Genomic DNA, 111,776 nt, shown 5'->3' on the forward strand with positions numbered 1-111,776 from the left:
CGAGGAAGCCTTCGACATGCTGCAGGCCATGAACACCGGCCACGAAGGCTCGATGGCCACCATCCACGCCAACACCCCGCGCGACGCCATCACCCGCCTGGAACAGATGGTGGCGATGTCGGGAATGAAGCTGTCGCCCGAGGCCGTGCGCGGCCAGATCGCCTCGGCGGTCGGGATGATCATCCAGATCATGCGGATGTCGGACGGGAAGCGGAAGATGATGAGCGTCAGCGAGATCGTCGGCATGGAGGGGCAGGTGGTCCAGATGCAGGAGATCTTCGCCTTCCACCGCAGCCACACGACGGCCGACGGCGTGGTGCACGGCGAGTTCCGCGCCTCCGGCCTGCGTCCGCGCTGCCTGGACGAGATGATGCGGCGGGGCATCGCCTACGACACCGCCTATTTCGATCCGAGCCGGGTGCTCGGCTGATGTCGTTCGACGCGACCTCGGTCTACCTGGTGCTGGTGTTCGCCGCGGTGTTCGCTGCGGCGCAGGCTGCGGTCGGCCTGCTGCGTACCGCGAAGGTCAAGCAACAGGTCAACCGCCGGCTGCTGGTCGCCGAGCGGACCGGCGGCGGCATCGCCGAGCTGGTGGTAGAATTGCGCAAGCAGCGCGGGCTCAACGCCGCCGGCGACGCACGGGGCGGCTGGGCCTGGCTGAGCGAACTCGTCATCCGTTCAGGCGTCCCCTATGACGGGCGGCGCTGGCTGGCGGTCGTCGCGGGCCTGACGCTGGTCGGCGCGATCCTCGGCTTCGCCGGGACGCGGCAACTGCTGATGATCCCGGTGGGCGCGGCGTTGCTCGGCCTGGCGGGCCCGCTCGGATATCTGAAGTTCAAGGCCGATCGCCGCGCGGTGGCGCTGGGCCAGCAACTGCCGCAGGCGCTGGAGATCATCGTCCGCAGCCTGGAGGCCGGGCACCCCGTGCCGACCGCCGTGGCCCTGGTCGGGCGCGAGATGCCTGATCCGATCGGTTCGGAGTTCGGCATGGCGGCCGACGAGATCGCCTATGGGGCGACGCTGGAACAGGCGATCAACCGGATGGCGGCGCGTTGCCAGCATGCCGACGTCGACCTGTTCGCCGCTACTGTCCGGCTGCAGGAGAAGGCCGGCGGAAACCTGACGGGACTGCTCAAGCTCAACGCTGCGACGGTGCGCGACCGGCTGCGCATGCGCCTGAAGGTCAAGGCTGCGACCGCCGAGGGGCGGGCCTCGGCGTTGATCCTGACTGCCGCGCCGTTTCTGGCGACGGGCGCGATCATGCTGTTGTCGCCGGAATTCTACGGCGAGGTGATCCACCTGCCGATGGTGCGCATCGGCCTGATGGTGATCGGCGGCTGGATGCTGATCGGCAACCTCGTCATGCGCAAGATGATCGATATGCGGATCTGACCATGGACCTCGCCCAGATCCAGAACCTCGTGACCCTGGCGGCCTTCGCCCTGCTGGCCGTCGCCGCGCTCGGCGGGGCGGCGGTGATGGCCGGGGAAATGCGCTTACGGGCCCAGCGCCGCGCGCGCTTCCAGTCCCCGGGCGCGGCGACCTCGGCCGGTCCGCACGCGATCGGCCAGGGACGACTGGTCGGCCGGCTGAGCAGCGGGGTGAAGCGCCTTGGACAGCAGGCTGCGATCCGCGATCCTTCGCAGGTCTCCGAGCTTCGCATGCGGCTCACCCGGGCCGGCTTCTTCAACCGTGACGCGGCGATCTACTATTTGGGCGCCCGCGCGGCAGCCCTCGCCGTCGCGACCTTGGCCGTCGTCACGGTGTTGCCATTCGCCCTGCAGGGCGGCGGCGTCGGCGCCGTCGCGGTGGCCTGCCTGTTTGCGGGGGTCGCCCTGCTGGGCCCCGACCAGGTGCTGAAGGCGCGTCAGAAGAACCGCGAGCTGGAATATTCCGACGGCTTTCCGGACCTGCTGGATCTGCTGGTGGCCTCGGTGGAGGCCGGCCTCAGCCTGGATGCGGCCGTCGCGCGCGTGGCCGACGAGCTCGTGCGCCGCTATCCGCGCCTGACCATCCACCTGCGGATGCTGACCCTGGAGCTGCGGGCTGGCAAGGCGCGCAAGGACGCCTGGTCCTCGTTCGCCGACCGGCTCGGGATCGACGACGCCCGCGCCCTGGCGACCATGCTGCGCCAGGCCGAGGAAATGGGCACCAGCCTGGGCGAGACCCTGTCGGTGTTCTCGCTCGACATGCGCGCCAAACGGATGCTGCGGGCGGAGGAGAAGGCGCTGGCGCTGCCGGTCAAGCTGACCGTGCCGCTGATCCTGTTCATCTTCCCGTGCCTGATCGGGGTGCTGATGCTGCCGGCGATCGCGCGGATCATTCAGACGTTGGGCCCTGGCCAGTAGCGTTCCGGGGTGGCCTTACGCGTGCAATAGGCTAGAGAGCCGCTTCAAGCTCTAGGACGCGGATCACCCCCATGGACAAGACGGCTCTGGCTCGCAACGCTCACCGCGTTCTGCGCGACGCGATCATTCCCGAGCTGCCGAACCCCTATTACGGGAAGGTGCGGGACAACTACGACCTGCCGGACGGCCGGCGGATCATCATCGCCAGCGACCGGATCAGCGCCTTCGACCGCATCCTGGCGGCGATCCCGTTCAAGGGACAGGTCCTGACCCAGACGGCGCGCTTCTGGTTCGAGAAGACCGCCGACATCTGCCCGAACCATGTGCTGGCCTATCCCGACCCGAACGTGGTGGTCGGCCGTCGGCTGGACATCCTGCCGGTCGAGATCGTGGTGCGGGACTATCTGGCTGGAACCACCGGAACCTCGATCCTGACGCTCTACAAGAAGGGCGAGCGGGAGATGTACGGCCACCGCCTGCCGGACGGCATGGCCGACAATCAGAAGCTGCCGCACCCGATCATCACCCCGACCTCAAAGGCGTTCGACGGTGGCCACGACGAGCCGCTGACGCCGGTGCAGATCGTCGCGCAGGGGCTGCTGACGGCCGAGCAGTGGAACACGCTTTCGAAGTACGCCCTGGCCCTGTTCGCGCGCGGCCAGCAGATCGCCGCCGAGCGCGGCCTGATCCTGGTCGACACCAAGTACGAATTCGGCGTCGACGCCGAGGGCCAGATCATCCTGGCCGACGAGATTCATACGCCGGATTCCAGCCGCTACTGGTTCGCCGAGAGCTACCAGCAACGCTTCGCCGAGGGCAAGCGGCCCGACAGTTTCGACAAGGACTTCGTGCGCGCCTGGGTGGCCGAGCGTTGCGATCCGTACAAGGATCCAATCCCGGAAATCCCGGCCCAGATGCTCGTCGATACGGCGGCCGTCTACATCCAGGCGTTCGAGACCATCACCGGCCAAACCTTCGAGATCGACGAAAGCGACGAGCCGGTGCTGGACCGCGTGCGCCGTAACCTGGCGCAGTTCTTCTAAGGCTCCGCTAGCCGGCCACGCCGAGCATCACGACGGCGGTGAGGAACAGCGACAGCGCCAGGCCGCAGAACAGCAGCAGCATGGCCGTGCGCCAGAGCGCCGAGAGCGTCGACAGGCCATAGGCTCCCTTGACCTGGGCGAACATGTGCACGGGCGCGGCCACCGTGGCCGCGAGCAGGGCGAGCGCAGCCAGCGCGCCGCCGAAGCGCATGAGCCCGGCGGTGAGCATGATCAGCATGGCCATGAAGGTCAGCGAGTAGAGTACGAAGACCCCGTGGTCGTAGAGCGTGAAGCCGCGCTTCCAGAGGAAGAGCAGGGCCACGAAGGGGATCGAGATCGGGATCAGCAGGAACGAGAATTTGTAGAAGGTCTGCTGTAGCTTGTAGAGCGTCAGCTCCGGGTTCTGCAGCTTCTTCGTCAGTTTCTTGTCGAGGTGCTTGTCGCCGGTGTTGACCTTGAGGTCGCCGTTGGCGACGGCCTCCCGCAGGGTGTCGGCCAGGCTAGCGCCCATGACCGCGACGTTGGGCGCAGTCGGCGACTTCTCCATTGCTGCATCCGCGGCCTTTTCAGCTTCCCGGGCCTTGGCCAGCCGCGCCTGGAGTTCGGCGCGGGTCGCTGTCGAGGCGGGGTCGTCGCCCTTAGAGGCGTTCTCCAGCGCGACCTCGGCCTGCACGACCGCGTTGGTGGCCATCATGTAGGTCGTGCCGGTGGAGGCCGGACCGCTGGCGGCGTCGCGCACGGCGGTTTCGGCCGCCTGGATCTGCGTGTTCACCGGCATGAAGCTCAGGATCATGAACATCACGAACACGGTGAAGAGATACATCGCCAGCGGCGAGACATAGCGTGTCCGCTTGCCGAGCACCCATTCGCGGGTCAGACGGCCGGGATTGGCGATCAGCAGCGGCAGGGTTCGCCAGATCCGGCTGTCGAAGTGCATCACCCCGTGCAGGATCTCTTCGCCCAGGTGCAGCAGGGTGCGGTGGGTGTGGGCCGGCTGGCCGCAGTTCGAACAAAAGCGGCCGCTGACGTCGGCGCCGCAGTCGTCGCAATGATGGCTGTACTCGCCGGCCTTGCCGGCCGGCTTCTCGATGGCGGCGGTCAGCACCGCGCCCGTCACCGCCCCGCCTGTCGAGTCCACGTCCATCGCCGGCTCCAGCTCCCCCAAACGAGAGTGTTAGACCGGTTCGAGCCGGCGGCGCTAGGCCGCCAACTCCTCCTCGACCTGATCCAGCCGCTCCTTGCCGAAGAACATCTCGTCGCCGACGAAGAAGGTGGGAATTCCGAAGGCGCCGCGGGCCGCCGCCTGCTCGGTGTTGGCCATCAGTTCGGCCTTCACGTCAGGGTCCTGGGTCGCCTCGAGGATCGCCTTGGCGTCGAGACCCGCCTCGGCCAGCGCAGCGGCCACAACCTGCGGGTCGTCCATCTTCAGGCCGCGCTCCCACATCGCGGCCATGACCGTGTCGAGATAGGTTTGTTCGACTCCCAGCCGACGCGCCGCCACCAGACCGCGCATGATCAACAGGGTGTTGACCGGGAAGTGCGGATTGAACTGGTAGCGGTCGAGCTTGTGCCTGGCCACGAAGCGTTTGGTCTCAAGCGCCTCGTAAGCGAGTTTGCCCTGAACGTCTCCAAAGGCGGTCATCGGCGCCTGGTTGCCGGTGATCTTGAAGATCCCGCCCAGGAGACAGGGCGTCAGCACCACCTGCGCCCCGGTGCGCCGGGCGATGTCCTGCAACACCGTGTAGGCCAGGTAGGCGTTCGGACTACCAAAGTCGAAGATGAACTCGACGGTCTTGGTCATGGGGCGTTCCTCACCAGGTCTCGGTCCACGGGCGCAGATCCAGTTCGTGCGTCCAGGCCGAGCGTTGTTGCTTGTGCAGCCAGACATAGTTCCTGGCGATCTCATCGGGCTTGAGGATGCTGTCGCCCTCCAGCCGAGCTTCCAGGTCGGGGATGTTGGCGCGGGAGAAGACCCCGTCGATGGAGCCGTCGACCACGACGTGGGCGACGTGGATTCCCTGTGGCCCGAGCTCGCGGGCGGCCGACTGGGCCAGGGCCCGCAGGCCATGCTTGGCGGCGGCGAAGGCGGAGAAGCCCTGGCGTCCGCGCAGCGAGGCCGAGGCCCCGGTGAAGAGGATCGTGCCGCGGCCGCGGGGCAGCATCACCCGGGCCGCCTCCCGTCCGGTCAGGAAGCCGGCGAAGCAGGCCATCTCCCAGACCTTGTGGAAGACGCGCGAAGTCGTGTCGGTAAGGCTGAAGCGGACGTTCGCGCCGATGTTGAAGACGACGACCTCCAGCGGACCGACCTCGGCCTCGATCTTGTCCACGAGGGCGATCATTTCCTCTTCGGAGCGGGCGTCGACGCCATAGGCGCGGGCCTTGCCGCCGCCGTCGCGGATCGATTGGGCGAGCTCCTCCAACTGCTGCAGATTGCGGGCCCGCCGCGTGATGCAGACCTCCATGCCCTCGGCCGCGAAGGCGCGGGCTATCGCTCCGCCGACGCCGTCGCCGGCGCCGACCACCAGACAGGCCGCCATGGCTCGTCCCCCATCAGTTTATTTTCTGGACGGACCATGGTATCGATTCTGGACTTGGTCAATGGCGGATGGAGCCGGCGATGAAATGGGACGAGCTGAGCCGGGAGCCGTGCTCTGTGGCGCGGTCCGTGGCGGTGATCGGCGACCGCTGGACGCTGCTGATCCTGCGCGACTGCTTCCTGGGCGTGCGGCGGTTCGAAGCGTTCCAGGAACGCCTGGGCATTTCACGCACCATCATCGCCGACCGGCTGAAGGTGCTGACCGATGAGGGCGTGCTGGCCAAAACGGCCTATCAGGACCGTCCGGTGCGGCACGAGTACCGGCTGACCACGAAGGGCCTGGAACTCTATCCGGTGATCCTGGCGATCGTCAGCTGGGGCGACCGGCACTACGACGATGGGCGCGGTCCACCCATCCTGCGGCGGCACAAGGCCTGCGGCTGTGATTTCCAGCCGGTGATGACCTGTTCCGAATGTGGTGAGCAGGTGGAGGCTCGAGCGGTGGAGGCCCGGATGCGGGAGGCTTTACCGTCGGATCCGCAATTTCCGCTGCGAGGCGCGGACGATCTCCCCGGCCAAAAGTGAGGCAAGTGGACGAGGCACGTATCCCGTGACGAACTGATCACTGTTGCCCACCCGCGCGAAGACGCAAGCCCAGTACCTGACTTCGGAGTCCTCCCAGGGAAGGGGAACGGGCGGCGCCTGCCCGAAATCGATAAAGCCATTGCCGCCGCAACTGACGACGTTCTGAATCATGAGATGGCGGATTTCGTCGTAGCGGATTGATCTAGTGCGCCACCGGCCGACTTCGAGGCGCTGAGGTAAGAGGCGCAGTTTCATAGGCGCGTCGTTCAAACAGTCATCCAGAATTGAGACCAGATAGGCGAGTGCGCAGGTAAGGGCTGGGTAGGAAAGGCCACCGACAAGGCCATACACACGCACCCCGGCGAAGCTGGATAGCACTGCGATAAAGACGACTATCCCCGCCATAGGAGAGCGAAGTCGGCCCAACCGCCCTCGTCGGTTTGGATTGAAGTCACGGTAGCGAATTTCGACGCTACCGTCGGGCCAGGTCGTCTTCTTCCAGGCCGCTGCCTCGACCGTCTCCATTCACCGCCTCACCTGGTCACCACAGACTGCATGCTGCGCAATCTCGGGTGAAGAACAAGGGGGGAACTTCGGCGGCCTTCAGTCCATTAGCTGCTGGCTGAGATAGGTGTATTCGAGCGCCTGGCGCTTGGCGGTCTCGTTGAGGTTGGCGGCGGCGGCGTGACCGCCGTCGATGTTCTCGTAGTAGAGGTAGTCGTAGCCGAGCTCCTTGAGCCGGGCGGCGGCCTTGCGGGCGTGGGCCGGATGCACGCGGTCGTCCTTGGTCGAGGTTTCAAGGAACACCCGCGGATAGGGCTGGCCCTTAGCCAGCTTCTGATAGGGCGAGTAGGTGTCGATCACCTTGCGCTCTTCCGGATTGGCCGGGTCGCCGTATTCCCCGACCCACGAAGCGCCGGCCCCGATGTGGGTGTAGCCGATCATGTCGAACAGCGGCACCTGGATGACGACGGCCTTGTAGAGCTCCGGCCGTTGGGTCAGGGCCACGCCCATAAGCAGTCCGCCGTTCGAGCCGCCCATGATGCCGAGCTTGGCCGGGCTGGTGACCTTGCGGGCGATCAGGTCCTCGGAGACGGCGAAGAAGTCGTCATAGACCCGCTGGCGGTTGAGCTTCAGGCCGGCCTCGTGCCAGCGCGGTCCGAACTCGCCGCCGCCGCGGATATTGGCGATCGCATAGGCGCCGCCGCGCTCCAGCCAGAGTTTGCCGACGGTGGCCGCGTAGCTGGGCGTCTGCGAGACCTGGAAGCCGCCGTAGGCATAGAGCAGGGTGGGCGTGCGGCCGTCGAGCTTCATGTCCTTCGCCCGCACCAGGAAGTAGGGGACCTTGGTCCCGTCCTTCGAGGCGGCCCAGTGCTGCTCGACCACCTGTTTGGAGGCGTCGAAGCGGGCCGGCAGCGTGCGGAGGGTTTCGCGCGATCCGCTGGCGGCGTCCGCAAGCAGCTGGGTGGATGGCGTGAGGAAGCCCGCGACCTGAAGGATCAACCGGTCGTCCCGGTCGGACGCCGATGCGATGCCGACCGAGACGTCGGCGGGGAGGTCGAGCTTGGTCGAGGTCCAGCCCTTGGCGTCGTGGCGGAAGCTGAGCACGCCGCCTTTGACGTTGTCGTAGAGCGCGACGACCAGACGGTTGCGGGTCGTGGCCACCTGCTCGACCGATTGGCTGTCGGTCGGACGTAGGACCAGCGTCGCCTTGGCGTTTGCGGCGTCGGTCTTGAGGGCCGCGAGGTCGAGGGCCATGACGTCGCCCGAGCGGCCCGATTGCGCGGCCCAGGCCTCTTCCAGCGTCAGCAGCATCTGACCGTCCAGCAAGCCCTGGATCGATGAGCGCAGAGGCAGCGGCAGACGGGTCGCGCCGCCTTGGCCGATCAGGTGATGCTCGGCGTTGAAGGTGTCGAGCGGACGGTGGGCGATCAGGGCCTGAAGCTTGCCGTCGGCGTCGCGCAGCGCGATCGGGCTAACGCCGTAACCGCCGTCGTCGGACGTGCCGCGAAACACCTCGCGGGCGTCGGCCAGCGCCTGGCCGCGCTTCAGCAGCTTGATGACATAGGGATAGCCGGAGGTCGTGACCTCGCCCTTGGTCCATTCGGTGGCGACGGCCAGGGTGTCGGCGTCGACCCAGCTCACGCGGTGCTTGCCCTCGGGCAGCAGGAAACCGCCCTTCACGAACGTACCGGTCTGGATGTCGAACTCGCGGACTTCGACGGCGTCCTTGCCGCCGTCGGACAGGGAGATCAGGCAAAGGCGGTCATCGGGCGCCAGGCAGTCGGCGCCCTTATAGACCCAGTTCTTGCCCTCGGCCTTGGCCAGGGCGTCGATGTCCAGGATGGTGCGCCACTCCGGCTGGCCGGTCCGGTAGCTGTCGAGGGTGGTCGAACGCAGCACGCCGCGGACGTGTTCGGCATCCTGCCAGAAGTTGCGGAGCGTGGCGTCGCCGGCGAAGCCGACGGGGGTGATCCGGTCCTTGGCCGTCGCGATGGCCAGGGCGTCCTCATAGAGCTTGGCGTAGCGCGGATCGTTCTGAAGCTGCGGCAGCGAGCGCTCGTTCTCGGCCTTGGCGAAGGCCATGGCGCGGGCGCCCTCGATCTCCTCCATGTAGACGTACGGATCGCTTGGATCGGGCAGGGCGGCGGCGGGAAACGCGGTCATGCCGCCCAAGATGGCGCCGGCCGCCAGTTTTCCAAGGAATTGGATACGCATCTAGGAACCGCCTCTCGAAGTGATCGTGCCACGGCCGAGCTTAGGGCAGTCCGTTTGCGGCGCGCAAATGCGCGGCGCTGGAAGGATTTTCGCTGGAAGGCGCCCGGGCGGGCAAGGCGTTCCAATCTCGCCCGCAACCTAGGCCGCCCAACGGGAATCCGTCATGGTCCCGCGCCATGACGAACGAACCCTTTTTCAAACGGGACGGTCAATATTTCGTCCCAACCCCCGCCGGCCGCGGTCCCTGGAATCCCAACTCTCTCCATGGACGGGTCATCATTGGTCTTCTCGGCTTCGTGCTCGAGCAGAAGCATGGCGATGCGGAATTCATCCCCGCCCGCCTGACCGTCGACATGTACAAGCTGCCGGGCTTCGATCCAATCGAGGTCACCACCAAGGTGGTGCGTGAGAGCGGCCGCATACGTGTGATCGACGCCGAGTTCATCTCGGGCGGCGTCAGCATGGCGCGCGCCACCTGCCAGTTCCTGAAGCGGACCGAGAATTCGGAAGGCAACGTCTGGAAGCCCGGCAACTGGAGCGTCCCGTCGCCGCTGGAAATCCCTGAGCCCGAGAACCGCGGCGGCATGGGCGGCATGTGGGCCTCGCGGCCGATCAGCGGCGGCTTCGCCACCGCCGAGCAGCGCCGCACCTGGATGAGCGAAGTGCGCGACATCGTCGAGGGCGAGCCGCTGACCCCGTTCCAGCGCGTGGCGGTGGCCTGCGACTTCGTCAGCCCGCTGACCCACGTCGGCGACCAGGGCCTAGGCTATATCAACTCGGACGTGACGCTCTATCTGCACAAACTGCCGGACACCGAGTGGGTGGGCTTCGAGAGCGTCTATCACGGCGCCGATGACGGCGTGGCCGTAGGCGACGCCCGGGTCTACGACGAGAGCGGCCCGATCGGCGTCGCGTCGTGCACGGCTTTGGCCCAGCGCCGCTTGCCGCCGCCGCCGCCGCCCAAACCGTCCTAGCTGCAGAGGGCGCGGTTCAGGCTAGGATGAGGCCGATGACCGCGCCCGTTCTGCAGATTTCGGATCTCGCCAAGTCGGTTCCCGGCGGCCGTGTGCTGTTCGAGGGGCTGAACCTGCGCCTGGCGGCCGGCGAGTTCGTGGCGATCATGGGCGAGTCCGGGGTCGGCAAGTCGACTCTGCTGAACCTGATCGCCGGCCTCGACCAGGCCGATGCAGGCGTCATCGCCATCGACGGCGTGGACCTGGCCGGTCTGGACGACGACGCCCGCACCCTGCTGCGGCGGGACCGCGTCGGCTTTGTCTTCCAGGCGTTCCATATCCTGCCGCACCTGACCCTGGGCCAGAACGTGGCCCTGCCGCTGGCGCTGCAGGGGCAGGGCGGTGATCGCGCCTTGGAGCATGCTGATCGGATGCTGGCGGCCGTAGGGCTGGCCGGTCGCGGCGGCGACTATCCGCGCCAGCTGTCGGGCGGTGAAATGCAGCGCGTGGCGATCGCCCGCGCCCTGATACATCGGCCAGGCCTGCTGCTGGCCGACGAGCCGACCGGCAATCTCGATCCGGAGACCGCCAACCGGGTGTTGCAGGTGTTCTCCGAGGAGGTGCGGCGGTCCGGCGCCGCCGTGGTGCTGGTCACTCATTCCGAGGTCGCGGCCGCGGCGGCCGACCGCACGCTCATCCTGGGACGGGACGGCCTTGTCGAACGCCCGCGCGCCTGAGCAGCGGGGGCTGGCCGCCCGCTGGATGATCCTGGGCGAGTGGCGGGCCCATCCGATGCGGGTGGTCACCGCCGCGGTCGCCATCGCCGTCGGCGTCGCGTTGGGCCTGGCGGTGCACCTCGTCAACGCCTCGGCGCTCAGCGAATTCTCAAAGGCGGTCAGCGCCGTCAATGGCGAGGCCGAACTGCAGGTGCGCTCGACGACGGCGCGCGGCTTCGCCGAGGGGCTCTATCCTGAACTCTCTCGGATAGACGATGTCGCGGCGGTGAGCCCGGTCGTCGAGTTGGAGGCCGGGACGGACCGGCCGGGCGAGACGCTCACGGTCCTCGGCCTGGATGTTCTGCGCGCCGCTTATGTCACTCCGAGCCTGATCGGCCGGCCGTTGGCGGCCGAGGCGAGCGAGGCGCGCGGCCCGACCATGGAGGCGGCCTTCGACGAACGGGCGGTCTTCCTTTCGCCGGCAGCGCTGCAGGGCCGGGCGGTCGGCCAGGAGATTGAGCTCAGCGCCGGCGGGCGGAGCGCGGTGTTCAAGGTCGCGGGCGCGCTTCCAGGCGTGGGAGACGAGCGGAAGGTGGCGGTGCTCGACATCGCCGCCGCGCAGTGGAAGCTGGGCGCCCTCGGCCGGCTGCAGCGGCTCGACCTCAAGCTCGCCCGCGGCGCGGACGTGGCCCGCGTAGCCGAGCGCCTGCGGGCGGTGCTGCCGAATGACGCCCAACTGCTCACCCAGGCCAGCGAGGCGCGGCGCAGCGACAGCCTCAGTCGGGCATATCGCGTCAATCTGGATGTGCTGGCGCTGATGGCGCTGCTGACCGGCGGCTTTCTTGTCTACTCGGCGCAGTCGCTCTCGGTCGCCCGGCGGCGCCCGCAGTTCGCCCTGTTGCGGGTGCTGGGCGTGCGCCGCCGGGCCCTACTCGCCCAGGTGATGGCCGAGGGCGTCGTCGTCGGCCTGGCCGGAGGCGTGGTCGGGATCGGGCTCGGCGTCGCGCTCGCGAACGGCGCGCTGGCCTTGCTCGGCGGTGATCTCGGCGGCGGCTATTTTGGGGAGGCCACGCCGCAACTCGCATTCTCTCCCGGGCCGGCCCTGCTGTTCCTGGCGCTCGGCCTGGCGACGGCGATCGTCGGCAGCCTGGCGCCGGCGCACGAAGCGGCCCGCGCCCAGCCGGCGGTGGCGCTCAAGAACGCTGGCGACGCGGTAGATCCGCGGGCGACGCCTGCGATCTGGCCGTCGATCCTGCTGCTCTCGGCAGGCGCCGGGGCCGCCTTCGGGCCGGCGATCGGCGGCGTGCCGCTGCTCGGCTATGCCTCAATGGCGCTGTTGCTGGCGGGCGGCGTGGCGGCGATGCCGTGGCTGGCGCGGGGGCTGCTGTGGGGTCTGAAGGGCCGATCGTTCGGGAGCATCGCGCCGGAGCTTGCGGTCAAGCGGCTCTGGGGGGCGCCGTCGCAGGCCGCGGTGGCGCTCTGCGGCGTGGTGGCCAGCACCAGCCTGATGGTGGCGATGGCGGTGATGGTTTCCAGCTTCCGAGGTTCAGTCGAGGACTGGCTGGCGCAAGTGCTGCCGGCCGACCTCTACCTGCGGATCGAGGCGGCCGGGACGGGCGGAGGGTTCGATCCGCAGGACCAGGCGCGGCTGGCGGCCACCCCAGGGGTCGCCCGAATCGCGTTCATGCGCACCACGACCTTGCGGATGAGCGCGGACGCGCCGCCGCTGGCGTTGATCGCGCGGCCTGAGGGCGGCCTGGACGCCGGCGCGCCGCCGATGATCGGTCGCACGGAGGCCGCCCCGGCGGGGACGATCCCCCTCTATGTCTCGGAGCCGGCGGCCTGGCTCTATGGCTGGAAAGTCGGTCAGCGCATCGGGCTGCCGATCGCTGGCGCGCCGCCGCAGGGGTTTTTCGTGACCGGCGTCTGGCGCGACTATGCCCGGCAGCACGGGGCCGTGACGCTGGAGAGCCATGACTACACGGCGCTGACCGGCGATCGCTCGCGCAGCGAGGCCTCGGTCACGCTTGCGCCCGGCGCCGATCGCAAGGCGGTGGCCGCGCGGTTGGAGGCCAATGTCCCGCAGCGCCTGGCCGGTCGCGTCACCGTGGCCGAGCCCCGGGCCCTGCGCGACATGGCTCTGCGGCTGTTCGACCGCAGCTTCGCGGTCACCTACGCCCTGGAGGCGATCGCGATCGTGGTCGGCCTGGCGGGGGTGGCGGCGACGGTCTCGGCCCAGACCCTGGCGCGGACCAAGGAGTTCGGGATGTTGCGGCACCTGGGCGTCACCCGTCGCCAGATCATCGCCATGCTGGCGACCGAGGGCGCGCTGCTGGGCGCGGTCGGGGGACTGGCGGGGATCGGGCTGGGGCTGATCATGAGTCAGGTGCTGATCCATGTGGTGAACCCCCAGTCGTTCCACTGGACGATGGAGACGCGATTGCCATGGGGGCTGCTCGCCGGCGTTGCGGCCGCGCTTGTCGCCTCGGCGGCCGGCACGGCGCTGCTGGCGGGTCGACGAGCGGTGTCGGCGGACGCGGTGCGCGCCGTGCGGGAGGACTGGTGATGCGGCGCATGCTGCTCGCATGGCTGGCGCTGCTGGTCGCCTGGGCCGCGCCCGCGCTCGCCCAGGCGCCGGGCTACTCGGTCGTGCGGCCAGGCCTCGTCCTGAAGTTCCCCAGCGATCATGGCGCGCATCCAGGATTCCGGACCGAGTGGTGGTACGTGACGGGTTGGCTGAAGACGGAGAGCGGCGAGGACCTCGGATTTCAAGTGACCTTCTTCCGCTCGCGGCCGCCGGGCGCGAGCGACAATCCCAGCGCCTTCGCCCCGCGGCAGATCTTGTTCGCCCATGCGGCGATCTCCGACCCGGCCGTCGGTAAGCTGATGCACGGCCAGCGCATCGCCAGGGCCGGGTTCGGGCTGGCGGAAGCGCAGGTAGGCGACACGGACCTGGTGATCGACGACTGGCGGCTGCGACGCGGCGCTGATGGGCGCTTTGCGACCAAGGCGGCCGGCGAGGGCTTCACGCTCGACCTGACCTTCACCCCGACCCAGTCGGTGCTGCTGCAGGGCGAAGCCGGGTTCAGCCGCAAGGGGCCGCTGGCGAGCCAGGCGAGCTACTACTACAGCCTGCCGCAGCTGAAGGCGTCCGGAACGGTGCGGCGCGGCGGCAAGGCGGTAAAGGTCACAGGCACGGCCTGGCTGGACCGCGAATGGTCGTCGACCTTGCTCGATCCGTCGGCCGTCGGCTGGGACTGGGTCGGCCTGAACCTCGACGACGGCGGGGCGCTGATGGCGTTTCAGGTGCGCGACGCGGCCGGCAAGGCGTTGTGGTCCGGCGGATCGCTGCGGGGCGCCGATGGCCGCACGGTGCGGTTCGCGCCCTCGCAGGTGCGGTTCACGACGCAGCGGAACTGGCGCTCGCCGCGCACTGGCGCGGTCTATCCGATCGAGCGGACGCTCACCGTGCAAACGCCCGGCGGGGCCAGACGCTGGACGCTCAAGCCGTTGTTCGATGACCAGGAGCTGGACAGCCGCGCCTCCGGCGGCCCCGTCTACTGGGAAGGGGCCGTGCGAAGCCAGGATGGGCGCGGCTATCTGGAGCTGACCGGCTATGTCAGCCCGATGAAGCTCTAGGGCTGGACCAGGATTTTCACATGGGCCTCGGGATCGCCGAGATCCTTGAAGGCTTGGGCGACGCCGTCGAGGCCGACCGTGCCGGTGACGACGTTGCTGACGTCGATCCGACCTTCGGCGATGTCATGCAGAGTCGCGGCGAACTCCTCGGGCGAATAGCCGAACACGAAGGTCAGCTCGATCTCCTTGGTGATGGCGATGGCCGGCTCGATGCGGTCGCTCTCCATGCAGACGCCGGCGACGACGATTTGCGAGCCGGCGGGCGAGGCCTCGATCAGGCTCTGCAGCACGCCGGGCGAGCCGACGCACTCGAACACCACGGGGCGGCCGAAGCTGCCGCCCATCATGCGGACCATGTTCTGGGCGGCGCGGGCGGTGGGAACGCCGAAGCCTTCCCAGCGGGCGTGCGGGCTTTCTACCGCCGGGTCGATGACGACGTCGGCGCCCAGCATCTCGGCGGCCGCGCGGCGGCGGGGCGAGAAGTCGGCGGCGATGACCGGGCCATGCCCCTTGGCCTTCAGGCCGGCGATGACCGCCAGGCCGACTGGCCCGCAGCCGACCACCAGGGCGACGCTGTTGGGATCGAGGCGGGCCTTGGCGACGGCGTGCGCGCCGACGGCGAAGGGCTCGGTGAGCGCTGCCTTGTCGGTGGGCAGGCCGTTAGGGACCGGCAGCAGCAGGGCTTCGGATAGGATCATCCGCTCCGCGAAGCCGCCGGGCAGGTTGTTCGAAAAGCCGAGCATCTCGACGCCGCCGACCGGGGTCAGGGTGGCCGGGATCGAGACGACCCGCGTGCCGGCCTTCAGCGCGCCCGTCGTGCCCGGGCCATGCTCGAGAATCTCGGCGCAGAACTCGTGACCGAACACGGTGTCGGCGGTCGGGTCGAAGCCATCGCCCATGCCGCCGGCGCGGCGGGTCAGGTCGATCATGTGCTCCATGTGATGCAGCGCGTGCAGGTCGGAGCCGCAGATTCCGCAGGCGAGAGTGCGCACTAGCACCTGGCCTTGATCGGGCTTCAGCTCGGCGATCTCGTCGCAGACCAGTTGCTTGTTCCGCCGGATCACAGCGCGCATGACGTCCTCCCGTTTCTCGATCGCCGCCTTGCCGGGGCTTGGCTTATCCCCTAACCCTCCCGGCTCGGAATCGTAAGTGCGTGGGAGACGCGCAATGAGCCTCGCCTTCATTTTTCCTGGCCAAGGCAGCCAAGCTGTCGGGATGGGCGCGGACCTCGCCGAGGCGTTCGCCTCAGCCCGTGAGGTCTTCCAGGAAGTCGACGACGCCCTGGGCCAGAAGCTGTTCGCGCTGATGCGCGAGGGTCCGGAAGGCGACCTGACCCTGACCGAGAACGCCCAGCCGGCCCTGATGGCCGTGTCGCTGGCGGTCACCCGGACCCTGGAGAAGGAATTCGGCGTCGGCATCGAGAAGGCCGCCTTCGTGGCCGGCCACTCGCTGGGCGAATATTCGGCCCTGGCGGCCGCCGGCGCGATCAGCCTGGCCGACACGGCGCGGCTGCTGAAATTGCGCGGCCAGGCCATGCAGCGGGCCGTGCCGGTGGGCGCGGGCGCGATGGCCTCGCTGATCGGCCCGAAGACCGACGTGGCCCTGGCCGAAGCCGCCGCCGAGGCCGGCTCGAAGGTCGGCGTCTGCGTCGTGGCCAACGACAACAACAACGGCAACGTGGTGATCTCCGGCGACAAGGCCGCCGTCGACATGGCCATTGAGAAGGCCAAGGAGTTGGGCGCGCGGGCCATCCCGCTGAACGTCTCGGCGCCCTTCCACTGCCCGCTGATGCAGCCGGCCGCCGACGAGATGGCCCAGGCCCTGGCCAGCGCCACGATCATCGCGCCGCGCGCGCCGGTCGTGGCCAACGTCACCGCTCGCCCGACCCTGGACCCCGAGGAGATCCGCCGGCTGCTGGTCGAGCAGGTCACCGGCCGCGTGCGCTGGCGCGAAAGCATGATCTGGCTGGCCGGGGAGGGCGGGGTGACCCGCTTCGCCGAGGCCGGCGCCGGCAAGGTGCTGTCGGGCATGGCCAAGCGCATCGCCCCGGACGCCGAGGCGACCCCGCTCAACACGCCCGCCGACCTTGAAGCCTTTGCGAAGGGACTCTGAGATGTTCGACCTGACGGGAAAGACCGCCCTGGTCACCGGCGCGACCGGCGGCATCGGCGGCGAGATCGCCAAGGCGCTGCACGCCGCCGGCGCGACCGTGGTGCTGTCGGGCACGCGTGAGGCGGTGCTGCAGGACCTGGCCCAGCAGCTGGGCGGCCGCACCTTCGCCGTGCCGGCCAACCTCGCCGATGCGGAATCGGTCGACAGCCTGCTGGCGCGCGCCGAGGAAGCCGCCGGCGCCGGCATCGACATCCTGGTCGCCAACGCCGGGATCACCCGCGACGGCCTGCTGATGCGGATGAAGGACGAGGACTGGGAAGCGGTCCTGAAGGTCAATCTGGAAAGCTATTTCCGTCTCAGCCGTGCGGCGATGCGCGGCATGATGAAGCGGCGCCATGGCCGAATCATCGGCATCACCTCGGTCGTCGGCGTGATGGGCAATCCCGGGCAGTCGAACTACGCCGCCTCCAAGGCCGGCATGATCGGCTTCTCCAAGGCCCTGGCCCAGGAGGTCGCGTCGCGCGGGATCACGGTGAATTGCGTGGCGCCCGGCTTCATCGAGAGCCCGATGACCGACGCCCTGAACGAGCAGCAGAAGGCCCAGATCATGGGTACGATCCCGGCCGGAAGGCTGGGCGCGGGGGCCGAAGTGGCCGCCGCCTGCGTCTATCTGGCCAGCGACGAAGCCGCCTACATGACGGGGCAAACCCTGCATGTGAACGGCGGCATGGCCATGATCTGAGCCCGCTGGCGTGGCCGTAGCGAACATGCTACGTCGCCGCGCGAACCGGCGAGGCGAAGGTCTCTACCCGTATATCCGCAACGGTTGACATCCCGTCGGCCGTCGCGGATGGATTTAGCGAAACACAAGGGACTTAAGCGAATGTCCGACATCCTCGAGCGCGTGCGTAAGATCGTCATCGAACATCTGGACGCCGACCCCGAGAAGGTCACCGAAAAGGCGAGCTTCATCGACGACCTGGGCGCCGACAGCCTCGACAACGTCGAGCTGGTCATGGCCTTCGAAGAAGAGTTCGACATCGAGATCCCGGATGACGCCGCCGAGCACATCCAGACCGTCGGCGATGCGGTGAAGTTCATCGGTGAGCGCCTGGGCGCCTAAGGCGAACCCACGGAATTCATTGAATTTTTGACCGCCGCGAAGCTCTCCGGAGTTCGCGGCGGTCTGCGTTTGGAGGCCCGCTCATGCGTCGTGTCGTCGTCACCGGCATCGGTTTGCTGACCCCGCTTGGTCAAGGAACCGACATCACCTGGAAAGCCATCCTGGAAGGCAAGTCCGGGGCGGGCCGCATCACCACCTTCGATCCCACCGACTATGCCTGCCAGATCGCCTGCGAAGTGCCGCGGGTCGACGGGCGCGGCGGCGGCGGCGAGGGCGTGGCCGGATCGTTCAATCCGGACGACACCCTGGCGCCCAAAGATCAGCGACGGGTCGACGACTTCATCCTCTACGCGATCGCGGCGGCCGATGAGGCCGTGAAGGATTCGGGCTGGGTCCCGGAATCGGAAGAGGACAAGGAACGCACCGGGGTCATCATCGGCTCGGGCATCGGCGGTCTGGCGACCATCGAAAAGACCAGCGTCGAGCTGCACGAAAAGGGCCCGCGCCGGGTCAGCCCGTTCTTCATCCCTTCGGCCCTGATCAACCTGGCCTCGGGCCAGGTTTCGATCCGCCACGGCTTCAAGGGCCCGAACCACTCGGTCGTCACCGCCTGCGCCACCGGCGCGCACGCGATCGGCGACGCGGCCCGACTGATCAAGTACGGCGACGCCGACGTGATGGTCGCCGGCGGAGCTGAGGCCTCGATCTGCCCGGTGGGCGTCGCGGGCTTCATCGCCTGCCGCGCCATGTCGACCGGCTTCAACGACGCCCCGGAAAAGGCCAGCCGCCCGTACGACAAGGCCCGTGACGGCTTCGTCATGGGCGAAGGCGCCGGCGTGCTGGTTCTGGAAGAGTACGAACACGCCAAGGCCCGCGGTGCGAAGATCTACGCCGAAGTCGCCGGCTACGGCCTGGCGGGCGACGCCTATCACATCACCGCCCCGGCTGAGGACGGCGACGGCGGCTTCCGCGCCATGCGCGCGGCGATCAAGGACGCCGGCATCGACGTGTCGGAGATCGACTACATCAACGCGCACGGAACCTCGACGCCGCTCGGCGACGAGATCGAGCTGGGCGCCGTCACCCGCCTGCTCGGCAACGCCGCCAAGGACCTGACCATGTCGTCGACCAAGTCGGCGACCGGCCACCTGCTCGGCGCCGCCGGGGCGATCGAATCGGCGTTCACGGTGCTGGCGATCCGCGACCAGGTCGCGCCCCCGACCATCAACCTCGACAACCCGTCGGTCGAAACCGAAATCGACCTGGTCCCGAACAAGGCCAAGCCGATGAAGATCGACGTGGCGCTGTCCAACAGCTTCGGCTTCGGCGGCACCAACGCCTCCGTGGTGTTCAAGAAGGTCTCGTGAGCCGCAAGCCGCGCAAGTCGGCCGCCCGCGGGCGGCGCAAGCCGTCAGGCGCCCTGCCGCCTGCGCGCAGGTTCAGGATCATCCTGGGCAGTGCGGCCGCGACGCTGGGCGTCGTCGCTGTTCTGGTCCTGGCCTGGGCCCTGTGGTCCTACCAGGGGCCGGGCCCGGCGACCGACGGCGGCGAGACCCGCGTGGTCATGCTGCGCAAAGGCGCGGGGCTGACCGAGATCGCTTCGACCCTGGAGCGGTCCGGCGCGATTCGCTCCAAGGCGCTGTTCGCCGCCGCAGCCCAGTTCACCGGCGCGGCTAAGGCGCTGAAAGCCGGTGAGTACGAGTTCAAGAGCCGCGCCTCGCTGGCCTCGATCCTGCGCGACATCCGTGACGGCAAGATCGTGATCCACCAGGTGACGATCCCCGAGGGCATGACCTCGGAGGCTGCCGTCGCGACCCTGATGGCGCGGCCGGACCTGAGCGGCGTGGTGGCCGCCCCGCCGGAAGGTTCGATCCTTCCTGAGACCTATCAGTACGAGCGCGGCGAAGACCGCTCGGCGGTGCTGAAGCGTATGATGGACGCGCGCGACGAGCTGCTGGCCCTGCTGTGGGAGAAGCGCCAGCCCGGCCTGCCGATCAAGACGCCGGACGAGGCGGTGACCCTGGCCTCGATCGTCGAGAAGGAAACCGGCATCGCCAGCGAGCGGCCGCAGGTCGCTGCGGTCTTCGTCAATCGGCTGCGCAAGGGCATGCGGTTGGAGAGCGATCCGACGATCATCTACGGGTTGAACGGCGGCAAGCCGCTGGGCCGCGGACTGCGCGCCTCGGAGATGGCCCAGCCGAACCCGTACAACACCTATCAGATCGACGGTCTGCCGCCGACGCCGATCGCCAATCCGGGCCGCGCCGCGCTGGCGGCCGTGCTCGACCCGCCGGCGAGCGACCACCTGTTCTTCGTCGCGGACGGCAGCGGGGGGCACGTCTTCGCCGCCACCTATGACGAGCATCTGAAGAACGTGGCCAAGTGGCGCGTGGTGGAAAAGCAGCGGGCCGACGCTGCGCTTCAGCAACAGGGCGGCCGCTAGCCGGCGCAGAGAAGCCGCCAGGCGCGGCGCTACGAGCTGGGCGACGAGGGGCGCAAGCGGCGCCGCAGATTCCTAAGGTAAATCCCTCGACCCACTCCGCAAAGGGCCCTAGCGCCCGGTTCTCGCCATGGTCCTATCGGTGTGGGGTCGATCCTGGACGCGCCCCCCTCGCGCCCCCGTTCGACGCCCGTCAAACGGATCGGAGGACAGGCCATGGCGGAAGATTGGGCCATCGACGTCAGGAAATATGTACCCAACGCCGATTCCAAGGTGATCGACGCGATCGTCAGGTACTGCGGAATAGCGCTGCACAACCGCGACTCGTCGCTGGTTTCCTACACTGAACCCGAGGAACTGCGGCGGGTTCGCGAGAACTATCTGAAGAAGAAGCTCGGCATGACGCACAGCGACGCCGAGCTGGACGAAGCCATCGCCGAGGTCGGCGATCGGATGAGCGGGGACCGGACCAAGAACCGGGTGACGGTCTACTACCTGCTGGCCGAGCATTTCCGGAAGCTGTCGGTGTTCGGCGGCACGGACGTCGCCGGCGGCGTCGGCAAGGCGGCGATGGCGGCCGGAGCTCTCGGCGCCGGCGCTGCGGCCTCGGTGGCGAGCGCGGCGACCGACGCCTCGGCGACTGTCGCCGACTTCGGAGATCGTATCCATCGCGTCGAAGATCGCCCGCCGCCTGCCGCGCCCGCCTATGCGCGCGGCGCGACGGCGACCCCGGCGCGCCGCTCGGGCATGGGAGCTTGGCTCCCCTGGCTGCTCGGCCTGGCCGCGCTGGCCTTGCTGGCCTGGTTCTTCCTCGGCCGGCAGTCGACAACGCCGACCGCCCCCGTCGCCGAGGTGAGGCCCGCGGCGCCGGCGGCGGCTCCGCCGGTGGCGACCGCCCCGGCCCAGACCATCGCACCGGTTCCGGTCGCTCCGACGCCGGTCGCTCCCGCCGCCATCGTCGCTCTGCCCGCCAACGTCCATTTCGCCCTGGGCTCGGCGGCGATCAGCCCGAATGACGGCCGCCTCATCGAAGAGGCCGCCGCTGCGATCAAGCAGGACAACCTGCGGGTCGGCATCACCGGCTACACCGATCGCACCGGCAACCTGCCGCTGAACGAGCGTCTGGCCCAGCAACGGGCCGAGGCGGTCCGCGACCGGCTGGTCGCAGCCGGCGTGCCGGCCGCCAGCATCGAGATGGTGGCGCCGACCGCTGTCGAGAACGGGCCGGCCGCCGCTCCCGACCTCGAGGCGCGACGCGTCGAGATCGTCCGTCGCTGAGGCTGATCGCGCTTGCGGCCCGCGCTAGCTGCGCGGGTCGCGGCGCGCCCGGAAGACTGGCAGCACGGCGGCGTACAGCAACAGGGTGGGCGTGATCCAGGCCGCCGTGCGCTCATCGGGTCTGGCCAGATCGGCAGCGAAGAACCGGCGGAAGAAGGTCAGCTCGATCGCCGCCAGGACGAACAACATCAGCACCGCCCCGACGCCGACCGCCAGCCGTGACGGGATCGTGGGCGAGATCGCGAAGGCCCGGACCGCAAACCCCGCCCAGGGCAGCAGAGCGAAGGCGACGATCAGCGCGCCGGCGATTTGGCCGAACACCGGCTCGACCCCGACCAGGTCCACCAGATCCCGAACCAGCCGCGCCACGCCGAGTGAAGTGAACAGGGCGCAGAAGTAGATCGCGGCGGCGCCGGCGACTTGTCTGAAGGCGCCCATGGTCGTCTCCGTCTTGTCCGGCTTGCAACTTGACGCTGAAGCGGCCGATGAGTCGACGATAGATGTCCATTTGGGTTGGCTTCGCGGTTCGAGCGCCGTGTAGACTTCGCGGATTGTGCAGCTTCGAGGGCTTCCATGCCGCTATCTGGAATGACGGGATTCGGCCGGGCCGAGGGCGCGGTGGGGGACTGGACCTGGGCGGTCGAGGCGCGTTCGGTCAACGGCCGGAACCTCGAGGTCCGCTTCCGCGGCCCGCCGGGCTTCGACCAGTTGGATCGCGCTGCGCGCGACGGGGCCCAGGCGCGGTTCGCCCGCGGCCAGGTGAACGTCGGCGTGCAGGCCAAGCGCACCGACAGCGGCGTCGAGATCCGCATTAATGAGGGGGTTTTGGCCCGCTACCTGGCGATGGGCGAGGGGCTGATCGCGGCGGGCCGGACCGGGCCGCCGAGCCTGGACGGACTGCTGGCGCTGCGCGGGGTGATAGAGGCGGCCGAAGGCGACGACGATCCGGAGGCCCAGGCGGCGCTGCAGGCGGCCATCGCGTTGTCGATCGGCGCGGCGCTGGAGGCGCTGGCCGCCTCGCGCCGGGAGGAAGGGCTGGCTCTGACCGCCGTCCTGATCGGTCTGGTCGACAAGATCGAGGCCCTGGTGGGCGAGGCCCAGGTTCTGGCCGACGGGCAGCCGGCGGCGATCAAGGACCGCTTCGCGCGGCGAATGGCTGAACTGATCGGCGAGGCCGCCGGCGAGGACAAGATCGTCACCGAGGCCGCCGCCATGGCGGTGAAGGCCGACGTCCGAGAGGAACTGGACCGCCTGCGCGCCCACGTGGAGGCCGCCCGCGGCCATATCGTCGCCGAAGGGCCGCAGGGGCGGCGGCTGGACTTCCTGACCCAGGAGTTCATGCGGGAGGCCAACACCCTGTGCTCGAAATCGGCGCTGGGGGCTTTGACCACGGTCGGCTTGGAGCTCAAGGCGACCATCGAGCAGTTTCGCGAGCAGGTGCAGAACGTCGAGTAGTCGGGGTTGGCGGCCAAGGGGCCCTCATGTTGCGCATCGAGCCCCTTCCGCTGAAAGGCTAGTATCTGTTAAGCGGCGCTCCGAACGTGCGAAGAGTGACGAATGACTGACGGACACGACCACCCCAGGCCTTGGGAAACCACCCGCCGGGGGATGATGCTGCTGGTGTCCTCGCCGTCGGGGGCGGGCAAGACCTCGCTGTCGCGGCGGCTGGTGGCCGACCACAGCGACCTGATGCTGTCGATCTCGTGCACCACGCGGGCGCCGCGTCCGGGCGAGGAGGAAGGGCGCGAGTACTACTTCGTCGATCGCCCGACCTTCGACGCGATGATCGCGCGCGGCGAGTTCCTGGAATGGGCCGACGTGCACGACAACCGCTACGGTACGCCCAAGGCGCCGGTGATGGCGGCGCTGGAGGCCGGCAAGGACGTGCTGTTCGACATCGACTGGCAGGGCGCCAAGCAGGTGGCCGACGCCGCGCCCGCCGACAGCGTCCGGGTGTTCATCCTGCCGCCGTCCTGGGAGGATCTGTCGCGCCGGCTGCACGCCCGGGCCCAGGACAGCGAAGAGGTCATCCAGAAGCGCCTGGTAAAGGGCAAGGACGAGATCGAGCACTGGCGGCTCTACGACTACGTCATCGTCAACAAGAACTTCGATCGCGCCTATGCCGACCTCGGGCACATCTACCGCTCGGAACGGATGAAGCCGGGCCGCAACCCGTGGCTGCCCGGGTTCGTCGAGGGCCTGCTGGCGGAGTAGGCCGCGCCAGGCCGTGTGACCCCAAGGCGTTCACAGGAATTCGCCGCCTGTAGACGCCTCTTCTGTTCAGGGATCCGCCGACTCTTCCGATGCTGGCCGTTCGCCGCTCTCCTGCGAGTTGGGAAGGCGTCGCCGGAATCAACCCAGACGGAGTCGCGCATGTCTTCCTGTTCTGCTTTTGTTCTGCCGCTGGAGGCGAACATGACGGATGAGAACTGGAGCGACGTGCAGCGCGAGCCGCTGCTGGCTTGCGTGGGATTGGATCGGCACCTGGTGGCGCGCTGCGCCTCGCCGGGGTGCGCGCGGGCCGCGCCATGCGACCCGAGTCATTGGGTGGCCCAGGGCTTGGGGGGATTGCCGCTGCGGGCCTTCACCGATCGCATGCGCTGCGTCTGCGGCGGCCGGCGGGCGCAACTGACTGTGGCGGCCGGGCCGTTGCCGGATCGCGCGGGCGGCGACGTCTACGTCTTCCGCTAGGCGGGAAAGACGAGCGCGCCCCGGCTGGAGCCCGAGGCGCGCCCGCAGCGCTCTATTTCTTCAGCATCGCCTGCAGTTCGGCTGCCGTGGCGTTGATCGTCGCCGAGCCGTCGGCGATCGCCAGCTTGCTGGTTTCGACCGCGAAGGTATCGGCGCCCATCTTGATCGTCGCGACCTGCTGGCCGGCGGCGTCGGGCTTCACTTCGGTGACGGTGCCGATGTTGGCGCCGGTCTTGTCCTTGACGGTCGCGCCGACGGCCAGGGTCGCGGCGGTGGCGCTGGCGTCCTTGGCCGGCGGAGCGGTCGGCTCAGAAGCCGCGTCTTGAGCGAAGGCCGGAGCGGCGAGGGCGAGGGCGAGGGCCGCAGCCCCGTAGGTGAGGATGGAACGCATGAGGTCTCCCGTACATCTGTGAGGCCTCCCCCGAGGCGTTCTCAAGCTGCGGGCGCAATTCGGCGGTCAAACGACCACGATAAGGCATTATCGTGTCATGGGTACGATCACAGTGGCCAGCATATGTGGTCATTGGGCATATTATTATAGGATTGGGTATGATTCTAACCCGCGCTCCGCGAGGGAGCCGGTTGGATCGACGCTTGGCCTGATTTTGCCGTCTCCACGCGCAGCGCCTGCGCTCGGAACAACCCCGGAGACAGTTGAGAAAAGCGCGTCGATCCCGGTTTGGTTGCGGACCGGGGTGTGGCGCTTTGGCGCAGGGCTAGACGCTGACCGGGTGCGCGTGGCGGCCGGCTTCGCCGAAGATGCGGAGGTAGCGGGTGATCTCGGCGGGATCGCCGGTGGCTTTCTCGGGGTTGTCCGACAGCTTCACAGCGGGGCGCCCGTTGGCGTCGGTGACCTTGCAGACCAGCGAAATGGGGTCGAGGGCCTCGCCGCCGCCCGGCAGGCAGCCCTTGAAGTCGTTGGTCAGGTTGGTGCCCCAGCCGAAGCTCATCCGCACGCGGCCGGTGAAGTGGCGGTGGGCCTCCTCGATCGAGTCGATGTCCATGCCGTCGGAGAACACCAGCAGCTTCTCGCGCGGGTCGCGGCCCTTGGCCTTCCACCAGGCGATGATCTCCTCGCCGCCTTCGATCGGCGGGGCGCTATCCGGGCGAAAGCCCGTCCAGTCGGCGACCCAGTCGGGGGCGTCGGCCAGGAAGGCGCGGGTGCCAAAGGCGTCGGGCAGGGCGACCAGCAGATTGCCGCCATAGGTGCGCCGCCACTCATCGAGCACGCGATAGGGCGCGGCGCGCAGCTCCTCGTCGGTCTCGGCCAGGGCGGCGGCGACCATGGGCAGCTCGTGGGCGTTGGTGCCGATCGCCTCGAGATCGCCATCCATGGCCAGCAGCACGTTGGAGGTGCCAAGCACGGCGTCGCCCAGCCCTTCCTTCAGCGCCTCGACGCACCAGCGCTGCCAGAGGAAGGAATGGCGGCGGCGGGTGCCGAAGTCGGAGATCAGCAGGCCGTCCAGCTTGCGCAGCCGCTCGACCTTCTCCCAGAGCTTGGCCTTGGCGCGCGCGAAGGTGATGTCGAGCGCAAAGCGCCCCTCTCCGCGCAGCACCGCCCGGGTGCGCAGTTCGTTGATGATCGCCAGGGCCGGGATCTCCCACATGGTGGTGTGGGTCCAGGGGCCGTGGAAGCTGAGCTCATACTGGCCGTCGCGCTTGGTGAGCTCGTAGGGCGGCAGGCGGAAGTCGGCGAGCCAGGCGATGAAGCCCGGTTTGAACATCTGGGTCTCGCCGTAGAACGTGTTGCCCGCCAGCCAGATCAGCTCTTTCTTCGAGAATGAAAGAGTGCGGGCATGGTCGAGCTGGGCGCGCAACTCGCCTTCGTCGACGATGTCGGCCAGGCGCACGTGGCGGCTGCGGTTGATCAGCGAGAAGGTGGCCTGGACGTCCGGGTGCAGGCTCCAGATCAGTTGCAGCATCAGCAGCTTGTAGAAGTCGGTGTCCAACAAGCTGCGGATGATGGGGTCGAGCCGCCAGCCGTGATTGTAGGTCCGCGTTGCGAGGTCGGTGAGCGCCATGGCGCGACAATGGCAGCCCCTGCGCGGTTTGCGAATATAGTCGCGCCATGCATCAGATCCGCGCCGAGTCGATTGTTCCGGCCAGCCCCGAGCAGGTGTGGGCGGTGCTGGCCGACTTCGCCCGCTATGGCGAGTGGAACCCGCTGAACCTGGAGGTCGACGGCGAGGCCAAGGTCGGGACCAGGGCGCGGATGGTGTTCCGAAACCTGGCGGGGCAGGGCGTCATCCGCCAGACCGTACGTATCGTCGCGGCAGAGCCCGGGCGGGAGCTGGCCTGGTCGGGACATGTGCCGCTGCTGTTCGCGGGTCGCCACGGCTTCCTGCTGACCCCGCACGCGGACGGCACGCATGTGCTGCACACCGAACTGCTGGGCGGGTTGTTGCCCGCGACCTGGAGCAAGGCGAAGATCGCACGCGACTTCGTCCCGGCATACGAGGCGGTGAACCTCGCCCTGGCCGAACGGCTTGTCGATTTGGCCGACTGACCCCCTATCGCGACGGCTGTTTTTGAGAGAAATTCTCAATTGGCATGACGCGCGCGCTTTATCTGGTTCTGGGGTTGGGGTTTACGGGTCTGGGCATCGCCGGGGCGTTCCTGCCGCTGCTGCCGACCACGGTGTTCCTGATCCTGGCAGCGGGCTGCTTCGCCAGGTCCTCGCCGCGGCTGGAGGCCTGGATCCTGAACCACAAGCAATTCGGGCCGCTGGTGCGTGACTGGCGCGCGCACGGGGCGATCCCGCGCAAGGCCAAGGTCCTGGCCTGCGCCGGCATGGCGGGCGGGTTCGTGATCTTCTTCCTGTCGGCGCACCCGGCGACTTGGCTGGCGCTGGCCGTAGCTGGGGCGCTGGGCCTGTGCGCGGCCTTCGTGGTCAGCCGGCCGAGCGGATCGCGGCCGGGCGGGTAGGCGCCGCGCCGCGGACTTGATAGGCCAGGGCCGATCACGGAGGCGATCATGGCCGAACCCAAGGGCAAGCGGGATTTCCGCGACAACGTGCGGCTGGACGTGCGCGAACGTCACGAGGTGGCGTTCTGGGCCAAGCGCTGGGGCGTCAAGCCCGAGCAGGTCATCGCCGCGCACCGCAAGGTCGGACATAACGTCAAGGACATCGCCGCCGAACTCGGCAAGCGGAAGTAATCCCCGCTGCTGACCGATCCCTTCTTCTACGCCGTAGCGATCCCGGCGGTGATCCTGCTGGGCCTGGCGAAGGGCGGGTTCTCCGGCATCGGGGTCATCGCCGTGCCGATGATGGCGCTGGCGATCTCGCCGGTGCTGGCGGCTTCGATCACCCTGCCGATCCTGATCGTGCAGGATGTGGTCAGCGTCTGGTCGTTCCGCAAAACCTGGGACAAGGGCGTGCTGGCGGTGATGCTGCCGAGCGCGGCGGGCGGAATCGCGCTCGGCTACTCGCTGGCGGCGTTCGTGAAGCCTGGGGCCGTGGAACTGGCCGTTGGCGCGGTCTCGATCGTCTTCGCGCTGATGCGGCTGTGGGCCGAGCGGGGCTCTGCCCCGGCCAAGCCGGCCAAACCCGAGAAGCTGCCCTGGCGTGGGGTGCTGGCCGGCGTCGTCGCTGGTTTCACCAGCCAGATCGCCCATGCCGGCGGACCGCCGTTCCAGATCTATGTCATGCCCAAGAACCTGCCGCGCGACGTGTTCATCGGCACCAGCGCGATCTTCTTCGCGGTCGTGAACTGGATGAAGGTCCCGGCCTACTGGGCGTTGGGCCAGTTCACGCGCGAGGCGCTGATGACGGCCCTGGTGCTGCTGCCGCTGGCCATCGCCTCGACCGCGGCCGGGGTCTGGCTGGTGCGGCGGGTTCCGGCCGGGAATTTCTACCGGATCATCTATGTCCTGCTGATCGCCGTCGGCGCGAAGCTGGCCTGGGACGGGGCGGCCTCTCTCCTTGGCTAGCGCCTTACGAGCGCCCATATCGGCTGCTTAAGCTGCCGTGCGCTTGGAGGCGCCTTCAGCATGCGTACGCGTACCCTTTTGACGGCTTGCGCCGCACTCGCCCTGATCGCCGGCGTCGCCCAGGCCCAGGAGGCGATGAGCACCGCCGGCGCCACGGGAATCGCCCCCTCGGAAATCAACCTGGCCGCGGCCGAACCGGCGGCTGCGGCCGTTACCGCTCCGCCGGCCGAGACGCTCGACACTGCCGAACAGATCAAGCGCTGGCTGGCCGACTCGCCTGCCGCTGGGCCTGAGGAGACGTATGGCGAGGGCGTGCGGCTGCCGCGGGATCGCCAGATCCACGGCGAGGTCGGTGTCGCGGTCGGTACGGGCGGCTATCGCAGCGGCTACATCACCAGCGTCATGCCGATCGGCGAGACCGGAACCCTGGCCCTGACCATCGGCCAGGAGAAGAATGGCTATCGCCCCTACTGGGGCGCCGGGCGGCCCTACGGCGCGTTCGACTACGGCTATGGCCAGGGACGCTGACGCGGTTCAAACGGTTGTTTGAGGCGAGGGGGCGTGGCTCTATAGGAGGCTGAGCGCCGCAGGGCGCCGCCGCCACAAGGAGGACGCCCCCATGAGCTTCGATACGCCCCTCAGCCTTGCCGGTCCGCTGCGCAAGCCGCTGCAGATGCTGGCCGATCAGGAGTATGGCGGGCACTCCTCGATCCACGATGACGCCATGGCGGAGAAGCTCGGCTTCCGGGCCGGGCCGATCGAGGGGCCGACGCACTTCAGCCAGTTCCAACCGCTGCTGGCCAAGATTTGGGGACAGCGCTGGTACGAGAGCGGCTGTATCTCCTCCCACTTCCTGAACATGGTCGTCGAGGGCGAGGAGGTCCGCGCCTTCGCCCAGATCCCCGCGGAGGGCGCGACTCGGACCCGTGTCTGGGCCGAGAAGGCGGACGGGACCCCAGTGCTGGAGGCCAGCGCGAGCGTCGGTCCGCAGACCGAGCCCAGCCTGCTGGAATCGCGCATGGCGGCGCTGCGCCCGCCCGGAAAGCTGTTGATCCTTGAGGACCTGAAGGTCGGCATGAGCGGGGCGAAGGACGAGCGGGTGAAGATGGACGCCGACCAGAACATGGGCGCGCTCTATCCGTTCAGCCTGAACCAGAAGCTGGCCAAGATCACCGAGACCTCGCCCTGGTACTCGGACGGCGCGGCCTCGCCCTGGGGCCGGGCGATCATCCCGTTCGAGATGCTGAGCGTGCTGTTCGAATATTCGAGCCGGGAGGCGGCGTTCCCGGTCAAGGGGCCGGCGGTCGGGCTGTTCGCCGACCAGGAGATCAAGCTGCTCGACGGGCCGCTGTTCGTCGGCGAGGAATACGTCCTGCGGCGCGAGATCGTCGCGCTGGCCGAGAGCAAACGCACCGAATCCTACTGGGTGCGCACGCGGGTGTTCGACGCCAAGGGTGAGAAGCAGGTCGCCCAGATGCTGCTGAACCATGCCAGCCTGAAGCATTCGTATGCCGGCTACGCCGACGCCGCCCAAGCCTGATCAAAAGGACGCTCATCGATGGAACTGAAGGACAAGGTCGTCGTCGTCACCGGCGGCGCCGAGGGGATTGGCGCGGGCCTGGCGCGCCGCTTCGCGCGCGAAGGCGCCAAGTCGGTGATCGTGGCCGACCGCAACGGCGAGGGCGCCGCGGCGGTCGCCAAGGAGATCGGTGGCGAGGCGGTGACGCTGGACGTCAGCGATGGCGCGGCGGTGGCGGCGATGGTGGCGGACATCGAGGCGCGCCATGGCGGCATCGATCTCTTCTGCTCCAATGCCGGCGTCGGCGACGGCGATCCGGACAAGCAGAGCGCCGCCTCCTCGCCGGACGCGGTGTGGAACCGGGCCTGGAACGTCAACGTCATGGCGCACGTCCATGCGGCGCGGGCGGTGATCCCGGGCATGCAGGCGCGGGGCGGCGGCTACCTGCTCAACACCATCTCGGCAGCGGGTCTGCTGTCGCAGATCGGCGGGGCGGTCTACTCGACCACCAAGCACGCGGCGGTCGGCTTCGCCGAGTCGCTGGCCATCACCCACGGCGACCAGGGCATCAAGGTCTCGATTCTGTGCCCGCAGGGCGTGGACACGGCGATGCTGCGCCAGGGGGATTCTGCCTCGCAGCCACAGAACCTCGACGGGGTGCTGACCCCGGACGACGTCGCTGAGAGCGTGGTTCAGGGGCTGGCTGCCGAGAGCTTCCTGATCCTGCCGCATCCGGTCGTGCTGACCTACATGCAGCGCAAGACGGCCGACTACGACCGCTGGATCGGCGGCATGCGGCGGCTGCGGGCCAAGATGTTCGGCGGCTAGGTTGCGATCAGCGCGTCGGCGAGCGCCAGGAAGCCCGGGATGTCGATCGTTTCGGCGCGGGCTTCCGGCGCGATGCCGGCCGCCTCGCAGAGTTCGGCTCCGCCGAGAACCTTGAGACTGGAGCGCAGCATCTTGCGGCGCTGGCCGAAGGCCGCGGCGGTGACCCGCTGGAGCGCGTCGAGGCGCTCGCTCGCCGGGCGGTCGGCGCGCGGCGTCAGGCGGGCGACCGCCGAGGCGACCTTGGGCGGCGGAGTGAAGGCGCGGGCCGGCACGTCCATGACCACCGCGGTATGGCTGGTCGCCTGGGCGATGACCGAGAGCCGGCCATAGGCCTCAGAGCCGGGCTCGGCGGCGACCCGGTCGGCGACTTCCTTTTGGAACATCAAAGTCATCGAGGCGGGCGTGAAGGCGCCTGTCAGCCATTTGATCAGCAGCGGCGTGCCGACGTTGTAGGGCAGGTTGGAGACGATGTGGGCGGGTGCGCCGGCGGCGACCGCGGCCTCATCGGTCTTGAGCGCGTCTTCCAGCCGGACGGTGAGCGCTCCGCCGGAGGCGACTGAGAGTTCCTCAAGCAGCGGAGCGAAGCGGGGGTCGGCCTCGACGGCGGTGACCCTGGCCCCGGTCTCGAGCAGGGCGCGGGTCAGGCCGCCAGGGCCCGGGCCGATCTCGATGACATGGTCCCCGGCGCCGACCTCGGCCAGGCGGGCGATCTTCCGCGTGATGTTGAGGTCGAGCAGGAAGTGCTGCCCGAAGCTCTTCTTGGCCAGAAGATCGTGCTCGGCGAGGGTTTCACGCAGGGGCGGGAGCTGGTCGAGGGTCATCGCAGCCGCAATAGCAGGCGCCGGGCGCGAAGGGCAGAGGGGCGGCCTCGTTCGAACGGGGGAAGCGGCGCCCGCCGCGGAATCGCTAGCGTGCGTGCAAGCAGTTGGAGCAGGGACACGCGACGATGGGACTGGCGTTCGTGGGGGGCGAGGCGGGGGCGACGGAGATCTCGCCGAACGGGCGCGGGCCGTGGCCTGTGGCGGCGGGAGCGTGCGTCTGTCAGGCGTGCGGCTACGAGACGGGGCTGTGGGTCGCCGACCGGACCGGCCACGTGCGAGTGGCGATCAGCCAGATCCAGCGAATCGAGGCGGCCAAGGACTATGCGATCATCCACGCCGCCGGGCGCCGGCACATCCTGCGCATCACGATGAGCGAGCTCGAGGCGCGGCTGGATCCATCCCGGCTGATGAGGGTTCGGCGCTCGGCCTTCGTACGGCTGGACGCCGTGCGGCGGGTGACGCGGGCCGGGCGCAGCCCGATGCAGCTGTATCTCGAGGACGGCGCGCTCGTCGATGTAGGGCCGACCTACGCCAAGGCGGTGATGCGGGCGCTGCGGCTGACGGGCTAGGGGCGTTTCGGCGTCAAGGCGTGAAGTCGCTGATAGAGGGCGTTCGCCGCCTCGTCCTTCGGGGCGATGGCCCAGGCCTGGGCGGCGCAGGCGAAGGCGCGTTCCAGGTGCTCGGCGTTGCGGCGCTGGGCCTCGAAGAGATCGGCGTGCGCGGCGCCTTCCATGAGCGCGACGATCGCCCGTTGGCGCTCGTCCAAGGGTTGGCGGGCGAAGCGCAGGTCGGCCAGGGTGGCCAGCGAACCGCGCGGGTCCTTGGCCTCACGTTGGAACCGGGCGAGATGGACGGCGATGTCGCCCTGCGGCCAGGCGCCGGCCGCGATGGCGGCGTCACGCCAGCCGCCGGCGATGGCGACCCCCGCGCTCCAGGCTCCGCAGCGTTTCAGCGCCTTGGCGCGGACATGGCGGACGTCCCGGTCCGGCGTCTCGCCGGCGCGGTGGGCGCGGACCGCCTCCAGGATGACGAACAGATCCTCGCGCGAGGCCGGGCGCTGCGGAACCAGGTCGCGGATCTCGTCGAAGGCGGCGTTCTCCTCACGCTGGCTGGGCGGGGTCGCCGCCTCGACCGCCGCCCGCAGTAGCGCGCTGGGCGCCACGACGCCGTCGGCGAGCCTGGCGAACGGGATCGCGCGCGGCCCGCTGGCCGATGCATAGGTGATCCGACGGCGCGGAAGATCGACCGCCGTTATCGCGAGCAGGTCCTCGCAGTCGCCGTCGTCAAAGCCGCAGCCGACCAGCAGATCGACCGCGGTCTCGGGACTCTCGAGCCAGCGGACGATGTCGGCGCCGGCGATGTCCGCGTCCCCCATTGGAATCTCCTGGTTCATCGATCGACTGGCCATAGGTCGGGCGATCTTAAGCCGAGCTTCACTCCCGGCCGGTAACATGTCGGCAACTATTGGCAGGTGAGTGACCCGTGTCGATCACGCCGATCCAAGGTCCGCTGGCGCCCCAGGTGGTGATTCCGGTGACGCCGGTGCGGCCGGTGATTCCGGTGACGCCCCCGGCTGCGCCTTCCATCGACATCGATCCTGGCCAGGTGCAATCGCAGATTCTGGCCCAGACCGCGCAGCAGGCGGCGGCGCGCCAGGGCGGGTTGGCCCCTTTGATGGCGGACCTGACCCAGGCGGCGCGCAATCCGGCGCTTCCCGGCCCCGTCCGTTCGGCTGCGGCGCAGGTGCTGGCTCAGGCGACCCCGTTCGACGCAAGGATCGGCGGCGCGGACGTCGCCAAGGCGCTGTCGCAGTCCGGTCTGTTCCTGGAAGCCAGGCTGGCCGTGGCGCCGCAGGTTTCGCCGGTGGGCCAGGACATGAAGGCCGGGCTGCTGGTGCTGCGACAGGCGCTGGGAGCCTGGCTCGCGGGCGCGCCGCGGGCGCCGGACGCCAGAGCCCCTGCGCGCACCCCGCCGCCGCCCTATCGCGCGGGCGGGCCGCGGGCCCAGCCGGCCGCTGCGCCCAGCCTGCCGGCGGACGCGGCGCCCAGCCAGATCGGCCAGCGGTTGCTGGCCGAGACCGAGAGCGCGGTAGCCCGCCAGGAACTGCTGCAGATCGCCTCGCTGCCGGCCGGCGAGGAGCACCCGGTCGAGGCGCAAGTGACCCGCTGGATGTTCGAGATGCCGTTCACGACCCCGCAGGGCGCGGCGGTTGCGCAGTTCGAGATCAGCCGCGACGGCCGCGGCAAGGGTGGCGAGGCCCAGCCGACCTGGAGGGCGGCGTTCTCGCTGGACATCGAGCCGCTGGGGCCGATCCACGCGCGGATCTCGCTGGCCGGCGGCCAGGCGATCGTCGGGCTGTGGGCCGAGCGCGAGAGCGGGCTGGCGCAGCTGGAGGCTGGGCGCGACCTGCTGGGCGCGGCGCTGGCCCGGGCCGACTTCCGGGCCGAGATCGCCGTCCATGCGGGCGCGCCTCGGCTCGCCGAACCACAGGCCGGCACGCTGGTGGACCAGACGTCATGAGCCAGGAGCCGCGCAAGACACTGGCGGTGGCGCTGACCTACGACGCCCCGCGCGCGCCGCGGGTGGTGGCCAGCGGCCGCGGCGTGATCGGCCAAAAGATCATCGAGACGGCCCAGGCGCATGGCGTGCCGATCCAGCAGAACGCCGTCTTGGCGGAAGCGCTGTCGACCATCGAGCTGGAGACCGAAATCCCCGAGCGGCTCTATGTGGCGGTCGCCGAGATCCTGGCCTTCGTGCTGCGCACGGCCGAGGAGGGGCAGGCCCGCTGAGGTCGTGCTAAGCGGAGCGCATGCACGCGATCCTCTGCGCCACCCCCGAAGAGATGGACGCCCTGCGCGGGGTCCTGCACGCCGATCTACAGCCGGAAGTCCACGGACCGACCCGGGTCTGGCGCGCCCGCTATGGCGACGAGCCGGTCGTGCTGGCGCAGGCCGGGATCGGCAAGGTCAATGCGGCCGCCGCCGCCACCCTGCTGCTGGCGGGGTTCGGGGCGCGCAGCCTGATCTTCTCCGGAGTAGCCGGCGGTCTGAATCCGGCGCTGGGGGTCGGCTCTGTGCTGTTGGCCGATCGGCTGGCGGTGCACGACTACGGCATCGTCACGGCCGGCGCCTTCACGCCGACAGCTTATGGCGTGATTCCGGTCGGCGCCCCGGTGCTGTCTGCGCCCGAGCCGGTCGATGCGGCGGTGCGAGTGGTGCTGGCGCGGCTGGCCGGGGCGATGGCCGGGCGGCTCGACGCGCGGCTGGGCGGGGTGGTGACCGCCGACTACTTCCTCAACTGCCCGGCGACGCGGGATGAGCTGCATGCGCGGCCGGGGGCCGACGCCATCGACATGGAATCGGGCGCGGTCGCCGTCGTGGCTCGGGCCTGGAACACTCCGCTCTATGTGATCCGCACGCTGTCGGACCTGGCGGGCGAGGACAGCCACCTGACCTATGACGAGATGGTCGAGGCTGCCGCGGCGAACTCAGCCGCCTGCGTCGAGGCGCTGCTGGGTCTGCTGGCCGAGGGCTAGGCGACGGCGACCACCTCGACCTCGGCGCCGTTGACGTCGGCCAGGTCGCCGACGGTCTTGCCTAGCAGGGCGCGGGCCAGGGGCGAGATGTAGGACACCGAGCCGCCGACGGGATCGGCCTCGTCCTCGCCGACGATGGCGTAGGTCTGGCGGCGACCGTCCTCGCGTTCGAAGGTGACGCTGCGCCCGAACTGAACCGTATCAAGCGAAAGATCCGGCTCGACCAGCTGGGCGCTGGCGCGTCGGGCGCCGTAGTAGCGTAGGTCGCGGGTGGCCCTGGCCATCGCGGTGCGGTCGGCGTTGACGTCGCCGCTGGCCTGGGCGGCGTTGTAGGCCGCGCGTGCCTTGGCGAGTTCCTCGTCGAGTTGGCTGAGGCCCTTGGCGGTGACCAGGTTCGGGTGCGGGGAGATCGGACGGTCCGGCAGGTCCGCAGCGGCGGACTCGCTGTCCTCCTCCTTGGTGAAGGCGACGCTCATGGGGTCATTATCTCAGGCGGCGGCGGTCATGAAAACGTCGTAGCGCAGGGTCTTGCCGATGATCTGGTGCGACGGCGCGCGCAAGCCCGGCATCGGCGGGCCCTTTCGAGGCCACTTCAGCACGACGCGCCTGCCGGCGCAGGCCAGGGCGGCCTGCATCAGTTCGAGTTGGTCAGGATCGGTCCCGACGAGGTCGCGCAGCAGGCGCATGTCCTTCTTCACCAGGGCGCTGGAGGTGCGCTCGGGATGCATGGGGTCAACGACGACCACGTCGGGGCGAAGGGTCGGCAGGATCAGTCGCGCGTCGCCGTGCATCAGAGTCATGCGGGCGACGACCTCGGCGGTTTTCGGGTCTGCGGCGGCGGCCTCCAGTCCGGCGGCCAGTCGGGCGTGGACGTGCGGCGAGCGTTCGATCAGCGTCACGTGGGCGCCGAGCGAGGCCAGCAGGAAGGCGTCGCGGCCAAGGCCCGCGGTGGCGTCGACGACGCTGGGCGTGACGCCCTTCACGAAGCCGGCGGCGCGCGGCAGGTCTTGTCCCCGGCCGCCGCCGAACCGGTGGCGATGGCCGACCGCGCCGCCGACGAAGTCGATGGTCAGCTCGCGGGCGAGGTCGGCCGGATCGCTCATCAGCGTTGGGACACCGTCCACTGGTCGACCACACGTTCCAGCACCGCCAGCGGCAGCGAGCCGCCGAGCAGCACCGCGTCATGGAAGCCCTTGATGTCGAACTTCGGGCCGAGGGCCGACTTGGCCCGGGTGCGCAGGCGGTCGATCTCCGTATGGCCGATCTTGTAGCCGCAGGCCTGGCCCGGCCAGACCACGTAGCGGTCGATCTCGTTTTCGGCTGCGCCCATGGGCAGGCCGACGGTGTCGCGCATGTAGGCGATGGCCTGCTCGCGGCTCCAGCCCTTGCCGTGGATGCCGGTGTCCAGGACGATCCGGGCGGCGCGGTAGAGGAACGACTGCAGCCAGCCGATGCGGCCGGCCGGATAAGCGTCGTACATCCCCAGCTCGTCGCCGAGCTGCTCTGCGTAGAGCCCCCAGCCCTCGCCATAGGCGGTGAAGCCGATGTTCTTGAACAGCATCGGAGAGGCGCCGGCCTCCTGGACCAGGGCGCCGTGGAACAAGTGGCCGGGCACCGCCTCGTGATAGGTGAGGGTGGGCAGCGCCCACTTCGCCCACTCGGTCGTGTCGCGCAGGTTGATGTAGTAGGTGCCCGGCCGCGAGCCGTCGAGCGAGCCGCTTTCGGCATAGCCGCGCGGGGCGCCGATCTCGATGGCCGGCGGCACGCGGCGGATTTCCATCCCGCCCTTGGGGATGGTGTTGAACACCTTCGGCGCGGCGGCTTTCACGGCGGCCATCTGGCGGTTGAGCTCGGCCAGTAGGGCTTCGCGGCCGGCGTCGGTGTTCGGGTAGAACTGGGCCGGATCCTTGGCGAAGGCGTCGAGGCGGGCGGCGACCGTGCCCTGGGTCAGGCCCTGGGCCTTCAGCAGCGGGTCGAGGCGGGCGGTGAGGTCGGCGACCTGCTCCAGGCCGATCTTGTGGGCGGCGTCGGGCGTCAGGTCGGTCGTGGTGTGGAAGCGAAGCGCGTACTCGTAATAGGCAGCCGTGATCTGCTGGCGTGAGACGGTGGCGTCATGCACGGCGGTGCGGCGCTGGGCGCTCAGCAGCTCGATCTGCTGGCCAAGGGCCTGGGCGACGGGACCGTCGACGATGGCGGCGGCCTTGGCGCCCCAATCGGTTCCCAGCCCTTTGTCGGCAGCGCGGCGGCCGAGCGAGGCCGCCAGGCCCGAAGTCTCGCCCTTCTGCGCGGCCAGGGCGTTCATCTGGGCCAGGGCCTTGTCGAGAATGAAGTCCGGGGGCACGAGGCCCTGGGCGGCGTTCTCTTTGGTCCGAGCGGTCTCGTCGTTCATCGCCTTGGCGAAGTCGTTGAGCCGCGCGAGGTAGGCGTCGGCGTCGGCCTTGGTCTCGATCACATGCTTGGTGTCGAGGGCGTCGGGGACCTTCTGGTAGCAGCCGGTCAGCTGGCTGAGCACATAGGGAACCGGATAGTCATAGGAGTCGACCCCGACGAAGGCGAAGCGCGCGCCCTCGGCGCAGCGGTCGGCGTACCAGCTGACGGTGTCGTACTCGGTGACGGCGCGGCCCGAGAGCTGTGAGCGGTCGATCGCCTTCAGCGCCGGGCGGGCGTCGATCAGCGGCTGGAACGAACCCATCCGACCGGCCTGGGAACGGTCGCCGACCCGGGACTTCAGCGGCGCGCGGGCGTCCTTGTCGAGGCCCAGACCCGAGGCGTTGAGCGGGTCGGCGGCCAGCATGCCTTCGAAGATCTGGTCGTAGAGGGCGAGCGCCGGAGCCGGGGCCTCGGCGGTCCTGGCGCGGGCGGGCAGAGCTCCGAGGCTCGCAGCGCTGGCCGTGGCGGCGAGCAGGTGGCGACGATTGAGCATGGATGGAAACTCCCCCGGACAAGAACGGGGCAAGAGGCCACGGGCCGAGGGAGTCGGCAAGTCAGGCGGCGCGGTGGCCTGCGATCTCGGCGGCCATACGGATGGCTGCGATCAGGCTGTCGGGACGGGCGAGGCCGCGTCCGGCGATATCGAACGCCGTGCCGTGATCGGGCGAGGTGCGAACGATCGGCAGGCCGAGGGTGACGTTCACGCCGCCCCAGAAGTCCAGCATCTTCACCGGGATCAGCGCCTGGTCGTGGTACATGCAGACCGCGGCGTCGAAACGGGCGCGGGCGGCCTCGTGGAACAGGCTGTCGGCGGGGGTCGGGCCGCTGGCGGCGACGCCTTGGGCGCGCAGGGCCGCCACTGCGGGCGCGATGATCTCGACATCCTCGCGGCCGATGGTCCCGTCCTCGCCGGCGTGGGGGTTGAGCCCGGCCACCGCCAGCCGCGGCTCGGCGACGCCGAAGTCGCGGCGCATGGCCTGGGCGGTGACGAGACCGGCGTTCACGATCGCCTCGACGCTAAGCAGGGCTCCGACCTTGGAGATCGGTTCGTGGACGGTGACCAGCGTGGTGCGCAGGCCGGGTACGGCCAGCATCATGATCGGGCCCCGCGCGCCGTCATAGGCCGCGCCGGCGGTCAGTTCGCCGAGGAATTCGGTATGACCCGGAAACCCGAAGCCGGCCGCGTAGAGCGGCGCCTTGGCGATCGGGGCGGTCACGACGCCGCTGACCGCGCCCGACAGGGCCAGCCCGACCGCGGTCTCGATCCAGCGGATGATGGCCGGCGCCGCGGTCGGGGACGGCTGACCGGCGATGACCGGGCTGCGCAGCGGAATGTCCAACACCGGCAGAGCCTCGCCGAACACCGCGACGGCCTCCTTGGGCGTGGTCACCCGACGGACGGTTCGCATGCTGGCGCCCGACGCCGAAGCCACCGATTGCGCGTCGCCGACCACCATGAAGGCGGGGCCCTCGCGCCGCAGCTGGTTCCAGGCCTTCACGACGATCTCCGGACCGACCCCGGCGGGGTCGCCCAGGGTCAGGGCGAGCGGCGGCTGGTCGGGCGGGGTCACCGGGTCTCGATCGTCGCCGACGTCCGCAGGTCGCGCATGTAGCGACGAGCGATCATGCTGAGCTGCTGGCCGTAGAGCCGGCTCTCGATCTGCTCGGTCGTCAGGCTCTCGGCGCCGCCGGCCCGCTTGCTGCAGACCGCCAGGATATGGAGGCCGGCGTTGGTGCGGATCGGGCCGGAGACCTGGCCGGCCTCCAGGCTCTCGATCGCCTGGCGGAAGGCCGGCGCAAGGTCCTTGATCTCGGTCTCGCCGAGGTCGCCGGCGACCACGCCGTTGACGCGTCCGGCCTTGGCCTCGATGTCGCCGCAGCCGGTGACCTGGCCGCGGACGGTTTCGAGCGTGGCGGTGGCGGCCGCGACCTGGGCGTCGGTCGCGCTTTGCGGCAGCGCGACGGCGGCCTGCTTCAGGTGGACGACCGAGGCGCTGGCGCCCGAGCGCTTATCGCGCAGGAAGATGATATAGACCCCGTCGCGCACGGCGATCGGCTGCGACAGCTGGCCGGGGCGCATCTGGTCGAGCGCAGCGTCGACCTCGGGGGCCATCTCGCCGGCGGTCACCCAGCCGGCGTCGCCGCCGTTGGCCGCGGTCGCCGAGGCCGAGAACTGGCGGGCGACGGCCGGGAAGGGCGCGCCCTGCTGCATCTGGGCGATCAGCTGAGTGGCGCCGTTGACGGCGGTGTCCATGCCGCCGACGCGGTTGGCGTCGATGAACACTTCGCTGATCTGGTACTGAGGCTTGGAGGCGGCGGCGGCCATGCGCTGCTGCACGGCCTTGACCTGGTCCTCGCCGACCCGCAGGCGCGAGCCGTAGCGGCCGCGGATCCAGCGCTGCCAGCTGACCTGGGCGCGGACCTGGTCGCGCAGGGTGGCGACGCCGATGCCCTGGCCGGCAAGCGAATTGGTGAATTGCTCGAGCGACATGTTGTTGTTGCGGGCCATGTCGGTCAGCTCTTCGTCGACCTCGGCGGAGTCGGCGATGAGCGAAATCTTCTGCTCCTTCTCCTGGCGGCGGAGCTCCTGGATCTGCAGGCGCTCGTCCACCAGCGAGACCAGGGCCTCGCGCTGGAACTGGGCGATGTTCTGCTGCGTCGGCTGGATGCCCGAGGTGGCGATCAGCAGCCGCATCCGTTGAGCCAGATCGTAGGTCGAGATGATGTCGTCGTTGACGACCGCGGCGACCGATTCCGACAGGCCGCGCGGCGCGGCGGGCGCCGGCGTAGCCGCGGCCGGGGCCGCGGCGGGGTCCTGAGCGAACGCGTACTGCGGAGCCGCAGCAGCGGCGAAGGCGGCGGCCAAGGCGACGCCGCGCGCCGCAAGGCCCGTGACTTTACGCGCGCGGATCATGGATGAGGTCTTCCTTAGCGTAGCCGTAGCGGGCGGCGCCTCTGGGCGGCCGCGGTTGTCAGTTGCCATATATCGGTTCGCCCAATGTGGCGAGGGTTAGGCGGAACCCGACGGACTCCGTCGCGCCCAGGCGATTACCGATGGCGTCTTCGCGTCGATAGTAGACGTCCAAGCGCAGGCATTCGTCGCGATAGGCCACCCCGATGTCGCGGACGACCCAGGCGTCGGCCTGCAGATCGCGGTTGCCGTAGGCGGTTAGCGACCAGTTCTTGGTCAGGTAGACCTCGCCGCCGAGATCGAAGTTCTCGACCCGGCCGTTGGGGTCGGTGGCGACCGGGCTGGAGCGATCGCGCAGATATCGGACGTAGCCGAAGCCCCACTTGGAATTGACGTTGGCCCCGGCCTCGGCGCGGGCGATGTCGAAATCCTCGGAATCAAGCCGGGCGCGGGTGAACAGGGACAGCCCGCGGACCGGCTCGGCCGAGGCCGCGACGATCCAGTCGGACGACTGGGAGCGCAGGCCGCTGGCCGCGGAAAAGACGTCGTTGTCCTCCGTGCGCAGCGAGCGGCCGATCAGCAGGCTGGCGCGCCGGCCGTCGTCCCACAGGATCGAGGCCCGTCCACCGACATTGGCCCGCAGCCCGTCTTCGTAGAGGTCGTAGCCGGGGAACTTGTTCGGACGGAAGAGGTTCGTCTCGTCGAACTCGAAGGCGAGGCTGTCCTCGTTGAGATAGACCGGCGCGCCCGAGGCGTCATAGCCGAGCACGACCTGTTTGACATCGGGTGAAAGCGCAACCTGAACGATCGGCTCAAGAACTGCCGTGAAGCTCTTGTAACGCTTGAAGAAAGGATAGCTGACATCAGCGCCGGCGACGCCCAGGCCGCGCATCAGGCTGTCCGAGCGCGAGCCGTTCGACACCATGCCCTGCAGGTTGTCGTCGATCGAGTAGGCGTCGACCCGGGCCTGCACGTAGGGCGACACCACGATGCCGGCCTTGGTGACGAAGGTCGTGCGCCAGTCGACCTCGCCGGTGGCGCGGGCGCTGTCGAGGCCGTCGAGGCGCTGCGGCGGCGCGTTCAGCGGAGACTGATCACGGGTCAGGGCCACGGCGCTGGCGCGGACGCGCAGGCGGCCGCCCATCACGGCCGGTTCGGCCTCCCACCGGGATTCGATCAACGGCGCGACGATCGGGAAGGTCCGGTCGTTGTCGTCCGGACGCAGGCCCTGGATGGTGAAGGCGGCGGCCGAGAAGTACGAGCGTTGATCCTCGCGGATCGTGTAGACCTGACTGATCAGGCGGCGGTCGTCGGCGACATAGGGACCGCGCGCCTCGTAGACGCCGCCGATGTCGTACTTGTCGAACAGCAGGTCGTCCGAGGTCCGTTCGGCGGTGAAGCCCCAGCGCCACTTGTCGTTGATGGCGAAGGCGCCGGACGCCAGGATGTAGCTGCGCGAAGTCTCGTCGCCGCTCTGCCCCTGGGGGGCGCCGATGTCGTCGTCATAGGTGTAGCCGAACCGCGCCTCGAGCCCGCCGGAGTAGAACCGCTTGCGCAGTTTGCCATTAAGTAGGGGGTTAACTTTCGTGTTGATTTGAGGGCTTAGCGTCAAATCCGCAGACGGCGACAGCACGAAGAGATACGGCTGTTCGTACGACACCCCGCGGCGATCCGAGAACGATATTTCCGGCGGCATCAGGCCGGACTTGCGCTCGGCCTGCGGGTCGGGATGCCAGAAGATCGGCAGGTAGATCAGCGGCACGCCCTTCACCTGGATAACGGCGTTCCGGTAGTAGACGAGCTGGCGCTGCTTATCCTGCACCACCTTGTCGGCCTTGATCGACCAGGTCGGCGACTTGGCGGCCTTGGTGTCGGGCGCGCAGATGTCGCACGGGGTGTAGATCGCGCGGTTCAGCTCATTGACGGTGTCGGAGCGGTGGACGGCGCTGGCGGCGGCCATCTTCACGTTCTGCTGCAGGCGCGATGAGAACCCGGTCGCGACGCCGGCCTTCATCTCGTCGTCGAGCACGATCTCGTCGGCGTATTGCACCGAGCCGTCGGCGTTGATGATCGAGGTGTCGCCGCGCGCCCGGATCAGGCCCTTGGCCTCGTCGTAGATCAGCTCCTGGGCATGCAGGGTGCGGCCCTGATAGCGGACCTCGACCTCGCCCTTGGCCGTGGTGATCTTGTTCTTGTCGTCACGGATGACAAGGTCGGCTTCCATGTAGAGCTGGCCAGGCGCCAGGCCGTCGGGCGAGGGCGGGGCGGCGCGCGCCGCCTCCTGCGCCTGGGCCGCGCCGCAGAACACCATCAGCGCCGCGCCCGCAAGCAGGCCGCGCTTGGCTGAGGCTGAACGCCTGCCGAGACTCATGAACTCCCCTCGCGCGGACCCTAGAGCGAAGCCCGATCCGATGAATCGGGCTTCGCTCAAGACTCCTTTGAACTGAAGCATTGTTCTGCCCCGAACCGGTGCCGGTTTCGGCGAAGGATGCTCCAGAGCGTGATGCATAGCCGGTCAGTCCGGCGATTCAACCGTCTTCGGTGTAGCAGAGCAGCGCAAGGCCTGACAGCAGCGCCACCAACGGCGGCGCCCAGGCGGCCGCGAACAGCGGGATGATGTCGGCGCCGGCCAGCGCGCCCGAGAACTCGTTGAAGAAGAAGACCACGAAACCGAGACCGACGCCCGCGCCGGCCAGGCCCGCCAGACCGCCCAGCCGCGCCAGCCGCAGCGAGAAGGCCGCCGCCAGGATCGACATGGCGGCGAACAGCACCGGCGTGGCGAGCAACTGCTGGAACCGAAGCCGGTAGCCGTTGCCGGAGAAACCGGCCTGCTCGGTCAGGCGGATGGCGTCGGGCAGACGCCAGAAGGCCACCGACTCCGGCGCGGCGTACCGTTCCATGGCCGATTCCGCGTCGAGCGTGGAGCGGATCGACAGCGAGTCGGAGCGCACGGAGCTTTCGCCCGCGCTGGCCTCGCGCACGTCGGTGAGCTTCCAGTAGCCCGGATAGAGCTGGGCCTCGGCCGCTTCCAGCCGGCGCTTGAACTCGGGGCGGCCGCCGCGGTCCTTCTGGTAGACGAAGACCGAGACCGAGCGCAGGCGCACGCGGCCCTGCTCGGTGTCTCGCTGCTTGGCGTGAATGACCATCTGGGTCCGTTCGTCGCCCTGGCGCAGCCAGACCTCCTTGGGCGCGTCGGTCAGGTAGTTTTCCATCAGGTTGGCGCGATCGGCCTCGTACCGGGCGCTGAAGGCGGCCGCCAGCGGGTTGAACACCAGCACCACGGCCACGCCGATCAGGAAGGCCACGGCCGCCGACGGCAGGATGAACCGCCAGGCCGAGACCCCGGCCGCCCGCATGGCGACCAGCTCCGAGCGCCGGTTCAGCCCGACATAGGCTGCGATGCCGCCGAACAGAAACACGAACGGCAGCAGCATCAGCACTACCGACGGCGCCTGTAGGAGGGTCAGGCCGAACAGCTGGGCGACGCCGACGTCGGCGCGCACAGCCACTTCCCGCGAGAGGTTGACGAAGGAGACCAGGATGATCACCGCCGAGATCACCGCCAGGGCCGCGCCGACCCCAGCCAGGGTGCGCCCCATCACATAGCGTTCGAGCTTGCCGGCGCCGATCATGCGGCGGCCTCCCCGTGACGGCTGATCCGGTGAGGTTTCAGGCGCATATCGATGAAACGCGAGACCTTTTCGCGGAAGACGCCGCGCAGGCCGACATAGATCGCAGCGACCGGCACCGCGTATTGCAGGACGTTCAGCCAGGCGGCCTCTTCGGAGGCGGCCTGGACGACGAAGCCAAGGATGCGGAAGCCGACCGCCACGGCGCTCATGATCGCGATGCGCCGGCCATAGCCCATGCGGCTGAAGCCGCCGCCGATGATGGCGGCGAAGGCCAGGGCCATCAGGGCGATGTTGTAGAGCGGGCTGGCGATGCGGTTATGACCTTCGGCCAGCAGCTTGAGCTGGTTGCGCTTTTCCCAGTCCTGGGTGAGGTCGGGGAACAGCAGTTCGTGCAGATAGCGGTCCGACGGCTTGAAGTGGATCAGCTCGTCGCTGCGCATGAACGGGGCCAGTTCATACGGATAGTCGTCGAAGGTCAGGTAGTTGAGGACGTCGGCCTTGTCGAACTCCTGCATGGAGCCGCGATGCATGGCCAGGACCGGCTTGCCGTTGCGCTTCTCAAGCCGGCCTTCGTCGGCGGTGTACGTGGTGGCGCCGCCGCCGTCCTTTTCCTGATGGATGAACAGGTTGTGGATCAGGCCGGTGGCGTCGACCGACTGGGCGTAGACGGTGAGGCCGGGGGCCGGATTGGTGAACTCGCCCTCTCGGATCAGCGTCGAGGCGAGGTCCGTGCGGACCTCGAACAGGGTCTCGCGCATCTCGCGCGCCGCCAGCGGCTGGATCCAGAGGTTCATGACCAGGGCCAGCAATGCGATCATCGCGGCCAGCCGCAGGCCGGGCGAGATCACCCGCCAGCGGCTCATCCCGCCGGCGAAGCAGACTACGATTTCCTGCTCGGTGTGCAGGCGATTGAGCGACACCAGGGCGGCGACGAACACGGCGATCGGCAGCACCATGTTGATCAGCTGCGGCATGGCCAGCAGCGTCACCTTCGCGAAGACGACGGCGCTTTGCCGCTGGCCGACGATGAGGTCCAGCGCCGACAGGCTCTGCGACAGCAGGGCGACAGCCGCCAGCGCGCCCGTGGCGAGCACGGTCGGTCCGAGGAGCTGGCGGAGCAAATAACGGTCGATCAGCAGCATGGGCAGAAAAGTGGGGTTCGCCGGGGATTTTGCGCGCCCTGGACGTGAACCTGCTCTAAATCATGCGTCGCCGCGTCACACAACCGCCGCAAGAACGGCCAAGCTTGCTAGCGAGATGGGCGTGGCCCCAATTTCTATTCGGAGTTCGAGACTGATGGAGATCGAGTTCATCGCGGCTGGCGCGGCGCTTCCCGAAAAAAGCGCCCTGGCCTTGGTGGTGTTCGAGGGCGCGGTGCTGGACGGCGCGGCCGGCCAGGCCGACGCCCAGGCCGGCGGAGCCCTGGCGCGCGCGGCGTCGGCGCAGCGGTTCACAGGCGCGAAGGGCCAGGTCCTGGACGTGCTGGGCGCGGCGGGCGGGGCGGGCCGCATCCTGCTGGTCGGCGCGGGCAAGAAGGACGGCTTTGACGACGTCGGCGCCGAGCACGCAGCGGCCAGCGCCTACAATGCGGTCAAGACTTCCGGGCTGACGACCCTGCGCGTGGAGCTGCCGGCCGGCGGCTCGGCGGCGCATGCGGCCCTGGGCGTGCGGCTCGCCGCCTACCGCTTCGACCGCTACCGGACCAAGGAGCCGGCGGACAAGAAGCCGTCGATCGCCAAGACCCAGGTCGTCGCGGCGGACGCCGACAAGGCGCTGGCCGCCTTCGCGCCGCTCGCCGCCCTGGCCGACGCGGTGGCGTTCTCGCGCGATCTGGTCTCCGAGCCGCCGAACGTGCTTTACCCCGCCGAGTTCGCGCGTCGCGTGAAGGCGCTGGAGAGCCTGGGCCTCGAAGTCGAGATCCTCGGCGAGGCCGAGATGGAAAAGCTCGGCATGGGCAGCCTGCTGGGCGTCGGGCAGGGGAGCACCCGTGAGAGCCAGCTGGCGGTCATCAAGTGGTACGGCGCGGCCGACAAGTCGGCCCAGCCGATCGCCTTCGTCGGCAAGGGCGTCTGCTTCGACACCGGCGGCATCTCGATCAAGCCGGCCGACGGCATGGAAGACATGAAGTGGGACATGGGCGGCGCCGGCGCCGTTGCGGGCCTCATGCACGTGCTGGCCGGCCGCAAGGCCAAGGTCAACGCCATCGGCATCCTCGGCCTGGTCGAGAACATGCCCGACGGCAACGCCCAGCGGCCGGGCGACGTGGTCACCTCGATGTCGGGACAGACCATCGAGATCATCAATACCGACGCCGAAGGCCGCCTCGTTCTGGCCGACGCCATCTGGTACTGCCAGGACCGCTTCAAGCCGAAGTTCATGGTCGACCTGGCCACGCTGACCGGCGCGATCATCATCAGCCTCGGCAACGACTATGCCGGCCTGTTCTCGAACAACGACGAACTGTCGGCTAACCTGCTGGCGGCCTCGGGCGCCGAGGGCGAGCCGCTGTGGCGCATGCCGCTGCCGGCCCAGTACGACAAGAACATCGACTCGATGATCGCCGACATGAAGAACACCGGCGGCCGTCCGGGCGGTTCGATCACGGCGGCGCTGTTCATCCAGCGCTTCGTCAACAACGTGCCGTGGGCGCACCTGGATATCGCCTCCACCGCCTGGAAGAAGCCCTCGACCGTCCCGACCATCCCGGACGGCGCGACCGGCTTCGGCGTGCGGCTGCTGAACCGCATGGTTCAGGACAAGTACGAGGGTTGAGGCTCGATCAGATCCTCCCCTTCTGGGGGAGGTGGATCGATGCGCAGCATCGAGACGGAGGGGGACTGCTCTCGCTCAGCAGAGTCAACGTCCCCCTCAGTCAGCCATATGGCTGACAGCTCCCCCAGAGGGGGAGCATCTAGGCGCATATGCGCTACAAGCACCCCATGCGATTCATCCTGCTTCACAGCCCTCTGACGGGCGCGGCGGCCTGGGGTCCGGTTGCGGCCGAACTGGCCTCGCGCGGGATCGAAGCGACGCGGCCGGTGATCCCCCCGATGGTCGCCCTGGCCGCGCCTTACTACGAGAGCGCCGCGCGGGCCGTGGCCGCCCAGGTGCTGAGCCAGGGCGGACCGTTCGTGCTGACCGTGCACTCAGCGGCCGGCGGCCTGGCGCCGTCGGTCGTGGCGGCGACCGAGGGCCAGGTTCGCGGGGTGCTCTATGTCGATGCGATTCCGCCCCATCCGGGCCGCTGCTGGTTCGACACGGCAGGGGACGGGCTGGTGGCGAGCCTTAAGGCCAAGGCGCAGGACGGGATGATCCCCGCCTGGGATCAGTGGTTTCCTCCAGGCGCGCTGGAGAGCCTGCTGCCGGAAGGGCAGGTCCGCGAGCGCTTCGTCAGCGAGTTGGCGGCCACGCCGCTGGCCTGGTTCGAGGAACACGCCCCGCAGATCGACTTGCCGAGCGACGTCGGCTGGGGCTTCCTGCGGCTTTCGAAGGCCTACGAACGCGAGGCGGGCGAGGCGCGGCGGCTCGGTTGGCCGACCCTGCGGCGCGACCTGCATCACCTGTCGATGGCCACGCACCCGACGGAGGTCGCCAACGCCATGCTGGCCCTGACCCGGCTCCTGGGACTGAAGGCGGGCGCGTGAGCGAAGCGCCCTGCGAGGTCTGGTTCTACCACCTGGAGCGATCCGGGCTGGACCAGGTGCTGCCCGACCTGCTCGAGCGCACTCTGGGGCGCGGCTGGAAGGCGATCGTGCGTACGCGCGAGCCGGACAGGATCGAGCACCTGGATGGATGGCTGTGGTCCTATCGCGACGACAGCTTCCTGCCGCACGGGACTGCCGACGAGCCGCTGAAGGCGCGCCAGCCGATCCTGCTGACCCTGGCTATGGACAACCCCAACTCAGCCGACGTGCTGTTCGTCGTCGACGGGGCCGAGCCGGGGGACCTTGCCGGATACGCCCGATGCATGATCGTCTTCGACGGGCGTGACGAGGCTCAGCTGGCGTTCGCCCGCAGCCAGTGGAAAGCGGTGAAGGCCAAGGGGCATCCGGCGGTCTACTGGAAGCAACAGGAACGGGGATGGGAGAAACAGGCATGAAGAAGTTCATCATCCTTGGCGCGTCGCTGATCGCCCTGTCGGCCTGCGCCGACAGCCCGCCGGTGCCGCCGCCGGCCCCGCCGAAGCCCGCGCCCGCCCCCGCGCCGCAGCCGCCGAAGGAGCCTGACCAATGCGGCGCGGCCGAGGCGCAGAAGTACGTCGGGCGCCCCCGCACAGAAATCCCGGTCCCGGTGCTGCCGAATCTGCAGCGGGTGGCCTGCACGACCTGCCCGATGACCATGGACTTCAATCCCCGCCGCCTGAACTTCCTCTACGACGCGGCCACCGGGGTCGTGAAAGAGGTCAAGTGCGGCTAGCGCCGCGAGCGCGATGAGGTCGTCGCTCGGGGCGATGATCCTGACCGGCGGCGCCTCCACACGGATGGGCGCCGACAAGGCCGCGCAGCTCTGGGCTGGCGTCCCCGCGGTCGAGCGAGTCGCCGCCCTGTCGGCCGCGGTCGGGGCCAAGCCGGTGATCACGGTCGGCGGCGACGCGCACGACCTGCCGCATGTGCGTGACGAGCCGCCGCTGGGCGGGCCGGTCGGCGGGGTGCTGGCCGGCGCGGCCGCGCTGCGTCAGGCCGGCTGTCTTCGGATCCTGGTCCTGGCCGTCGACGCGCCGACCCTGCAGGCCGAGGACCTCGCTCCGTTGATCGAGGCGGCCGAGCCGGGGGCGGCCTATGAGGGACTGCACCTGCCGCTGGTGGCGAGCCTCTCGGCGCTGCCGGCGGACGCCGAGGCCGGATGGCCGCTGGCCCGCCTGGTCGAGCGCGCCGGATTGGTCCGGCTGACCTGTCCGCCGCACGTCACGGCGCGAATCCGCGGGGCGAACACGTTAGACGAGCGCGACGCCCTGCTGGCGTGCATGCCGCCGGACGATTCCGCCGAGAATTCGGGCGCCGGCTGACCGATCCTTGGGCGTTTCGGCGCTGTCGAGGGCAGGGGCGCCGCTCGCCCCCTGCTCAAGGCCCCCGCGGCGACCTTAGTCCAGCAGCATGCGCGTGCTCGTCATCGATCCCGATCCCGCCCGAGCCGCCCTCGTCGCCGAGGGCCTGGCCGGCGTGGAGCCGTTGGAGGTGCGGCGCGCGGCGGTGTTCGACGAGGCGGAGGCCGCGCGCTTCGGACCCGATGTGGTCGTGGTCGCCGCCGACAGCCCCGATCGCGACACCCTGGAGAGCCTGCGCGAGACGAGCCTGGCCAACCCGCGCCCCGTGGTGATGTTCGTCGATCGCTCCGAGCCTGGTCTGGCGGAGGAGGCGGTGCGGGCCGGGGTGGCGGCCTACATCGTCGACGGCCTCGCGGTCGGCCGCGTCAGGGCGATCCTGGAAGTGGCGATGACCCGCTTCCAGCTGATGAGCCAACTGCGTCAGGACCTGGAGCGCGCCAAGGCGGATCTGGCGTCACGCAAGAGCATCGAGCGCGCCAAGGCCTTGCTGATGAAAGAGCGGGGCCTGGAAGAAGACGCGGCCTACAAGTTGTTGCGCAAACTTTCCATGGACACTGGCCGGCCGCTGGGGGCGGTGGCGGCCGACCTGCTGGCCTTCGCGGGCGTGCTGAAGGGAGACGGCGGATGAGCCGGAGCGAGGTCCTGCGGCTGGGCTTCGTGCCCCTGACCGACAGCGCGCCGCTGGTCGTGGCGAGGGAGCGCGGGTTTTTTGAAGCGGAGGGCCTGAAGGTCGAGCTGAGCCGCGAGGTCTCGTGGGCGACGATCCGCGACAAGGTCGCCGTCGGGGCCCTGGACGGCGCTCACATGCTGGCGCCGCTGGCGCTGGCCGCCACCGTCGGCGCGGGTAGCGAACCGACCCCGATGATCGCCCCGATGGCCCTGAACCTGAACGGCGCGGCGGTGACGCTGTCGACGCGGCTGACTGCCGCTCCGGGCGAGAACGGCGAGGCCGTGGCTCTGGCCAAGCTGATCGCGCGACGGCGCAAGGAGGGGGCCAGTCCGCTGACCTTCGCGGTCGTCTATCCGTACTCGGTGCACAACTACCTGCTGCGCGACTGGCTCGCGGCGGCGGGCGTCGATCCGGACAGCGACATCCGGCTGACCGTCGCGGCGCCCTCGCGCATGGCCGAGCTGCTCGCCGACGGGGTGATCGAGGGGTTCAGCGCGGGCGAGCCGTGGAGCAGCGTGGCCGTCGCATCGGGCGCCGGACGCGTCGCGGTTCGTGCCTCGCAACTCTGGGGGCGCGCGCCTGACAAGGTGCTCGGCGTCACCCAAGAGTGGGCGCAGGAAAACGGCGAGATCCTCACCCGGCTGCTGCGGGCGCTCATCGCAGCGGCGGCCTGGTGCGACACTCCTGAACATCGCGGCGAGCTGTCGAGCCTGCTGGCCGGGACGGCCTATGTTGATGCGCCGCGTGCGGCGATCGCCGCCAGCCTCGACGATGTGATCTTCCATCGCGACGGGGCCAACGCGCCGCGCCCGGCCCAGGCGGCCTGGTTGCTGGGCCAGATGGCCCGCTGGGGCCAGGTGGCGGCCGACGCCGAGGCTTCGTCGGTGGCCGGCCAGGTCTATCGGCTTGACCTCTACGAGGCGGCCCGCGCGGGGCAGATCGCCTAAAATCCGATCATGGGGTCCGTCGGGCGCCAAGTTTTTGCACTGCAACAAAGACCTCTCGGTCAGCCCTTGATTTGCAGATGACGGTTCAGCCGGCCGGGGGTCTCCTGGCCTCGGCCTCAGGACAACGGCGTTCGCGGCCTCTGGAAACCGCCCGATGACGGGCGGGTCCGCCACCGGCGACGCCGCCGCTTCCGTCCATTCCTGCACGGGGCCATTCAGCCATGCTGAGCCGTTCATTCTTCAAGTCGGGCCACACGCCGACCCTGTTTTCGGCGTTCCTCTATTTCGACCTCAGCTTCATGGTCTGGGTGATCCTGGGGCCGTTGGGCGTCGCGATCTCCAAGACCCTGCATCTCGACGCCGGCCAGAAGGGACTGATGGTCGCCGTGCCGGTGCTTTCGGGCGCCATCCTGCGGCTGATCGCCGGGGTCATGGTCGACCACATCGGTCCCAAACGCACCGGCCTGATCGGCCAGGTCATCGTCATGGCTGGGCTCGGCCTGGCCTGGTTCCTGGGGATCAACAACTACAACCAGGTGCTGATGTTGGGCGTCGTGCTGGGCGTGGCGGGAGCCTCGTTTGCCGTCGCCCTGCCGCTGGCCTCGCGCTGGTATCCGCCGGAACACCAGGGGCTGGCCCTGGGCATCGCCGGGGCCGGCAACTCGGGCACCGCCCTGGCGGCGCTGTTCGCGCCGGGCCTGGCCCAGACCTTCGGCTGGACCAACGTCATCGGCCTGGCCGTGCTGCCGCTCGCCGTCGCCTTCGTGGTCTACCTGATCTTCGCCAAGGACGCCCCGAACCGTCCGCCGCCCAAGCCGCTGTCGGAGTATCTGGGCGTGCTGCGCACCGCCGACGCCTGGTGGCTGATGCTGCTCTACGGGGTGACCTTCGGCGGCTTCGTCGGCCTCTCGTCCTCGCTGACCATCTACTTCAACTCCGAGTACGGGCTGTCGGCCGTGACCGCCGGGTTCTTCACCGCCGCCTGCGTGTTCGCCGGCTCGTTCATCCGGCCGGTGGGCGGGGCGCTGGCCGACCGCTTCGGCGGGGTCCGAACCCTGACCGTGGTCTACATGCTGGCCGCCGTCGGTCTAACCCTGGCCAGCTTTGAAGCCGCCAACCCCTACGTCGCGCTGGCCGTGTTGATGTTCAGCATGATGGCGCTGGGGGCCGGCAACGGCGCGGTGTTCCAGCTCGCGCCGCAGCGGTTCGGCAAGGAGATCGGCGTCGTCACCGGCCTGGTCGGCATGACCGGCGGCATTGGCGGCTTCTACCTCGCCGCCAGCCTCGGCTGGGCCAAGCAGGCGACCGGCAGCTACCAGCCCGGCCTGCTGGCCTTCGCGGGCCTCGCCCTGCTGGCCCTGGCCTGCCTGACCGGGGTCAAGGCGCGCTGGCGCCAGACCTGGGGCGCGCAGGCCGCCGGCGCCCAGCTTCGTCTCTGATCGGGAGCAAGTGATGTCCAAGGAAAAGCTCGTCGTCATCGGCAACGGCATGGCCGGCTGCCGGGCGGTGCAGGAAGTGCTCAGGCGCGACCCCGACCGCTACGAGATCACCATCTTCGGCGCCGAGCCGCGGGTGAACTACGACCGGATCATGCTCTCGCCGGTGCTGGCCGGGGAGAAGGCTTTCGAGGACATCGTCCTCAACGACGAGGCCTGGTACCGCGACAACGGCATCGCCCTGCACGCCGGCCACGCGGTGACGCAGATCGACCGCGAGGCCAAGGTCGTGCGCACCGCCTCCGGCCTGGCCGAGCCCTACGACCGGCTGCTGCTGGCCATGGGGTCGGACCCGGTGCGGCTGCCGCTGCCGGGGGCGGACCTTGAGGGCGTGGTCACGTTCCGCGACCTGGACGACGTAGAGGCCATGGTCGCCGCAGCCGCCACGCCGGGTGCTAAGGCCGTTGTGATCGGCGGCGGGCTGCTGGGGATCGAGGCGGCTTACGGGCTGGTGCGCCGCGGCATGGCGGCGACCGTCATCCACCTGATGGACGTGCTGATGGAGCGCCAGCTGGACGCCTCCGCCGGATTCCTGCTGGTCGAGGCCATGGCCCAGCGCGGGGTCGAGACGGTCCTGGGCGCGCAGTCGGAGGAGATCGTCGGCCAGGACGGCAAGGTCGCCGGTCTGAAGCTCAAGGACGGCCGGGTGCTGCCGTGCGACATCCTGGTGATGGCGGTCGGCATACGCCCGAACACGGCGCTGGCGCGGGACTGCGGACTGGAGATCGGGCGCGGCGTGGTCGTCGACGACGCCATGCGCACCTCCGATCCGGCCATCCTGGCGGTCGGCGAATGCGCCGAGCACCGGGGCCAGTGCTACGGCTTGGTCGCGCCGATCTGGGAGATGTGCAAGGCGCTGGGCCAGACCCTGACCCAGGGCGAGGGAGCCTACGAGGGCTCAGTGCTCTCGACACGGCTGAAGGTCTCGGGCGTCGACGTGTTCTCGGCCGGCAAGTTCGGCGGCGGGGCTGGGTGCGAGGACATCGTGTTCCGCGACGCGGGGCGCGGGGTCTACAAGCGCGTCGTGCTGGAGGACGGCAAGGTCGCCGGCGCGGTGCTGTTCGGCGACGCCGCCGACGGGCCTTGGTACCTCGATCTGATGAAGTCGGGGGCGCAAGTCGCCGACATCCGCGAGACTCTGATCTTCGGCCAGGGCGTGACGGAGGGCCTTCGGGGCCTGGACCCTAGCGCCGCCGTTGCCGCCATGGTCGACGAGGCCGAGGTCTGCGGCTGCAACGGCGTCTGCAAGGGCGAGATCACCGGCGCGATCACCGGGCAGGGCCTTTCGACCCTGGACTCGGTGCGCGCCGTCACCAAGGCGTCGGCATCGTGCGGTTCCTGCACGCCGCTGGTCGAAAAGCTGCTGAAGCTGACCCTGGGCGACGGCTTCCAGGTGCAGACCGGACCCAAGCCCGTGTGCGGCTGCACACCCAGGGGCCACGACGAGGTGCGCCGCCGCATCGTGGCCGAGGGCCTGAAGTCGATCCCGGCGGCCATGCAGGGGCTGGAATGGACGACGCCCGACGGCTGCGCCTCGTGCCGGCCGGCGCTGAACTACTACCTGCTGTGCGCCTGGCCGGGCGAATATCGCGACGACAAGCAGTCGCGGTTCATCAACGAGCGCGCCCACGCGAACATCCAGAAGGACGGGACCTATTCGGTCGTGCCGCGGATGTGGGGCGGCATGACCAGCGCCGCCGAGCTGCGCGCCATCGCCGACGTGGTCGAGAAGTTCGACGTGCCGGCGGTCAAGGTCACCGGCGGTCAGCGCATCGACCTGCTGGGCGTCAAGAAGGACGACCTGCCAGCGGTCTGGGCCGACCTCAACGCGGCCGGCATGGTCAGCGGCCACGCCTACGCCAAGGGTCTGCGCACCGTGAAGACCTGTGTCGGCTCGGACTGGTGCCGGTTCGGAACCCAGGACTCCACGGGCCTGGGCGTGCGGCTGGAGAAGTTCATGTGGGGCTCCTGGGCCCCGGCCAAGGTCAAGCTGGCGGTCTCCGGCTGCCCGCGCAACTGCGCCGAGGCGACCTGCAAGGACATCGGCGTGATCTGCGTCGACAGCGGCTATGAGATCCATGTCGGCGGCGCGGCGGGTCTGCATATCCAGGGAACGGAGCTGCTGACCAAGGTCGCCAGCGAGGACGAGGCGGTGTGGACCATTTGCGCCGTGACCCAGCTCTACCGCGAGAACGGCTGGTACCTGGAGCGGATCTACAAGTGGATGGCCCGCGTCGGGCTGGAGAGCATCAAGGCGCAGGTCGAGGAACCGCAGGCCCGCAAGGCGCTCTACGACCGGTTCTCCTATTCGCAGCGGTTCTCGCGCATCGACCCCTGGGCCGAGCGCGTCGCCGGGCGCCATGCCGAAGAGTTCAACCCCCTCAGCCGCCGTATGGAGTTCGCGCCGTCATGAACGTGCTGGTGAAAGACCCGATCGCCTGGACCGATGTCGGCGCGGTCACCGACATCCCGCTGCGCGGCGCACGCCGGGTGCCGACGCCGGACGGCGACATCGCCATCTTCCGGACCGGCGACGGCAAGGTGTTCGCCCTTAAGGACGCCTGCCCGCACAAGGGCGGGCCGCTCAGCCAAGGCATCGTCCATGGCCACGCGGTGGCCTGTCCGCTGCACAACTGGTCGATCGACCTGGCCAGCGGGGAGCCGACGGGCGCTGACCGCGGCAAGGGCTGCACGCCGGTCGTGCCGCTCGAGGTCCGCGACGGGCGCCTGCTGCTGGGACGGAGCTGAGGTCATGGCTGGGGGCGCGGTGCGCACGGCTTGCCCCTATTGCGGCGTCGGCTGCGGCGTCGCCGGCCGGGCCGAGGGGCGGGGGCTGGAGGTGGCGGGCGATCCGGCCCACCCGTCGAACTTCGGGCGACTGTGCTCGAAGGGCTCGGCGCTCGGCGCGACAGTCGGGCTGGAAGGGCGGCTGCTCACGCCCATGATCGGCCGGCGGACGGCGAGCTGGGACGAGGCCACCGCCCTGGTCGCGCGTCGCTTCAAGGAGACGATCGCCCGGCACGGGCCGGACTCGGTCGCCTTCTACGTCTCGGGCCAGCTGCTGACCGAGGACTATTACGCCGCCAATAAGCTGATGAAGGGCTTCATCGGCTCGGGCAACATCGACACGAATTCGCGGCTCTGCATGGCCTCGGCGGTCGTCGCCCACAAGCAGGCGTTCGGCGCCGACCTGGTGCCCGGCTGCTATGATGACCTGGAGCTGGCCGACTTGGTGGTGTTCTCCGGCCACAACGCGGCCTGGACCCATCCGGTGCTGTTCCGGCGCATGGAGCAGGCCCGCGCGCGCGGCCAGCGGCACGTGGTCATCGATCCGCGCCGTACGGACACCGCCGAGGTCGCCGACCTGCACCTGGCGCTGGCCCCGCAAAGCGACGTGCGGCTGTGGAACGGCCTGCTGGCAGAGCTCGACCGACGCGGGGCGATCGATGAGGCTTATGTAGCCGCCCACGTCTCAGGGTTGGACGCGGTGATGGCGGCGCTCGCGGCCGACGACCAATCGCCAGCGGCGGTGGCGGCCGACTGCGGGGTGCCGCTGGCGGACCTGCAGACCTTCTACGACTGGTTCGCTCAGACGCCGCGGACGGTCAGCCTGTTCTCTATGGGCGCCAACCAGTCGACGCAGGGCGTCGCCAAGGGCCTGGCGATCATCAACACCCACCTGGCCACCGGCCGGATCGGCAAGCCTGGCGCGTGCCCGTTCTCGATCACCGGCCAGCCGAACGCCATGGGCGGGCGCGAGACCGGCGGCATGGCCACGACCCTGGCCGGGCACATGGACTTCGACGACGCCGCCCGCGGCCGCGTCGCCCGATTCTGGGGCGCGCAAGACGTGGCCCCGCGGCCGGGCCTGAAGGCCATCGAGATGTTCGACGCCATCGCCGAGGGCAAGATCAAGGCGCTCTGGGTGATGGCGACCAATCCGGCGGTCAGCCTGCCCAACGCCAACAAGGTCCGCGCGGCGCTGGCGGCGTGCCCGTTCGTGGTGGTCTCCGACTGCTTGGCGCAGACCGACACCGCCGAGTTCGCGCATGTGAAGCTGCCGGCCCTGGCCTGGGGCGAGAAGGACGGGACGGTCACCAACTCCGAACGGCGGATCTCGCGCCAGCGGCGGCTGTTCGATCCGCCGGGCGAGGCGCGGGCCGACTGGCGGATCATCGCCGACGTGGCCGTGGCTATGGGCCATCGCGAGGCCTTCGACTGGCGCACGCCCGCCCAGGTGTTCCGTGAGTGGGCGCGGCTGACCAACTATGAGAACCACGGCCGGATGCTGTCGTTCGGGCCGCTGGCGGCGCTGACGCCCGAGGGCTACGAGGCGCTGGAGCCGGTGCAGTGGCCGGTGACCGCCCAGGGCGGCACGGCCCGACTGTTCGCCGACGGCATGTTCCAGACCCCTGACGGCCGGGCGCGGATGGTGGTGACCCAGGCCAAGGGCCCGGCGCAGGCCCTGGACCCGTCGTATCCGCTCGCGCTCAACACAGGCCGGGTCCGCGACCACTGGCACACCCTGACGCGCACCGGCCTGGCACCCGATCTCTGCCGCCATACGCCCGAGCCGTATGTCGAGATCCATCCGACCGACGCAGGGCCGCTGGGCGTGGTCGAGGGCGCGCTGGCGCGAGTGCAGACCGCGCAGGGCGAGGCGGTCGCCCTGGCCAAGGTCACCGACCGCCAGCGACCCGGCGCGATCTTCATGCCGATGCACTGGACCCAGGCGTTCGCGCCGAGCGCGCGGGCCAACGCCCTGGTCGCCGCAGCCGTGGACCCGCAGTCGGGACAGCCGGAGTTCAAGCACACGCCCGCCCGGGTGCGCCCCTATCGTGAGACGTGGCGTGGGTTCTTCATCGCCCGCGAGACCTGGTCGGCTCCCAGCGGCCAGGACCTGGTCTGGCGGCGGATCCCGCAGCTTGGCTGCCAGTTGCACGAGTTCGCCGGGCGGGGCGATGAGGCCGAGCGCGAGTCCCTGCGCCGGGCGCTCTGCAAGGGCGCGGCGGGCGAGCCGCTGCGGTTCGAGGACGCCGCCGCGGGCAGTCTGCGCGAGGCCTATCTGGCCGGCGAGGGGCTGGAGCGGGTGCTGTTTACGGCCACGAACGGGGCGCTGCCGCCACGCGACTGGCTGGCCGAGCTGTTCGCCAAGGAGGCGCTGAGCGGGCTAGACCGCACCGCGCTGCTGATCGGCCGAGCGCCGGGGCGCGTGGTCGAGAGCGCGCCACTGGTCTGCGCCTGCCGAGGGGTCCGGGCCGACAAGATCGGCGCGGCGATCGCGGCCGGGGCCGGCAGCGTCGACGCGGTCGACGAGGCGACCGGCGCCGGCTCGTCCTGCGGGTCCTGCCGCCCGGAGATCGCCCGCATTCTCACCGAGAGCCAGAAGGAGGTACGCCATGCCGCGTGAACCTGGACGCGTCCTGCTGGTCGGGGCTGGCCCCGGCGCCGCCGATCTGCTGACGGTTCGCGCCGCGCGCGCGGTCGGCGCCGCCCAGGCGCTGCTCTACGACGCCCTGGTCCCGCAGGAGATCCTCGACCTGGCGCCGGCCAACTGCCTGAAGATCCAGACCGGCAAGCGGGCCGGGCGGACCAGCATGGCTCAGGCGACGATCAATCGGCTGATGGTGCGGCTGGCCAGGCGCGGCCTGGACGTCGTGCGGCTGAAGGGCGGCGATCCGTCCGTGTTCGGCCGGGTCGGCGAGGAGATGGCCGCCCTGCAGGCGGCAGGGATCGAGGCGCAGGTGATCCCGGGCGTAACGGCGGCGGCGGCGGCGGCGGCACAGTTCGGCTTTCCGCTGACCCATCGCGGCCAGGCGCGGCGGGTGGTGCTGACCACGGCGCGGCTGGATCAGGGCGGCCTGGCCGAAGACTGGCGCGCGGCGGCGGACCCCGAAGCGACCTTGGCGATCTATATGGGCGGGGCCTCGGCGGGCGCGATCCGGGACCGGCTGCTGGCGGCCGGACGCTCCGCGGCGACTCCGGCCCTGGCGGTCGAGAACGCCGGCCGGGCCGAAGCGCGGCTGTTCAGCGGGGTGCTGGGGGGCCTGGCCGAAACCGTGCCGGGCGACCTGGACGGCCCGGTGCTGATCGTCGTCGGCGAGGTCGCGGCCCAGGCGGTCCAGACGGCGCTTCCGGCGTTGACGCAGCTGGCGAGCTAGCCGGCTTGGCCGCAGACGCGGACCCGGCGCACACTGGCGCCGATTCCGGTTGGTCGTGGTGAAGCCGATGAGCGTGATTGCCGCCTATGTCTATGGCGAGGGCCAGCGGGTTCGCGAGATCGACCTGGGCGATCCGGCGGGCCTGGAGATGTCGCCGGGGCAGTTCGCCTGGATCGGACTGTTCGAGCCGAACGAAGCCGAGCTCGACATTTTGAAGCGGCGCTTCGACCTGCATCCGTTGGCGGTCGAGGACGCTTTGAAGGCCGCTCAGCTGCCGAAGGTCGATGTCTATGGCGACCAGCTGTTCGTCGTCGCCCGCACGGCGCATCTGGAGGGCGAGAAGATCGGATACGGCGAGACCGACATCTTCGTCGGCCCCAGTCATATCATCACCGTCCGCCATGGCTCGGCGCGCGCGCACCTGGAACTGCGCGAGCATCTGGAGGCCGCGCCTAGCCAACTCAAGCACGGCGTCGATTTCATTCTGCACGCGGTGCTCGACTTCATCGTCGACGGCTACTTCCCGATCGTCGATGCGATCGAGGAGAAGGTGCTGGAGATGGAACGCTACGCCCTCGACGCCTTCTTGAGCAGGGCCGAGGTGCTGCGCATCTTTGCTCTGCGCCGCGAACTGATGCGCTTCAAGCGGGTGCTGGGGCCGATGGAGGAGGTGGCGAGCCGCCTCGAACATCATGAAATGCCCTGCATCGACTGGGACGTGCGGCCCTATTTCCGCGACGTCTATGACCATGTGCGACGTGTCGCCTCGCTGGTCGAGGCCTTGCGCGACGTGCTCTCGTCAGTGTTCGAGGCCAGCAGCCTGATGGAGCAGCAGCGCCAGGGCGCGATCACCCGGCGGCTGGCGGCCTGGGCCGCGATTCTGGCCGTGCCCACCGCCATCGCCGGCATCTACGGCATGAACTTCGAGGTCATGCCGGAACTGAAGTGGCGCTATGGCTATCTGATGGTGATCGTCGCGATCGTGGTGATCTGCCTGGGGCTCTACGCCCAGTTCAAGCGCTCGAAGTGGTTGTAGCCATGAAATCCGTCGTGATTCCGCTGGACGCCGAGCGCAGCGTGTCGGGCTTGTGGATGCGGCCTGACGGCGCCCGCGCCGCGCTGGTCCTTGCGCATGGCGCCGGCGCGGGCATGACGCACAAGGCGATGGTCGCGACCGCCGAGGGCTTGGCCGCTCGCGGGATCGCCACCCTGCGCTACAACTTTCTCTACATGGAGCGCGGCTCGAAGCGACCGGACTCGCCTGCGCCGGCGCACGCGGCGGTGCGGGCGGCCGTCGCAAAGGCTGGTGAGCTGGCCGCCGACCTGCCGCTGTTCGCCGGTGGCCGCTCGTTCGGCGGGCGGATGACCTCCCAGGCCCAGGCCGAGCAGCCACTGCCCGACGTGCGGGGGCTGGTCTTCTTCGCATTTCCTCTGCATCCGCCGGGCAAGCCCGGGGTCGAGCGGGCGGCGCATCTGGCCGATGTGAAGGTCCCGATGCTGTTCCTGCAAGGGACCAACGACGAGTTCGCCCGGCTGGACCTGCTGAACGAGACCGTCGCCGGCCTCGGCCCCAGGGCGAGCCTGACCCTGGCGCAATTCGCCGATCATTCCTTCCACGCGCCGGCCAGGAGCGGCCGTAAGGACCCCGAGGTCCTGGCCGAGATTCTAGACGCCTGCCGCACGTGGATGGTGGCGAACTAGACCGAGGCTGCGGCCCGGGCGGCGATCGGCGGCGCGTAGCCGGCGGCCTTGGCGCGCGCCTCGCCGCGGACGATCTCCTTCAGCAGGTCGGCGACATAGACCCCGAAGTCGACCTGAATGGTGTGGCGTTTCGAGCGGTAGTATTGGCCCAGATGCGCGGCCTCGTCCCGCGTGGTGATTTCGGCCATCTCCGTGGGGGAGGGCGGCAGATAGCGACCAGCCAGATAGGCCGCCGCCAGCTTGGCCTGCTGCTCGGCGAAATTGACCAGGGTCGGCAGCGGCTGGGCCAGGCCCATATAGAACAGGTTGGGCACGGCCGGGTTCATCATCCGCTTGAACAGCGGCAGCCGATGGTCGGCGTCGGGGACCAGCGCCGGGTCGTCGAAGAATGGAAAGCGCATGTCGTAGCCGGTGGCGAAGATGATGGCGTCCACATCCTCGACGCTGCCGTCGGCGAACCGCACCTGATCGCCTTCCAGCCGTTCGATCGCCGGCTTGAACTTCACGTCGCCGCAGCCTGCGCGGGTCAGGAACTCGCCCGACACCGAGGGGTGGGCCTCCAGCGGCTCGTGATCGGGCTTGGGTAGGCCGTAGTCCTCCATCCGTCCGATCGATTTCTTGATCGCGGCGCGCGCCAACGACAGGCCGAGCTTGCGCGGCATCCAGCTCGGCATGGCCGATTTGTCGGCCGGGCGGCCGTTCATGTACTTGGGCAGCACCCAGACCCCGCGGCGGGCCGAGACCCAGAGGTTCTTGGCGATCGGCCGCTGAGCCAGCTCCGAGGCGATATCCATCGCCGAATTGCCCATGCCGACCACCACGATGTTCTTGCCGCGCATGTCGACCGGATCGAACGGGTCGCGATAGGCGTGGCTGTGGAACGCCGCGCCGTTGAACTCGCCGTCATAGTCGGGGACGCGCGGGCTCCAATGATGGCCGTTGCAGACGAACAGCACGTCGTAGAAGCGGGTTTCGCCGGTCGAGAGCTTGACCTCCCACAGGCCGTCGACCGTACGGCGCGCCTTCTCGACCGCGGTGTTGAAGGTGATGGTCGGGCGCAGGCCGAAGTGGTCGACGTAGTCCTTGAAGTACTGGAAAAGCTGGGCGTGGTGCGGGAAGTCGGGCCAGTCGGCGGGAACGGGGTAATCCTCGAACGCCAGCCGCCATTTCGAGGTGTCGATGTGCAGGCTCTCGTAGCAGGCCGACAGCCCGTTCGGGTTTCGGTAGTACCAGTTGCCGCCGATGTCGTCGGACAGCTCGAAGCAGTCGTACGGGATTCCGTGATCCTTCAGCCGCTTGGCGGTCGTGAAGCCCGAGCAGCCCGCGCCGATAATGCAGGCCTTTGGCGGCTGAGCCACGGCGTTCTCCCATACATGACCTTGGTTGGCCGGGAGGCTAGCGCCGGACCGGCCGCGGCGCCTAGATTCACGTGGGGGAACCCGATGCGATCGCGGTCATTAGCCTTCTCATGGGGCGATGGTCCGAAATAGGGACGGTCGGGATATGGGGGGCGAATGAAGCATTCTGTCGAAACGCCGCCGGTCGTGGATGAGCGGATCTATGAGCGGCTGATCCAGTCGGTCGTCGACTATGCGATCTACATGCTCGATCTCGACGGTCGCGTGATTAGCTGGAACGCCGGGGCCGAAAGGATTAAGGGCTACGCGGCGGCCGAGATCATCGGGGACAACTTCGCGCGGTTCTACACGCCCGAGGATCGAGCAGCCGGCGCGCCGCAGAACGCTCTGCGCGTCGCCTCGCAGGAAGGCCGCTTCGCCGCCGAGGGCTGGCGGCTGCGCAAGGACGGCACCCGATTCTGGGCGACGGTGGTGATCGACCCGGTGCGCGCCGACGGCGAGTTGATCGGCTTCGCCAAGATCACCCGCGACATGACCGAGTTGCATGAGGCCCAGCTGGAGCTGGAACGCTCGCGCCAGGCGTTGTTCCAGGCCCAGAAGATGGAGGCGGTCGGCCAGCTGACAGGCGGCTTGGCGCACGACTTCAACAACCTGCTGACCGGGGTGACCGGCAGCCTCGACCTCATGCGCCGGCGGCTCGACCAGGGCCGGATCAACGAGCTGGAGCGGTACATCACCGCCGCGCAAGGCGCGGCCTCTCGCGCTGCGGCCCTGACCCATCGGCTGCTGGCCTTCTCGAGACGGCAGACTCTGGAGCCGAAGGCGGTCGACGCCAACAAGCTGGTCGCCGGCATGGAAGATCTGGTCCGTCGCACGGTCGGGCCCGGGATCGTCGTGCAGACCGAGCTCAGCGCCGAGCTCTGGCCCTGCTACTGCGACCCCAACCAACTCGAGAACGCGATCCTAAATCTCTGCATCAATGGCCGTGACGCGATGGGCGAGGGCGGTCGGCTGATCATCGAGACGGGGAACGCGTTGATCGACGAGGCCGCAGGAGGCGATCGCGACATGCCGCCGGGAGAGTATGTGGCGGTGGCGGTCAGCGACACCGGGCGGGGCATCAGCCCTGAGCTGCTGTCGCGGGTGTTCGAACCGTTCTTCACCACCAAGGCTGCGGGGAAGGGGACCGGGCTCGGCTTGTCGATGATCTACGGCTTCGCCAAGCAGTCGGGCGGCCAGATCCGCATCCATTCCGAGGTTGGAGCAGGGACGTCCGTCCGCATCTACCTGCCGCGACACCGGGGCGACGCGCAGGCCGAGCAGCCCGCCGACCGCCAGGCCAGGCCGCCGGCCGGCCGCGGCGAGACGGTGTTGATCGTCGACGACGAGCCGACCATCCGCATGCTGGTCAGCGACACCCTGGCCGAGCTCGGCTACCAGGCGATCGAGGCCGCCGACGCCGCGACCGGACTGAAGCTGCTGGAATCGGACATCGCCATCGATCTACTGGTCACGGATGTCGGCCTGCCGGGCGGGATGAACGGCAAGCAGATGGCCGACGTCGCCAGGCTGCGCCGTCCTGACCTCAAGGTCATGTTCATCACCGGCTATACCGAGAACGCGGCGATTTCGAACCGCCGACTGGAGCGCGGCATGCATGTGCTGAGCAAGCCGTTTGCAATGGAGAAGCTGGCCACGCGCATTCGCACGATCATCGAGGGCGGCTGACCGGCTTAGGCAATTGGCGGCCGGCTTCGATCAAAAGGCCGCGGAACCACGCATGGGCCGGATCGCGTTCGACCGCACGCGCCCAATAGGCGGTCAGGTCGAGCGGATTGAGCGGGAAAGGCGCCTCGAAGATATCGATGTCATGGCTGCGCTGGAACCGCTCGGCCAGCCGGCGCTGGATCAGGGCCAGGGCCGAGGACGCCTCGACGATGCCGGGCAGGCTGAGGAACTGCTGGACCATCACCAGGTCGTGCTGTCGCACGCCGATCTGGCGGAAATTCACGTCCTGGTGGGTGGCGGTGTTTTTCGGCGACATGCGGAAGCGCGCGTGCCGGGCGCTGTCGTAGATCTCCCGCGTCAGCGGGCCCTGGAAGGCGCGATGCCGGCGCGAGGCGATGACCACCATGTCGTCCTCGAACAGCAAGGCCGAGGCGATGTCCTTGCCTAGCCCCTCGGCGGTGTCGGCGGGGACGGCGACCACATCGATCGCGCCGCGCAGGATCTGGGCCTGCAGGTCGCTGGGCACGTCCACGAAATAGACCGAGGCGTTCGGGGCCTGCTCGGCGAACATCTGGGTCAAGGCCGGCCCGAGCAGGAAGGTGAGATAGTCGGCGGTCGCTACGACGAAGCGCCGGGTCTCCGTCGAGGGATCGAACTGCGATGGGCGCAGCAGGCCTTCGACCTCAAGGCAGGCGCGCTCGGTCGGCTCGATGAGCTGAGCGCCCTTTTCGGTGAGCTCAAGGCGCCGTCCCACCATCACCAGCAGGTCGTCGTTGTAGGTCTCGCGCAGGCGCGCGAGCGCCGCGCTGACCGCCGACTGGCTGAGCCCGACGATCTCGGCCGTGCGGCTGACGCTGCGCGTGCGCAGCAGCTCGCGCAGGATCGGCAGCAGGTTCAAGTTGTGGCGGCGCAGCAGCAATCGACGGTTCCGAGATGGATGGTCAGCTTGCGCAGGCGTGCGCTGATTGTCGATCCGCCCCCTTGAGGCGCGCGACCAACACATCGGCGTCAGCCGGCGGATGGTCTCCACGCCAGACGATATGGGTGTCTGCGCGCACGATCATCAGGGCGGGCCGGTCGGCCGGGGCGTCCGGCCGTGGCGCGGTGACGACGGTCAGCGGCAGGCCTCCGGCCTTGGCCGCCTGCACCAGCGGTCCGCCCTCGCCGCCGGAGCTGAGCAAGGTGTAGTCGGGCCCGAGCCGGTCGAGGATCGATGTTCCGTCCGCAAGTCGGAAGTGGGGCAGGCGGCAACCCGGCGCCGTCGAGGGGGTGAAGGCGCCCATGTCGTAGGACGGCGGCGCCTCGCCGTCATAGGTGATGATCGGCGAGCCCTCGTAGAAGTATCCGAAGTTCAGTCCTTCAGGCGACATCTGCGGGACGTTGATCTCGAACAGGCGCTGGCCGAGAAACTGGCGGATCGCCTCGCCCTCGGGCGTGTCGGCTGCCAGGGCCGGCGGGATGGCGCCGCCCGCGCGCATCGCCTCGACGTTCTCCATCACCTTGCGCATCGCGAAGTGGGAGACCTGTTCGGTGATCGGTTGGCGCTCGGCCTGGTAGGCGTCGAGGATGGCCGGATCGGCCCACCCCTTGATCACGCCGCAGAGCAGCCAGGACAGGTGGACGGCGTCGGCGACACCGGCGTTCATGCCGTAGCCCGCGAACGGCACCCAGAGATGCGCGGCGTCGCCTGCGATGAACACGCGGCCGTCGCCAAAGTGCTCGGCGACCATGCGCCGGCCGATCCAGTCCTCGTGGTTGAGCACCTCCCAGCTGAAGCTCTCATCGACGCCCAGGACGTCGCGGATCGACTGGTCGAACGGCACATCATCGAAACTTTCCGCAGCGCCGACCCCGCGGTGGACGAGCCAGACCTCCTTGCCGTCGATGGCCACGACCGTGCCGCTGCGCTTGGGGTTCTGGACCCAGCTCATCCAGGCCGGCCGCCGCTCGCCGAACAGGGCCTTGAGGCCGGGCGCGCGGATCAGGCTGCTGCGGGTCCGCGAGATCTCGGCGTCGCCGACCAGGCTGACGCCCATCGCCTTGCGGATAGTGCTGCGGCCGCCGTCGCAGCCGGCCAGGTAGTCGGCCCGCACATCGAAAGCCTCGCCGTCCTCGGCCCGGCAATGAACCGTCACCCCGTCGGCGTCCTGGTCGTAGCCGAGGACGGAGGTGCGGTTGAGCACCGTGATGTTGGGCAGCGATTTCACCCGCTCGTAGAGGATCGGCTCCAGATAGAGCTGGCTGACCCGGACCATCGATTCCGGGGTCGGCCAGTGGCTGTCGTGGAACCCGGGCTGCGGACGCTCGGCCCTGGACGGCATGCGGATGCGGGTCAGTTCATGCCCGGCGACAGCGGTGCAGTAGATGGTGTCGGTGGGGTAGTCGTCGGGCAGGCCCGCGGCCCGCACCGCCTCCGACACGCCCAATCGGCGGAAGATCTCCATGGTGCGGGCCGCCACCGTATTGCACTTGGCGCTCGGGGGCTCCCCGGCCGCGCGGGCCTCGATGAGCACCACCTCGACCCCGCGCAGGGCCGCGTCGATGGCCAGGCTCATGCCGACGGGACCGGCGCCGGCGACGGCGATGGCGGTTCTGAACTTTGGCTGCATGTTCTCATCCCACAGCCCGCACGAGCGCGGATCGCCCCGACTGTGGGATCGGCGAAGCATCACGCCAAATCGATATGCCGCAGCGAGCTATCGATCAGGCTGATGGGTCCGACGTCGAGAAGGCCTGCGCGCATCGGCGTAACGCTTCGCGCAGCCAGGCGATCTCCGGGTCGGCGTCGCGACGCTTCAGCCATATCATCACCAGTTCCAGATCAGGCACCGGGATCGGGGAAGGGACGGCCTGCAGCGGCAGGCTGCGGACGGCCGCGGCGGCGAGGCTGGACGGAACCAGGGTCAGACAGTCGCTGGCCGCGGCGACCAGCGGCAGAACCGAAAAGTCGGAGGTCAGCAGGCGGTCGAACTGGCTGATGCCTTGCTCCATCAGATAGGCGTGCTCGAGGCTGGCGTGGACATCGAGGTCTAGAAAGAAACTGGCATGCGGGCGCCTCAGGTAGGCCTCCCTCGACAGGCCGGCCGCCAACTGCGCATCGTCCGCCCGGCCCAGGCAGACGAACGGATCACGCGCCAGATCCTCGACCGCGAACTCGGCCATCACCTTCGGCGCGTCGAAGATCGCCGCCGACACGATCTGACGCGGCGTGATCAGCAGGTCGATGTTCTCTAGGCGAAGGTCCTCGGCCGAGCGGCTGCGCGCGGTGACCATCTGGACGCTGACGTGCGGCGCTTCCTCGCCGAGAAGGCGGGTGAGGTTCGGGGTCATCACCGCGGTGACGTAGTCGGCCGTCGCGATGCGGTAGCGCCGCTGCGAGCGCTCAGGCGCAAAGGCCTCGCCGGCCAACACCTCCGATACCGCGGTCAACGCAGCTTCCAGCGGGCCGATCAGCCGGCGGGCTTTCTCCGTGAGCCGCAAGCCTCGGCCGTCCTTGACCAGGAGTTCGTCGTCGAAGTGCTCGCGCAGACGCCGCAGGCTGTTGCTGACCGCCGACTGGGTCAGGTTCAGCGCCTCCGCGGCGCGGGTCAGGTTGCGATGTTTCAGGACCTCGCGCAGCACCGGCAGGAGGTTGAGGTTCGTCACCCGCAGGCGCCGTTCGAGCTCGTCCATCGATTTAGCCATTCATCAAAATGATGACTTAGATCAGACCAGAAAAGTTCTGGTGTCACCCCGCTTGGCGCAGAAAGGCGGCGGGAGGACCACATGAACAAGATCGCCACCCCGACAATCCCGTCCGCCGCACCGAGCGCCGCCGCGCTCCTGCAACGCGCCCGCGCCATGGTTCCGGTGCTCGCCGCCCGCGCCCAGGCCACCGAGGACGCGCGCAGCGTGCTGCCGGAGACGATCGCCGATTTCGAGGCCGCGGGCTTCTTTCGGATCCTGCAACCGGCTCAGTACGGCGGCTACGAGATGACGCCGATGGAGATGTTCGACGTCGCCATGGAGTTGGCCAAGGGCTGTCCGTCGAGCGCATGGTGCATGTGCCTGTTGGCGATCCACAATTGGGAGATCGGCCTGCTGGATCCGCAGGCGGCGCAGGACATTTGGGGCCGCGACCACACGGTGCGGCTGTCCTCTTCCTATGCGCCGTTCGGAACCGTCGAGCGGGTCGAGGGCGGTTTCCGGATCAGCGGCCGCTGGCCGTTCTCGAGCGGCTGCGATCACGGCGACTGGGCAATCCTCGGCGGCCGTGCGCCGTCGGAGCCGGGAACACCGCCGGACATGCGGGCCTTCATCGTGCCGCGCCGCGACTACGTCATCGACGACACCTGGCACGTGCTCGGGCTACGGGGCACCGGCAGCAAGGATGTCGTGGTCGAAGGCGCCTTCGTCCCCGAGCATCTGACCCACAAGTTCGCCGACTCGTACTTCGGCATGGATCCGGGTCGTGCGACCTTCACCGCACCGACCTATCGATATCCGTTCGGGATCGTGTTCGCCTACACGCTCGCCGTCGTGACCCTGGGCATGGCCGAGGGCGCCCGCGAGGTCTTCCTCGAACAGATGCAGACGCGCCTTGGGGCCTATGACGGCGCCAAGGCGAGCGAAGACCCTCTAGTCCGCCAGCGTGTGGCTCTCGCCGACACGATGATCCGCAGCCAGCGGGCGTTGCTGGCCGCCAATTTCGCCGACCTCGCGCGCTACGTGGCCGCCGACGAGCCGATCCCGCTGGACCTGCGGGTCCGTTGCAAATGGGACGCCCAGCAGATGTCGCGTGTGGCGATGGAGGCGATCGAGCTGCTGTTCAAGGCCAGCGGTGGGCGCGGCATCCGCCAAGAGAACCCGCTGCAGCGCTTCTTCCGCGACGTGCAGGCCGCCTCAAACCACGCCTACCTGAACGCCGACAAGGGCGCGCTGAACGCCGGCGGCGTCCTGCTGGGGGCGGCCAACGGCGACTTCGCGCTGTGAGCCGTGAGGTCGGCGAGGCATTCAAGACGGCGCTTCGGCGGCTGGCGGCGACGCCCTGCATCATCGCCGCTCGCGCCGACGACGGGACGCAAGTCGGGATGACGGCCACAGCGGTGGCGGCTCTGAGCACCGGGCCGGCCTCGCTGCTTGTCAGCATCGACCGCGCCCGCAGCCTGCACCGATTGATTCACCCGGGAAGACGCTTTTCGGTCAACCTGTTGGACCAGCGGAACGCGGGCCTTTGCGCCCCGTTCGCCGGCGGAGCATCGCAGACCGAGCGCTTTGCGCTGGGAGATTGGCGCGACGACAACGGCGCCCCATTCCTCGCAGGGGCAGCAAGCTTCAGCTGTGCGACGCAGGCGGCGCTCGACTACGCCACCCACACAATTGTCGTCGGCCTGGTCGAGCAGGTCCGGCTCGGCGGCGACGGGGGGCCAGTCGCCTACGCCGAAGGCGCGCTGCACTCGCTGACGCCGTGGGCGCCGGACGAATTGTCAATTTTGCCGAACGGCCGGGGATCAACCGCGGGGCCGTGACGACCTAGCCTGCCTGAAATCGCCGGCCGGAAAGGCTGCGGGGCGAGCCCGACAAGGCGATGCAGACGGAGGAAACATGGCGGACGGTAACCAGGTCCACGCTGCGTGGGGGCGTGAAGAGATCCTGTCGCTCTTCGACCCGTCGTCGGGTCGGCTCGACCGGCGGATCTATGACGACGAGGCGATCTATCGGCTGGAGCTCGAGCGGATCTTCGCCCGCGGCTGGAACTTCATGTGCCACGAGTCCCAGATCCCCAACGCTGGCGACTACTTCATCAATTACATCGGCGAGGATCAGGTTATCGTCGTCCGGGACGGCGAGGGGCAGGTCAACGTCCTGCTGAACACCTGCCGGCATCGCGGCAATGCGCTTTGCCGGGCCGAGCAGGGCAACGCCAAGTCCTTCGTCTGCAGCTACCACGGCTGGAACTATGCGCTGAACGGCGACCTGATCGGCGTTCCGGGCCTGAAGAACTACTATCGCGGCGACTTCGACAAGAGCCAGCACGGGCTGGCCAAGGCCGCTCAGGTCGATAGCTATCTCGGCTTCTACTTCGCCACGCTCGATCCGCAGGCGCCGCGGCTGCACGACTTCCTGGGCGACGTCGGCCGGGCCGGGTTGGGCATGGCGGCCGCCTACGGGGACGTGATCGTCCTCGACGGCATCCAGAAGAACGTCATCGACTGCAACTGGAAGATCGCGGTCGACAATCTCTTCGACTGGTACCACGTCATGTACAGCCACGCCTCGGCCAACAGCACCGGGTTCGTGGATCTCGCCCAGATCCTGCACCCCGACAGCCAGCTGGTGATCCTGGGCGAGTATGGCCACGGCATCGGCGGTCCGGGCATTCCCAAGCCAATGCAGGACCAGCTCGACCAATTGAGCGACGCCCAGCGCGAGGAGGTCTCCAAGACCATGCCGTTCCGGCTGCGTCCGGCGAGCGCCAAGGACCTGATGGGGGCGACCGGGGTGCGTAGCATGGGGCACCCGAACATCTTCCCGAACCTCTGGATCACGCTCAACGGAACGCAGCTCTGCCTGCGCCTGCCGCGCGGCCCGGGCTCCACCGAGCTTTGGTGGTTCACGGTCACGCCCAAGGAATTCAGCCCCGAGCAGCGACGCGCCGTCGTTCGCACGGCGACCCACCTGTTCGGACCGGCGGGCCTGCTCGAACAGGACGACGGCGAGAACTGGAGCCAGAGCACGCGCGCCTCTCGCGGGGTCTTCAGCCGCAGCCTGGACCACACCCTGCAGATGGGCCTTGGGCATGACGTGGCGGTCGCCGAGCCCGGCGGCGGCGCGGCGATCGACACCTGCATCAGCGAACACGGCCAGCGTTGGCTCTACCGATCCTGGACCGAATGGCTGGCGGCCAAGGACTGGACTGACCTCAAAGCCAATCACTCGGCCCCGCCGAAGGGGAAGGTCTGATGAGTGCGCTCGACATCGCACGACCGGCGACGCCTGGGCTCGAAGCCGCCCTGCTGCAGCACCGGGTCGAACAGTTTCTCTACGATGAGGCGGCGCTGCTTGACGCGCGTCGCTACCGCGACTGGCTCGCCCTGATCGCCGAGGACATGCACTACTGGATGCCGATCCGGCGGACCGTGACCCAGGCCGACGTGGCCATGGAGTTCACCAAGGTCGGCGACATGGCCTTCTTCGACGACGACCGCGAGATGCTGGAGATGCGGGTCAAGAAGCTGGAGGCCGGTTCGGCCTGGTCTGAGGACCCGCCGTCGCGCTCGCGCCACTTCATCTCCAATGTGCGGGTCACCGAAGCCGCCGGCGACGAGATCACGGCCGAGAGCTGCTTCTGCCTCTATAGGACGCGGCTCAACACCGAAGTCGACGCTTGGACCGGGCGAAGGGTCGACGGACTGCGCCTTGTTGGCGATCGGTTCCTGCTGACCCGCCGTCACCTGTTCCTGGACCAGACGCTGATCCGGTCCACGAACATGAGCACCCTGTTCTGAGGCGATGACGATGACGCGGCTGAAGGGAGAAGTCGTTCTGATCACCGGCGGCGCCTCGGGGCTGGGGCGCGCCGTCGTCGATCGGTTCGTAGAGGAGGGCGCCCAGGTGGCGGTGCTCGACCGGTCGGCCGACCGGCTCGCGGCGCTCGAAGCCGCCCACGGCGGCCAGGTGGTTGGCGTCGAGGGCGATGTTCGGGTGCTCGCCGACCACCAGCGCGCCGTCGCGCGCGCCATCGAGCGCTTCGGAAAGCTCGACTGCGCCATCGGAAACGCCGGGATCTGGGACTATTCGCTGTCGCTCGACGCGATCCCGGACGAGCGCGTCGATGCGGCCTTCGACGAGATGTTCCACATCAACGTGAAGGGCTACCTGCTGCTGGCCAAGGCGGCCTTGCCCGGCCTGGCCGCGAGCGGCGGCTCGATCATCTATACCGTGTCCAACGCCGGCTTCGATCCGGCCGGCGGCGGGCCGCTCTACACCGCCGCCAAGCACGCCGTGGTCGGCCTGATCCGCCAGCTCGCCTTCGAGTTCGCGCCGGTCATCCGGGTCAACGGGGTCGCGCCGGGCCCGATCTCGACCGATCTGCGGGGAGCCGGCGCGCTGGGGCTTGCCGAGCAGTCGATCGGCAGCATCGGCCTGGAGGCGCTGGCCGGGCCGAACATGCCCTTGGCCATGGTTCCGTCCGCCGACGAATACGCAGGCGCCTATGTCATGCTGGCCTCGCGGCGCGACAACCGCGCGGCGACCGGCGGCGTGGTCAGTCTCGACGCCGGCATCGCCATCCGCGGCATCGGCCGCCCCGCGATGGGGAGCTACCTGGCGGACAAGTATGGCGCAGAGGCCATTCGGACATGAGCGGTCTGGAGGGCATGGCGGGGCGCTCTGCACGTCGCGACGTGCGGATGGACGGCGTCGAATTCTATCGGACGACGGCGGACGGCGGGGTTCGTCGCATTCTGCCCGCCGGCCGCTATTCGTATTGCGTGATCGTGCGCAGGGGACATCTCGACCTGCAGGTCGAGTATCCCAAGCTCGCGACCCTGGCGTTGAAGGCAGGCGACGTCGTGGCGGTCAGCGGTCTCGCCGCTCATGCCTTCGTCTCGCCCGAGGCGGCGATCACGATCGCGCCTTTCGAGCGCCGCCCGATGGCCGAACCGGTCACGGGCGCCAGCGAACTGATCATCGGGGTGGTGCCGAGCGAGGCGTTGGCGCTGGGCTCCCTGATGCTCGGGCCGATCCTGATCCGGCCCGACGAACATCCGAGCTTATCGCGCCAAGTCTGGCGAGCGACCGAGATGCTGGAAGAGGAGTACCGCGCCCCGCCATCGCCGGACCATGCGCTGGTCGTACGGCGACTGGCCGAGCTGATGCTGATCAATTTCACCCGCCAGGCGGTGCGCGATCGCAACGAGCAGGTTGGCCCGACCCTGGCCGCCGGCGTCGAGCGCCAAATCGTCAAGGCGCTGGACGCCTTCCTCGATGCGCCCGACCGCCATTGGGACCTGCCCAGCCTGGCCAGGACCGCCGGCATGTCACGCACGCGCTTCGCCCAGACCTTCAAGGCGGTGACCGGCGAGACGCCGGCCCTGATGCTGACCCGGCTCAAGCTGGGCTCGATCGCCCACCGGCTGGCCAACGAGAGCCTGAGCGTCGAGGCGGCCGCTGAGGCGTCCGGCTACAGCTCGGCGGCCGCATTCGTGCGCGCTTTCCGGCGCGTGCATGGCGACACCCCGGCTCGCTGGCGACGGCGCGCCGGGCAAGGGGAGGGTGTCCATGGAAATTGAAAAGGGCCAGGTCGCCCTGGTGACCGGCGCGTCGCGCGGCCTCGGCGTGGAGATCGCGCGCCAACTGGCGCAGCGCGGGCTGGACCTGGTGCTGGCGGCGCGCTCGGCGGCGGCCCTCGACGCCGTCGCAGCCGACCTCCGCGCCGCGAGCGGCAGGCAGGTGCGGACGGTCGCGACCGATCTCGCCGACCTCGGCGCGCTCGAGGCGTTGGCGGAGGCGGCCGGGCCCATCGACATCCTGGTCAACAACGCCGGGATCGAGGGGGCGCAGGCCTATGACGAGCGCAGTGCGGCCGAGATCGCGCAGACCATCGCGGTGAACCTGACCGGGCCAATGCTGCTCACCCGCATGGTGCTGCCCGGCATGCTGACCAGGGGGCGCGGTCACATCGTCAACATCGCCTCGGTGGCGGGCCTGGTCGCCGTGCCGTTTAACGAACCCTACAGCGCCACGAAGTTCGGCTTGGTTGGTTTCACCCGCGCGCTGCGGATGACGGCGCAGGCCAGCGGTTGGCCGGTCAGCGCCTCGGCGGTGTGCCCTGGGTTCATCGACGGCGCCGGCATGTTCGAAGCCCTGAAGCAGGAGTTCGGCGTGCCTGCGGAGGGCATGGGTTCAGCCCCGCTCGACCAGATCGGTCAGGCGGTGGTCGACGCCATTGAGCAGGACCTTCCCGACGTCATCGTCGCTCAGGGCGACCTGCGGCAGGCCGCGGCGATAAGCATCCTTCAACCGCTGGCGGTGGAAGCCGCCAGCGTCGGATCCCCGGCCGCGGCGATGTTCCAGGCGGTGGCGGCGGCGCGGCGTGCGGTGGCGGAGAGGAATCACGCCGGCTGATGGGTGGCATTCCGACTATCGATTTTACGAATGGACGCCGGAGCGGAACGTTCGCCGCCAAGGAGGACCAGATGTCCGCGACTCTTGATGCGACTATCCAGACGGTCGCCGATGATCTGCTGGCGGCCCGACGCAAGGGCGCGGCCATCGCCGCCGTCCGCAGCCGCTTGCCGGCCAAGGACCTGACCGCCGCCTATGCCGTGCAGAAGCTCAATATCGACCGGCTGGTGGCGGGCGGGCGGCGACGCGTCGGCCGCAAGATCGGCCTGACCTCGGAGGCCGTTCAGCGGCAGCTGGGCGTCGACTCCCCCGACTTCGGGGTGCTGCTCGACGACATGGATTTCAGCGCCGGCGAGATTCCCCTCAAGGGGCTGATCGCTCCGCGGGTGGAGGCCGAGTTCGCGCTCCGGCTGGCGCGCGACATCACCCAGGCCGGCCTGGCCGGGGCGGCGCTGGCGCCGTTCGTCGAGGCGGTGGCGGTTTCGGTGGAGATCGTCGACAGCGCCACGAACTGGGACATCGATATCGTCGACACCATCGCGGACAACGCCTCGAGCTGCGGCTTCGCCGTGGGTGCATGGCGGGCCTTCAGCCCCGAGCTGGGCCTGCCTGGGCGCCGGATGCGGCTGTCGCGGGGCGGCGAGACGATCTCGCAGGGCGTCGGCGCCGCGACCCTGGGCGATCCTCTGAACGCCCTGGCCTGGCTGGCCGAGGCGTCGATCGCGGTCGGGGACCCGCTGCGCGCCGGAGAGGTCGTGCTGTCCGGAGCCCTCGGCCCAATGGCGGCCCTCACCGCCGGCGACTATCGCGTGGAGATCGACGGCTTCGATCCGCTGCTCCTGAGGGCCGTGGCATGACGACCAAGGTGGCGATCATCGGTTCCGGCAACATCGGGACCGACCTGATGATCAAGATCATGCGGCTGTCGAACGTCCTGGAGATGGGCGCCTTGGTCGGCGTCGATCCGAACTCCGACGGCCTCAAGCGCGCCGAGCGGATGGGCGTGCCGATCACGGCCGAGGGCATCGACGGGCTGGTGGCCCTGCCGGGGTTCCAGGACATCGAGATCGTGTTCGACGCGACCTCGGCCGGCGCCCATGCGCGCCACGACAAGATCCTGCGCGCCCACGGCAAGAAGGTCATCGACCTGACCCCGGCGGCTATCGGCCCCTACACGATCCCGGCGGTCAACGGGACGGCGAACCTCGACGAGCCGAACGTCAACATGGTGACCTGCGGCGGCCAGGCGACGATCCCGATCGTGGCCGCGGTGCACCGGGTCAGCCCGGTCATCTACGGCGAGATCGTCGCCTCGATCGCCTCGAAGTCGGCCGGCCCCGGCACGCGCGCCAACATCGACGAGTTCACCGAGACCACCTCCCGGGCCATCGAGGTCGTCGGCGGGGCGCGGCGCGGCAAGGCGATGATCGTGCTCAATCCGGCCGAGCCGCCGCTGATCATGCGCGACACCGTCTACTGCCTCTGCGCAGGCGGCGACCAGGACGCCATCCGCGTCTCGATCGAGGCGATGGTCGCCGAGGTCCAGACCTACGTCCCGGGCTACCGCCTCAAGCAGGCGGTGCAGTTCGAGACGATCAGCGACAACGAACGGCTGCTGATCCCGGAGATGGGCGAGGCGTTCGCTGGCCTGAAGGTCTCTGTGTTCCTCGAGGTCGAGGGCGCGGCCCACTACCTGCCGGCCTACGCGGGCAACCTCGACATCATGACCTCGGCGGCGCTGAAGACCGCCGAGCGCATCGCCCAGCGCCAAGGCGTCGCCGCATGAGCAAGCTCTACATCCAGGACGTCACCCTGCGCGACGGCATGCACGCCATCCGCCACAAGTACTCGCTCGACGACGTGCGGACGATCGCGCGCGCGCTGGACGCGGCCAAGGTCGACGCCATCGAGGTGGCGCATGGCGACGGGCTGTCGGGCTCGTCCTTCAACTACGGCTTCGGCGCCCACACCGACTGGGATTGGATCGCCGCGGTCGCCGAGGTGATCGGTCACGCCAAGCTGACCACCCTGCTGCTGCCCGGAATCGGCACGATCCATGACCTGAAGCACGCCTACGATCTGGGCGTCCGGTCGGTGCGCGTCGCGACCCACTGCACCGAGGCCGACATCTCCAGGCAGCACATCGAGGCCGCGCGTGAGCTCGGAATGGACGTCTCCGGCTTCCTGATGATGAGCCACATGAGCCCGCCCGAGGCCCTGGCCCAACAGGCCCTGCTGATGGAGAGCTACGGCGCCCACTGCGTCTATGTCACCGACAGCGGCGGGGCGATGACCATGGACGACGTCGCCGCCCGGCTGCAGGCCTACGACCGGGTTCTGAAGCCGGAAACCGAGCGCGGCGTCCACGCCCACCACAACCTCTCGCTCGGCGTCGCCAACTCCATCGCCGCGGTCCAGAACGGCGCGATCCGCGTGGACGCCTCGCTGGCCGGCATGGGAGCGGGGGCCGGCAACGCCCCGCTAGAGGTCTTCATCGCCGCCGCCGACGTCTACGGCTGGGAGCATGGGACCGACCTGTTCGCGCTGATGGACGCCGCCGAGGACCTGGTCCGCCCGCTGCAGGATCGCCCCGTGCGGGTCGACCGCGAGACCCTCAGCCTCGGCTATGCCGGCGTCTATTCCAGCTTCCTGCGCCATGCGGAGAAGGCCGCGGAGACCTACGGCCTCGACGTGCGCAGCATCCTGCTCGAGCTCGGCCGCCGCCGCATGGTCGGCGGCCAGGAAGACATGATCGTCGACGTCGCGCTCGACCTGAAGAACCGCCAGCCCGCCGCCTGAAGCGGCCGGCTAGCCAACATCAAGATCCGGAGGAAACATGTCCGTCGCCGAGGCGCATGCGCCGTTCACCGAAGACTCCACCAGCCGCACGGTCCAGACCAAGCGCTGGAAGCTGCACTACAACGAGGTCGGCGCCGGCTCGCCGATCATCCTCCTGCACGGCACCGGGCCGGGCGCGACCGGCTGGAGCAATTTCCACCAGAACATGGCCGTGCTCTCGGCCAATCATCGCGTGATCGCGCTGGACTTCCCCGGCTGGGGCGGCTCGGAAGTGTTCGACTGCGCCGGCGAGCCGCGCAACGCCGCCAACGCCGAGGCCGTGAAGCTGCTGATGGACGAGCTGGGCCTGGAGAAGGCTGGCCTGGTCGGCAACTCGATGGGCGGGGCCGCGACCCTGGAGTTCATGGCCCGCTATCCTGACCGCATCAGCCACGCGATCACTATGGGCTCGGGCCTGTTCGGCGTCCCGAACATGTTCACGCCGGGCGGCCCCTCGCAGGGCATTCGAGTGATCTTCGAGACCTACATGAACCCGACGCCCGAGAACTTCCGCCGGCTGGTGGAGATCATGGTCTACGACGCGTCATTCGTGACCGACGAACTGACCCAACAGCGTTCGGCCGGCGCGCTGGCCCAGCGCGAGCACCTGACGAATTGGCTGAAGGGCGGCCCGCTCGGCCAGGGCGGGATGTTCGCCGGGATCGAGGAGCTGATGAGCAAGCTGGCGGTCAGCCAGGTTCCGACCCTGATGATCCACGGCCGCGACGACAAGACCGTCCCGATGGAGGTCACTCTCAAGACCGCCAGCCTGATCCCCAACAGCCGTGCGGTGATCCTGAACCGCTGCGGGCACTGGGCCCAGGTCGAGCATGCAGACGAGTTCAATAGCCTGGTGCTGGGCTTCGTCGACCGCAAACCCGCCTCGGCCGCCAAGGGCGGCTTCGGCGGCTGACCGAGGGACAGCAGATGACCATCGGATCGCTCGGTTATGTGGGCTTCAAGGCGGACGATCTCGACGCCTGGGCCCGGTTTGGAACTGAAACCCTCGGCATGATGCCGGTCGACGCCCCGGAGGGGACGCTGCGGTTCCGCATCGACGCCCAGGCCTGGCGGGTCTGCGTCGAGCCCGGCCAGGAGAACGACATCGGCTTCGTCGGCTTCGAGGTCGCCGGCCCGCCCGAGCTGGCGGCGTTGCGCGAGCGGCTGGTCGCCGCCGGTGTCGAGATCAGCGAGCCTGCGCCCGAGCACCTGAAGCTGCGCGGGGTGAGCGGGATGTTCGCCTGTCACGATCCCCAGGGTCTGCTGGTCGAGATCTACTATGGGCCGACCGAGCGGCGCGAAGTTCCGTTCGTCTCGCCAGCCGGCGTCAGCGGCTTCGTGACCGGCGAGCAAGGGCTGGGCCACGTCGTGTTGTCGGCCGCCGACATCGGCGCGGCCCGCGCCTTCTATCGCGACCTGCTTGGTTTCAAGCTCTCGGACATCATCCGGATGCAGATCACCGAGGAGTTCGGGATGGATCTGGAATTCTACCACTGCAACCCGCGCCACCACACGCTGGCCCTGGTGCCGCTGCCGACGCCGCGCCGGCTGAACCACTTCATGCTGCAGGTCGAGAGTCTCGACGACGTCGGCTTCGCGCTCGACCGCGTCGCCTCCGCCAAGACCCCGCTGATGAACACCCTGGGCAAGCACACCAACGACCACATGGTGTCGTTCTACGCCCAGACCCCGTCCGGGTTCGAGGTCGAGTTCGGCTGGGGCGCGAGGGATATCGACGAGTCCTGGCGCGTCGTGCGGCACGACAAGACCAGCATCTGGGGCCACAAGCGCCAGGGCTGAGGCCTAGATCCGGGGCAGGCCGTCCATGATCGCCGTCAGCGCCATGGCGGTCTCGCGCTCCATGGCGCTGTGGCCGGCGTTGGTCATGACGAAGGTCGCCGGCGGCGCGCCCAGTTCAGTCAGCGTCGCGGCCAGGCGCGAAGCCTGGGGCAGGGGACAGACCTGGTCGAACCGGCCGTGCACGATGTGGGTCGGCACGCCGAGGAGCTTGTCGGCGTTGCGGACGATGTAGTCCGGTTCGAGGAACAGCTGGTTGGCGAAGAAATGGGCCTCGATCTGCGCAAAGCAGAGGGCGAAGTCCGCCTCGCCGAATTTCCCGGCGTCGGCGGTGTCGGGGATCATGTTCGAGATCGTGCCCTCCCAGACCGACCAGGCCAGCGCCGCCTGCAGCTGGCGCTCGCGCTCGGCCGCCGTCGCCGGCGTCATGTCGAAGATCGCCTTGTAGGCCCCCATCATGTCGCCGCGGTCGGAGGCCGGGATCACCTCCACGAAGGCCTTCCACTCGTCCGGATAGGTGACGTAGGAGCCCGGCTCGGAGAGCTCGAACGGCGTCTGCGCGAACACCGCAGCGTTGCCCTGGTACATGTAGAGCAGGTCTTCCTTGGTCCCGAGGAAGATGCCGCGCAGGATGAGCGAGGCGACGTTCTGCGGGTGGCGGATCGCATAGACCATGGCCAGGGTGCTGCCCCAGCTGCCGCCGAACACGTGCATCTTGCCGTCGATCGCCAGCGCCTCACGCAGGGCGTTGATGTCGGCGACCAAATGGTCGGTCGTGTTGTCGGTGAGGGCGATCTTCGCTCCCGCCGAGGCGACGGTCGGCTCGCTCTTCCCGCAGCCGCGCTGGTCGAACAGGATCACCCGGTAACGCTTCGGGTCGAAGAAGCGCGACATCACCGGAGCGCAGGCGCCGCCGGGCCCGCCGTGCAGGAACATCACGGGCTCGCCGTCGGGGTTTCCGTACTCTTCCCAATAGAGCTTGTGGCCGGGCGAGACCGCGAGCAGCCCCGAGCGGTTGGCCTGCGCCTGGGGATAGGACCACTGGTCGGTGATCTTGCTGGTCGCCTGCAGTTTCGAGAAGTCCACGGGGCTGCTCCGGATCGGTCGCTTTGACCGCGGCTTGGACCCAGGCGTGTGCCCAGGTCAACCCGCCATGTCGTCAGGACTCGACGAGCAACGCCCGCAGCTCGGCCTTGGCGACCTTTTCCAGCGTCGATCGCGGCAGGTTATCCACCAGCCTGACTTCGTGCGGCTGCTTGAAGCTCGCGAGCGCCTGACCGCAGGCGGCGAAGATCTGCGCCTCCAGTTCGGCCGGCGCCCCCGCGGCGGGAATCACGAAGGCGACCGGCGCTTCGTCGAGCATCGGGTGCCGCTTGGCGACGACCGCGACCTCAGCGACGCCCGGCACTGCGGCGATCACCCGCTCGATCTCCGAGGCCGCGACGTTCTCGCCGCCGACCTTCAGCATATCCTTGGAGCGGTCGGCGAAATAGAGGAAGCCGTCGAGCCCCAGGCGCACCCGGTCGCCGGTGATGAAGAGGCCGTCGTCGCGGAACGCTGCGGCGGTGGCGGCCGGATCGCCGGCGTACTCCTTGAACAGCGAAAGGCCCCGCTGGCCGCCGACGAACAGGTCGCCGGTCTCCCCCGGCGCGACCGGTCGGCCTTCATCGTCCAGCACGTGGATGTCGTAACCCGGGGCGGGGCGGCCCATCGACATCGGCGCGTCGGGCTGGCGGGCCGAGCCGACCGTACCGTGGGCGATGGTCTCGGTCATGCCCCACCAGCCGATGGTCTTCACCCCGAAATGCTTGTCCCAGGCCGGCTCGCAGATCGCATTGCCCCAAAAGCGATAGCTATGCGCCGGCGGCAGCGGCTGGGCGGCCAGCGCCTTGACGCAGAACGGCACCACGGAGGTCCAGGTCGCGCTGTGCTTCAACGACACCGGCCAGAAGCGCGAGGCCGAAAACCGCGGCATGAGCACGACATGCGCGCCGGCCCACAGCGAGGCCAGCACCGAGTAGGCCTGGGCGTTGGTGTGGAACAGCGGCAGGTGGGTGAGGTGGACGTCGCCTGGCCGCAGATCCTCGTTCTGGGCGCAGCTGCGCGCCCCCCAGAGCGCATTGCCGTGGGTCCACAGCACCGCCTTCGGCCGCGCCGTGGTGCCGGACGTGTACTGGATGGCGAAGTCGGCCCACGGGTCGTGCGGCCGCTCGGCGAGCAACCCCGGTTCGGCGTCGATCGCCGCGAAGGGTTCGAAACCCGCGACGGGCTCAGCGTGCGCGCCGTTGTCGGTTTCGGTGACCACGCGCCATGCGAGGTCCGGCGCCGCGGCGGCGACCAGGGCCGCGAACCGCGGCTGGGTGATCGCGCCGACTGCACCGCTGTGCCGGGCGAAATAGGCGATCTCGTCAGCGCTGGATTTGGCGTTGGTGGTCACCGCCACCGCGCCGGCATAGGCGCAGCCCAGCCAAGCGATCACCGACTCCGGACAATTGTCGAGGTGGACCAGGATCCGCTGGCCGGGCTGGACGCCCCGCGCCTGCAGCCCGGCGGCGAACCGGCGCAGGACCTCGGCGAAGGCGTCATAGGTCCAGCTGCGCGGCTCGCCCTCGAACGGCTCCCAGCTCAGCCACGGTCGGCCGGCCTGCGTCTGGGCCTGGCTGTCGACCAGGGTGCGGATATCCATGCCCGCGAAGGGCGAGATCGGACGAGGAATCAATGAGCCGCTCCTTTGGGCGTCGGAGCGTCTTGAAACACCCCCTGGCGAACGATTTCGTCGGCGGCCTGCGCCGCGATGGCTTCCGGTTCTGCGCCCGGCACGCCCAGGCCGCGCAACAGCAGCGCGCACATCTGCTGGGCCAGGCTGACGGCGAACGGCGCGGTCGGCTCCTGGGTGACGCGGATCAGGGCCAGTTGAGCGATGCCGAGGACGAACAGGACCCCGGACTCCGTGGTCGCGACCACAAAGCGACCTTGGGCCAGGCCGTCGGCGATGTCGTCCACCAGCCCCTTGTTGAGCGGGGTCGAGATCGAGGTGTGGCCGCTGTGCATGCGCACCAGAACCCCGGCCCGTTCCGGGTCGTCCACCGCGTAGCGCAGGTAGACGCAGACCGCGCGGGCCATGCGCCGGGCCGGGTCGGCGACCCCGGCGTTGGCGCGGGTGACCGCCCGCTCGACGTCAGCGCGGATCTCGGCGGTGATTTCACGGACCAGGGCGTCGCGGTCGGGGAAGTGGTTGTAGAAGCTGCCCTTGGAGACCTCGGCCGCCTGGACGATGTCGTCGATCGCCACCGCATCCACCGGGTGCTCGCAGAACAGCCGCCGCCCGGCCGCCACCAGCGCCGCCCGCGTCTGCTGGGCCCGCTCGATCCGCTTGTTGCTCACCGCCCCTAGCCCTCCGCCATCAGCTTCATCTCTTCGCCGAGTATCGCGGCCAGGGCCGGTCGGGCCAGCATTCGTTGCTGGAAGGCGTCAAGGTTCGCCAGCGCGGGCAGCTTGCCCGCGACGGCCGGCGCCCCGCGCCACAGCAGAAACACCAGCAAGTAGAGGTCGCAGAGGCTGAAGGCGTCGAGCAGATGGTCGCGGTTCGCCAGGTGGGCGTCGACCTCCTGCAAGGCCGCGCCGATCCTCGCCACGTGGACGGCGCGCACCGCCGCCGTATCGCAGCCATCGAACGCCTCGGGCCGCAGGGCGCCGGTATAGGCGCCGTGCACCGTGCTCGACAGGAACGAAAGCCAGGCCTGGGCCTGGGCCCGCGCAAAGGTCCCCGGCGGCGGCAGCAGGTCGGCCTCCGGGGCCAGGTCGGCGATGAACGGCAGGATGGCCGTCGACTCCGTGATCACCCCTTGGTCAGTTTCCAGCGCGGGCACCTTGCCGCGCGGATTGACCCGCAGATAGGCGGCGGTGCGGTTCTCGCCGCGCGCGGTGCGCACGACGGCGACCTCATGGGCCAGTCCGGCCTCGGCCAGGGCGAAGCGGCTGGCGAGCGAACAGGCCATGGGCGCGTGGTGCAGACGTAGCATGAAGGACTCCTAGACTGGGCGCAGCGCGCGACGATACGCGGCCGCAAGGTCGGCCGGCTCGCCGGCGCCGAAGACGTAGCGATCGGGCCTGACCAGGACGGCCGAGGCGCCGTGACGGTCCAACCAGGCCTCGATGTCCCGGGCGAACGGCGCCAGGCGCGGGTCCTGAAGCGTGATGGCCAGATCGACGGCTTCGGGGCAGGGGGCGCGAGTGATCAGCCACGGCCCGTCGCCGGCGGCGTCGTCCAACCGCCCGGCGGCGCTTACCGGTTGCGGGAACAGCGTCCCGGCGCCGGCGGCTCCGGTCAGAACCGCGCCGCTGGCCAGCGGCGCCGGAGCCGCCGGAGGCATAGGCGCAGCTCCCGCCGCGCGTTGGGCCAGCATCCCGGCGTCGCGCTGGGCGGCGAGCGCGGGGTCCTGGGTGCAGACCACACGGCCCATGCCGATCGCCAGCTCGATATAGGTCCGCACGTGCGGCTCGCGCTCGGTCTGGTAGGTGTCGAGCAGCCCCTCGTCGGCTTCGCCGCGCCGCACCGCCAGGAGCTTCCAGGCGAGGTTGGCCGCATCACGCAGTCCCGAGCACATGCCCTGGCCGGCGAACGGCGGCATCTGGTGCGCCGCGTCGCCGGCGAGCAGCACCCGCCCGGCGCGCCAGTCCTTGGCGACCAGGCCGTGGAAGCGATAGACGGCCTTGCGCTCGATCCGCACCGGCCCGCAGTCCCAGGCCTCGATCAACGGGGTGATGAAGCCGTCGTCAAGCACCTGCTCGGCCGTCTCTCCCGGCAGCAGCATGAACTCCCAGCGATGCCGGCCCGGCCCCATCAAAACGCAGGTCGTCGGACGCGCCGGATCGCAGATCTGCAGGTTGACGTCTGGCAGCCGCGCGCCCGGCTCGACCACCGCGTCGATCACCAGCCAGGGCTCATCGAAGCGATAGTCGTCGAGCGTTCCGCCGATCGCCTCGCGCACGGCGCTGGAGGCGCCGTCGCACCCAACCAGATAGCGGGCGCGGATGGACGCCTCGCCGTCCGGGCCGGCCACCGTCGCAGTCACGCCGTCGTCGTCCTGTTCCAGCTGCAGGAAGCGATGGCCCAGGCGCATTTCGGCCAAGGGGTCGGCCTCCAGCCGCGCGCGCAGCGCGTTCTCGACCGCCGGCTGATGGAACATGTAGCCGGCCGCCCAGCCGCACGGCGCCAGCTGCGGCAGCTCCATCCGCATCAGCACCTGGCCGTCTGCGGCCCGGAACTCATAGGCCGGCGCCGGCCTGGCGTGGCGTGCGACCTCCTCGGCTATCCCGACCTGCTGGAACAGCCGCATGATCTCATGATCGAAGTGCGCGGCGCGGGGCAGGGGATAGACGTCGGCATCCTTGTCCAGGGCGATGGCGCTGACGCCGCCGCGGGCCAGCAACAGGGTGAGCATCGCCCCGACCGGCCCCAGCCCGACGACCAGGACGTCGCAGTCGAAGCCTGCGTCAGCCACGGTCCGGCTCCGGCGCGCAGGGATTCTCGATGGCGCCCAGGCGTTCGATCTCGATGCGCACCACGTCTCCGGCCTTGAGGAACTGCATCGGCTTCATCGCCGCGCCGATCCCGCCGGGGGTGCCGGTGAAGATCAGGTCGCCGGGCTCCAGGGTCATGGCTTGCGACAGATGCTCGATCTGGTCCCAGACGTTGAACACCAGGTGTCGGGTGTTGGAATCCTGGCGCGTCTCGCCGTTGACCTGGCAGCGGATCGCCAGCGCGTGCGGATCGGCGATCTCGTCGGCCGTGGTGATCCAGGGGCCAAACGGGGCGTGGGTGTCGAAGGACTTGCCGATCACCCATTGCGGGGTGCGGTGCTGCCAGGCTCGCTCGGTGGCGTCGTTGCCGACGCAGTAGCCGAACACCGCGCCGGGGGCGTCGGCCTTGGCGATGTGCCGGCCGCCGGCGCCGACGACCGCCACCATCTCGGCCTCGTAGTCGAGCGCCTGCGAGACCTTGGGCACGTCGATCGGATCGAAGGGGCCGTTGGCCGCGGTGGCCGCCTTGGAGAACCACACCTGGTGCTCGGGCGTGCCCAGATTGCTCTCGGCGATGTGGTCGGCGTAGTTCAGGCCGATCGCCATGATCTTGCCCGGCCGCCGGATCGGGGCCAGCAGCCGCACCTGGCCGAGGGGCAAGGCGCCGACCGCTGCCGCCTCAATGGCGCGGACCTCGCGCTCCACCTCCGGCCAGGCGGCGATCAGGCCGATCATCTCGGCCGGCAGGCCCGGCGCCGTGCGGCTGAGCGGGACGATGGTCTCGCCGGTGACGAGGCCGAGCTCCGGCGCGCCGCCGGCCTGGAAGGTCGCGAGCTTCATGGAAAGTTCTCCGTAAAATCTGCCGCTCAGCCCATGGTCGGCGGCGCGGCGGGGCCCCACTGGACCCCCATCAGGTCGGTCAGGCTGGCGACGTTCGAGCCGTCTGCCGCGGTGAAGAGGTCGCCGTCGGTCCAGTGCTCCAGCGTGTGCCCCCAGGGGTCGCGCCAGTAGTCGAAGATCTGGCTGCCCAGGATGTGGCGGCCGACGCCCCATTCGGCGTGGCGGCCGGCGTCCTTGAGCTGCTGGTGACCGGCCATCAGGTCGTCGAAATCGGCGACCTCGAAGGCGGCGTGGTTGAAGCCGGGGCCCGACGGGGCCTGGATCAGGAACAGCGTGTGATGGTCGGTCGGCGCGGCGCCGCGGTCGCAGCGCAGGAAAGCCCCGACCGAGAACTCCGGCGTCAGCGCGATCTCGTCCGAGGTGATGAAGCCGAAACGCTCTTTGTACCAACGCTCGACCGCGCGGAAATCGGAGACGTTGAGCACGCAATGGCCCAGGCGCACGACATGCGCCGGGCCGCCCGCCACGCGCTTGGTCTGGCGCAGGCGCGCGCGCTCAGCCGCGGTGTTCCACGCCTCGCGCCGGGGCAGGGGCAGCGGTGGCGCTGGAACCTGCCCGGCCACCACCTCGACGAGGCGGCCGTCCGGATCGGTCAGGCGCACGACCTGGCCGCCGCCGGGCGTGTCCAGCGGCTCCATCTGCACGCCTTCGGCCGCCGCCAGCGTCTTGAGGTCGGCAAGCGAGGACGCCCGCAGCCCAAGCCCGGCGAAGCCAGGCTCTCCCAACTCGGTCACATGCAGGAAGGGGCTGTCGCCGCCGCCCCGGCCGAACAGCCTGCCGCCATCCTCCGCGACGGCCAGGCCGAAGTCCTCAAGAAAGGCCCGCATCCGAGCCAGGTCCGGCGCCCGGAAGCGGACGAAGGCGATGTCGTCGATCTTGATCGTGCTCATGTCGCGCCATTCGATGACTATTTGGTCATCTAACGCCGCTTTGAATATCCTGGCAAGGCGGTTCGTTTGCATAAATCGCCGCCGCAATAATGACGGCCTGGTCACCTTGAGCACCCACAAGCGATCAGCACCGCAACCGAGAGGCGTCGGCCGCTGAGGGAAGGTGGTCTGGAGCGGCTGCCGCCATTCAGAGCAGGAGCTGGCGGCTCTCCGCTTGTCCTGCCGTTGCCCCTCAGCCGGCGCACAGATAGCCGACGGCCTTCTGACCCGGGGCGCTGATGCTTCGAAAAGTCGTCGGCGCGCTGCAAATGCGATCGGGGCTCGCGAGCGCGAGCAGCCTCGAATTCCAGGACGGCATTGCGGGCCTCCTGAAGGATGTCGTCCGATAGGACTGTCGGCTTCAGCGATCACAACCGACCCCTCATGGGGCCGTCAACGAGCATCGCCTAAGGAATATTATCGGAAGAACACCTAAGTTCGAGCGTGTTGCGTTTTGGCGCTACAGAGCGAGCTACAGCGCGGAAAGCACGAGCTTATTCCGTTGCATTTCGTGTGGGCGCAGTTCGTCCAACGCGCGTAGCTCTCTGTCACGCAGCGTGTTGGACGAAGCTGCGTTGCACAGCGTCACAGCTCGAGCGCTTCCGATCACGCGGCAGCGTGATCGGCACGTAGAGCATTCAGGAAGTGGCTCTGAGGCGTCGCTTGAGGCCATCCAGAGACTTGTGACTGATCTGTCGTCGAGGGGAGCCGCAAATGCGGTCTGAACTCGAGACCTTCCTCGATCGTGGGCGCGAATTGGCCGCAGCCGCCGAGCTCCCTTGGAACTTTCCCGTCACCGCCGAGGGCAAGGTCGACACCGCTCATCAATGGAACCTGTCAAAGCTTCGGGGGACGACAGTCAAGCCAGTTACGCGCCTGAGCCAAGTGGCGACCTATGGGCCTTCCCTCCCCGTTCTGGATCGCCTGGGCCGCGCCGATCTTGCCAACGACGGGGTGGTCAAAGCCCTACCCCCTCGTTGGCAGGACCTTTTCAAGAGCATGGTGCTGCACGACCAACTTGTGAAACTGAACAAGCCGCAAAACGCCATATCCAACTTGGGCCACGCGCTCCGAATTCTCGCGACCTGCGCCGGAGAGCGGGACCCAAGCGAACTTTGTGCCGATGACGTCCAATTGGCGTTCAATGTCGCGCTCTTGACAGGCGAATCAGGGAAACGCGGCGCGACGTTGAAGGCGCTAATTAGTCAGTGGTTCGACACCTACGGGCGCTCGCGTCACATTCGCGAATACTTCAACCGAGCGGAGGAATTGATTGGCCGGCGCATGCGAAGGACGATCGACGGATTGTTGACTGCTCCAGAGCGGGGACAGCAGCATTGGGTGACCTGCAGGGCCCGCAGCGCCTCGACGTCATCGACCCGAATCACGACCACGGCGGTATCGACGGATTGAACGCGCCCAAGCGCGTCCTCATCGGCATAGTCCAGGATGCTCACGGCGCGGCTCCGAGGGTGAAGTCGAGGAAGGGTCCGAAGGCCCAGATCGGTTGATCGACGTCGAAGCCCGCCGGCTCGGCCGGGGTGTAGGCCTTCGCGCCAGCCGGCCCTTCCTCTAGGGCGAGGAACCTGCGGCAGCGGCCGCCAGCGAGGAAGTCGCGGGCCGACCGGGTCAATTGCTTGGTGATCAACACTATCGGCACGCTCTCGCGGTCGCAGCGCTCGACCAGCTTCTCCTGAACATGCTGGTCGTTGAAACCGTAACCAACGCAGAAGAACGCCCTCGACTCCTCCAAGGCGGCGTCGGCGCACCCGAAGATCGTGCGGAACGGCTCGATGTGCGTCAGCCGGTATTTGTCCAAGCCCGGCGTCACCATGAGCGGCTCGAAGTCGGCCGGGGGCTCAACACCGCTGCGCAGGCCAATGGCCTGATAGGCAGGGGTCTGGAACCAGTCTAGCGATCCGTGGACCTTCCAGACGCACACGGTCCGGGCAGGCTGTCCGGCGACGTGCACCCGCGTCCTGGGGCTTCGGGCGCGCTGCTGCAGATAGCCGTGGCTGAAGCCGGTGAAGGTACTGACGTCCGCCGCGTCGGCCGCATATTCCGCAATGCGGTCGTAGTTTGGCGTCACGACGAAGATGTTCTTGTGGGTGCTGTCGAACAGATGGTTGTAGAGGCGCGACAGCGGGAGGGCCCTGCGATCGGAGAGAACGGCGCGCAACACCGCCTCGTCGTAGGGCAACAGGAAGCGACGGGTTTCAGCGGCTACGAAGTGGGTCTGGCGGGGGCTGGGCCGGATGGCCTGCAGGGCGGACTCCAGGTCCTGGCCGCCGTTCAGCTCAGCGACCAGTTTGGCCCATTCGGCCTGCTCGGCCTCATCCCATCCCGCAGGCGGAGCGAGAGCGGTGAGGTGGGCCGCGAGTGCACCCATGCCGGGCACTTGGTGAGCCGCCGAGGCACCGCTGCCTAAGATGATCACCGGGGCCACACTAAGCACCGCCTGCGCGAATTCCTGCGCCAGTTCTGTCGGGGTTTTCGCCCCCATCGCCCCACCCGTTTTACATTGGCCTCGCGCTCAAGCTTGGCCGTTACAGCCTAGTTTGCTGGGGGGTGAAGTTCAACCTGGGTTGGCAGACAGCGGTGACACTACGTTGCCGCTGGAAACCTCGAGCCGTGACGCAAGCGGTATGTTTGAGTTAAATCTCCCGGCGGGGCAGTTGCCCACAACCTGACCTTCCCAAGGTCAGCTAAGAGCCCCTAGCGGACCAACCCGTCCGGAAATGCAACAGAAGGGTCGATGTCGCTAGGCTTCGGTCGTCAGGCCTCTCTAAGACCACTGCAACAATCGCCGCGTACCGCGTGTGCAACAGCTGGTCACGTCTCAGCGGGGCCACGAGCCTAGCTCAGCCTCGATCTGGTCGCTGCAACGGTCCCCGAACCTGTGCAGTTTCTGAACTCTAAGGTCGAGATTGAGGCGGCCTGGCGCTCCATCCTGCTGCAGATCGCCGCGCCAGCCAGACCAACGCCGTCAGCGCCGGGATTGAACGGCATACGGCCGTGTCAGCGGGACCAGGAAGTCGTCGTCGGCGGCGGCGGGCTCCGGTTTGGCAGTCACGCGATCCGACGTTCCGGCCGCCTTGACGGTCTGCCGGACCCGCGCGGCTTCCCGTGCGACCTCGGCCTGGGCCGCGCCGGCGCGTTCTGGGGTCGGCCTTCAGGGCCCGTGCAGCTTTGCTCGCGGCGCGGCCCTCCTGGCGGAAGGCGCCGAAATAGGCGCGCGACAGATGCTGGTCCTGCAGCTGCGGCAGCGTGCTGACCTGGGCGACTTGGACATGCTGGTCTCACGAGAAGGCGCGGCGTCGGGCCGCAGGTCGTGCGGCCGCTAGCGGCCTGCGCAACGGGCGACCTCCTCCGTTCACAGGACGCCGACGCATGCCGACTTGATCGTCAGGCCGACGCGGGGTGTGCTGCCGCCGCCAGATTCTCCTGGCGGTGAGCGCAAGCGGAGGCCCGCCATGACCACGCGAAACCTCGATGCGCTGTTCCACCCGAATGCGATCGCGGTGATCGGCGCTAGCAACGCGCCCGGCTCGGTCGGACAGGTGCTGTCGCGCAACCTGCTGGAAAGCGGCTTTGCCGGGCCTGTCCTGCCGGTGTCGCTGAGCGCGCGGGCGATCCGCTCCTCGATCGCCTATCGCAGCGTCGCCGAGTTGCCGCTGGTTCCCGACCTGGCGGTGATCGCCACCCCGGCGCCGTCGGTGCCGGGGATCGTCGCCGAACTGGCCCAGGCCGGCTGCCGGGCGGCCATCGTGATCAGCGCCGGCGTCGACGCGCCCCTGCGCCAGCAGATGCTGGACGCCGCCAAACCGACCTTGATGCGGATCCTCGGCCCCAACTGCCTGGGCTTCATGTCGCCGCGCCAGGGGATCAACGCCAGCTTCGCGCATCTGTCGCCAGCGCCCGGCGGCCTGGCGCTGGTTTCGCAATCGGGCGCCGTCGCGGCCGCGGCCATCGACTGGGCTCATGCCCGCGGGGTCGGGTTCTCGCACGTCCTGACCATCGGCGACGCGGCCGATGTCGATTTCGGCGATCTGCTCGACTACCTGGCTCTCGATTACGACACCCACGGCGTCCTGCTCTACGTCGAGAGCATCACCGACGCGCGAAAGTTCATGACCGCCGGCCGGATCGCCTCGCGCGCCAAGCCGGTCGTCGTGGTCAAGGCCGGCCGCAGCAAGGCCGGCGCTCAGGCGGCGTTCTCGCACACCGGGGCCCTGGCCGGCGCGGACCTGGTCTATGAGGCCGCCCTCCGGCGCGCGGGCATGCTTCGCGTGGGCGGCCTGCGCGAGCTGTTCGACGCCGTCTCGACCCTCGGCGCAGGGATGCGGGTCTATGGCGACCGGCTGGCGATCCTCACCAACGGCGGCGGCGCCGGCGTAATGGCGGCCGACGCCCTGGAGGCCCGCGACGGCCGCCTGGCCGAGCTGTCACCCGAGACCATGGAGAAGCTGGCCGCCACGGCGCCGAAGTACTGGTCCGGCGCCAATCCGGTCGACATCCTCGGCGACACCCACGCCCCGGTCTACGCCCGGGCCCTGGAGATCATGCTCGAAGACCGCAACGCCGACGCCGTGTTGGTGATGAACTGTCCCACCGCGGTCGAGGACAGCACCGCGGCCGCCGACGCCGTGGTCGAGGTCCTGAAGGCCAAGCGCTACCATCGCCCTGTGCTCAGCGCCTGGATGGGCCAGACCGCAGTCGCCGAGGGCCGGCGGCGGCTGGCCGCGGCCGGCGTTCCGGCCCACGAAACGCCGGACGAGGCGGTCCGCGCCTTCATGCACCTCGTCGATCACCGCAAGAACCAGGAAGCGCTGATCCGCACGCCGGGCGCGATGGCCGCGCCCAACGGCGCGGCGGCCCGCGCGGTGATCGCCAAGGCACGCGCCGACGGACGCCTCACGCTCACCGATCCGGAAGCCCGCGAGGTGCTCAAGGCCTATGGCGTTCCGGCGCTGGAAGGCCGCGACGCCGCGACTCCGGAAGAGGCCGGCCGCATCGCCGAGGAGATCGGCGGACCGGTCGCGTTGAAGGTCGTGTCGCCGGACGTCAGCCACAAGTCGGAGCTCGGCGGCGTCGTGCTCGGCCTCGAGGGCGCGCTGGAGACCCAGATCGAGGCCCAGGCCATGTTGGCGCGGATCGCCAAGGCCCGTCCACAGGCGCGGATCGAAGGCCTGGTGGTCGAGCCGCTGGTCCATCGGCCCGAGGCGCGCGAGCTGCTGGTCGGCGTCGCCCAGGACAGCCTGTTCGGTCCCATCGTGATGTTCGGAGCCGGCGGCATCAGCGTCGAGGTCACCGCCGACCACGTGATCGGCCTGCCGCCGCTGGACGACGTCCTGGCGCGCGATATGATCGGCCGCACGCGGGTCTCGCGCCTGCTGCAAGGGTTCCGGGACCACACTGCCGCCGATCTCGACGCTATCGCCGACGTCATCGTGCGGGTCTCGCAGATCGCCGCCGGCGAGCCGGACATCGCCGAGCTCGACATCAATCCGCTGCTGGCCGACGCTTCCGGGGCCCTGGCGCTGGCCGCCCGGATCCGGCTGCGGGCGCCGGACGAGGCCCGGCCGCGCCTGGCGATCCTGCCCTATCCCGACGGCCTGCAGCGGCAGATCGAGGTCGGCGGCCAGCCGGTGACCCTGCGCGCCATCCGGCCTCAGGACGGCCCGGCGATCGCCGCGATGGTCGAGGCCAGCAGCGCCGAGGACGTGCGGCTGCGCTTCCGCTCAGGCTTCCGCACCCTGCCCCCGGGCTGGCCCGAGCGGCTGTCGCAGATCGATTACGACCGCGAGATGGCGCTGGTGGTCGACGATGGCGAGAAAATCATCGGCGTCTCGCGCCTGGCCGGCGATCCCCAGGGCCAGACCGCCGAGTTCGCGCTGATGGTCCGCACCGACCAACAGCACAAGGGCCTGGGACGGCTGCTGCTCAGCGAAATCCTGAACTACGCCGCGGCCAAGGGCCTGGCCGAGGTCTGGGGCGACGTTGCGCGGGAAAACACCGCGATGCTGACCACGGCCAAATCGCTCGGCTTCGAGCGGCGCGCGGCCGAGGACTTCACGCGGGTGAAGATCGTCAAGACCCTGCGGCCGCCGTCCGACTAATCCGGCAGGCGCAGCTCGCCTGCGGCGATGCGGGCCAGGGTCTCGACGAAGAAGCCAGGCTCCATCGCCGCCACCCGCGCCTCCAGCGTCTCGGCCGTATCGCCGGCCAGCACAGGCACGGTGCGACGCTCGATCACCGGGCCGTGGTCGTAGATCTCGTCGACCGCATGGATGGTGGCCCCGCTCTCGCTCGCGCCCGCGGCGATGACCGCCTCGTGCACCCGCCGACCGTACATCCCCTCGCCGCCGAACGCTGGCAGCAGGCCCGGATGGATGTTCAGGATGCGGTTGCGATAGCGCCCGAGCGTCAGCGGCCCCAGCCGGCGCAGGTATCCCGAGAGGATCACCAGTTCGACGCCGGCGCCCTCCAGCGCCGCGCAAAGCGCCGCGTCGGCCGCCTCCGGATCGGCCTGGGTCGGGATGACCAGGGTCGGCACGCCGCGCTCGGCCGCGAATTCCAGGGCCGGCGCCTTGCGGTTGTTGCTGACCACCAGGCGCGGCTCGACCGCCAGTCCCCCAGCGCGCGCCGCCTCGACGATAGCCCGCATGCTGGTGCCGTTTTTCGACGCGAGGAAACCAAGCTTAAGCGGTGAGGAAATCATGAGAAATCGCCGCTCAATTCGTGTTCGAAACGCAGGCCGTCATAGGCCGGCTCGACCCCTTCCGGCAGCTGCGCGGCCAGCTCGGCGTAGTCCAGGTCGATATGCATGTTGGTCAGGATCGCCCGGCGCGGACGCGCCCGCGCGATCCACTCCAGCGCCAGCTCGACGTGCGCATGGGTCGGATGCGGCCGCCAGCGCAGCGCATCCAGGATCCAGACATCGAGACCGTCAAGCGCCTCGAAAGCCGCATCGTCCAGCCCGACCACATCGCTAGAATAGGCTACGTTTCCAAAGCGATATCCGACAGACCTCACGCCGCCATGGTCCTGATCGAAGGTCGTGACCGGGATCGCGCCGGACGGACCATCGACCGCCCAGGCCTGGCCGTGGGGCGCCAGCGGGGTGATGTCGCCGATCGCCGGATAGCCGTTCTCGCCCTCGAACACATAGCCGAACCGCCGCTGCATGCTGAGCGCGGTCGGCGTGTCCATGTGGCAGGCGATCCGCGCGCGCTGGCGGATGAAGAAGGCGCGGATGTCGTCGATGCCGTGGGTCTGGTCGGCATGATCATGGGTCAGCAGCACGCCATCCAGCCGCTTGGCCCCGGCTTGCGAGGTCTGCCAGACGAGATCGGGCGAGGTGTCGACGATCAGGGTGGTGTCGTTCTCCGCGCCCTGCCCCAGCCGGCGGACCAGCAGCGAGCAGCGGCGGCGGCGATTCTTCGGCTCGGCGGGATCGCACGCCCCCCAGTCGCCGTCGGCCCGCGGCACGCCGCCGGAGGAGCCGCAGCCCAGAATGGTGAACTCCAGCCGCCCGCTCATGGCCGCGGGATCCTGTCGAAAAGGGCGAAGAACGCATCCTCCGCACGCTTCTCGGCATCATGCCGCGACCAGCCGCGGATCTTGGCCAGCCCGGCCAGGACGTCGGGCAGGAAGGCCGGCTCGTTGCGGCGTCCGCGGTGCGGAACCGGCGCGAGATAGGGGCAATCGGTCTCCACGATGATGCGGTCGGCCGGCATGTCGCGGACAATGGCGCGAACATCCTCGGCGGTCTTGAAGGTGGCGATGCCCGAGACCGAGAACCAGGCCCCCAGCGCCGCTGCCCGCGCCGCGAGCTCGGCGCCTGACGTGTAGCAGTGCATCAGCATCTTGAAGGGACCGGCGGCGTACTCCTCCTCAAGGATGTCGCCCATCAGCTCGTCGGCCTCGCGGGTGTGGACCACTAGCGGCAGGCCCGTCTCGCGCGCGGCGGCGACGTGCTGGCGAAAGACCTTGGCCTGGATGTCCCGCGGGCTGAGATCGTAGTGGAAATCGAGCCCCGTCTCGCCGATCCCGACCACCCGCGGGTCGGCGGCGATGGTCACGAGGTCGGCCGCCGAAAGGTCCGGGTTCTCCTTGGCCTCGTGCGGGTGCGTGCCGACCGTGCACCAGATGTCAGGATGCTCGGCCAGGGCGCGCACGGCGGCGAAGCCCGAGACCTTGTCGCTGATATTGACCATCAGCTCGATGCCGGCGGCGCGGGCGCGGGCGATCACCTCGTCGCGGTCTTCGTCGAACTGGTGTGCGTGCAGGTTTACGTGGCTGTCGATCAGCATTCGGAGGTTTCAGGCGCGCGCGGCGGCGCGCAGTTCAGTGAGAGCCGTGAAGAACGCGTCCGCACGGTCGAGATTGACGGCCTCGACCTCCCGCGGAAGGCGCTGCAGCGTCTCCCATGCTGCGGCCCAGCGATCAAGCCCGCCATAGCCCTCGGCCGCCAGTCGCACGGCGTGGCCGTGGACCCGCTCGGCGAGCCGCTCCAGCAGCAGATTGAACTGCGCCGCCCCCTCCGCGCCGCGGAAGCGGTCGGCCAGCGACAGCGCCAAGCCCTCGTCCACCGCCGGCAGCGACTGCAGGATCTCCTTGGCCGCATCGTCGACCGTCACCGCGCCGGCCAGCGCAAGCGCCAGCGCCTTGCCGGGCGCGCCCTTCGACATCCGCGCCAGGCGGATCGCGTCCTCGGGATTGGCGGTCGTCCGCGCCTCGACGAAGGCGGTGACTTCAGCTTCCGGCAGCGGCTGGAAACCCAACCGCCGGCAGCGCGACTTGATCGTCGGCAGCAGCCCGCCCGGCGCGTGCGAGACCAGCAGGATCACCCCGCGCGGCGGCGGCTCCTCGAGCGTCTTCAGGACGGCGTTCGCCGCGTTGACGTTGAGATCGTCCGCCGCATCGATGATCGCCACGCGGTGCGGCGCCGCCGCCGGCGACTTGGCGAAGAAGTCGGTCAGCTTGCGGGCCTCGTCGACCGGGATCACCTTGCGCGGCTTGCCGTCCTCGCCGACCCGCTCCAGCACCATCAGGTCCGGGTGCGAGCGGGCGATGATCTGGCGGCTGACCGGATGGTCCGGCGAAGCGCCAAGCACCCCGTAGGCCGGATTGTGGGGCGCGCCCAGCAGCCGACGGGCCGCGCGGAAGGCGAAGGTCGCCTTGCCCACACCCTCGGTCCCGGTCAGCAGCCAGGCATGGTGCAGCCGGCCGCGGCCGCGCGCCTCTTCGAACGCCGTCTCGGCCGCCTCGTGGCCCTTCAGGTCGAAGACCTGGCGCGGATGGGGCGCAGCGTCAGCCATGGACCAGCCGGCCCTCGACGGCCCGCCACACCTGCCCCTCGACCTCGTCCATGCCCTGGCCGGCGTCGATCAGCGCGCAACGGTCGGGCTCGGCCGCGGCGATGGTGCGGAACGCCGCGCGCAGGCGCTCGTGGAACGCCACTCCTTTGGATTCGAAGCGCGTCTCGGCGTGGCCGTCGGCCTTCGCGAACGCTTCGGCGCGGGCCAGGCCGACCTCGACCGGCAGGTCGAAGACCAGGGTCAGGTCCGGCCGGACGTCCGTCAGGACGAAGGTCTCCAGGGCGGTGATGAAGGCCGGGTCGACCCCGCCGGCCCCGCCCTGATAGGCGCGGGTCGAATCGGCGAAGCGGTCGCAGACCACCCAGGCGCCGCGCTCCAGCGCCGGCAGGATGGTCCTCTCGATGTGATCGCGCCGCGCCCCGTACATCAGCAGGGTCTCAGTGGCCGGGCTCCAGCGATCGGCCTCGCCCTTCAGGACCAGGTTGCGGATCGCCTCGGCGCCGGGCGAGCCGCCCGGTTCGCGCGTGGCCACCACATCATGGCCGGCGGACTGCAGGCGCGCGACCAGGCGCCGAACCTGCGTCGACTTGCCCGCGCCCTCGCCGCCTTCGAAAGTGATGAACCGCCCACGCGTCACGCCGGCCAAAATGGCCGGTTCGGCCGGTTTGTCCAGCGCTCACCGGCCGCCGGGCGGACTTGTCCCAGCCGAGGGTCAGGCGCCCGGCCGCACCACCCGCGCCTCAGTAAAGCCGTAGGCCGCCACTCGATCGCGCAGATCGAAGGCTTCGGCCTCGTCGGCCGTGCCGTCCACCATCACGCGATAGAGCGTCATCCCGTCGCCGCGCTCGAACGGTTCGATCCTGGCGACGACGGCCGAGCCGAGCTGGCTCACCACGCGCTGGGCGTTGGCTGGATCGGAGAAGGCCCCGGCCTGGACGCGATAGATCAGCCCGGCGGGCGCGGCCGGAACCGCGGCCGGCGCCAGCGGAGCCAGCGGTTGGGCGGCCACCGGCGTCTCGACCGGCCCGGGGTTCAGTCCAGTATAGGCCGTCGGCGCGGCGGGCGGCAGCGCGGCCGGGGTCGGCGTCGGGGTGTAGGCCGAATGGCGCAGGCCTGCGTCGGGCGCGCCGAGCGGCGCTGGGCCGACATAGCGGACGCGGACCCGCGCCGTGCCCTGCTGTTCGAAACCGAGCTGGCGCGCAGCCTCCTGCGAGACGTCGATCACCGCTCCGCCCTTGAACGGGCCGCGGTCGTTGACGCGGACCTGCACCGTTCGATTGTTCTCGAGATTGGTGACCTCGACGATCGACGGCAGCGGCAGGGTCGTATGAGCGCCCGACAGCGCATAGCGGTCGAACACCTCGCCGTTGGCGGTGGTCTTCAGGTGGTGCGACTGACCGTACCAGGTGGCCGTGCCTTCCTGGTCGTAGCCGGGCTCTTCCTTCGGCACGTACCAGACGCCGCCGACCTCGTAGGGGGAACCGACCTTGTAGCGCCCGCCCGCCCCGTTCGGCAGCTGCCCAGGCGTGGGGCCCGCGGTCGGATGCTTGGCGGCGTAGCGCGGTTGAGGCGTGGCGCAGGCGGCCAGCGCCGCCGTCCCCATGAGCACGACAACGACGCCGCGGACCGGCGCGTACGGACGGATGCGAGCCATGGCCGCCCCCTCTTTCAAATCGACGCTCCCCAGCGCTGAGCGCCATGTTCGCCGCGCGAGCCTTGCGCCATGGTTAATGCAGCGACGAATTTCATTAAGCATCCACGATGGGTGGAGACGCCGCCCGACCCCTGCTATAGGCCCCTCCTTCCGGAAGGGTGGCCGAGTGGTTTAAGGCAGCGGTCTTGAAAACCGCCGTAGGTGAGAGCCTACCGTGGGTTCGAATCCCACCCCTTCCGCCAAGCACCTCCGGAATACCCCCTAGAGCCCGATTTGGCGCTTCACGCGTTCAAGGCGGCATGGGGGCGACAGGCGTCCCGCTTTGCTGAAGGGGATGCCATGAGCGCCCGCGACAAGGGTTCGAAGTTCACGGTCGAGGCTGACGCGACCGCCGCTTATTGGCGCAAGGGGCCGCACGACGCCCTCCCCCCGCCGGACATGGTCGGGCCCTATCAACGCAACCGGCCGGTCGCCCCGAAGGCCGTCAAGGGTCGCAAGGCCTACATCATCGGCAGCGGCGTCGGCGGACTGGCGGCGGCGTTCTACATGATCCGCGACGGCGGCATGAAGGGCGAGGACATCACCATCCTGGACGCGCTGAACGTCACCGGCGGATCGCTGGACGGCGCGGGCGACGCCGAGGCCGGCTACATCGTTCGCGGCGGTCGGGAGATGAACTGGAACTACGACAACTTCTGGGACCTGTTCCAGGACGTCCCGGCGCTGGAATTGCCGGAGGGGTTCAGCGTCCTGGACGAGTACCGGCTGGTCAACGACAACGATCCGAACTTCTCCAAGTCCAGGCTGATGCACAAGCGCGGTCAGATCCGCGACTTCTCGACCCTGGGCCTGACCAAGGCTCACCAGTGGGAACTGATCCGCCTGCTGCTGAAGCGCAAGGAAGACCTCGATGACGTGACCATCGAGGACTATTTCAGCGAGAGCTTCCTGGAGACCAACTTCTGGTACCTGTGGCGCTCGATGTTCGCCTTCGAGAACTGGCAGAGCCTTCTTGAGATGAAGCTCTACATGCACCGGTTCCTCGATGCGATCGACGGGCTCGGCGACATGTCGGCCCTGGTCTTCCCCAAGTACAATCAATACGACGGCTTCGTCGTGCCGCTGACCCGGCTGCTGCGCGACAAGGGCGTGAAGGTCCAGTTCGACACCCGCGCCTACGACCTCGACATGACGGTCGACGGGGATGCGCGCACCGTGACCGCCATCCGCTGCAAGGTCGGTGGCAAGGACAGCACCATCACGGTCGGCCCCGACGACCTGGTGTTCGCGATCACCGGCTCGATGACGGAAGGCACGGCGTATGGCGACCTCGACCATGCGCCGGCGCTCCAGCGTGATCGCCGCGATCCGGGCGAGGCCAGCGACTGGGCGCTATGGCGCAACCTCGCCAAGGCTTCGCCGATCTTCGGCAAGCCGGAGAAGTTCTACGGCGACGTCGACCGCTCGATGTGGGAGTCGGCCACCCTCACCTGCAAACCCTCGCCGTTCGTGGACAAGCTGAAGGAGCTGGCGGTCAACGATCCCTACTCCGGCAAGACGGTCACCGGCGGGGTCATCACCTTCACCGATTCCGCCTGGGTGCTGAGCTTCACCTGCAACCGCCAGCCCCACTTCCCGAACCAGCCCAAGGATGTGCTGGTGATCTGGGTCTATGCGCTGCTGATGGACAAGGACGGCGACTATGTGAAGAAGCCGATGCCGGCCTGCACCGGACGCGAGATCCTGGCCGAGCTCTGCTACCACCTGGGCATCGAGGACCAGCTCGACGCGGTCGCGGCCGCGACCAAGGTGCGCATGGCGCTGATGCCCTACATCACCGCCCAGTTCATGCCGCGGGCGGCGGGCGACCGGCCGCATGTCGTGCCGGCCGGCTGCACGAACCTTGGCCTGCTCGGCCAGTTCGTCGAGACCAGCAACGACGTCATCTTCACCATGGAAAGCTCGGTGCGGACCGCCAGGATCGCGGTCTATACCCTGCTCGGCCTGCCCAAGCAGGTGCCGGACCTGAGCCCCACCCAGTACGATATCCGCACCCTGTTGAAGGCCGCGCGGGCCATTAACAACGGCGAGCCGTTCCCCGGCGAACGGCTGCTCCACAAGCTGCTCGACAACACTTACTTCGCCCACGTCCTGCCGCCGCTGCCCGAGGCGCGGGAGTCGCGGCGCGAGCAGATCGACGCCGACCTGGCGGCGGTGCTCGGTCGCCGCAGTCAGGCGCTGAGCTCGGCGGCTGAACGGCTCGAACTCTTCCGCGAACGCCTGCTGGCCAGGTGGAAATAGCCGCCTAGCTGCGCGTGGCTCTCTGCCGCTCGCCGACATAGCCGAGCACCGAGGCGCGGTGGACCGCCTGCGGGCGGCCCGCCACGCCCATCTTGTCGGCGGCGTTGCGCATGTGGAAACGGACGGTCGGCATCGAGATCTTCACGATCTCGGCGATCTCCCCGTCCGTCTTGCCCTTGGCGGCCCACTTCAGGCACTGGATTTCGCGCCGGGTCAGGTGGACCAGGCCGTCCGGGGACAGGCCGCGGTCGTTGTAGGCGGCCATGAAGCGCAGCGAGAGGATCGACAGCTCTGCGGCCCGCTGCTCGAACACCGGCCTCACGTCGATCACCTCGGGCGAGGCCCAGACGATCGCGCCGATCACTCCGCCCGGCAGGTGGGCGGGGGCGATGATCGCCGTGCCGATCTCCACCGTGTCGGCGCTCTGCACCACCTCGATCGACTCCAGCCGGCGCGAAGGACGCCAGGCGCCGAAGCGGCCGTCCTGGAAGTAGAACGGCTCGGCCGTATAGCGGCAGGCGAAGACGAAGGCCGAGCGCAGCGCAAAGCCTCGATCCTTCCAGTACTGCAATCCTGGGTCGAGCCACTGAAACAGGGTCTCGGCGAACGGCCGGCCATCGCGGTCGCGCATCGGTTCCGGATCGCCGATGTCGGCGCTGACCGCGACATAGGGCAGGCCTATCTCGCGCCCACGGTCACGCACCTGGGCCGCAAGAGCTTCGATCAGCTCGTACTCGTCGTGAGCCTCAGCGCTCATCGCCACGACGGCCTGCCCCCCCTGCGGCGCCTATCACTTCCGATAGCTTGTCCCGCAAAGCCTGTTTCTGCAAGCATTCCCGCCTCGCCGCGACAAGACGGCGACGTGCAAGAACGGTTCGTCGGCGACGCCGGCAGCGGGAGGGAACATGAAACAAGCACTGGCGACCGCCTCGTGGGCGGTCATCGCGGCGGCCTGCGCGGCCGGATCGGCCCTGGCGCAGGAGAGCGGGACGGTCGCCGAACTGGTGGTCACCGCCCAGAAGCGCGAGCAGAACCTCCAGGACGTCCCGATCGTCGTCACCGCCCTTCCGCAACGGCAACTTCAGGATGCGGGCGTCCGCGACATCAAGGACCTGCAGGTCCTGGCCCCCGGACTCAGCGTCACCTCCTCGACCAGTGAGGCCCAGACCTCCGCGCGGATCCGCGGCGTGGGCACCATCGGCGACAATCCGGGCCTGGAATCCTCGGTCGGCACGGTCGTCGACGGCGTCTACCGCGCGCGCAGCGGGGTGGCCTTCGGCGACCTCGGCGAACTGGAGCGGGTCGAGATCCTGAAGGGGCCGCAGGGCACCCTGTTCGGCAAGAATACCTCGGCGGGCGTCATCAACGTGCTGACCAAGGCGCCGTCGTTCGACTTCGAAGCCGCCGGCGAGCTCACGGTCGGCGATCATGGCGCGCTGGGCGTCGCCGGCAGCGTGACTGGACCGATCGTCGCCGACAAACTGGCCGGGCGCCTCTATGCCGCCAAGCGTGAGCGCGACGGCTTCGCCGACGTCCACGTCGGGGCCGGCCCGCGCACCCGCACCGACGACACCGACCAGAACTACTACACCGTCCGCGGCCAACTGCTGTTCACCCCGACCGACAGCCTCAGCATCAAGCTGCTGGCCGACTATTCCGACCGCGACGAGCATTGCTGCGTGAACTTCGTCACCGTCGCCGGCCCGACCGCGGCGCTGATCGACGCCCTGGCGGCCGACGAAGGCGTCCAGCGGCCGCCGAACCCCGGCGCGCGGATCGCCAACGCCAACCGCGACATGGGCTCGAAAATCACCGACCAGGGCGTCTCGGCCCAACTCGACTGGGATATCAGCGACGGCATGGCGCTGATCTCGATCACCGCCTTCCGCGACTGGCGCGCGGAGAACGGCTCGGACATCGACTTCTCGTCGGCCGACATCTGGTACCGCCCCGCCGACGGCTCAAGCTTCAACGAGATCAAAGCGTTTTCGCAGGAAGTTCGCCTCGCCGGGTCCACCGAGACCGTCAACTGGCTGATCGGGGTCTTCTATTCCGACGAGGACCTCAAGGCTGCGGCCGCCACCACCTTCGGCACGGCGTACGAGCCCTATTTCGGCCTGCTGCTGTCGGCGCCGTCCGGCAGCCCCAATCCGACCTTCATCTCGCAACTCACCGGCCTGCCCTATGGAACCAACTTCCCGGCCGGCGCCGGCCCGCGCGACAGCTACGACCACAATTCCAAGGGCTGGGCGTTGTTCACCAACAACAGCTGGAAGGTCACCGAGGCGCTCGAGCTGACCCTGGGGCTCCGTTACTCCGACGACGAAAAGACCGTCCGCAGCCACTACACCAATTCGGCGCCGGCCAACGCCTGCGCCGCGGCCCTGGCCCGGCCGCTCCCGGCCGCCGCCCGCGGGGCGATCTGCGCGCCGCATTCGGACCCGGCCTTCAACAACGTCGTCACCAACCAGGAGCAGAGCGAAGGCCGCTGGAGCGGCACCCTCAAGGCCAGCTACCGCTTCAACGAGGGGGTGATGGCCTACGCCTCCTACGCTGAGGGCTTCAAGAGCGGCGGCTTTAACCTCGACCGCGCGCGGCTGGCGGCCGGCGTCATCAACCCCGACACCAGCTTCCCGGCCGAAACCGTGGTCAGCTACGAACTCGGCGTGAAGACCAATACGGCCGATTACGGCCTGGTCGCCAACGCTGCGCTGTTCCACCAGACCTACGAGAACTTCCAGCTCAACACCTACACCGGCATCAGCTGGCTAGTCGCCTCGATCCCCGAGGTGATCTCGCGCGGGGTCGACGTCGACCTGATGTGGCGGCCGCCAGTCGAGGGCCTCAGCTTCTCGGGCGGCGTCACCTATGCCGAGACCCAGTTCGGCGACTTCGCGCCGCCGGCCGGGATCTCCCCTCGCCTGCCGAACGCCCGGCTTTCCTACGCCCCACTGTGGTCGGCGGCCGGAACGGTGAACTACGAGCGCCCGGTGACGGAGACCCTCGAATTCCGCGCCAGCCTCTCGGCCAAGTACACCTCGGAGTACAACACCGGCTCCAACCTCGATCCGCTGAAGTCCCAGCCGCCGCTGACCCTGGTCAACGCCCGCCTGGTCCTCGCCAGCCAGGACGAGCGCTGGTCAGCCGAGCTCTGGGCCCAGAACCTGACCGACGAGGACTACAACCAGGTCGTAGTCGATCAGCCGCTGCAGACCGGCACCTTCGCCACTTTCCTGGCCCCGCCGCGCACCTACGGGGTTACGCTGCGTGGACGCTTCTAGGACCCGCGCCAAGTGAACCTGGATCTGACCGCCGAAGAACTGGCCTTCCGCGACGAGGTGCGCGCCTTCCTGGAGGAGGCGCTCACGCCCGAACTGCGCGAGGCCGGACGCCGGGCCACCAGCGTCTTCATGGACAAGCGCTACAGCCTGCCCTGGCAGAAGATCCTGCACGCCAAGGGCTGGGCCGCGCCGAGCTGGCCCAAGGCCTATGGCGGCCCCGGTTGGAGCGAGATGCAGCGGCACATCTTCTCGGCCGAATGCGCACGGGCCGGCGCGCCCAGCCTGGCCCCCATGGGCCTGCGCATGGTCGGGCCGGTGATCATGGGCTACGGCAGCGAGGCCCAGAAGGCCCACTACCTGCCGCGCATCCTGTCGGGCGAGGACTACTGGTGCCAGGGCTATTCCGAACCCGGGGCCGGCTCGGACCTCGCCGCCCTGCAGTTGCGCGCGACGCGTGACGGCGACGACTACGTGCTGAACGGCTCCAAGCTGTGGACCACCCACGCGCACTGGGCCAACCGCATGTTCTGCCTGGTCCGGACGTTGCCCGACGGCAAGCCGCAGGCCGGGATCACCTTCCTGCTGCTCGACATGCAGACGCCGGGGATCCGGGTCCGCCCGATCATCACCCTCGCCGGCGAGCACGAGGTCAACGAGGTGTTCTTCGAGAACGTCCGGGTTCCGGTCTCCGGCCGGCTCGGCGAGGAGAACCAGGGCTGGACGGTCGCCAAGTACCTGCTCGAGTTCGAGCGCGGCGGCGGCTCGGCCCCCGGCCTGAAGGTGATGCTTGAGCGGCTGCGCCGGACCGCCCGCGACGCCGGCCTGCTGGACGAGGCCAGCTTCCGGCGCCGGCTGATGGAGACCGAGGTCGCCGTCCAGGCCATCGAGGTCTCCGAGCAGCGCATCCTGGCGGCGCTGTCGTCCGGCAAGAACCCGGGTCCGGCCTCCTCGATGCTCAAGACCCAGGGCGGCGAGGCCATGCAGCGCATCGACGAACTGCTGCTGGAGGTCGCCGGGCTCTACGCCGCCCCCGACCAGCCAGCCGCCCGCGAGCCCGGCTCCAACATTCCGCCGATCGGGCCCGACGCGGTGCTGACCGCCATGCCTCGATACCTCAACGATCGCGCCGCCTCGATCTATGGCGGCTCCAACGAGATCCAGCGGGACATCATCGCCCGGCTGGTGCTCGGACTCTAGGGAGACCGCCCGTGGCCGAAACGTCCGTCGACTTCAACGCCATCCCGACCCTGGCCGAAGCGCCGCGCTTCCACGCCCGCGAGCGGCCGGACGCCGTCGCCCTGACCTTCGAGGGCCGCGAGACCACCTACGCCCAGTTCGACGCGGCCAGCAACCGGGCCGCCCAGGCCCTGCTCGCCGAAGGCCTGAAGAAGGGCGACCGCATCGCCTATCTCGGCAAGAACAGCGACCACTATTTCGAGCTGCTGTTCGGGGCGGCCAAGATCGGGGTGATCATGGCCCCGATCGGCTGGCGGCTGGCCCCGCCCGAGGTCGCCTACATCGCCGGCGACGCCCAGGCCAAGATGCTGTTCGTCGGGCCCGAAGTGCTCGACACCGCCCGCCAGGTCGCCGCCGACCTGCCCGACCTCAAGGTCGTGGCCATGGAATCCGGCGCCGGCGATTGGCCGACCTACGAGGCCTGGCGCGACGCGCAAAGCCCCGTCGATCCTGCCGTTGCGATCGACGAACGCGACGTGGCCGTCCAGCTCTACACCTCCGGCACGACCGGACGCCCGAAGGGCGCGATGCTCAGTCACCTCAACATCCTGGGCGGCCGCCGCCGGGCCCAGGAAAGCCCGATGGCCTGGAACCAATGGGCCCCGGAAGACATCAGCCTGGTCGCCATGCCGGTCGGGCACATCGGCGGCACCGGCTGGGGCATTGTCGGCCTGGTCAACGGCGCAAAGGGCGTGGTCGCGCGCGAATTCGATCCGTTCAAGGTTCTGGACTACATCGAGCACGATCGCGTCTCGAAGATGTTCATGGTCCCGGCGGCGCTGCAGATCGTGGTGCGCCAGCCCCGGGCGCGCGAAGTCGACTATTCGCGCCTGAAATACATCTTCTACGGCGCCAGCCCGATCCCGCTGGACCTGCTGCGCGAGTGCATGGAGGTGTTCGGCTGCGGTTTCGTCCAGCAGTACGGCATGACCGAGACCTGCGGCACCATCGTCTACCTTCCGCCTGAAGACCATGATCCGGCCGGCAACGCCCGGATGCGGGCGGCCGGCCTGCCGATGCCGGGCGTCGAAATCAAGATCGTGAACGAGGCTGGCGAAAGGCTGGGGCCGAACACCGTCGGCGAGGTCGCCGTCCGCTCGGTCTCGAACATGGCCGGCTACTGGCGCCTGCCCGAGGCGACGGCCGCGACCGTCGCCGCCGACGGCTGGCTGCGCACCGGCGACGCCGGCTACTTGGACGAGGACGGCTATCTGTTCATCCACGACCGGGTGAAGGACATGATCATCTCCGGCGCCGAGAACATCTATCCGGCCGAGGTCGAGAGCGCCGTCTATGGCCACCCCGACGTGGCCGAGGTGGCGGTGATCGGCGTGCCCGACGACAAGTGGGGCGAGTCGGTGAAGGCCATCGTCGCACCCAAGCCGGGGACCAACCCCGATCCGGAGGACATCATCGCCTTCGCCCGCACCCGCATCGCCGGCTTCAAGGCTCCCAAGAGCGTCGACTTCATCGAGGCCTTGCCCCGCAACGCTTCCGGCAAGATCCTGCGCCGCGAACTGCGCGAGCCGTACTGGGCCGGACGCACCCGCCGCGTGAACTGACCTCCGTAGGACTACGTAAGGGCGCCCCCGTAAGGAACGATCCGAAATTTTCCGCCTGCCCGCCCCGGCCTAGTCAAAGGTCATCGGGAGTTGGGTATGACTTGCAGCGAAACGATCCTCCGTGACGACCACGACCTGATCAGCCGGATCGGCGTGCCGATGACCTTCGCCAAGGACGAAGAGATCTACGGCCAGGGCGAGCGCGCAGATCTGATCTACCGCATGATCAGCGGCACGGTCCGCACCTCACGCTTCATGGCCGACGGCCGCCGGCCGATCGGCGACTTCTACTATCCCGGCGACGTGTTCGGCCTGGAGACGACCGGCAGCCACAGCATGGCGGCCGAAGCGCTCAGCGACTGCGTGATCCTGGCGGCCAGCCGCCAGGCCATGCTGGCCGCGGGCGGCGAAAGCGAACTCAAGGACCTGATGTGGGACGCCACCGTGCGCGACCTCGAAAGCGCCCGCGAGCACCTGACCCTGCTGGTCCGCAAGAGCGCCAGCGAGCGGGTCGCCAGCTTTCTGTTGGGCCTGGCCCAACGCCGCGGCGAGACCGCCGTCGAACTGGCCATGGGCCGTCAGGACATGGCCGACTATCTCGGCCTCACCATCGAGACGGTCTCGCGGATGATCACCCAGCTGCAGTCGTCCGGCGTGGTCGAGTTCGAAAGCTGCCGCCGGTTCCGGGTCCGCAACCGCGAGGCCCTGGAAGACCTCGCCGCCGCCTGACCTTCCTCTTCTCTACGATCTCTCCTCACAGCGCCTTGGCGTGCCGGCCCTGCTGGGCGTCGAAGTAGGCGTCCACCGCCGCACAGATCGAGCGGATCACCAGCCGGCCGTGTCCGATCACTTCGACGCGGCCGGCTTCGGCGTTCAGCAGGCCTTCGCGCCGGAACGGCTCCAGCCGCGCCAGGATCAGCGCCAGGTCGGCCAGCGTGCGGCCATGACGGGCGCACACAGCATTCAGATCGACCGCAAAGTCGCACATCAGCCGCTCGATGATCTCGGCCCGAAATCGGTCCTCATCGGTGATCGCTACGCCGCGGGCGACCGGCAGTTCGCCGCGATCCAGCGCCGCGCGCCAGTCCAGTTCTCGCGTCAGGTTCTGGACGAAGCCCTGCGGGAAGGCGCCGATGGCCGAGGCGCCCATCCCGATCAGGGTCTTGGCGGCGTCGGTCGTATAGCCCTGGAAATTGCGGCGCAGCCGCCCCTCGGCCTGGGCGACCGCGAGCTCGTCGCTCGGCAGGGCGAAGTGGTCCAGCCCGATCCGGACATAGCCCTCGGCGATCAGGCGTTCGGCTGCGGTCTCGCTCTGGTCGAGCCGCTCGGCCGGCCCCGGCAGGGCCTCCTCGGCGATCAACTGCTGGTGCGACTTCATCCACGGGACGTGCGCGTAGCCGAACAAGGCCAGACGCTCAGGCCGCAGGCTCAGCACCGCATCGATGGTCGCCAGGGTGTTGGCCGTGGTCTGGTGCGGCAGGCCGTACATCAGGTCGAAGTTGATCGACGTGACGCCCGCCTCGCGCAGCCATCCCACGCAGCGGGCGGCCTCCTCGATCGTGCCCTTGCGGTCCACGGCCGCTTGCACCTGCGGGTCGAGGTTCTGGACCCCCAGGCTGGCGCGGCGCAGGCCGTGGCCGGCGCAGGCCATCACCCACTCGCGGGTCAGGGCCGGCGGGTCGATCTCGGTCGCCACCTCGATGTCGGGCGAGAGGTCGAAGACCTCGCCGAGCGCGGCGAACAGCACGTCCAGCTCCTCGACGGCCAGCATGTTCGGCGTGCCGCCGCCGAAGTGCAGCGCATTGGCGGGCAGCTTGCCCGGCAGCGCCTGGCCCAGCAGACGGATTTCATCCAGCAGCTTGCCGACATAGGCGGCGATCGGCTCGTGCCGGTTCACGGCCCGCGTGTTGCAGCCGCAGTACCAGCACAGCCGCGCGCAGAAGGGGATGTGCATATAGAGCGACACCGGGTCGCTCACGGGCAGGTCGGCCAGCCAGCGTCGGTAGACCGCCTCGCCGACCTCGGGTGTGAACTGCACGGCGGTCGGATAGCTGGTGTAGCGCGGCGCGCGACCGTCGAAACGGGCGACCAGGTCGGCCAGCGCCTGGGGGTCTTTGAGCGCGGTGAAGGTCACGGGCGGCTCCTGTGGTGTCTCAGGACTTCTCACCCGATCGGCTTCAGCGCGCCGTGATATCCGTCAATCGGGGCGATCGTGCTCCACCAGGATCCGCGAGGCGTCGCCGACCGGGTCCTCGTACTGGCCGCTGCGCAACGTCCACCAGAAGGCCCCCAGGCCGACCAGGGCCAGCGCCACCGAGGCTGGAGCCAGGAACATCAGAATATCCATCAGCGTCTCCCCGCCCCGGTGCGCAGGGCGTTCAGGGTCACGACCAGCGACGAGCCCGACATCGCCAGGGCGGCGACGAACGGGTTGACCAGTCCGAGCATCGCCGCCGGCGCGGCCACCATGTTGTAGAGCGCGGCGAACGAGAAGTTCTCCAGCGCCCGGCGGCGCGCCGAACGGGCCACATCGATCGCCTCGATCACCGCCTCCAGCCGATCGCCGGAAAACACCAGGTCGGCGGCGTTCTGGCTGGCGTCGAGCGCCGTTCCTGGGGCCATCGCCGCGTGCGCTCCGGCCAAGGCCGCGGCGTCGTTCAGGCCGTCGCCGACCATCAGCACCTTGCGCCCTTCGGCGGTGCGCTCGGCGACCAGGGCCGCCTTGTCGGCGGGCGTCAGCGCCGCCCGCCAGGCCTCGATCCCGGCCTGCTCGGCCGCCCGCGCCACGGCGGCGAAGGTGTCGCCCGAGAGGATCTCGACGCTCAGCCCACGGGCCTTCAGGGCCGCCACTGCGGCGGCTGCATCGGCGCGAAGCTGGTCGGCGAACACGAAGCGGATCTTGGTTTCGCCTTCGACCCCGAACCACAGCTCGGTCTCGCTGGCCGGGGCCCCGTCGACGCCGACGAACGCGGCGCGGCCCAGCCGGGCGCGGCGACCGCCGATATAGCCCTCGACCCCCTGCCCTGGCGTCTCGACGACATTGTCGGCCAGCAAGGTCGGCCCGGCATGGGCGGCCAGCGCCCGCGACAGGGGATGGGCCGAGGCCTTGGCCAGCGGCGCGGCCATGGCGATGGCGGTCGGAACCGGGTCGATCAGCTGGGGCCGGCCTTCGGTCAGCACCCCGGTCTTGTCGAGCACCACATGATCGACTTCGGCCAGCCGCTCCAGCGCGGCGCCCGACTTGACCAGCACCCCGCGCCGGAACAGGCGTGCTGAGGCGGTGACCTGCACCGCCGGAACCGCCAGGCCCAGGGCGCACGGACAGGTGATGATCAGGACCGCGACCGCGCGCAGCAGCGCCTCGCGCGGCCCCATGCCCAGCGCCCAGACGCCGACGAAGGTCAGCGCCGCCGCCGTATGGATGATCGGCACGTAGAGCGCTGCGGCCTTGTCGGCGAGCTGGACGTACTTCGATCGGGACTGCGCACCGGCCTCGACGAGGCGGGCGATGGCCGCGACCGCGGAATCCTCCGAGCGGGCCACGGCGCGCAGCCGCAGCACGCCGCCCAGGTTCAGGGCCCCGGCCTGGCAGGCCTCGCCCGGAACCACCCGCACCGGCAGGGTCTCACCGGTCAGCATCGACTTGTCGAGCTCAGACACGCCGGCGGCGATCACTGCGTCGACGGGGATCCGCTCGCCCGGACGGACGACCAGCACGTCGCCGGGCGCGACCTCGCTGAGCGGGATGCGGCGTTCGGCGCCGTCCTCCCCAAGCAGGGCGGCGGAAGGCGCCTGCATGGCCAACAGGTCGGCCGCCGCGCTGCGGGCGTTGGCGCGCAGGCGATGATCGAGCCAACGCCCGATCAGCAACAGGAACAGCAGGGTTACGGCGGCGTCGAAATAGGCGTCGCGCCCACGCAGCACCGTCTCGATGAACGAAATCACCAGGGTCAGGATCACGCCGATGGAGATCGGCACGTCCATGTTGGCCCGGCCCGAACGCAGCGAGCGCCAGGCCGACTCGAAGAACGGCATGCCGGCGTAGACCGCGCACGGCGCGCCGATCACTCCGCTCATCCACATCATCAGGGTTCGGGTGGCCGGCCCGAGCTCCTGGCCGAACAGGCCCGCCCAGATCGGCACCGAGAACATCATCGCATTGCCGGCGCCGAAGGCGGCGACCCCGAGCGCCAGGGTGAGGCGGCGGCCTTCGGCGTCACGCGCCGCTGCGGCCTTGCCCGGATCGTAGAGCGTCGCCGGATAGCCGAGGCCGTCCAGCCGCTCGAGCACCAGGCTGGGATCGCCCGCGCCGGCTTCAAAGCCCACCGTCAGCTTGCCGGTCGTGAGGTTCAGCCGCGCCGTCTCCACGGCCGGCAACGCCCGGACCTCGCCCTCGATCTTGGCCATGCAGGCCGCGCATCGCGCGCCCTTGACCAGCAACTCCAAGGAGCGGCCGCCGCCCTCGACTGGGCGGAGGAAGGCAGTGAAATCCTGGCGATCAGCGGTCAGGGCCATGTCAGTCGACGCTCGGCTTGAAAGACCTGCCCTTGGCTCTGGACGTGGACGTCCCAGGCTCCCGCGGCGGGCTTGGCGGGGGCGCGATAGCGGCCGGGCGCGGCTTCTGCGAACTTCAGCGGATGCTCGCCGGCCTCGGTCGCCGGCCGGCGCAGCAGGCCGGTAAGCTGCAGGCCCGAAACCGGCTGGCCCTTGGCGTCGGCGATTTCCACCACCACCCCGTCGGCGTCGGGCGCGGCCGTCGCGGTCCACCCCATGGCCGCCTGGGCGCGGCGCTGGGCGACGGCGCGGTTGTAGGCCAGCCCGTCCTCGTAGGGCGTCACCGAGACCTGCCCCGGGTGCGAGCGATAGGCCAGCACCAGGAACAGGGAGTCGACGGCGATCACCACTCCGAAGAAGGCGACCACGGAGACGAGGACGTGCCAGCCGGTGATCCGGAACGGCTTCTTCACGGCGCGGGCGGTCATGGCGCGTTCGCAGCTCCTGAAAGGAAGGTCGTCTCCGCTCGGGTCTGCGTCGAAGGTGTGGCGACGACGAAGGCGGCAGACATGTTTGCGGCGGTGATCTCGGCCGGCGGAAGGGTCACGAACACTCGCACCGCGCGGACCTCGTTGGCCGGGACCTCGACCTTCAGCACGTCGCGGCTGGCGCGGTCGCCGGGCGTCTTCAGGATCGCGCCCTTGGGACCGTCGAAGGCGACGCTATAGGTCTGGGCCTCGAACGTCCGGTTGGCGATCTTGATCGTGTATCCGTTGCGAACCGCTCCATCGTGTAGCCGCACGAACACCGGGTTGCGGTCGTGCAGGACGTGGAGGTCCATGGTCGGCCGAGTCATCAGCCCCCAGGCCATCAGCCCGCCGACGACCGCCAGCGCGACCGCGTAGAAGACCGTGCGCGAACGCACCAGCCGATAGACCGCCGGCTTTCCGGCCGCCCGCGCCTCGACCGCCGCGTCGGTGTCATAGGCGATCAGGCCCTTGGGCCGGTCGACCTTGAGCATGATCTCGTCGCAAGCGTCGATGCACAGACCGCAGTTGATGCACTCCAGCTGCGCGCCGTCGCGGATGTCGATGCCCATCGGACAGGCGGTGACGCACTGATTGCAGTCGACGCAGTCGCCGCGGCCCTCCCAGCCGGCGTTCTTCTTGTGGGCGCCGCGCGGCTCGCCGCGGTCGTAGCGATAGGTCACCTGCAGTGAATTGGTGTCGAGCATCGCGCCCTGGATCCGCGGCCACGGGCACATGTAGATGCAGACCTGCTCGCGCATGGTCCCGGCGAACACATAGGTCGTGAAGGTCAGCAGGACGCAGAATACGTAGCCGGTGATCGGCCCCTCCCCCACCCAGAAGTCGCGCAGCAGGTTCGGCGCGTCGTGGAAGTAGAAGATCCAGGCCCCGCCGGTGGCGAAGGCGATACCCAGCCAGACAGCGTGCTTGCCGATCTTGCGCCAGGCCTTGTCCAGCGACCACGGCGCGGCGTCCAGGCGCATGCGCGCGTTGCGGTCGCCCTCGAACAGGCGCTCGACATAGATGAACAAGTCCGTCCAGACCGTCTGCGGACAGGTGTAGCCGCACCAGAGTCGGCCGAACAGCGCCGTCACCAGGAACAGCGCCAGCGCCGACAGCACCAGCAGGCCGGTGATGAAGTGCACCTCCTGCGGCCACAGCTGGATGTCGAAGAAGTAGAACCGGCGGCCGGCGAAATCGACCAGCACCGCCTGGTCCGGCAGCACGCCTGGGCGGTCCCAGCGGATCCAGGGGGTGATGTAGTAGATCGCCAGGGTGACGATCATCACCGCCCACTTGATCGCGCGCCAGCGGCCATGGACCAGCTTCGGATAGATCGGGGCGCGCGGCTTGTAGAGACCGCCGCCCGGGTCCGCGCTCTTGCGGGCCCGGGCAGCGGCCGAGACCGGACCCGCTTCATGCTTGGGGGCGGAAGCTCGGGTCCTGTCTATGACGACGGTCATGGCCCTACTGGCCTCCGGCGTTGGCGTGGATGTAGACGGCGAGCGCCTTCAGAGTTTCCGGGTCGAACCGGGCTTTCCAGCTGGGCATCACGCCGCCGCGGCCGTTCCAGATCTGGGCGTGGATGTCGGCCCGCGTGGAGCCGTACAGCCACTCCTGGTCGGTCAGGTTCGGCGCGCCCTGCTTCTGGTCGCCGGTCCCGGTCGGACCGTGACAGGCGACGCACTGGGTCTGATAGACCGGCGCGGCGCGACGCACGGCGGCGGCGTTGGCGGGCCGGCCCGAGAGCGCCACGACATACTCGGTCAGGTCCGAGATCTCGGCCGCGCCCAGCATCTGGTCGCGTCCGAACGCCGGCATCTGCGAGAAGCGCGTCTGCGGATGGTCGGCGCGGACGCCCACCTCGATGGTGCGGTGGATGTCCTCGAGCGAACCGCCCCACAGCCACACGTCGTCACGCAGGTTGGCGTAGCCCTTGGCCCCGACCCCGCCGGTGCCGTGGCAGGTGGCGCAGTTGTCGCCGAACACCGACTGGCCGACAGCCTGGGCGTAGGCCTGCAGCTCCGGATCGCGCTCGATCTCCTCGAGGCTGGCGGTCTTCAGCCGCGCGGCCTGGGCGCCGCGCACGGTCTTCAGGTCGTTCAGGGCGACGACGACGTCGGCGCGGTCGGACTGGCCGAGCACGCCCTGGGTGTAACTGCGCACGCCGGGCCAGGCCGGCATCAGCACCCAGTAGACGGCCGCCACCACGACGCCGGCCCAGAACATGTACAGCCACCAGCGCGGCAGCGGGTTGTCCAGTTCACGGATGCCGTCCCACTCGTGTCCCGTGGTTTCGACGCCCGTGACCTCGTCGGGTTCACGCTTGGACATCGGGGGCCTCATCATCTTGCAGGGGAAGGCTGGCGAGGCGCTTGAACGCCTCGCGGTTGCGCGGCCAGAGCGCGTAG

108 protein-coding genes and 1 tRNA gene (2 of these 109 running past the window's edge) are annotated in these 111,776 nt (G+C 69.2%); 64 read left to right on the plus strand and 45 right to left on the minus strand.

From position 1 onward, the window contains the following. The 4 genes from O4N75_RS11600 to O4N75_RS11615 all read left to right on the plus strand — a co-directional run. Nucleotides 1-430: the end of a CpaF family protein gene (locus O4N75_RS11600; RefSeq protein WP_269625708.1), read on the plus strand. It extends 938 nt beyond the left edge of the window; the window shows 430 of its 1,368 coding nt (coding positions 939-1,368); its start codon lies beyond the left edge, outside the window; it ends in the stop codon at nt 428-430. After that, nucleotides 430-1,392, plus strand: coding sequence for a type II secretion system F family protein (locus O4N75_RS11605; protein ID WP_269625709.1), 963 nt, complete (start codon nt 430-432; stop codon nt 1,390-1,392). Before O4N75_RS11600 ends, O4N75_RS11605 begins: the two co-directional genes overlap by 1 nt. 2 nt (nt 1,393-1,394) lie before the next feature. Next, the gene (locus tag O4N75_RS11610) at nt 1,395-2,348 is read left to right on the plus strand and encodes a type II secretion system F family protein (protein WP_269625710.1); all 954 of its coding nucleotides are present in this window, start codon (nt 1,395-1,397) and stop codon (nt 2,346-2,348) included. A 71-nt stretch (nt 2,349-2,419) separates the two neighbouring features. Continuing rightward, the gene (locus tag O4N75_RS11615) at nt 2,420-3,391 is read left to right on the plus strand and encodes a phosphoribosylaminoimidazolesuccinocarboxamide synthase (RefSeq protein WP_269625711.1); all 972 of its coding nucleotides are present in this window, start codon (nt 2,420-2,422) and stop codon (nt 3,389-3,391) included. 7 nt (nt 3,392-3,398) lie between these two features. Here O4N75_RS11615 and O4N75_RS11620 read toward each other — a convergent pair whose 3' ends face one another. Genes O4N75_RS11620 through O4N75_RS11630 form a run of 3 tightly spaced genes read right to left on the minus strand, consistent with a single transcriptional unit; the run spans nt 3,399 to nt 5,928 of the window. Then, a complete protein-coding gene (locus O4N75_RS11620; protein ID WP_269625712.1) occupies nt 3,399-4,535 on the minus strand; it encodes a DUF3667 domain-containing protein in 1,137 nt (378 codons plus the stop codon). 54 nt (nt 4,536-4,589) lie between these two features. Further along, nucleotides 4,590-5,192: a 2-hydroxychromene-2-carboxylate isomerase gene (locus tag O4N75_RS11625; RefSeq protein WP_269625713.1), complete on the minus strand. Its 603-nt coding sequence runs from the start codon at nt 5,190-5,192 to the stop codon at nt 4,590-4,592. Nucleotides 5,193-5,202: 10 nt separating this feature from the next. Beyond that, the gene (locus tag O4N75_RS11630; RefSeq protein WP_269625714.1) at nt 5,203-5,928 is read right to left on the minus strand and encodes an SDR family NAD(P)-dependent oxidoreductase; all 726 of its coding nucleotides are present in this window, start codon (nt 5,926-5,928) and stop codon (nt 5,203-5,205) included. 80 nt (nt 5,929-6,008) lie between these two features. Between O4N75_RS11630 and O4N75_RS11635 the strand changes: the two genes are divergently transcribed. After that, nucleotides 6,009-6,512, plus strand: a complete 504-nt coding sequence (locus O4N75_RS11635) for a helix-turn-helix domain-containing protein (protein WP_269625715.1) — start codon at nt 6,009-6,011, stop codon at nt 6,510-6,512. Here the strand turns inward: O4N75_RS11635 and O4N75_RS11640 are convergent. Next, nucleotides 6,453-7,037 carry a hypothetical protein gene (locus tag O4N75_RS11640; RefSeq protein WP_269625716.1) on the minus strand — a complete coding sequence of 195 codons (585 nt, stop codon included), beginning with the start codon at nt 7,035-7,037 and terminating at the stop codon, nt 6,453-6,455. The two genes, O4N75_RS11635 and O4N75_RS11640, sit on opposite strands and share 60 nt — an antisense overlap. Before the next feature lie 78 nt (nt 7,038-7,115). Next, nucleotides 7,116-9,230 carry a prolyl oligopeptidase family serine peptidase gene (locus tag O4N75_RS11645; protein WP_269625717.1) on the minus strand — a complete coding sequence of 705 codons (2,115 nt, stop codon included), beginning with the start codon at nt 9,228-9,230 and terminating at the stop codon, nt 7,116-7,118. A gap of 296 nt (nt 9,231-9,526) precedes the next feature. Here O4N75_RS11645 and O4N75_RS11650 point away from each other — a divergent pair, with 296 nt between their 5' ends. From O4N75_RS11650 to O4N75_RS11665, 4 genes are read left to right on the plus strand one after another with little or no spacing between them, the layout of a single operon-like run. Continuing rightward, nucleotides 9,527-10,204, plus strand: coding sequence for a hypothetical protein (locus O4N75_RS11650; protein WP_348649495.1), 678 nt, complete (start codon nt 9,527-9,529; stop codon nt 10,202-10,204). Nucleotides 10,205-10,239: 35 nt separating this feature from the next. Beyond that, on the plus strand, nt 10,240-10,920 hold the full coding sequence (locus O4N75_RS11655) for an ABC transporter ATP-binding protein (protein WP_269625720.1): 681 nt from the start codon (nt 10,240-10,242) through the stop codon (nt 10,918-10,920). Then, nucleotides 10,898-13,465 carry an ABC transporter permease gene (locus O4N75_RS11660; protein ID WP_269625721.1) on the plus strand — a complete coding sequence of 856 codons (2,568 nt, stop codon included), beginning with the start codon at nt 10,898-10,900 and terminating at the stop codon, nt 13,463-13,465. The genes O4N75_RS11655 and O4N75_RS11660 overlap by 23 nt, the downstream gene beginning before the upstream one ends. Continuing rightward, the gene (locus tag O4N75_RS11665; protein ID WP_269625722.1) at nt 13,465-14,538 is read left to right on the plus strand and encodes a carotenoid 1,2-hydratase; all 1,074 of its coding nucleotides are present in this window, start codon (nt 13,465-13,467) and stop codon (nt 14,536-14,538) included. Before O4N75_RS11660 ends, O4N75_RS11665 begins: the two co-directional genes overlap by 1 nt. Here the strand turns inward: O4N75_RS11665 and O4N75_RS11670 are convergent. Next, on the minus strand, nt 14,535-15,611 hold the full coding sequence (locus O4N75_RS11670) for a zinc-binding dehydrogenase (protein WP_269625723.1): 1,077 nt from the start codon (nt 15,609-15,611) through the stop codon (nt 14,535-14,537). The genes O4N75_RS11665 and O4N75_RS11670 overlap by 4 nt on opposite strands. Before the next feature lie 94 nt (nt 15,612-15,705). Between O4N75_RS11670 and fabD the strand changes: the two genes are divergently transcribed. The 6 genes from fabD to O4N75_RS11700 all read left to right on the plus strand — a co-directional run bounded on the left by fabD (nt 15,706) and on the right by O4N75_RS11700 (nt 21,491). Then, on the plus strand, nt 15,706-16,650 hold the full coding sequence (fabD, locus tag O4N75_RS11675; protein ID WP_269625724.1) for an ACP S-malonyltransferase: 945 nt from the start codon (nt 15,706-15,708) through the stop codon (nt 16,648-16,650). Nucleotide 16,651: 1 nt separating this feature from the next. After that, complete coding sequence (gene fabG, locus O4N75_RS11680) at nt 16,652-17,392, plus strand: 3-oxoacyl-[acyl-carrier-protein] reductase (RefSeq protein ID WP_269625725.1); 741 nt, start codon at nt 16,652-16,654, stop codon at nt 17,390-17,392. Between the two features lie 141 nt (nt 17,393-17,533). Beyond that, nucleotides 17,534-17,773 carry an acyl carrier protein gene (locus tag O4N75_RS11685; RefSeq protein ID WP_056019455.1) on the plus strand — a complete coding sequence of 80 codons (240 nt, stop codon included), beginning with the start codon at nt 17,534-17,536 and terminating at the stop codon, nt 17,771-17,773. 83 nt (nt 17,774-17,856) lie between these two features. Next, on the plus strand, nt 17,857-19,140 hold the full coding sequence (gene fabF, locus O4N75_RS11690; RefSeq protein ID WP_269625726.1) for a beta-ketoacyl-ACP synthase II: 1,284 nt from the start codon (nt 17,857-17,859) through the stop codon (nt 19,138-19,140). A gap of 53 nt (nt 19,141-19,193) precedes the next feature. Then, nucleotides 19,194-20,216 carry an endolytic transglycosylase MltG gene (gene mltG / locus O4N75_RS11695; protein ID WP_269629363.1) on the plus strand — a complete coding sequence of 341 codons (1,023 nt, stop codon included), beginning with the start codon at nt 19,194-19,196 and terminating at the stop codon, nt 20,214-20,216. 213 nt (nt 20,217-20,429) lie between these two features. Next, nucleotides 20,430-21,491 carry a DUF2853 family protein gene (locus O4N75_RS11700; RefSeq protein ID WP_269625727.1) on the plus strand — a complete coding sequence of 354 codons (1,062 nt, stop codon included), beginning with the start codon at nt 20,430-20,432 and terminating at the stop codon, nt 21,489-21,491. A gap of 24 nt (nt 21,492-21,515) precedes the next feature. Here O4N75_RS11700 and O4N75_RS11705 read toward each other — a convergent pair whose 3' ends face one another. Then, a complete protein-coding gene (locus O4N75_RS11705; protein ID WP_269625728.1) occupies nt 21,516-21,929 on the minus strand; it encodes a hypothetical protein in 414 nt (137 codons plus the stop codon). A 135-nt stretch (nt 21,930-22,064) separates the two neighbouring features. Here O4N75_RS11705 and O4N75_RS11710 point away from each other — a divergent pair, with 135 nt between their 5' ends. The 3 genes from O4N75_RS11710 (at nt 22,065) to O4N75_RS11720 (ending at nt 24,182) form a co-directional block, all read left to right on the plus strand. Then, nucleotides 22,065-22,946: a YicC/YloC family endoribonuclease gene (locus tag O4N75_RS11710; RefSeq protein WP_269625729.1), complete on the plus strand. Its 882-nt coding sequence runs from the start codon at nt 22,065-22,067 to the stop codon at nt 22,944-22,946. 102 nt (nt 22,947-23,048) lie between these two features. Then, nucleotides 23,049-23,705: a guanylate kinase gene (gene gmk, locus O4N75_RS11715; protein WP_269625730.1), complete on the plus strand. Its 657-nt coding sequence runs from the start codon at nt 23,049-23,051 to the stop codon at nt 23,703-23,705. 159 nt (nt 23,706-23,864) lie between these two features. Beyond that, on the plus strand, nt 23,865-24,182 hold the full coding sequence (locus tag O4N75_RS11720; RefSeq protein WP_269625731.1) for a hypothetical protein: 318 nt from the start codon (nt 23,865-23,867) through the stop codon (nt 24,180-24,182). 52 nt (nt 24,183-24,234) lie between these two features. On the opposite strand, the gene O4N75_RS11725 is transcribed toward O4N75_RS11720, so the two are convergent. Then, nucleotides 24,235-24,573 (minus strand): hypothetical protein, encoded by a 339-nt coding sequence (locus tag O4N75_RS11725; RefSeq protein ID WP_269625732.1) that lies wholly within the window; start codon nt 24,571-24,573, stop codon nt 24,235-24,237. A gap of 325 nt (nt 24,574-24,898) precedes the next feature. Beyond that, the gene (gene pncB, locus O4N75_RS11730) at nt 24,899-26,203 is read right to left on the minus strand and encodes a nicotinate phosphoribosyltransferase (protein ID WP_269625733.1); all 1,305 of its coding nucleotides are present in this window, start codon (nt 26,201-26,203) and stop codon (nt 24,899-24,901) included. Between the two features lie 47 nt (nt 26,204-26,250). Here pncB and O4N75_RS11735 point away from each other — a divergent pair, with 47 nt between their 5' ends. From O4N75_RS11735 to O4N75_RS11765, 7 genes are all read left to right on the plus strand, one after another. Beyond that, nucleotides 26,251-26,688, plus strand: coding sequence for an SRPBCC domain-containing protein (locus O4N75_RS11735; protein WP_269625734.1), 438 nt, complete (start codon nt 26,251-26,253; stop codon nt 26,686-26,688). A gap of 44 nt (nt 26,689-26,732) precedes the next feature. Continuing rightward, the gene (locus O4N75_RS11740; RefSeq protein WP_269625735.1) at nt 26,733-27,107 is read left to right on the plus strand and encodes a YbaN family protein; all 375 of its coding nucleotides are present in this window, start codon (nt 26,733-26,735) and stop codon (nt 27,105-27,107) included. 48 nt (nt 27,108-27,155) lie between these two features. Then, nucleotides 27,156-27,338 carry a DUF3606 domain-containing protein gene (locus O4N75_RS11745; RefSeq protein WP_183769845.1) on the plus strand — a complete coding sequence of 61 codons (183 nt, stop codon included), beginning with the start codon at nt 27,156-27,158 and terminating at the stop codon, nt 27,336-27,338. A gap of 6 nt (nt 27,339-27,344) precedes the next feature. Continuing rightward, the gene (locus tag O4N75_RS11750) at nt 27,345-28,112 is read left to right on the plus strand and encodes a sulfite exporter TauE/SafE family protein (RefSeq protein ID WP_269629364.1); all 768 of its coding nucleotides are present in this window, start codon (nt 27,345-27,347) and stop codon (nt 28,110-28,112) included. Nucleotides 28,113-28,172: 60 nt separating this feature from the next. Then, complete coding sequence (locus O4N75_RS11755) at nt 28,173-28,640, plus strand: hypothetical protein (protein WP_269625736.1); 468 nt, start codon at nt 28,173-28,175, stop codon at nt 28,638-28,640. A gap of 91 nt (nt 28,641-28,731) precedes the next feature. Continuing rightward, nucleotides 28,732-29,652 (plus strand): hypothetical protein, encoded by a 921-nt coding sequence (locus O4N75_RS11760; protein WP_269625737.1) that lies wholly within the window; start codon nt 28,732-28,734, stop codon nt 29,650-29,652. 18 nt (nt 29,653-29,670) lie between these two features. Then, entirely contained in the window at nt 29,671-30,459 is a 789-nt protein-coding gene (locus tag O4N75_RS11765) for an SDR family oxidoreductase (RefSeq protein WP_269625738.1), read from the plus strand. Here O4N75_RS11765 and rsmA read toward each other — a convergent pair. Further along, nucleotides 30,456-31,280 carry a 16S rRNA (adenine(1518)-N(6)/adenine(1519)-N(6))-dimethyltransferase RsmA gene (rsmA, locus tag O4N75_RS11770; protein WP_269625739.1) on the minus strand — a complete coding sequence of 275 codons (825 nt, stop codon included), beginning with the start codon at nt 31,278-31,280 and terminating at the stop codon, nt 30,456-30,458. The two genes, O4N75_RS11765 and rsmA, sit on opposite strands and share 4 nt — an antisense overlap. 125 nt (nt 31,281-31,405) lie before the next feature. On the opposite strand from rsmA, the gene O4N75_RS11775 reads away from it, so the two are divergent. After that, nucleotides 31,406-31,849, plus strand: coding sequence for a LytTR family DNA-binding domain-containing protein (locus O4N75_RS11775; RefSeq protein ID WP_269625740.1), 444 nt, complete (start codon nt 31,406-31,408; stop codon nt 31,847-31,849). On the opposite strand, the gene O4N75_RS11780 is transcribed toward O4N75_RS11775, so the two are convergent. Continuing rightward, nucleotides 31,846-32,655: a hypothetical protein gene (locus O4N75_RS11780; RefSeq protein ID WP_269625741.1), complete on the minus strand. Its 810-nt coding sequence runs from the start codon at nt 32,653-32,655 to the stop codon at nt 31,846-31,848. The two genes, O4N75_RS11775 and O4N75_RS11780, sit on opposite strands and share 4 nt — an antisense overlap. 107 nt (nt 32,656-32,762) lie before the next feature. Between O4N75_RS11780 and O4N75_RS11785 the strand changes: the two genes are divergently transcribed. The 3 genes from O4N75_RS11785 to mtnN are packed head-to-tail and all read left to right on the plus strand — an operon-like array spanning nt 32,763 to nt 34,815. Beyond that, the gene (locus O4N75_RS11785) at nt 32,763-33,800 is read left to right on the plus strand and encodes a flagellar hook-length control protein FliK (protein ID WP_269625742.1); all 1,038 of its coding nucleotides are present in this window, start codon (nt 32,763-32,765) and stop codon (nt 33,798-33,800) included. Continuing rightward, nucleotides 33,797-34,069 carry an EscU/YscU/HrcU family type III secretion system export apparatus switch protein gene (locus O4N75_RS11790; protein WP_269625743.1) on the plus strand — a complete coding sequence of 91 codons (273 nt, stop codon included), beginning with the start codon at nt 33,797-33,799 and terminating at the stop codon, nt 34,067-34,069. Before O4N75_RS11785 ends, O4N75_RS11790 begins: the two co-directional genes overlap by 4 nt. A 20-nt stretch (nt 34,070-34,089) precedes the next feature. After that, nucleotides 34,090-34,815: a 5'-methylthioadenosine/S-adenosylhomocysteine nucleosidase gene (mtnN, locus tag O4N75_RS11795; RefSeq protein ID WP_269625744.1), complete on the plus strand. Its 726-nt coding sequence runs from the start codon at nt 34,090-34,092 to the stop codon at nt 34,813-34,815. Here mtnN and greA read toward each other — a convergent pair. The 8 genes from greA to lptF all read right to left on the minus strand — a co-directional run bounded on the left by greA (nt 34,812) and on the right by lptF (nt 44,930). Continuing rightward, entirely contained in the window at nt 34,812-35,291 is a 480-nt protein-coding gene (greA, locus tag O4N75_RS11800; protein ID WP_269625745.1) for a transcription elongation factor GreA, read from the minus strand. The genes mtnN and greA overlap by 4 nt on opposite strands. Before the next feature lie 12 nt (nt 35,292-35,303). Continuing rightward, nucleotides 35,304-35,918 (minus strand): class I SAM-dependent methyltransferase, encoded by a 615-nt coding sequence (locus tag O4N75_RS11805; RefSeq protein ID WP_269625746.1) that lies wholly within the window; start codon nt 35,916-35,918, stop codon nt 35,304-35,306. Then, nucleotides 35,918-37,738: a DUF885 family protein gene (locus O4N75_RS11810; RefSeq protein WP_269625747.1), complete on the minus strand. Its 1,821-nt coding sequence runs from the start codon at nt 37,736-37,738 to the stop codon at nt 35,918-35,920. Before O4N75_RS11810 ends, O4N75_RS11805 begins: the two co-directional genes overlap by 1 nt. A 61-nt stretch (nt 37,739-37,799) precedes the next feature. Continuing rightward, a complete protein-coding gene (gene pdxA / locus O4N75_RS11815; RefSeq protein ID WP_269625748.1) occupies nt 37,800-38,816 on the minus strand; it encodes a 4-hydroxythreonine-4-phosphate dehydrogenase PdxA in 1,017 nt (338 codons plus the stop codon). Further along, nucleotides 38,813-40,159, minus strand: coding sequence for a peptidylprolyl isomerase (locus O4N75_RS11820; RefSeq protein WP_269625749.1), 1,347 nt, complete (start codon nt 40,157-40,159; stop codon nt 38,813-38,815). The genes pdxA and O4N75_RS11820 overlap by 4 nt, the downstream gene beginning before the upstream one ends. Before the next feature lie 58 nt (nt 40,160-40,217). After that, a complete protein-coding gene (locus O4N75_RS11825) occupies nt 40,218-42,527 on the minus strand; it encodes an LPS-assembly protein LptD (protein ID WP_269625750.1) in 2,310 nt (769 codons plus the stop codon). 157 nt (nt 42,528-42,684) lie between these two features. Continuing rightward, nucleotides 42,685-43,788: an LptF/LptG family permease gene (locus O4N75_RS11830; protein WP_269625751.1), complete on the minus strand. Its 1,104-nt coding sequence runs from the start codon at nt 43,786-43,788 to the stop codon at nt 42,685-42,687. Next, nucleotides 43,785-44,930: an LPS export ABC transporter permease LptF gene (gene lptF / locus O4N75_RS11835; RefSeq protein ID WP_269625752.1), complete on the minus strand. Its 1,146-nt coding sequence runs from the start codon at nt 44,928-44,930 to the stop codon at nt 43,785-43,787. Before lptF ends, O4N75_RS11830 begins: the two co-directional genes overlap by 4 nt. 154 nt (nt 44,931-45,084) lie before the next feature. Here lptF and O4N75_RS11840 point away from each other — a divergent pair, with 154 nt between their 5' ends. The 14 genes from O4N75_RS11840 (at nt 45,085) to O4N75_RS11905 (ending at nt 59,807) form a co-directional block, all read left to right on the plus strand. After that, nucleotides 45,085-46,560, plus strand: a complete 1,476-nt coding sequence (locus tag O4N75_RS11840; protein ID WP_269625753.1) for a leucyl aminopeptidase — start codon at nt 45,085-45,087, stop codon at nt 46,558-46,560. A 167-nt stretch (nt 46,561-46,727) separates the two neighbouring features. Continuing rightward, on the plus strand, nt 46,728-47,432 hold the full coding sequence (locus tag O4N75_RS11845) for a hypothetical protein (protein ID WP_269625754.1): 705 nt from the start codon (nt 46,728-46,730) through the stop codon (nt 47,430-47,432). Further along, on the plus strand, nt 47,429-47,887 hold the full coding sequence (locus tag O4N75_RS11850; protein WP_269625755.1) for a DNA polymerase III subunit chi: 459 nt from the start codon (nt 47,429-47,431) through the stop codon (nt 47,885-47,887). The genes O4N75_RS11845 and O4N75_RS11850 overlap by 4 nt, the downstream gene beginning before the upstream one ends. Continuing rightward, the gene (locus O4N75_RS11855) at nt 47,884-48,204 is read left to right on the plus strand and encodes a peptidase inhibitor I78 (RefSeq protein ID WP_269625756.1); all 321 of its coding nucleotides are present in this window, start codon (nt 47,884-47,886) and stop codon (nt 48,202-48,204) included. The genes O4N75_RS11850 and O4N75_RS11855 overlap by 4 nt, the downstream gene beginning before the upstream one ends. Before the next feature lie 13 nt (nt 48,205-48,217). Further along, a complete protein-coding gene (locus O4N75_RS11860; RefSeq protein ID WP_269625757.1) occupies nt 48,218-48,793 on the plus strand; it encodes an NTP transferase domain-containing protein in 576 nt (191 codons plus the stop codon). An 88-nt stretch (nt 48,794-48,881) separates the two neighbouring features. Then, on the plus strand, nt 48,882-49,460 hold the full coding sequence (locus O4N75_RS11865; protein WP_269625758.1) for an ANTAR domain-containing protein: 579 nt from the start codon (nt 48,882-48,884) through the stop codon (nt 49,458-49,460). After that, nucleotides 49,457-50,449 (plus strand): CmpA/NrtA family ABC transporter substrate-binding protein, encoded by a 993-nt coding sequence (locus O4N75_RS11870; protein ID WP_269625759.1) that lies wholly within the window; start codon nt 49,457-49,459, stop codon nt 50,447-50,449. The genes O4N75_RS11865 and O4N75_RS11870 overlap by 4 nt, the downstream gene beginning before the upstream one ends. 221 nt (nt 50,450-50,670) lie before the next feature. Beyond that, the gene (locus O4N75_RS11875; protein ID WP_269625760.1) at nt 50,671-51,888 is read left to right on the plus strand and encodes a nitrate/nitrite transporter; all 1,218 of its coding nucleotides are present in this window, start codon (nt 50,671-50,673) and stop codon (nt 51,886-51,888) included. 13 nt (nt 51,889-51,901) lie between these two features. Then, on the plus strand, nt 51,902-54,358 hold the full coding sequence (gene nirB, locus O4N75_RS11880; protein WP_269625761.1) for a nitrite reductase large subunit NirB: 2,457 nt from the start codon (nt 51,902-51,904) through the stop codon (nt 54,356-54,358). Continuing rightward, nucleotides 54,355-54,693 (plus strand): nitrite reductase small subunit NirD, encoded by a 339-nt coding sequence (nirD, locus tag O4N75_RS11885; protein ID WP_269625762.1) that lies wholly within the window; start codon nt 54,355-54,357, stop codon nt 54,691-54,693. The genes nirB and nirD overlap by 4 nt, the downstream gene beginning before the upstream one ends. Before the next feature lie 4 nt (nt 54,694-54,697). Next, the gene (locus O4N75_RS11890) at nt 54,698-57,355 is read left to right on the plus strand and encodes a nitrate reductase (protein ID WP_269625763.1); all 2,658 of its coding nucleotides are present in this window, start codon (nt 54,698-54,700) and stop codon (nt 57,353-57,355) included. Then, a complete protein-coding gene (gene cobA, locus O4N75_RS11895) occupies nt 57,345-58,106 on the plus strand; it encodes a uroporphyrinogen-III C-methyltransferase (RefSeq protein ID WP_269625764.1) in 762 nt (253 codons plus the stop codon). Before O4N75_RS11890 ends, cobA begins: the two co-directional genes overlap by 11 nt. A gap of 67 nt (nt 58,107-58,173) precedes the next feature. Beyond that, a complete protein-coding gene (corA, locus tag O4N75_RS11900; RefSeq protein ID WP_269625765.1) occupies nt 58,174-59,142 on the plus strand; it encodes a magnesium/cobalt transporter CorA in 969 nt (322 codons plus the stop codon). A gap of 2 nt (nt 59,143-59,144) precedes the next feature. Continuing rightward, nucleotides 59,145-59,807 carry an alpha/beta family hydrolase gene (locus O4N75_RS11905; protein ID WP_269625766.1) on the plus strand — a complete coding sequence of 221 codons (663 nt, stop codon included), beginning with the start codon at nt 59,145-59,147 and terminating at the stop codon, nt 59,805-59,807. Here O4N75_RS11905 and O4N75_RS11910 read toward each other — a convergent pair. Next, nucleotides 59,804-61,165 carry an NAD(P)-binding domain-containing protein gene (locus O4N75_RS11910; RefSeq protein WP_269625767.1) on the minus strand — a complete coding sequence of 454 codons (1,362 nt, stop codon included), beginning with the start codon at nt 61,163-61,165 and terminating at the stop codon, nt 59,804-59,806. The two genes, O4N75_RS11905 and O4N75_RS11910, sit on opposite strands and share 4 nt — an antisense overlap. Before the next feature lie 156 nt (nt 61,166-61,321). Between O4N75_RS11910 and O4N75_RS11915 the strand changes: the two genes are divergently transcribed. Continuing rightward, a complete protein-coding gene (locus O4N75_RS11915; protein WP_269625768.1) occupies nt 61,322-62,893 on the plus strand; it encodes a PAS domain-containing sensor histidine kinase in 1,572 nt (523 codons plus the stop codon). On the opposite strand, the gene O4N75_RS11920 is transcribed toward O4N75_RS11915, so the two are convergent. From O4N75_RS11920 to O4N75_RS11930, 3 genes are all read right to left on the minus strand, one after another. Beyond that, nucleotides 62,877-63,812 (minus strand): LysR family transcriptional regulator, encoded by a 936-nt coding sequence (locus tag O4N75_RS11920; protein WP_269625769.1) that lies wholly within the window; start codon nt 63,810-63,812, stop codon nt 62,877-62,879. The genes O4N75_RS11915 and O4N75_RS11920 overlap by 17 nt on opposite strands. Before the next feature lie 22 nt (nt 63,813-63,834). Then, complete coding sequence (locus O4N75_RS11925; RefSeq protein WP_269625770.1) at nt 63,835-65,502, minus strand: FAD-dependent monooxygenase; 1,668 nt, start codon at nt 65,500-65,502, stop codon at nt 63,835-63,837. A 94-nt stretch (nt 65,503-65,596) separates the two neighbouring features. After that, nucleotides 65,597-66,565, minus strand: coding sequence for a LysR family transcriptional regulator (locus tag O4N75_RS11930; protein WP_269625771.1), 969 nt, complete (start codon nt 66,563-66,565; stop codon nt 65,597-65,599). Between the two features lie 93 nt (nt 66,566-66,658). Here O4N75_RS11930 and O4N75_RS11935 point away from each other — a divergent pair, with 93 nt between their 5' ends. The 12 genes from O4N75_RS11935 to O4N75_RS11990 all read left to right on the plus strand — a co-directional run bounded on the left by O4N75_RS11935 (nt 66,659) and on the right by O4N75_RS11990 (nt 77,638). Further along, nucleotides 66,659-67,864: an acyl-CoA dehydrogenase family protein gene (locus O4N75_RS11935; RefSeq protein ID WP_269625772.1), complete on the plus strand. Its 1,206-nt coding sequence runs from the start codon at nt 66,659-66,661 to the stop codon at nt 67,862-67,864. Beyond that, complete coding sequence (locus O4N75_RS11940; protein ID WP_269625773.1) at nt 67,861-68,400, plus strand: flavin reductase family protein; 540 nt, start codon at nt 67,861-67,863, stop codon at nt 68,398-68,400. The genes O4N75_RS11935 and O4N75_RS11940 overlap by 4 nt, the downstream gene beginning before the upstream one ends. A gap of 76 nt (nt 68,401-68,476) precedes the next feature. Next, entirely contained in the window at nt 68,477-69,835 is a 1,359-nt protein-coding gene (locus O4N75_RS11945) for a Rieske 2Fe-2S domain-containing protein (RefSeq protein WP_269625774.1), read from the plus strand. Further along, nucleotides 69,835-70,380, plus strand: a complete 546-nt coding sequence (locus tag O4N75_RS11950) for a 3-phenylpropionate/cinnamic acid dioxygenase subunit beta (protein ID WP_269625775.1) — start codon at nt 69,835-69,837, stop codon at nt 70,378-70,380. Before O4N75_RS11945 ends, O4N75_RS11950 begins: the two co-directional genes overlap by 1 nt. Before the next feature lie 10 nt (nt 70,381-70,390). Next, nucleotides 70,391-71,236, plus strand: coding sequence for a 3-(cis-5,6-dihydroxycyclohexa-1,3-dien-1-yl)propanoate dehydrogenase (gene hcaB, locus O4N75_RS11955; protein WP_269625776.1), 846 nt, complete (start codon nt 70,391-70,393; stop codon nt 71,234-71,236). Continuing rightward, on the plus strand, nt 71,233-72,165 hold the full coding sequence (locus O4N75_RS11960) for an AraC family transcriptional regulator (protein WP_269625777.1): 933 nt from the start codon (nt 71,233-71,235) through the stop codon (nt 72,163-72,165). The genes hcaB and O4N75_RS11960 overlap by 4 nt, the downstream gene beginning before the upstream one ends. Further along, nucleotides 72,155-73,000, plus strand: a complete 846-nt coding sequence (locus O4N75_RS11965) for an SDR family NAD(P)-dependent oxidoreductase (protein WP_269625778.1) — start codon at nt 72,155-72,157, stop codon at nt 72,998-73,000. Before O4N75_RS11960 ends, O4N75_RS11965 begins: the two co-directional genes overlap by 11 nt. Before the next feature lie 71 nt (nt 73,001-73,071). After that, nucleotides 73,072-73,857 (plus strand): fumarylacetoacetate hydrolase family protein, encoded by a 786-nt coding sequence (locus tag O4N75_RS11970; protein WP_269625779.1) that lies wholly within the window; start codon nt 73,072-73,074, stop codon nt 73,855-73,857. Then, nucleotides 73,854-74,786, plus strand: coding sequence for an acetaldehyde dehydrogenase (acetylating) (locus tag O4N75_RS11975; protein WP_269625780.1), 933 nt, complete (start codon nt 73,854-73,856; stop codon nt 74,784-74,786). The genes O4N75_RS11970 and O4N75_RS11975 overlap by 4 nt, the downstream gene beginning before the upstream one ends. Continuing rightward, on the plus strand, nt 74,783-75,799 hold the full coding sequence (gene dmpG, locus O4N75_RS11980) for a 4-hydroxy-2-oxovalerate aldolase (protein WP_269625781.1): 1,017 nt from the start codon (nt 74,783-74,785) through the stop codon (nt 75,797-75,799). The genes O4N75_RS11975 and dmpG overlap by 4 nt, the downstream gene beginning before the upstream one ends. A gap of 37 nt (nt 75,800-75,836) precedes the next feature. After that, the gene (locus tag O4N75_RS11985) at nt 75,837-76,751 is read left to right on the plus strand and encodes an alpha/beta hydrolase (protein ID WP_269625782.1); all 915 of its coding nucleotides are present in this window, start codon (nt 75,837-75,839) and stop codon (nt 76,749-76,751) included. Nucleotides 76,752-76,765: 14 nt separating this feature from the next. Continuing rightward, the gene (locus O4N75_RS11990) at nt 76,766-77,638 is read left to right on the plus strand and encodes a VOC family protein (protein WP_269625783.1); all 873 of its coding nucleotides are present in this window, start codon (nt 76,766-76,768) and stop codon (nt 77,636-77,638) included. A 3-nt stretch (nt 77,639-77,641) separates the two neighbouring features. Here O4N75_RS11990 and pip read toward each other — a convergent pair whose 3' ends face one another. The 7 genes from pip to O4N75_RS12025 all read right to left on the minus strand — a co-directional run bounded on the left by pip (nt 77,642) and on the right by O4N75_RS12025 (nt 84,948). Beyond that, a complete protein-coding gene (gene pip / locus O4N75_RS11995; RefSeq protein ID WP_269625784.1) occupies nt 77,642-78,721 on the minus strand; it encodes a prolyl aminopeptidase in 1,080 nt (359 codons plus the stop codon). A gap of 73 nt (nt 78,722-78,794) precedes the next feature. Then, nucleotides 78,795-80,354: an AMP-binding protein gene (locus tag O4N75_RS12000; protein ID WP_269625785.1), complete on the minus strand. Its 1,560-nt coding sequence runs from the start codon at nt 80,352-80,354 to the stop codon at nt 78,795-78,797. After that, nucleotides 80,351-81,019 (minus strand): TetR/AcrR family transcriptional regulator, encoded by a 669-nt coding sequence (locus O4N75_RS12005; RefSeq protein ID WP_269625786.1) that lies wholly within the window; start codon nt 81,017-81,019, stop codon nt 80,351-80,353. The genes O4N75_RS12000 and O4N75_RS12005 overlap by 4 nt, the downstream gene beginning before the upstream one ends. A 5-nt stretch (nt 81,020-81,024) precedes the next feature. After that, complete coding sequence (locus O4N75_RS12010; protein WP_269625787.1) at nt 81,025-81,657, minus strand: glutathione S-transferase N-terminal domain-containing protein; 633 nt, start codon at nt 81,655-81,657, stop codon at nt 81,025-81,027. A gap of 9 nt (nt 81,658-81,666) precedes the next feature. Next, the gene (locus O4N75_RS12015) at nt 81,667-83,139 is read right to left on the minus strand and encodes a bifunctional 3-(3-hydroxy-phenyl)propionate/3-hydroxycinnamic acid hydroxylase (RefSeq protein WP_269625788.1); all 1,473 of its coding nucleotides are present in this window, start codon (nt 83,137-83,139) and stop codon (nt 81,667-81,669) included. Then, nucleotides 83,132-83,998, minus strand: coding sequence for a fumarylacetoacetate hydrolase family protein (locus O4N75_RS12020; protein ID WP_269625789.1), 867 nt, complete (start codon nt 83,996-83,998; stop codon nt 83,132-83,134). Before O4N75_RS12020 ends, O4N75_RS12015 begins: the two co-directional genes overlap by 8 nt. A gap of 26 nt (nt 83,999-84,024) precedes the next feature. Beyond that, nucleotides 84,025-84,948, minus strand: coding sequence for a VOC family protein (locus O4N75_RS12025; protein WP_269625790.1), 924 nt, complete (start codon nt 84,946-84,948; stop codon nt 84,025-84,027). 753 nt (nt 84,949-85,701) lie between these two features. On the opposite strand from O4N75_RS12025, the gene O4N75_RS12030 reads away from it, so the two are divergent. Next, on the plus strand, nt 85,702-86,400 hold the full coding sequence (locus O4N75_RS12030) for a hypothetical protein (RefSeq protein WP_269625791.1): 699 nt from the start codon (nt 85,702-85,704) through the stop codon (nt 86,398-86,400). Between the two features lie 40 nt (nt 86,401-86,440). Here the strand turns inward: O4N75_RS12030 and O4N75_RS12035 are convergent, their stop codons facing one another. Next, a complete protein-coding gene (locus tag O4N75_RS12035) occupies nt 86,441-87,490 on the minus strand; it encodes an SIR2 family protein (protein ID WP_269625792.1) in 1,050 nt (349 codons plus the stop codon). Nucleotides 87,491-88,460: 970 nt separating this feature from the next. Here O4N75_RS12035 and O4N75_RS12040 point away from each other — a divergent pair. Beyond that, complete coding sequence (locus O4N75_RS12040; RefSeq protein ID WP_269625793.1) at nt 88,461-91,106, plus strand: bifunctional acetate--CoA ligase family protein/GNAT family N-acetyltransferase; 2,646 nt, start codon at nt 88,461-88,463, stop codon at nt 91,104-91,106. Here O4N75_RS12040 and O4N75_RS12045 read toward each other — a convergent pair. From O4N75_RS12045 to O4N75_RS12070, 6 genes are all read right to left on the minus strand, one after another. Then, complete coding sequence (locus O4N75_RS12045) at nt 91,103-91,708, minus strand: phosphoribosylglycinamide formyltransferase (RefSeq protein WP_269625794.1); 606 nt, start codon at nt 91,706-91,708, stop codon at nt 91,103-91,105. The two genes, O4N75_RS12040 and O4N75_RS12045, sit on opposite strands and share 4 nt — an antisense overlap. Further along, complete coding sequence (locus O4N75_RS12050) at nt 91,705-92,529, minus strand: MBL fold metallo-hydrolase (RefSeq protein ID WP_269625795.1); 825 nt, start codon at nt 92,527-92,529, stop codon at nt 91,705-91,707. The genes O4N75_RS12045 and O4N75_RS12050 overlap by 4 nt, the downstream gene beginning before the upstream one ends. Continuing rightward, nucleotides 92,526-93,302: a TatD family hydrolase gene (locus O4N75_RS12055; protein ID WP_269625796.1), complete on the minus strand. Its 777-nt coding sequence runs from the start codon at nt 93,300-93,302 to the stop codon at nt 92,526-92,528. The genes O4N75_RS12050 and O4N75_RS12055 overlap by 4 nt, the downstream gene beginning before the upstream one ends. A 9-nt stretch (nt 93,303-93,311) precedes the next feature. Further along, nucleotides 93,312-94,310 carry a DNA polymerase III subunit delta' gene (locus O4N75_RS12060; RefSeq protein WP_269625797.1) on the minus strand — a complete coding sequence of 333 codons (999 nt, stop codon included), beginning with the start codon at nt 94,308-94,310 and terminating at the stop codon, nt 93,312-93,314. Next, entirely contained in the window at nt 94,303-94,947 is a 645-nt protein-coding gene (gene tmk / locus O4N75_RS12065) for a dTMP kinase (RefSeq protein ID WP_269629365.1), read from the minus strand. The genes O4N75_RS12060 and tmk overlap by 8 nt, the downstream gene beginning before the upstream one ends. A gap of 75 nt (nt 94,948-95,022) precedes the next feature. Beyond that, nucleotides 95,023-95,964: a septal ring lytic transglycosylase RlpA family protein gene (locus O4N75_RS12070; RefSeq protein ID WP_269625798.1), complete on the minus strand. Its 942-nt coding sequence runs from the start codon at nt 95,962-95,964 to the stop codon at nt 95,023-95,025. A gap of 152 nt (nt 95,965-96,116) precedes the next feature. Between O4N75_RS12070 and O4N75_RS12075 the strand changes: the two genes are divergently transcribed. Both O4N75_RS12075 and O4N75_RS12080 read left to right on the plus strand, forming a co-directional pair. Next, a tRNA-Ser gene (locus tag O4N75_RS12075) sits at nt 96,117-96,206 on the plus strand. A gap of 97 nt (nt 96,207-96,303) precedes the next feature. Next, a complete protein-coding gene (locus tag O4N75_RS12080) occupies nt 96,304-98,265 on the plus strand; it encodes an oleate hydratase (RefSeq protein WP_269625799.1) in 1,962 nt (653 codons plus the stop codon). 4 nt (nt 98,266-98,269) lie between these two features. On the opposite strand, the gene O4N75_RS12085 is transcribed toward O4N75_RS12080, so the two are convergent. Then, nucleotides 98,270-99,022, minus strand: coding sequence for a helix-turn-helix transcriptional regulator (locus O4N75_RS12085; RefSeq protein WP_269625800.1), 753 nt, complete (start codon nt 99,020-99,022; stop codon nt 98,270-98,272). A gap of 148 nt (nt 99,023-99,170) precedes the next feature. Between O4N75_RS12085 and O4N75_RS12090 the strand changes: the two genes are divergently transcribed. From O4N75_RS12090 to O4N75_RS12105, 4 genes are all read left to right on the plus strand, one after another. Then, nucleotides 99,171-101,546 carry a TonB-dependent receptor gene (locus O4N75_RS12090; RefSeq protein WP_269625801.1) on the plus strand — a complete coding sequence of 792 codons (2,376 nt, stop codon included), beginning with the start codon at nt 99,171-99,173 and terminating at the stop codon, nt 101,544-101,546. A 12-nt stretch (nt 101,547-101,558) separates the two neighbouring features. Continuing rightward, nucleotides 101,559-102,743 (plus strand): acyl-CoA dehydrogenase family protein, encoded by a 1,185-nt coding sequence (locus O4N75_RS12095; protein WP_269625802.1) that lies wholly within the window; start codon nt 101,559-101,561, stop codon nt 102,741-102,743. 11 nt (nt 102,744-102,754) lie between these two features. Further along, a complete protein-coding gene (locus O4N75_RS12100) occupies nt 102,755-104,344 on the plus strand; it encodes a fatty acid--CoA ligase (protein ID WP_269625803.1) in 1,590 nt (529 codons plus the stop codon). Between the two features lie 96 nt (nt 104,345-104,440). Continuing rightward, complete coding sequence (locus O4N75_RS12105; protein ID WP_269625804.1) at nt 104,441-105,073, plus strand: helix-turn-helix domain-containing protein; 633 nt, start codon at nt 104,441-104,443, stop codon at nt 105,071-105,073. A 25-nt stretch (nt 105,074-105,098) separates the two neighbouring features. Here O4N75_RS12105 and hemN read toward each other — a convergent pair whose 3' ends face one another. The 7 genes from hemN to O4N75_RS12140 form a co-directional block, all read right to left on the minus strand. Next, a complete protein-coding gene (hemN, locus tag O4N75_RS12110; protein WP_269625805.1) occupies nt 105,099-106,478 on the minus strand; it encodes an oxygen-independent coproporphyrinogen III oxidase in 1,380 nt (459 codons plus the stop codon). 63 nt (nt 106,479-106,541) lie between these two features. Then, complete coding sequence (ccoS, locus tag O4N75_RS12115; protein WP_267230247.1) at nt 106,542-106,691, minus strand: cbb3-type cytochrome oxidase assembly protein CcoS; 150 nt, start codon at nt 106,689-106,691, stop codon at nt 106,542-106,544. Continuing rightward, nucleotides 106,691-108,859, minus strand: coding sequence for a heavy metal translocating P-type ATPase (locus O4N75_RS12120; protein ID WP_269625806.1), 2,169 nt, complete (start codon nt 108,857-108,859; stop codon nt 106,691-106,693). Before O4N75_RS12120 ends, ccoS begins: the two co-directional genes overlap by 1 nt. Continuing rightward, complete coding sequence (locus tag O4N75_RS12125) at nt 108,850-109,326, minus strand: FixH family protein (protein WP_269625807.1); 477 nt, start codon at nt 109,324-109,326, stop codon at nt 108,850-108,852. The genes O4N75_RS12120 and O4N75_RS12125 overlap by 10 nt, the downstream gene beginning before the upstream one ends. Beyond that, a complete protein-coding gene (gene ccoG / locus O4N75_RS12130) occupies nt 109,323-110,828 on the minus strand; it encodes a cytochrome c oxidase accessory protein CcoG (protein WP_269625808.1) in 1,506 nt (501 codons plus the stop codon). The genes O4N75_RS12125 and ccoG overlap by 4 nt, the downstream gene beginning before the upstream one ends. Before the next feature lie 4 nt (nt 110,829-110,832). After that, nucleotides 110,833-111,699, minus strand: a complete 867-nt coding sequence (gene ccoP, locus O4N75_RS12135; protein WP_269625809.1) for a cytochrome-c oxidase, cbb3-type subunit III — start codon at nt 111,697-111,699, stop codon at nt 110,833-110,835. Continuing rightward, nucleotides 111,686-111,776: the 3' portion of a cbb3-type cytochrome c oxidase subunit 3 gene (locus O4N75_RS12140; RefSeq protein WP_267230235.1), read on the minus strand. The gene runs 89 nt beyond the window's last position; 91 of the gene's 180 nt are visible here — the last part of the coding sequence; the start codon falls outside the window, past its right edge — the gene reads right to left on this strand; the stop codon is at nt 111,686-111,688. The genes ccoP and O4N75_RS12140 overlap by 14 nt, the downstream gene beginning before the upstream one ends.

The sequence above is a fragment of the Phenylobacterium sp. NIBR 498073 genome (assembly GCF_027286305.1).
Classification (GTDB): domain Bacteria; phylum Pseudomonadota; class Alphaproteobacteria; order Caulobacterales; family Caulobacteraceae; genus Phenylobacterium.

Coding starts and splice junctions, on each gene's coding strand:
- O4N75_RS11605 (WP_269625709.1), top strand. CDS start 430: ATGTCGTTCGACGCGACCTCGGTCTACCTGGTGCTGGTGTTCGCCGCG.
- O4N75_RS11610 (WP_269625710.1), top strand. CDS start 1,395: ATGGACCTCGCCCAGATCCAGAACCTCGTGACCCTGGCGGCCTTCGCC.
- O4N75_RS11615 (WP_269625711.1), top strand. CDS start 2,420: ATGGACAAGACGGCTCTGGCTCGCAACGCTCACCGCGTTCTGCGCGAC.
- O4N75_RS11620 (WP_269625712.1), bottom strand. CDS start 4,535: ATGGACGTGGACTCGACAGGCGGGGCGGTGACGGGCGCGGTGCTGACC.
- O4N75_RS11625 (WP_269625713.1), bottom strand. CDS start 5,192: ATGACCAAGACCGTCGAGTTCATCTTCGACTTTGGTAGTCCGAACGCC.
- O4N75_RS11630 (WP_269625714.1), bottom strand. CDS start 5,928: ATGGCGGCCTGTCTGGTGGTCGGCGCCGGCGACGGCGTCGGCGGAGCG.
- O4N75_RS11635 (WP_269625715.1), top strand. CDS start 6,009: ATGAAATGGGACGAGCTGAGCCGGGAGCCGTGCTCTGTGGCGCGGTCC.
- O4N75_RS11640 (WP_269625716.1), bottom strand. CDS start 7,037: ATGGAGACGGTCGAGGCAGCGGCCTGGAAGAAGACGACCTGGCCCGAC.
- O4N75_RS11645 (WP_269625717.1), bottom strand. CDS start 9,230: ATGCGTATCCAATTCCTTGGAAAACTGGCGGCCGGCGCCATCTTGGGC.
- O4N75_RS11655 (WP_269625720.1), top strand. CDS start 10,240: ATGACCGCGCCCGTTCTGCAGATTTCGGATCTCGCCAAGTCGGTTCCC.
- O4N75_RS11665 (WP_269625722.1), top strand. CDS start 13,465: ATGCGGCGCATGCTGCTCGCATGGCTGGCGCTGCTGGTCGCCTGGGCC.
- O4N75_RS11670 (WP_269625723.1), bottom strand. CDS start 15,611: ATGCGCGCTGTGATCCGGCGGAACAAGCAACTGGTCTGCGACGAGATC.
- fabD (WP_269625724.1), top strand. CDS start 15,706: ATGAGCCTCGCCTTCATTTTTCCTGGCCAAGGCAGCCAAGCTGTCGGG.
- fabG (WP_269625725.1), top strand. CDS start 16,652: ATGTTCGACCTGACGGGAAAGACCGCCCTGGTCACCGGCGCGACCGGC.
- O4N75_RS11685 (WP_056019455.1), top strand. CDS start 17,534: ATGTCCGACATCCTCGAGCGCGTGCGTAAGATCGTCATCGAACATCTG.
- fabF (WP_269625726.1), top strand. CDS start 17,857: ATGCGTCGTGTCGTCGTCACCGGCATCGGTTTGCTGACCCCGCTTGGT.
- O4N75_RS11700 (WP_269625727.1), top strand. CDS start 20,430: ATGGCGGAAGATTGGGCCATCGACGTCAGGAAATATGTACCCAACGCC.
- O4N75_RS11705 (WP_269625728.1), bottom strand. CDS start 21,929: ATGGGCGCCTTCAGACAAGTCGCCGGCGCCGCCGCGATCTACTTCTGC.
- O4N75_RS11710 (WP_269625729.1), top strand. CDS start 22,065: ATGCCGCTATCTGGAATGACGGGATTCGGCCGGGCCGAGGGCGCGGTG.
- gmk (WP_269625730.1), top strand. CDS start 23,049: ATGACTGACGGACACGACCACCCCAGGCCTTGGGAAACCACCCGCCGG.
- O4N75_RS11720 (WP_269625731.1), top strand. CDS start 23,865: ATGTCTTCCTGTTCTGCTTTTGTTCTGCCGCTGGAGGCGAACATGACG.
- O4N75_RS11725 (WP_269625732.1), bottom strand. CDS start 24,573: ATGCGTTCCATCCTCACCTACGGGGCTGCGGCCCTCGCCCTCGCCCTC.
- pncB (WP_269625733.1), bottom strand. CDS start 26,203: ATGGCGCTCACCGACCTCGCAACGCGGACCTACAATCACGGCTGGCGG.
- O4N75_RS11735 (WP_269625734.1), top strand. CDS start 26,251: ATGCATCAGATCCGCGCCGAGTCGATTGTTCCGGCCAGCCCCGAGCAG.
- O4N75_RS11740 (WP_269625735.1), top strand. CDS start 26,733: ATGACGCGCGCGCTTTATCTGGTTCTGGGGTTGGGGTTTACGGGTCTG.
- O4N75_RS11745 (WP_183769845.1), top strand. CDS start 27,156: ATGGCCGAACCCAAGGGCAAGCGGGATTTCCGCGACAACGTGCGGCTG.
- O4N75_RS11755 (WP_269625736.1), top strand. CDS start 28,173: ATGCGTACGCGTACCCTTTTGACGGCTTGCGCCGCACTCGCCCTGATC.
- O4N75_RS11760 (WP_269625737.1), top strand. CDS start 28,732: ATGAGCTTCGATACGCCCCTCAGCCTTGCCGGTCCGCTGCGCAAGCCG.
- O4N75_RS11765 (WP_269625738.1), top strand. CDS start 29,671: ATGGAACTGAAGGACAAGGTCGTCGTCGTCACCGGCGGCGCCGAGGGG.
- rsmA (WP_269625739.1), bottom strand. CDS start 31,280: ATGACCCTCGACCAGCTCCCGCCCCTGCGTGAAACCCTCGCCGAGCAC.
- O4N75_RS11775 (WP_269625740.1), top strand. CDS start 31,406: ATGGGACTGGCGTTCGTGGGGGGCGAGGCGGGGGCGACGGAGATCTCG.
- O4N75_RS11780 (WP_269625741.1), bottom strand. CDS start 32,655: ATGGGGGACGCGGACATCGCCGGCGCCGACATCGTCCGCTGGCTCGAG.
- O4N75_RS11790 (WP_269625743.1), top strand. CDS start 33,797: ATGAGCCAGGAGCCGCGCAAGACACTGGCGGTGGCGCTGACCTACGAC.
- mtnN (WP_269625744.1), top strand. CDS start 34,090: ATGCACGCGATCCTCTGCGCCACCCCCGAAGAGATGGACGCCCTGCGC.
- greA (WP_269625745.1), bottom strand. CDS start 35,291: ATGAGCGTCGCCTTCACCAAGGAGGAGGACAGCGAGTCCGCCGCTGCG.
- O4N75_RS11805 (WP_269625746.1), bottom strand. CDS start 35,918: ATGAGCGATCCGGCCGACCTCGCCCGCGAGCTGACCATCGACTTCGTC.
- O4N75_RS11810 (WP_269625747.1), bottom strand. CDS start 37,738: ATGCTCAATCGTCGCCACCTGCTCGCCGCCACGGCCAGCGCTGCGAGC.
- O4N75_RS11820 (WP_269625749.1), bottom strand. CDS start 40,159: ATGATCCGCGCGCGTAAAGTCACGGGCCTTGCGGCGCGCGGCGTCGCC.
- O4N75_RS11825 (WP_269625750.1), bottom strand. CDS start 42,527: ATGAGTCTCGGCAGGCGTTCAGCCTCAGCCAAGCGCGGCCTGCTTGCG.
- O4N75_RS11830 (WP_269625751.1), bottom strand. CDS start 43,788: ATGATCGGCGCCGGCAAGCTCGAACGCTATGTGATGGGGCGCACCCTG.
- lptF (WP_269625752.1), bottom strand. CDS start 44,930: ATGCTGCTGATCGACCGTTATTTGCTCCGCCAGCTCCTCGGACCGACC.
- O4N75_RS11840 (WP_269625753.1), top strand. CDS start 45,085: ATGGAGATCGAGTTCATCGCGGCTGGCGCGGCGCTTCCCGAAAAAAGC.
- O4N75_RS11845 (WP_269625754.1), top strand. CDS start 46,728: ATGCGATTCATCCTGCTTCACAGCCCTCTGACGGGCGCGGCGGCCTGG.
- O4N75_RS11855 (WP_269625756.1), top strand. CDS start 47,884: ATGAAGAAGTTCATCATCCTTGGCGCGTCGCTGATCGCCCTGTCGGCC.
- O4N75_RS11860 (WP_269625757.1), top strand. CDS start 48,218: ATGAGGTCGTCGCTCGGGGCGATGATCCTGACCGGCGGCGCCTCCACA.
- O4N75_RS11865 (WP_269625758.1), top strand. CDS start 48,882: ATGCGCGTGCTCGTCATCGATCCCGATCCCGCCCGAGCCGCCCTCGTC.
- O4N75_RS11870 (WP_269625759.1), top strand. CDS start 49,457: ATGAGCCGGAGCGAGGTCCTGCGGCTGGGCTTCGTGCCCCTGACCGAC.
- O4N75_RS11875 (WP_269625760.1), top strand. CDS start 50,671: ATGCTGAGCCGTTCATTCTTCAAGTCGGGCCACACGCCGACCCTGTTT.
- nirB (WP_269625761.1), top strand. CDS start 51,902: ATGTCCAAGGAAAAGCTCGTCGTCATCGGCAACGGCATGGCCGGCTGC.
- nirD (WP_269625762.1), top strand. CDS start 54,355: ATGAACGTGCTGGTGAAAGACCCGATCGCCTGGACCGATGTCGGCGCG.
- O4N75_RS11890 (WP_269625763.1), top strand. CDS start 54,698: ATGGCTGGGGGCGCGGTGCGCACGGCTTGCCCCTATTGCGGCGTCGGC.
- cobA (WP_269625764.1), top strand. CDS start 57,345: ATGCCGCGTGAACCTGGACGCGTCCTGCTGGTCGGGGCTGGCCCCGGC.
- corA (WP_269625765.1), top strand. CDS start 58,174: ATGAGCGTGATTGCCGCCTATGTCTATGGCGAGGGCCAGCGGGTTCGC.
- O4N75_RS11905 (WP_269625766.1), top strand. CDS start 59,145: ATGAAATCCGTCGTGATTCCGCTGGACGCCGAGCGCAGCGTGTCGGGC.
- O4N75_RS11915 (WP_269625768.1), top strand. CDS start 61,322: ATGAAGCATTCTGTCGAAACGCCGCCGGTCGTGGATGAGCGGATCTAT.
- O4N75_RS11925 (WP_269625770.1), bottom strand. CDS start 65,502: ATGCAGCCAAAGTTCAGAACCGCCATCGCCGTCGCCGGCGCCGGTCCC.
- O4N75_RS11930 (WP_269625771.1), bottom strand. CDS start 66,565: ATGGACGAGCTCGAACGGCGCCTGCGGGTGACGAACCTCAACCTCCTG.
- O4N75_RS11935 (WP_269625772.1), top strand. CDS start 66,659: ATGAACAAGATCGCCACCCCGACAATCCCGTCCGCCGCACCGAGCGCC.
- O4N75_RS11945 (WP_269625774.1), top strand. CDS start 68,477: ATGGCGGACGGTAACCAGGTCCACGCTGCGTGGGGGCGTGAAGAGATC.
- O4N75_RS11950 (WP_269625775.1), top strand. CDS start 69,835: ATGAGTGCGCTCGACATCGCACGACCGGCGACGCCTGGGCTCGAAGCC.
- hcaB (WP_269625776.1), top strand. CDS start 70,391: ATGACGCGGCTGAAGGGAGAAGTCGTTCTGATCACCGGCGGCGCCTCG.
- O4N75_RS11960 (WP_269625777.1), top strand. CDS start 71,233: ATGAGCGGTCTGGAGGGCATGGCGGGGCGCTCTGCACGTCGCGACGTG.
- O4N75_RS11965 (WP_269625778.1), top strand. CDS start 72,155: ATGGAAATTGAAAAGGGCCAGGTCGCCCTGGTGACCGGCGCGTCGCGC.
- O4N75_RS11970 (WP_269625779.1), top strand. CDS start 73,072: ATGTCCGCGACTCTTGATGCGACTATCCAGACGGTCGCCGATGATCTG.
- O4N75_RS11975 (WP_269625780.1), top strand. CDS start 73,854: ATGACGACCAAGGTGGCGATCATCGGTTCCGGCAACATCGGGACCGAC.
- dmpG (WP_269625781.1), top strand. CDS start 74,783: ATGAGCAAGCTCTACATCCAGGACGTCACCCTGCGCGACGGCATGCAC.
- O4N75_RS11985 (WP_269625782.1), top strand. CDS start 75,837: ATGTCCGTCGCCGAGGCGCATGCGCCGTTCACCGAAGACTCCACCAGC.
- O4N75_RS11990 (WP_269625783.1), top strand. CDS start 76,766: ATGACCATCGGATCGCTCGGTTATGTGGGCTTCAAGGCGGACGATCTC.
- O4N75_RS12010 (WP_269625787.1), bottom strand. CDS start 81,657: ATGCTACGTCTGCACCACGCGCCCATGGCCTGTTCGCTCGCCAGCCGC.
- O4N75_RS12020 (WP_269625789.1), bottom strand. CDS start 83,998: ATGAAGCTCGCGACCTTCCAGGCCGGCGGCGCGCCGGAGCTCGGCCTC.
- O4N75_RS12025 (WP_269625790.1), bottom strand. CDS start 84,948: ATGAGCACGATCAAGATCGACGACATCGCCTTCGTCCGCTTCCGGGCG.
- O4N75_RS12030 (WP_269625791.1), top strand. CDS start 85,702: ATGCGGTCTGAACTCGAGACCTTCCTCGATCGTGGGCGCGAATTGGCC.
- O4N75_RS12035 (WP_269625792.1), bottom strand. CDS start 87,490: ATGGGGGCGAAAACCCCGACAGAACTGGCGCAGGAATTCGCGCAGGCG.
- O4N75_RS12040 (WP_269625793.1), top strand. CDS start 88,461: ATGACCACGCGAAACCTCGATGCGCTGTTCCACCCGAATGCGATCGCG.
- O4N75_RS12045 (WP_269625794.1), bottom strand. CDS start 91,708: ATGATTTCCTCACCGCTTAAGCTTGGTTTCCTCGCGTCGAAAAACGGC.
- O4N75_RS12050 (WP_269625795.1), bottom strand. CDS start 92,529: ATGAGCGGGCGGCTGGAGTTCACCATTCTGGGCTGCGGCTCCTCCGGC.
- O4N75_RS12055 (WP_269625796.1), bottom strand. CDS start 93,302: ATGCTGATCGACAGCCACGTAAACCTGCACGCACACCAGTTCGACGAA.
- O4N75_RS12060 (WP_269625797.1), bottom strand. CDS start 94,310: ATGGCTGACGCTGCGCCCCATCCGCGCCAGGTCTTCGACCTGAAGGGC.
- O4N75_RS12070 (WP_269625798.1), bottom strand. CDS start 95,964: ATGGCTCGCATCCGTCCGTACGCGCCGGTCCGCGGCGTCGTTGTCGTG.
- O4N75_RS12080 (WP_269625799.1), top strand. CDS start 96,304: ATGAGCGCCCGCGACAAGGGTTCGAAGTTCACGGTCGAGGCTGACGCG.
- O4N75_RS12085 (WP_269625800.1), bottom strand. CDS start 99,022: ATGAGCGCTGAGGCTCACGACGAGTACGAGCTGATCGAAGCTCTTGCG.
- O4N75_RS12090 (WP_269625801.1), top strand. CDS start 99,171: ATGAAACAAGCACTGGCGACCGCCTCGTGGGCGGTCATCGCGGCGGCC.
- O4N75_RS12105 (WP_269625804.1), top strand. CDS start 104,441: ATGACTTGCAGCGAAACGATCCTCCGTGACGACCACGACCTGATCAGC.
- ccoS (WP_267230247.1), bottom strand. CDS start 106,691: ATGGATATTCTGATGTTCCTGGCTCCAGCCTCGGTGGCGCTGGCCCTG.
- O4N75_RS12120 (WP_269625806.1), bottom strand. CDS start 108,859: ATGGCCCTGACCGCTGATCGCCAGGATTTCACTGCCTTCCTCCGCCCA.
- O4N75_RS12125 (WP_269625807.1), bottom strand. CDS start 109,326: ATGACCGCCCGCGCCGTGAAGAAGCCGTTCCGGATCACCGGCTGGCAC.
- ccoG (WP_269625808.1), bottom strand. CDS start 110,828: ATGACCGTCGTCATAGACAGGACCCGAGCTTCCGCCCCCAAGCATGAA.
- ccoP (WP_269625809.1), bottom strand. CDS start 111,699: ATGTCCAAGCGTGAACCCGACGAGGTCACGGGCGTCGAAACCACGGGA.